Here is a 114245-nt window from a genome sequence, read left to right on the forward strand (position 1 = left end):
ATTAACGTTTCGGGAAATAGCACCTTTCGGATGTGGGGTTTGGTATTACACGGCAGGTTGCGTAGGGCGGATAAGGGCAAAGCCCGCATCCGCCGTTACCCAAGTTGCAGTACATAAGGGACTATTCCCCTCGTCAAGTTCAGTAACGGCGGATGCGCCTTCGGCTTATCCGCCCTACGCAACCCAGGGTGCTATTTCCCGAAACGATACGCTGGCAACGCGGAGGGAGGAAAGGGGTCTTTGAGGACGTCGCCTGCCCGGACGGCAGGCGATCGAGCCCCCAGGGATGGGTTTACGGCGTGCCTCAAAGACCCCTTTCCTCCCGCAGCACTCTATGCAAAGTGCCTCTGCGAAAAACATAACAATCAACGGACAACAGGTGAGAGACTATGCGACGGTTGATCGACCGCTGCTTGATGATAGTGGTCCTGATGATGATCGCGGGGCCACTACAGGCAGACGACCACTACCCGGCGGAGCTGGTGAAAATTTATGTTCCCTCTTCACCGGGTGGATCTACCGATGCGATTGCCCGGGTTTTTGCCAAACACTTTGAGCAGGTGACCGGCAGCGCCGTGGCCATCGTCAACCAGACCGGCGGTGGCGGCGTCATCGCCGCGCACTCCGTCGCGCGCTCCAAACCCAACGGCGGCACCCTGCTGCTCTACCACACCGCCCTGCACGTCTCCCATGCCCTTGGGCGTTCACCCTATCAATACAAAGACTTTACCCCCCTGGCCACCCTCAGCATGGTCAACGACGTCTACGCCGTGCGCGCCGATGCGCCCTATAAAACCCTGAAAGAAGTGCTCGACTACACCCGCGAGCACGAGGGCAAAATTACCGTGGGCTCGCAGTTTGGCGCCACCACCCAGATCAAAGGCCAAGCGCTCACCCAGCTGTATCCCGACGGCTTTCGGGTGGTGGACTCGGGCAGTGAGTCCAAACGGATTACCGCCCTGCTGGGTGAGAAAGTGGACCTGATCAGTATGAGCGTTGCGAGCGCACTACAGTTCGAGCGCAATGGCGATGTGCGCATTCTCGGGGTCATGAACAACACCCCGGACGCCTTCGCGCCAGATTGGCCCACCGCGCCCAGCCAGGGAGTGCCCGCGCATCTGCCACAAGTGTTTGCCGTTTACGGTCCGGCCGAACTACCGCAACCGATCATCGATCAGTTCGACAGAATCATGGCCGGGATTCAACAGGACCTCGCCTATCAAGAGGCAATCAGGAAGGTGCGCCAGAGTCCCGAATACCGGAACCACAAAGACGCGGCCATTTTTCTGGCCGACGAGTACCGATTTATTGAAAAAGTGGTGAACCCATGAGCCGGTCCTTCACTGAACGTCTGAGTGCGGTGCCCACCGACCGCTGGTTTGGCCTTGCCACCATCGGCTGCTCCGGACTGCTGTACAGCATCTTCTGGCAGGACACTTTGAAGCCCACCCTGGGTGATCCCGGTCCTACGTTGCTGCCCGGATTGATCGCCGTGCTGCTGACCCTGATGGGGTTGATTCTGCTCATCAGACCCTCGACGGACCGCGAACCGGCAGAGGAAACGGATACCCCTGGGACCTTTCGCCCCTGGCGCGGCACCTTCTCCATTGTCGCGGTCCTCGCCTACGCCTGGGTGCTGCCCAATCTCGGCTACGCGGTCAGCACCGCGGTCTTCTTTGCCCTGAGTACCTGGCTGCTCGGTCGACTGTCATTGAAGGCCGGCGTGCAGTGTTGCCTCATTGCGATTCTGGTCGCTGTCGTCACTCACTATCTGCTCGTCTCGGTACTGAAAGTCAGCTTACCCGAGGGGGAATGGCTCTACGCATTGAAAGGAGTGCTTTATGATTGAGCTGTTCGCCGCCGGTGTCTGGGAACTGTTGCAGCCCCAGGTACTGATCGTGCTGTTTCTGGCCTGTATCGTCGGCCTGGTGATTGGGGCTCTGCCCGGGCTTAACGCCACCATGGCGGTGGCGATCATCCTGCCCCTGACCTTCAGCTTCAACGCCCATCTCGGTATGGCGACACTGGTGGCCGTGTATATCGGTGGCATCTGTGGCGGTCTGGTATCGGCCATTCTGCTGCGGATTCCGGGCACCCCTTCATCGGTTGCCACCACCTTTGACGGCTACCCGCTCGCCCAACAGGGGCAGGCGGTCAAAGCCTTGGGCACTGCCATGCTCGCCTCCTACGCCGGGGGCATGTTCAGCCTGCTGGTGCTGGTGATGTTTGCCCCGATGGTGGCGCGCCTGGCGATCAATTTCGGCCCCGCCGAGTACTTTGCCCTATCGGTCATGGCGCTGACCATGGTGGCCGCGCTGGCCGGCAAGAGTCTAGTCAAGGGCGCGATCACCGCGCTGTTGGGTATGGCGTTCAGCATGGTGGGCATGGCGCCCATCGACGGCACTGCGCGTTATACCTTTGGGGAAATCAACCTCTGGGCCGGGATCGGGCTGGTACCATTCATGATCGGCCTGTTTGCGATCTCCCAGGTACTGCGTGAACTGTTTCGGGAAACACCCCAGCCCAAGGTGGATATGACCATCAAAGGCGTGGGCGTCACCCTCAAAGAAATCAGGCGCAACCTGGTCAATGTGTTCCGCTCATCCGGCATCGGTGTGGGCATTGGCGTGCTGCCGGGGATCGGCGGCGCGGCCTCGAACATGATCGCCTACGCCACCGCCCGCCAGAGCTCGAAAAACCCGGACAGCTTTGGCAAAGGCAATGTCGACGGCGTCTGGGCGTCCGAGTCGGCGGGCAATGCCAGTATCGGCGGCGCGCTGCTGCCACTGATCACACTGGGGATTCCCGGCGATGGCGTCACCGCCATCATCATCGGCGGTTTTATGATTCACGGATTGCAGCCGGGCCCCCTGCTGTTTACCGACAATCCCGACATCGTCGGTATCATCTACGCCGCTTTCTTTATTGCCTGCACCCTGACATTGCTGTTCCAGTTGGCGACCCTGAGAATTTTCCCTCGGGTGCTGTTGATGCCGCGCCGTTATTTACTGCCCGCCATTACCGTCCTGGCGGTGGTGGGCGCCTACGCGGCGGACAATAACCCGTTTGATATTGGCGTAATGCTCGCTTTCGGGGTGCTGGGTTTTGTTCTGGAAAAATACCGCTACCCGCTCAGCCCCATGGTACTCGGTTTTATCCTCGGGCCCATTCTGGAAACCAACCTCCGTCGGGCCCTGATGCTCACCGACGGCCAGGTACTCCCCATGGTGACCCAGCCGGTGGCCGCCGGTTTTCTGGTGGTTGCTCTGGCCATTCTGATTATTTCACTCATCCCACACATTCGTCGCAAACAGGTGTCAACATGAAACTGACCGGACAGGCTTTTATCGGTGCCACCCGGGTCGCGGTACAGGGCGATGCTCTGCAGGCCATCGACCCGGCCAACAACACACCCCTCGACCCGGTGTACGCCAGCAACCAAACGCAGGACGTCGACCGCGCCTGCGAGCTCGCGCAGCAAGCGTTCAGACCTTACCGCAAAACCGACTCAGAGACACGGGCCCGTTTTCTGGAGACCATCGCAGAGAACATTCTCGAACTCGGTGACGCCCTGATCGAGCGGGCGATGGCCGAAACCGGCTTACCCCGGCCGAGACTGGAAGGCGAGCGGGGTCGCACCGTCAACCAGTTGAAACTGTTTGCCGAGGTGCTGCGCAAAGGCCTTTGGCTCGGCATTGAGCATGATCCGGCACTTCCGGAGCGCACCCCGCCGCGTCCGGACCTGCGCTCGCGCAATATTCCCGTGGGCCCGGTGGTCGTATTCGGTGCGAGCAATTTCCCGCTGGCGTTTTCGGTCGCCGGCGGTGACACCGCCTCGGCACTGGCCGCCGGTTGCCCGGTGATCGTCAAGGCCCACCCGGCTCACCCCGGCACCTCGGAGTTGGTCGGACAGGCCCTTCATCGGGCCGTTCAACAATGCGATCTGAACGAAGGTGTGTTCTCCATGCTGTTCGATGCCGGCCACAACGTCGGCGCCGCTTTGGTGGCTCATCCTGCTATCAAGGCGGTCGGTTTTACTGGTTCCCGCAAGGGCGGGACGGCGCTCATGGCCATTGCCGCCGCGCGTCCAGAGCTCATTCCGGTGTATGCGGAAATGAGCAGCATCAACCCGCTGTTTCTGCTCACGGATGCGCTGGAAGCCGACCCAGAGGCTCTGGCCGAACAGTATGTGGATTCCCTGCAGATGGGCGCGGGGCAGTTCTGCACCAACCCGGGCCTGCTGATTGCCCGCACTGGCCCGGCACTGGATCGCTTTATTGTCCGGGCCACTGAAAAGCTGCAGGGCTCCCAGGGGCAGACCATGCTGACCCCGGGCATCGCCCAGGCGTACAACGCCGGCCTGACCTCGTTGGCTGAGCAGCCTGGAGTGGAACTGATTGCCCGCGCGCCCGACGTTCAGAGCCCCAACCAATGTCAGAGCGCACTGCTCGGTACAGGGGCAGAGCAGTTTCTGGCACAGCCGGAACTTCAATCAGAAGTGTTTGGTTCAGCGGCCTTGTTGGTACAGTGTGACAACGATGCGCAGATGCTGGCCATCGCCGAAGGATTGGAAGGGCAACTGACGGCGGGACTGCACTTGACCGATCAAACCGATAGAGCACTGGCGGCCGAGCTGATCGACATACTGGAAACCAAAGCCGGTCGACTGCTGATCAATGGTTTCCCCACCGGGGTCGAAGTGTGCAGTGCCATGGTACACGGCGGTCCCTACCCCGCCACCTCGGATGGACGCACCACCTCGGTGGGCACCCGGGCGATTGACCGTTTTCTGCGGCCGGTGTGTTATCAGAATTTTCCGGAGACGCTGTTGCCGGTTGAGCTTCGGGGTGTTTAACGTCGAATGGCTCGGGACGTTCCTACGTATCGGCGCGAAGCGTGATCCGAGATCACACAGCTGTTTTTGTCGGATTACGCTTCGCTAATCCGACCTACAAGACTTCCGACCTACTCGGCCGGAACGAAAAAGGCGGGCCAATGCCCGCCTTTTTCGTTCCGTTCAACGGGTATTTATTTCCAGTCGAGCTGACCGTTTACCCGGTTGCCATTGATTTCAACATTGTCGAACACCAGGTTCTGGACATTGTCGAGAACAAACAGGTCATCGGCTTTCTTGATGGTAATGTTGCGCAGTGTCACATCCTGCAGCGGATAGCCTTCGGGCGCATATACTTCCAGCACACTACCGGTGGATTCCACGGTAATGTCTTCGAACACCAGATCGCGATAGACCGTCGGGTAGTTGCCGCCCAGCTCACCGGGATAATTCAACTGAAACCAGAACAGTTGATCAAAGGACTCGATGGTCATGTTGCGAACCCGGATATGCTCGGCCACACCACCGCGATCCAGGTTGGCTTTGAAGCGCACCGCTGCCTTGCCGCTGCGCAGAATGTTATCGGTAAAGTAGACGTGGCGAATGCCACCGGACATTTCGCTACCCAGGGCAATGCCATCTTCGCCCCCCATGTCATTGTTGCGCACCACCACATACTCACTGGGGCGGCCGACCTGGCGACCATCGTAGTCACGGCCGGATTTGATCACCACCGAATCGTCGCCGGTGCGGAAGAAGTTGTTCTCCACAATCACATAACGACTGGAGTCCACATCAATCCCATCGTTGTTCGGAAACATGCTGTCCACTTTCAGGCCGCGCACAATGGCGTGATCGGTATAGACCAGGTGGTTGATCCAGAAGGGTGAGTTTTTGATGGTGTAGTCTTCCAACAGCACTCGTTGGGCGTCGACAATCTGCAGCATGCTCGGACGCAAGAAATGGCCCTCAGCGAACTGACGCTCTTCCACCGGGTTGCCTGCGGCGCCCATGGCTCGAAGCGCCTCCATATCCGGGCGCTGCTTGTCGTACCAGGGATGAAACTCGCTGTCTTCGTTACCGTCCAGTGTGCCTTTGCCGGTCACGGCCACATCCTGTACCTGATAGGCATAAATCAGGGGCGAGTAGCCGTACATCTCGGTCCCTTCCCAGCGGGTCAGCACGGCGGGCAGGTAATCTTCCGGCTCCGGGCTGAACAACAGCGTCGCACCCTCGCTGATGTGCAGATTGATCCGGCTCTTCAGATGAATCGGGCCGTGGCTCTCCCACTGACCTTTCGGGATGATGACCCGGCCACCGCCGTCCGCACTGGCCTGTTCGATCGCCGCCATGATTGCCGGGCGGGCATCGCCACGCTTGGCATCGAAGTCGGTAATCAGATAATCGCGATTGGGAATGTTCGGTGGTTGGACCGTCTGGACAATTTCAGAGGCTTTGTTCCAGTCTGCTTGGGTGTCATCGTGACTGTCCAGCGCCTGACTCAGGGATGCCGAGGTGGCCAGCACCGCGGCAAGCCCCCAGCGAAACAATGGGTTGATGGTCATAAGATCCTCACTACTGCTGAGTTGTTGTCATGATTTATAGGGGCGCTCTCACACGCCCCGACTATTGAAAAGCAAGTCTCGTCCGAACGCAATCAGCGGTCAAGCTCCAGTGCGGCGAGAATAAACGGACCGGTACCATGGGGATCGTTCACGCGAATCGCCTCACCCACATAATACTCGAAGGTTCCCGGCCGATAGGGGTCATTACCCAGGCCGGCGCTGCCACAGATCTGGGTCAGATGAATCTCGCCATTGGCTTCCACGTCCACCAGTTCCTGAATCAGGCCGTCGAAACCCCGTTCGGCCGCCGCCTGGAACTTCTCCGGCAGGTAGCCCATACGCACGCCCTTGGCCATGGCGTAGACGAACATGGAGGAACCGGAGGCTTCCAGGTAGTTACCATAGCGATCGCCCTGGTCGGTCACCTGATACCAGAGACCGGACTCATGCTGTACTTTCTCCAATGCCACCACCAGACGATTGAGAATGTCGATCAGCGCCTGACGGTCGGGGTGGTCTTCGGGGAAGAAGTCCAGGGTATCCACCAGCGCCATGGCGTACCAGCCCATGGCCCGGGACCAGAAGTGTTCGGAAAGACCCGTCTCATCATCGGCCCAGGTCTGGAGCGTGCTTTCATCCCAGCCGTGATACAGCAGCCCACTCTCGGGGTCGCGGGTTTTGGATTCGATCAGTTTGAACTGATGGGCGATATCGGAAAAGCTCTCGTCGGAATCTTCAAAAGTGGCCGCGTACTGGGCCCAGTAAGCCGCCCCCATGTACAGGCCATCGAGCCACATCTGCCAGGGGTAGATGCGCTTGTGCCACAGGCCGCCGGAGCGGGTACGCGGCTGCCAGTCCAGTTGCGTACGCAGGGTCTGCATGGCCGTGAGATAACGCTCATCATCGTACTTTTCATACAACAGGAACAACAACTTGCCCGCGTTGACATCGTCAATGTTGAAGTCCCAAATGTGGTAATTTTTGATCTGCCCCTGATCATCAATCAACTGATCCACATACACTTTTCCGTATTGCAGGTAGCGGTCATCGCCGGTGCGCTCATAGGCTTTCTGCATTGAGTACAAGGTCAACCCGTAGGTGTAAGCCCACTGGGGAGAATCCAGCAGTTTATAGTCGCGCATGGCCCAGGCTTCCGGGCTGCGCTTGATGATGGACAGTGCCATCCGGTCCGACCACTTGCCGTCTTGCGGTACGGTGACGGTCGACTCGCCGGTCTGGGCGCTGGCACACCCCATGGTCAGACTGACCAGTGCCAACACCATCAATGGGAAGCGGATCCCAAGCTTGATCCATTGGCCTATCGGGTTGATGAACATGTCTCTCTCCTATCGTTATATCAGGTGGTAATGTGTTGGGGGTTGAGCAAAACGTAATCCAGCGGTTAAAAAAAGGCGCTGCCGGCGTAGGTCCGGACAGCGCCAAGCTGGAGGCAAACGGTACACCATGGAAACTTATCTGACTCAGGCCTTCATACGTCTGACCTGAGGTTTGAGGTCGGTCAGCTCTTCGATTTTTACCGGCCGGCTCTCGTCAATACTTTTTCGCGCCGCCACGCCGATCAGCACCGACATGGCGCCATCGCGGAAGTTGGCCTTCTGGCCGAAGTTACGCTCCGGTGGAATTCCCTTGAACACATGGGCATTGAGAATCGGGTCACCGCCCCAGTGCGCTTTGCGAATATAGGGCAACTCAATGCGCTGGTAGTCACCAAAGTTTTTGGCGATGATCAATTCGTGTCGACCCTCTTCGCGGGTGCTGTGACTGGTCAGCCCCATTTCCTTTTCATACACCTTGGACTGATCGGTTTCCTGCTCTTCGAGCCAGGGGATGCCTTCCCAGGTTTCCACCCGACCATGTTTGCCGTTCAGCGCCAGACGAAAGCCTTCAAATGGCGAATAAGTGGTCAGCGAGTAGTTGACGATTACGTTGTTCGCGTAGCGCACCTGCACGCTCATCTTGTCGAAAATATCGATTTCTTCGCGCCACAGGCAATTGTCGCGGATGTATCCGTCGTGGTGCTCATTTTCGACGTAGAGCTTGGTGGCCAGCTCGTCTTTGGTGATGTCCCAGTAGTAATCGCATTTTTTCTGATGCGGGCACTCCCGGCAGTTTTTACCCCGGAAGTCGTTGTTGTGGCCGTAGTGCTCCAGCGCACCGTAGGCGGATACCTCTACCGGGTCGGATTCGATAAACCAGTTCAGCAGATCAAAATGGTGAGCCGACTTGTGCAACAGCAGCGTACCGCCCTTTTCACGCAGACCGTGCCAGCGCCGGAAATAGGAGGCACCGTGGTAGGTGTTCAGATACCAGTTGAAGTCCACCGACACCACATCACCGATCTCCTTGCGATCAAGCACCTCCTTGAGCGAGGTGAACATGTGACCGTAGCGGTAGTTGAAGCTCATGATCAGCTCGGCGTCGGAGCGCTCCACCGCTTTCTGGATGGCGGCACATTTGTGCTCATCCGTGGTCATGGGCTTTTCGGTGATGACATTGATATTGCGATCCAGCGCCTTGACGATGATCTCATCGTGGCTGGCATCATCGGTGGTCACCATCACCATGTCGATGGGACCGCTGTCGAGCAGGACATCAATGTCGGTAAAGGTAGGGCAATCGACCCCGATATAGTCTTTGGCGAACTGCAGGCGGCCCGGATTGGTATCGCACAGGCCAACAAATTCCACCGCGTCGGAAAAGCCCTGCACGAGATCGCGCCCCCAGAAGCGGATGCCCCGGATGCCGGTACCGACCAGCGCCACGCGCATCTTCCGGCTGGCCTTCTCCGCCATGGCACCCGCACTGGACGAGACGAGCGCTGTGCCCGCCAGAATCTGGCCAGTGCCGCGCAGGAAGGCACGGCGATCAATCAAGCTGGTTGATTTGCTCATAGATTTCTCTCTTTATTGTTATCTAGCACACTCTCACCACCAAAATGATTGCGCAATCAATACGGATTTGCAAGTAAAAAAGTGAAAAGTTGCTTTTGTGTGATATTTGCCGCCAAAATAGTGGCCAGAAATGTCTGGAGTGGCTCACATCTGGACCGAGCCGCCCGCCCTGGAGGGACCATGCCCAGCCGACACCGACGTTGCCACCCCGCCCTGTTGCTGCTGGGTTGGCTACTACTGTCCTCCTGCGTCATCGCGGAGCCCCGCCCCAAAATCGTGTTTTCCTGCTGGATTCCAGAAACCGTGCCCCTGCATCAGCGGGTGACCACCCTGTTCTCCGAGTCCTTCGATGCCCTGGGCTACGATTTCAGCATGCATTACCGTCCCAACCAGCGCTCCCTGATGGAGGCCAACGCGGGCATCAGTGACGGCGACTGCGCTCGAACGTCGGACTACCGCGACAACAATCCCGAAAGCAGCCTGATCCGCGTTGACGTACTGTTGGCGCGAACCTCCATGGAGGCTTGGAGCCGCGACCCGGAGCGGACCCTGAGCACCGAACAGGACCTGACGCGGGAACCCCTGCGCATCGGCTATGTGCGGGGTCACGTCGTGGTCAAGGAGTGGATAGAGCGCCATGAGCTACCGAATCTCGTCTCGGTAACCAGCACCGAACATGGCCTGAAGATGGTCAGTGCCGGACGGCTGGACCTGTTTATCGGCACCTCCGTATCAACGCGGCAGGAAATGCAGCAGGTCGAGCTGACCCACCCGATCTACTCGGCCGGCCATGTGCTGGAGATTGAGGGATATGCTTACCTGAACGAGGCACACCGCGTACTGCTGCCGTCACTGGAGCGGGAACTGCGCGAGCGACTGCCCACCGATGGCTGGCAGTTCGAGTGATCCGATCAACGCTGGGCAGGCCATTTCATCCGCGAGTACAATAGCCGCGTATACCCCTCTGAATCAGCCCCGAACAAGGCAATCACCATGACACAGCGAGCCCTGTCCCGACTGGACCAACTGATTATCGGCATCGACCGGGTGGTGCGCACCCTGGCGGACACGCCGGGAGAAGAGCGCCGCCCCTCCCCCGCTCGAGACCTGCCAAAATCCGATCTGGATGACACCGAGCGCCGCCACGCCGCAGGCCTGATGCGGGTGAACCACTCCGGCGAGGTCTGCGCCCAGGCGCTATACCAGGGCCAGGCCCTGACCGCCAAACTGCCCCAAGTACGGGCGGAGATGGAACATGCTGCCGAGGAGGAAATTGATCACCTGGTCTGGTGCCGACAGCGGCTGGACGACCTGGACAGCCATACCAGCTACCTGAATCCGCTGTGGTACGGTCTCTCCTTCGCCTTGGGGGCGGGGGCTGGTCTGGTCAGCGACCGGGTCAGTCTGGGGTTTGTCGCAGCGACCGAGGAGCGGGTGTGTCAGCACCTCCAGACCCACCTGGAGCAATTACCCGAAGCCGACCGGCAAAGCCGGGCGGTGGTACGACAGATGCTGGCCGACGAAGCCAAACACGCCCAGACCGCCCTCGCCGCCGGCGGCCTGGATTTCCCGGCACCAGTCAAAACCGCGATGAGTCTGGTAGCCAAGGCGATGACCGCTTCCAGCTACAGGCTTTGAGACAAACCTTAATTGGTGGATGACGCCGCGGTGCGGCTTATCCACCCTACGCGACGATTGGCACTGAGGGACGGGAAGGGGAAGCCCTTTCAAGACCGTAGAGCGGGGGACCCGCGATCCGAGCCCCCAGGGACGGGTTTACGGCGTGTCTTGAAAGGGCTTCCCCTTCCCGGCCCGGACGAGACAACAACCTCCCAGGGTGGATAAGCCGCATCGCGGCGTCATCCACCACAGTATGTGAAAGTGCTTATTCCGCTTCGCGGATTTCGTAATTGTGGGTGATTTCCACGCCCGCCGCTTCCAGCATGATCGACGCGGAACAGTACTTGGTGGCTGACAACTCCACCGCGCGTTTGACGTGCGCTTCTTTCAGATCCTTACCGGTCACCACAAAATGCAGGTGGATTTTGGTGAAGGGTGACGGTACGCCATCGGCCCGCTCAGCGTCCATATCCACATAGCAGTCCGTGACCTTCTGGCGGGACTTGCCCAGAATACTCATCACATCAAAAGAAGAGCAGCCGCCGAGCCCGAGCAGCAACATCTCCATCGGGCGCACACCGGTGTTGCGACCGCCATGATCCGGCGGGCCGTCCATCAGTACGGTATGACCACTGCCGGACTCACCCAGAAACTGGGCGCCATCTATCCACTTTACCTTACCTTTCATGCAACCTACCTCGCCGTAACCTGTGGGCCTGATATCAATGGCGCAGAAGGTTACCATAACCGCCCCAAAAACCCATCACCGACGTCTCTCTGTCGCGCCTTTCATCCTTTGCCCGGGTTCTGCGAGGTTCCACTGGACATGAAGGCGCCTTGGGCTTATAACTGGTTCACAAACTTGCTAGCATGTAATCGGTGCCAACTGGCAAGGGCTCGCGTTTAGGTTCATAATGCCCGCCGTTAACCCATTGATAACTCAGAAAAAAGCAGGAGCTGCACCTTGGTCGCCGTATCCTTGACACCCCACATTACCCATGTGGACGAGTTTCTCAGCCATTGCCATCGCCGCCGTTACCCGGCCAAAAGCACCATTATTTACGCTGGGGACAAGAGCGATTCTCTCTACTATATTGTGCGCGGTTCGGTCACGGTTCTGATTGAGGACGATGAAGGCCGGGAAATGATTGTCGCCTATCTCAACGACGGAGACTTCTTCGGCGAGATGGGCCTGTTTGATCAGGAAGACTCGCGCAGTGCCTGGGTACGAGCGAAGACGGAATGTGAAGTGGCTGAAATCAGCTACAGCAAATTCCAGGAGATCGCCGGAGAGAACCCGGAGTTCGTTTTCGCCCTGAGCAGTCAGATGGCCCGCCGTCTGCGCGCCACCACCCGCAAGGTGGGAGATCTCGCCTTTCTGGACGTTACCGGCCGGGTGGCTCGGACGCTCTTGGACCTGTGTAAGGAGCCGGACGCCATCACCCACCCGGACGGCATGCAGATCAAGATCACCCGTCAGGAGATTGGCCGGATTGTCGGCTGTTCCCGGGAGATGGTCGGTCGGGTTCTGAAGACTCTGGAAGATCAGGGGCTGGTGGAAGTGCGTGGCAAAACGATGGTGGTGTACGGAACGCGGTAGCGGCTTGGGCAGACTGTGTGGGAATGTCGGATTACGCTTTCGCTAATCCGACCTACCAGAAGGCTCGATCAAATCCCACAGTATCCGTAGGTCGGGTTAGCGCGCAGCGCGTAACCCGACGCATCACTCAATTGAAAAACCGCGCCAGGGCCTCGCCCGGATTATCGGCGCGCATGAAGGCTTCACCCACCAGAAAGCTGTGCACGTGGCGGCGGCGCATTTCCCATACGTCGTCCGGCGACAGAATCCCACTCTCTGTGACTACTATGCGTTCGCTATCGATGGCGGGCAGCAGGTCGTAGGTGGTTTTCAGGTCCACCTCAAAGGTGTGCAGGTTACGGTTATTGATACCGATCAGCTTGTTGGGGAGCTCCAGCGCCAACTCCAGCTCGGCCAGATTGTGCACCTCCACCAGAACATCCAGCCCCAACTCCAGCGCCAGGGTGTTCAACTCCCGCATTTTGGTCGGCTCCAGCGCCGCGGCGATCAGCAATATGCAGTCCGCCCCGAGGGCTCGCGCCTCATAGACCTGATACTCATCGACGATGAAGTCCTTCCGGATCACCGGCAGGCTCACCGCTTCACGGGCCTGTTGCAGGTAGGCATCGGCGCCCTGGAAAAAGTCCACATCGGTCAATACCGACAGGCAGGTGGCACCGCCCCGCTCGTAGCTGCGAGCCAGCTCGGCCGGTTCAAAGTGCTCCCTGATGACACCCTTGCTGGGCGACGCTTTCTTGATCTCGGCAATCACCGCCGCCTGACCATCGGCAATCCGGTTGGCAATGGCCTGAACAAATCCGCGAGTTTCCGGCGCCTGCACCAGGCTCTGACGCAACTCATCGAGAGAGCGTTGCTGTTTGCGCTCGGCCACTTCCTCGTGCTTGCGGGCAATAATTTTGCGCAGCACTGTCGGGGTGTCACTCACGGGTCAATCCTCTTGGTTCATATTCAATTCGGTGTTCAACTGTCGCTTTTGAAGCACTGGGTAAAGGCCGCCAGTTCGCGAATCTTTTCGCCGGCCAGGCTGCTGCCAATGGCATCCCGCGCCAGCTCCACCCCTTCTTCCAGGCTTTCCGCCACGCCGCTGACGTAAATCGCGGCACCGGCGTTCAGGGTGATAATATCCGCCGCTTTCTCGGCGTACTGCCCGCGCCGGTTGCCCAGCGCGTCTTTGATCAGCGCCAGAGACTCCTCGGCGTTGGTCACGCCCAGGCCAATCAGGCTTTTACTCTGGATGCCGAAGTCTTCCGGCTTGATTTCGTATTCGGTGACCTTTCCGTCTTTCAATTCTGCCACATGGGTTTCAGAGGCCAGGCTGATCTCATCGAGACCATCTTTGGCGTGAACCACCATCACATGCTCGCTGCCCAGGCGATGCAGCACCTCGGCCATGGGGCGACACAGTTCGCCATTGAACACACCAATCACCTGGCGGCGCACATTGGCAGGGTTGGTCATGGGGCCGAGCATGTTGAAGATGGTGCGCAGGCCCAGCTCTTTGCGCGGGCCAACGGCAAACTTCATGGCGCCGTGATGCACCGGAGCAAACATGAAGCCCACGCCGATCTCACGGACGCAGCGGGCCACTTCCTCCGGGGAAATATTCAGATTGATACCGGCTTCTTCCAGCACATCCGCGCTGCCGGTGGAGCTCGATACCGAGCGGTTGCCATGCTTGGCCACCCGGCCGCCGGCCGCGGCCACCACAAAGGCACTGGCGGTGGATACATTGAACAGGTTGGCCCCATCGCCGCCGGTGCCGCAGGTATCCACCAGGAAGTCGGCTTCAATATCGACGCTCTGTGCCAGCTCGCGCATGGCCATGGCAGCGCCGGTGATCTCATCCAGCGTCTCGCCTTTCATACGCAGGCCGATCAGAAACCCTCCGATCTGCGCCTCCGTGGCAGCACCGGTCATAATCTCTTTCATGACCGAGGTCATTTCCTCGGTACTCAAATCAATCTTCTCGACCACTCGGGTCAAGGCTTGCTTGATGTCCATGTGTTTCTCCCGTTTATTATCGTGAGTCGTTTTTGTCGCACTCTCTCACTCACTCCCCAGGGGCGAACACTCGGTCAGCCGGGCGCAATTCTTGTTGTTGGTTGGGTCTGGCGATCCCTCGCGAACGATTTACGCGACCCGATTCTGACACGAGTCATTCAGTCGCGCAAAAAATTATTCAACAATTCGTGCCCCTGCTCGGTCAGGATCGACTCGGGGTGGAACTGTACGCCCTCCACCGCCAGTGTCTTGTGGCGCACCCCCATGATTTCGGCCGGCTGGCCCTGGTCATCCTGGGTCCAGGCGGTGACTTCCAGGCACTCTGGCAGCGTATTCCGGTCGATCACCAGCGAGTGATAGCGGGTGGCCTGCAGGGGGTTGTTCAGTCCGCGAAACACGCCTTTATCCGCGTGGAATACCGGCGAGGTTTTGCCGTGCATCACCTGGGGTGCCCGGATCACATCGCCGCCGAAGGCCTGGCCGATGGCCTGATGACCCAGGCAGATGCCGAGCAGCGGCACCTTACCGGCAAACGCCTTGATCACCGCCAGGGATACCCCGGCCTCGTTGGGCGTACAGGGCCCCGGCGAGATCACGATCTTCTCCGGTGCCAGCGCCTCGACCTCTTCCACGGTGATTTCATCGTTACGCACCACCTTCACATCGGCGCCGAGTTCCGCCAGGTACTGCACCACGTTGTAGGTGAAGGAGTCGTAGTTATCAATCATCAGAATCATGGCTGCTCTCCACCTTTGGCATTCGCGCCGCGATTGACCATATCGACGGCGCGGAAAATGGCGCGCGCCTTGTTCATGGTTTCTTTCCACTCCAGCTCGGGTACCGAGTCCGCCACGATGCCGCCCCCGGCCTGAACGTACAGCTTGCCGTCTTTGATCACCGCCGTGCGGATGGCAATGGCGGTATCCATATTGCCGTTCCAGGCGATGTAGCCCACGGCGCCGCCGTAGATACCGCGTTTTTCGCTTTCCAGCTCATCGATGATTTCCATGGCGCGGATTTTCGGCGCACCGGAGAGCGTCCCCGCCGGCAGTGCCGCCCGCAGTACATCCATGGCCTCCAGACCCGGTTTGAGACGACCGGTCACGTTGGAGGTAATGTGCATGACGTGGGAGTAACGCTCCACCACCATCTTGTCGGTCAGCTTCACTGTGCCGGTTTCGGACACCCGACCGACATCGTTGCGGCCGAGGTCGATCAGCATCAGATGCTCGGCAATCTCTTTGGGGTCATTGACCAGATCCTGCTCCATGGCCAGATCTTCTTCCGGCGTACGACCGCGTCGGCGAGTGCCCGCAATCGGGCGCACGGTTACGGTACCGTCTTCCAGCCGGGCGAGAATTTCCGGGCTGGAGCCCACCACCTGATGGTCACCCAGATCCAGGAAGTACATATAGGGGGACGGGTTTAAACAGCGCAGGGCGCGATAGAGGTTGAGCGGTTCGGCCTGATAATCAATGGACAGCCGCTGGGAAGGCACCACCTGCATCACGTCCCCGGCCAGGGTATATTCCTTGATTTTCTCCACCGCCGCCTTGTAGCCCGCCTCGCCCATGTGGGAGGTGAAGCTCTGCTCCGGGCCTTCCACTTCAGGCAGGCCGACTTCCGGTACCGAAGGCACCGGCGCGCGCAGCTGCGCCTCCAACTCCCGCAGGCGGGCCTGGGCCTTGGCGTAAGCGTCATCGATTTCCGGATTGGCGTGGACCACCAGAATCAGCTTGCCCGCCAGGTTATCGAACACCAGTACTTCGTCGGAGACCGTGAGCAGAATGTCCGGCGTGCCCAGCTTGTCCGCCGGCATGGATTCCTGCAGATGGGGCTCGACATAGCGCACGCAGTCGTAACCAAAGTAACCGACCAGCCCACCGGTAAAGCGCGGCAAGTCCGGCAGGTCCGGCGCCCGGTAGCGGTGCTTGTACTCTTCGACAAACGCCAACGGATCCGCGCACTCGAACTGCTCTTCGATCTGGCCATCGCATTCCAACTGCACCCGGGAGCCAAACGCTTTCAGCACCCGGCGGGCGGGCAGGCCGATCATCGAGTAACGGCCCCACTTTTCACCGCCCTGTACGGACTCAAAGAGATAGGAATAGGGGCCACGGGCCAGTTTCAGATAGGAGGACAGGGGAGTGTCCAGGTCCGCCAGCACTTCGTGCATTACCGGAATGCGGTTATAGCCTTCCGAGGCCAGCCGGGAAAATTGTTCTGGAGTCATGCTTATACCTTTTGTTTTGCATCACCACCGCTCACGCCGTGTCGCCGGTGCAGTCAAATCATGAGCGGTTGTATTCGAAACAGCAGCACGCCAAAGTCGAGTAACGTGCCGAGACAGCGAGGGCCCGGCTCAGGCCTTGGGGGCCAACACCAGGCAATAAAGACCTAGCCACGCCATCGGGCGGGGTGTTTAGCGGGGATGTGCAAATATAAGCCTGACGAGATCAACGTGCTTCTCCTCAATACGTCGTGAGCCTGAGTTTACTCAAAACCGGCGCCGGGGGCCAGCCCCGGCGGGGATGAATATCACACTTCGGCCAATTGCTGGCGCATCTGTCCGATCACATCGGCGTAGTTCGGCGCGTTGAAAATGGCGGAGCCGGCCACAAAGGTATCGGCACCGGCCTCGGCCACGGACTTGAGAGTTTCCAGGTTGACGCCGCCATCCACTTCCAGACGAATGTCACGACCGCTGGCATCAATCAGGGCCCGGGCCTCGCGCAGCTTGTCCAGGGTCGCGGGAATGAACTTCTGTCCGCCGAAGCCGGGGTTCACCGACATCAGCAACAGCATATCCAGACGCTGCACCACGTGTTTGATCAGTTCCAGACTGGAGGCCGGATTGAGTACCAGCCCGGCCTTGCAGCCCGCGCTCTCGATCAACTGCAGTGAGCGGTCGACGTGACGGGAGGCTTCCGGGTGGAAGGTGATATAGCTGGCGCCGGCCTCGGCGAACTGCTCAATCAGGTCATCCACCGGCTCCACCATCAGGTGCACATCAATGGGGGCGGTAATGCCGTATTGGCGCAAGGCCTTGCACACCATGGGCCCGAAGGTCAGGTTGGGCACATAGTGGTTATCCATCACATCAAAATGGATCATGTCGCCGCCGGCGGCCAGCACCGCGTCGGCTTCCTCCCCCAGGCGGGCAAAGTCGGCGGAGAGGATCGAGGGGGCAATTTTGTAATCCCGCTTCAAGTTCTGCATAAATTGTCCGATGATGGTTGATAGAGGTTCGTGATCGTTGGAATCAGTCGGTCATTGTACCCAAAGATGCACCCCGATAGGCAGCCAACGGAAATCGCCCATGCGCCGCACTGAGTCCCCCCTCTTCCTTCGGCTTCGCTGGAGCCTGATTCTGGCCCTGCTGGTTGCCCCCGCCTGGGCCCAGGACGAGAACGCTCCGGCGCCGGAGGGCGACGGGGAGGCGGCGGAAACCGCTGCGGAGGCAGCTCCGCCCGAACCGGAGCCGCCACAGTACGCATCGCGCCGCGACCGGGACCAGACCCTGCTGGCCGAGCGCTTCCCCGACGATACCCAGTGGCTGACGCTGCCCGAACCGGAAAACGAAACCCTCGCCCTTTTCCGCCCGGCGGCCGCCGAACCCAAGGGCGCCCTGCTGATGTTCTATAGCGCAGAAAACCCACCCCACTGGCCGGCGCCCCTGGCCAATCTTCGTCAGGCTTTACCGCGCCACGGCTGGGCCACCTTCGCCGTCACCTTACCTTTGCCGCCCAAAGCACCCGTCCCCGAGCGCCCGGAAGACACCCTGCCCAAACCGCCCGCAGCGGACACCGAGGCGCCCAGTGAAGAAGCGGAGGCAGCCGAAGAAGAGGCCGACGCACCGGAGGAAGAGAACGCGCCCGCCGCCGAACCGGCGGCCGACGAGCAAGCGGAGGCAGAGCAGGCGCCACCACTGCCCGACCATGAAACGCGCATCGAGCAGCGGGTCAATGCCGCCCTAAACTGGCTTGACGCCAACGGGCAGGGCAACCTGGTGGTGCTGGTGGACCCGATCAGCGCCCCAGAGGTGATGGCGGTACTGCGCCCCCAACTGGAAGCGGGGGCACAGGGCGAGCCGCCCAGTACCGGAGAAAGCCCGCTATCCGGCCCCATAAGGGCGTTGATTCTGGTCAATCAACATGGCGCCATAACGCTGGACCGAGCCGAACTGGAAGCCCTGTTCGCGGTGCCTGCCCTTCCGCTTCTGGACGTGTTTCTCGGCCCCGATGCCCGCACCCGCGAGCAACAGCGTCGCCACCGGGACAGCGCGCGCCGGCTTCGTCTTGAGCACTACCAGACGCTGGTGATCGGACGCCCCGATGCTCAGGACCCGGAGGACGAACGCAGCTTCTGGGTGCGTCGCATTCAGGGTTTCATGCACCGTCAGGCCGAAGGCCGGGAGGTGCGCCTGAACCCGCCGCGCTAGCAAGCAGCGCGGCAAGTTAAGCAACACTCAGCCGCGCAGCACCTCGGCGATGGCCCGACTGACATAATCCACCTTGTCCAGATTCAACCCGGCGACGTTGATGCGGCTGTTGTCGGTCATGTAAATGCTGTAGCGATCCTTTAATTGGCCCACCTGGGCCTCGGTCAGTCCGAGAAACGAAAACATGCCCCGCTCCCGGGCGATAAAGCCAAAGTCCTGACCGGGCACCGTCGCGGCCAGCGAGCCCACCAGCGCTTCGCGCAGCGTCTGGATCCGCCCGCGCATCTCGCTCAATTCGCTCTGCCAACGCTGGCGCAGTTCGTTGGACGCCCAGATCCCCGCCACCAGAGCGCTGCCGTGAGCCGGCGGCATGGAGTAAAGCCCCCGGGCGACGCTGAGCAGCTGCGACTGCACCGCTTCGGCCCGGGCAGAATCCGCCCCAACCACCGCCAGCGCCCCGGCCCGCTCCCGATACAGACCGAAGTTCTTGGAGAAGGACACCGCTACCAACACCTCGGGCAGTTGCTCCGCCATCCAGCGGGGCCCGAAGGCGTCGGCGTCCAGGCCTTCACCAAAGCCCTGATAGGCCATATCGATAAAGGGCACAAAGCCCCGCTCACGGGCCAGCTCGGTCACCTGACGCCACTGCGCTTCGGTCAGATCCGCCCCACAGGGGTTGTGGCAGGCGGCGTGCAACAGCACCAGATCCCCGGCGGGCACTTCGGCCAACGCCGCCATCATGCCGTCGAAATCGAGCGCATGCCGCTCGAAGTCATAATAGGGGTACTCTTTCAGCTCCAGCCCTGCGCTGCCCAGAAGCGGCACGTGATTGGCCCAGGTGGGGGTACTGACCCAGACCCGGGCGCCCTTTCTGGCCCGCTGAATGAGTTCCGCCGCCAGCCGAAGCGCACCGCAGCCACCCGGGGTCTGCACGGTCGCCACCCGGCCCGCCGCCAGTGCGGGATGCTCCGGCCCGAATACCAGCTCCTGCACCGCCTCGTTCGCGCCCGGATAACCGGCCGGAGCGGTATAGGCCTTGGTGATTTCCGCTTTGAGCAGCTGCACTTCCGCCTCGTGCACCGCCGCCATCACCGGGGTATTGCCGGACGCATCGCGATACACCCCCACGCCGAGATCCACTTTCTCCGGGTTGGGGTCGTCACGAAAGGCGATGCTCAGGCCCAGGATGGGGTCGTTGGGTAGCTTGGGAAGGGATTCGAACATGCGGGGCTCCTGAGGTTTATTGGTTGGGGGCATTATACAGGGGACAAGTTCCGAGCGTGGGCGCTTGGTACAGGCTGCTCCGCCTGGGTAACCCCTTGTGAGACACGCCGTAAACCCATCCATGGGGGCTCGATCGCCTGCCATCCAGGCAGGCGACGGTCTCACAAGGGGTTACCCAGCCTCCGCGGTGCAAGCGAAACGTTTCGGGAGCTAGCACCTTTTAATTTGCACCTTGGGTAACGGCGGATGCGCTTTGCTTATCCGCCCTACGCAACCTACCGTGCTATCCGTAAGGCGCACCGGTCCGACGATTCGGAGCAAAGTGCATCCGCCGGAACCATACCGCCGTGAGTTAAACATGGCACTGAGGGACGGGGAGGGGAAGCCCTTTCAAGACCGTAAGCGGAGGGACTCCGCGCGTCGAGCCCCCGTGGACGACCCACTTGGATGTGGGAAGTGTCCCGAAGCGCCGGGAGCGCGTAGGGACCGGGTTCACGGCGTGTCTTGAAAGGGCTTCCCCTCCCCGGCCCGGACGTGATGTAAATTCCGTGTCTCAAAAGGGGTTACCCAGGCGGAGCAGCTTGTGCGAAGTATCAAAGCGGCACGACATGCGCTCCCCACGAGCCACGAATCAACGAGCACCTCATGTATAATGACGGTTTTGACGTAAACCCAAAGAAGGTCTTTACATGTCGCGTTTCTGGAGTGAGCGGGTCCGTGAGCTTGAGCCCTATGTGCCGGGTGAGCAGCCCAAAATTGATGGGCTGATCAAACTCAACACCAACGAAAGTCCGTTTCCGCCCTCCCCCCGGGTGCGGGACGTGCTGACCGATGGGGCCATCGACAAACTGCGCCTCTACCCCGACCCCAACTCCAGCGCCCTCAAGCAGACCATCGCCGATTATTATGGGCTCAAACCCGAACAGACCTTCGTCGGCAACGGCTCCGATGAAGTGCTGGCTTTTGCGTTCATGGCCTTCTTCCAGCAGCCACGCCCCCTCCTGTACCCGGACATTACCTACAGCTTCTACCCGGTCTATTGCCAGCTGTTCGACATCGACTATGAAATGCTGCCCCTGGCCGACGACCTGAGTATCAACCTGGCGGACTACCGGCGAGAGAATGGCGGCATCATCTTCCCCAACCCCAATGCGCCCACCGGGCGAGCACTGCCCCTGAGCGATATTGAGGCCCTGCTGAAAGAGAACACCGACAGCGTGGTGCTGATCGACGAAGCCTATGTCGACTTCGGGGCCGAGAGCGCGGCGCAGCTGGTGGACCGCTACCCCAACTTGCTGGTCACCCAGACGCTGTCCAAATCCCGCTCGCTGGCCGGTCTGCGCCTGGGTTTCGCCCTTGGTTCGGTGGAGCTGATCGAGGGGCTGGAGCGGGTCAAGAATTCGTTCAACTCCTACCCGGTGGATCGCCTGGCCGAGGCCGCCGCCATTGTGGCCATTGAGGACGACGACTATTTCCGTCAGTGCCGGGACCAGGTCATCGCCACCCGGGAGTGGACCGAGGCCCGCCTGCAGGAGCTGGGCTTCCGGACCGTGCCCTCGGCGGCCAACTTTGTCTTCGCCCGCGTTCCCGAGGGTGAGGACGCGGCCGAACTGTCCCGCCAACTGCGCGACGCCCGTATTATCGTCCGCTATTTCAACAAACCCCGCCTGTCCGAGTACCTGCGCATCTCCATCGGCAGCGACACCGAAATGCAGGCGCTGATCACCGCGCTCAAGGCCATCCTCTCCTGAACAAAGCAACAGCCGCCAATCGGGCCTTGATTCTTGCGCCAAAGGCGGCTTATGATGCAGGTCTTATGAAAAAAAATAATAACCTGAACAACAGGTCGTTGGGGTCATTCGATCAATACGCGCGTCAGGATTTCTTGCGTATTGCAAAAGAATTTTATAGATTGGCGCTATCTGGCACGTAAAGCAACGCAAGCCAGATCACCAGGAGCAAGGCGCCTTGTACAAGGAGCTGAAACCGACACTCCGTAATAAGCGGCGATCGGGTTTGATGTTAGCCACGAAGACCACCCAAACTGGGCGACTATGCAGACGAAATTGACGGCGGTTGAACTGATCAAGCGTTTCCAACGATTGTTCACCGACCTGAACCACAAACAAATCGCCGAACGTCTAGTAAAGCTGGTCATGGCCAAGCCTGCGGTGAGCCGGGCCGCGCTGATCATAGAGCGGGACCGACGACTCTTCGTCGAATCCATCGCCCGCCTGAACGCCCAGAAACAGCCCGAAATTGACACCGTCGCCACCGCCCTGAACAAGCTCCGAGGCTTTCCCCACAACCAGATTGAACGCGTCTTCTCCGAGGGCCAACCCATCGCCCTGGACAGCAGCGCCATTGTCCGTCTGGGGCACGACATTACCCCCAAGGGCACCCGCTCCGCTTATCTCTACCCCATTTTCGAGCACGACAAGCCCATCGCCGCCTTCTATCTGGAAAGCCAGGACGATCTGCCCGCCCTGGAGCGCAGCGTTCAGGAGCTGGATACCGTGTGGGCCTTCAGCGGCCTGCTGGCCCGGCAGATCATCGAAATGTGGCGCCACGACGAGCAGAGCGAGCGCCACCGCCTGGCCGAACAGGCCCTCTGGGCCAGCGAGACCTACCTGCACGCCATTCTGCACCACTCTCCGGCCCTGATTTCGGTCAAGGACCTGAACGGCAATGTGGTGCTCGCCAGCGAACACTACAAACAACTGCAGAACGTCGACGAGCAGGGGTTTGTCGGCAAGAACGTATTCGACGTCTACCCCAAGGAAGTCGCCCAGGCGCTCTGGGATATTGACCTGGCCACCCAGGACAAGCAGCAGACCCTCGAGACCGAACTGGAGCTGATGCACAAGGACGGCAGCCTGCACACCTATCTGATGGTGAAGTTCCCCCTCAGAAACCCGAATAACGATGTGTTCGGTGTCTGTACCATCTGCACCGACATCTCCGAGCGCAAACTGGCGGAAAACGCCCTGCGGGAGCAGCAGTCGCGCCTGAACTACATGGCCTTCCACGACTCGCTCACCGCCCTGCCCAACCGCTCCCTGTTTTACGATCGCATCTATCACGGCCTGGCCCGAGCCCAACGCAGCAACAGCAAACTGGCCTTGATGTTGCTGGATATCGACCGGTTCAAAAACATCAACGACAGCCTGGGACACGACTCCGGGGACCTGCTGCTCAAGGCCATCGCCATGCGCCTGAACGAGGGCGTGCGGGACATGGATACCGTTGCCCGTCTGGGCGGTGACGAATTCGTGGTGGTGCTCGAGGGCGTGCACGACATGGAAGATGTGGTGTTCATTGCCAACAAGCTGCTGGTGACCCTGGCACGGCCGCTGGAGATTGCCGGCCACGAGATCACCACCACGGTCAGCATCGGGGTGAGTGTCTACCCGGATGACGGCACCGATACCGACGAGCTGCTCAAGAACGCCGACATCGCCATGTACAAGGCGAAAGAGGCGGGCAAAAACAACTGTCAGTTCTACGCCAAGGGCATGAGCGCCACGGCGGTCAACTACCTGCTACTGGAAAACGATCTGCGCCGGGCGGTGGAGCAGGAGCAGCTGATTCTGCACTATCAGCCCCAGATCGATCTGAAAACCGGCGAGCTGATGGGTGTGGAGGCGCTGGTGCGCTGGCAACACCCGGAACGCGGACTGATCTCCCCGGCTCATTTCATTCCCCTGGCCGAGGAAACCGGCCTGATCGCGCCCATTGGCGAGTGGGTGCTGCGCCAGGCCTGCTACCAGCAGAAGCGCTGGCTGGACTCGGGCAAGAAAGTGGGTCGCATGGCGGTGAACCTTTCACCACGCCAGTTCCGCCAGCGCAATTTCCCGGAGAAGGTGGAAAGCATTCTTCGGGAGACCGGCTTACCGGCGGAGTATCTGGAGCTGGAGATCACCGAGAGCTGTGCCATGGAGCACGCCGGTGAGACCATCAATCAGCTCAAGCAACTCAATCAGATGGGGCTGTATCTGGCGATTGATGATTTCGGCACGGGCTATTCGTCCCTGGCGTACCTGAAGCGCTTCCCGATTCAGAAGCTGAAGATCGACAGCAGTTTTATTCACGATATTCAGAGCGACCCGAACGATGCGGCCATTGCCAAGTCGATCATTGGTCTGGCGCACAACATGCAGCTGTCGGTGGTGGCAGAGGGGGTGGAGAAGCCCGCTCAGTCAGATTGGCTGTGTGACGAGGGCTGCGATCAGGGCCAGGGCTTCCTGTTCTCCAAGCCCCTCACCGCCCGGCAGTTCGAGGCACGTTTCGTGGGCAAGCAGTTTGCCTTTGACGGCAATGTGGTGAAGCTGAACGCGTTGGCGTGATTTTCTCGTACGGCAATTGGTGGTAGTAGCTGAGTCCGGGCTGCGGAGGGGAAACCCTTTCAAGACACGCCGTTAATACATCCCTGTAGGCTCGAATCGCGGGTCCCCCGCTCCACGGTCTTGAAAGGGTTTCCCCTCCGCAGCCCTCAGTGCCGACGTAACGTTTCGAAAAATAACACGGAGGTTGCGTAGGGCGGATAAGCGAAGCGCATCCGCCGTAACCCAACTCAATTCTCCAACGAATCATCCCATCCGATAAAGAACGGTTCTTCTTCCTGATCACTAAAATGCTCGTGGAAGCCCTGCACCTCGGAGGCGACTTTGCCGGTGCGGCGGTGGAAATTCGCCAGGTGGTACAGTGCCTCGCCCTCGTGGACCAGCGGCAGGTGGGTCATGCCGATCACGATGGCCTCGGCGGGCGCCAGCACCGGGGATTCATTCAGCCCCAACGGGTCCGCAATCATCCCCAGTACATCGCCCTTCTTTACCCGCGCCCCCAACTGCACCCGCGAGCGCATCACACCACTGGTGGGCGCCCGCAGCCAGCGGCTGTCCGAGGCGACCACGGCCTGGGGGATTTTGGCCGGGCGTTTACGCTGGGGCAGCATTTTCAGCTCGCGCATGACATTGATGATGCCCCGGGCACCGGCGCGGATGCTCAGCTCATCGAAGCGCAGGGCCTCCCCGGCTTCGTACAGCAACAGGGGGATGCCCATGTCGGCGGCCGCCTCGCGCATTGAGCCGTCCCGCAGCTTGGCATCGAGCACTACCGGCACCCCGAACTGCATGGCCAGATTGCGCGTCTCGTCCGAGCTCAGGTCGGCGCGGATCTGCGGCAGGTTGCTGCGATGGCGGGCGCCGGTGTGCAGATCGATACCGTGGGTGCAGTTTTTCAGGATATCGCCCACGAAAGTGTTCGCCACCCGCCCCGCCAGGGAGCCCCGCTCACTGCCCGGAAAACTGCGATTCAGGTCCCGGCCGTCGGGCAGGTAGCGGGACTGGTTCAGAAAGCCGTGCACGTTGACCACGGGAATCGCGATCAGGGTACCGCGCAACTGGTTGAGCTGTTTGTAGTTGAGAAGCCGACGGATGATGTCCACACCATTGAGTTCATCGCCGTGAATGGCGGCGCTGACAAACAGGCAGGGACCGGGCCGGCGACCGTTGATGACGTGTACGGTCATCTCCACATCCGAGTGGGTGTACATGGCGGCCAGGGGGATATCCACCGACGTACGCTCCCCCGGGGCCACCTTGACGCCACCAATGTCCAGGGTGCGGTTTTTTTCCCGGGCGCGTCGGCCCGGGTCGGTTTTGGCGGCGGGTGAGGAGTTGGCCATAGACGTTACCCTTTACCGCCCCGGGTGCGGGTTTTGTTGGGCTTGGCGTTTTCCTCGACAAACTTGATGATCGCACCGGCCACATCTTTGTGCGTGGCCCCTTCTATACCTTCCAGACCCGGCGAAGAGTTCACCTCCATCAGCAGCGGGCCCCGGCTCGAGCGCAGCAAGTCGACACCGGCGATGGACAGCCCCATGGTCTGGGCGGCTTTGACCGCCGTCTGGCGCTCGGAGGGCGTCAGCTTGACCAGTTGAGCGCTACCGCCTCGGTGCAGGTTGGAGCGGAACTCCCCTTCCATGGCGGTGCGCTGCATGGCCGCCACCACCTTGGTGCCGATCACCAGGGCGCGGATATCGCTGCCCCCGGCTTCCTTGATGAACTCCTGCACCAGAAACTCGGCGCGCAGTTCGCGGAAGGCCTCAATCACACTCTCCGCCGCCTTGGCGGTTTCCGCCAGCACCACGCCACGGCCCTGGGTGCCTTCACACAGCTTGACCACCAGCGGCGCGCCGCCCACCAGCTTAATCAGGTCTTTGGTGTTGTGCACGTGGTAGGCGAAGCTGGTGCGCGGCATGCCCAGCCCTTTGCGGGAAAACAGCTGCATGGCCCGCAGCTTGTCCCGGGAGCGCCCCAGCGCGACCGACTCGGTCAGGCAGTAGACGCCCATCATTTCAAACTGACGGATCACCGCCAGGCCGTAGTGGGTCACCGAAGCGCCAATGCGGGGAATGACCGCGTCGAACCCTTCGAGCTTCTCGCCGATGTACCAGATACTCGGGTTGGAGGGGGTGATATCCATGTAACACTTGAGGATATCCAGTACCCGCACCTCGTGGCCGCGTTCCTCGGCGGCTTCAATCAGACGTCGGGTGGAGTACAGTCGACGGTTGCGCGACAGAATGGCAATTTTCATAGACGGTCCAAAGGCTCAAATCAGGATAGGTTCAGTTCACCGGGGGGCTGGAATTTGGAGCCCCCCAGCAGAAAGGATTGGTCGCTATCGACCAGAAAGCGCGGCTTGAGCGCGCCGCGCCCTAGCAGCATTCGAAACAGCATATTCTCCCGGTCGGTCAGGGTCACCTCGGCATCAAACGCCTGATCCCCAAGCACCATAGTGGTGGCGATGACGTAGCGCATTTCGGCGTGACCGCCGGAGTCCGTGACCCGGCGCTGGTCAATCACCGGTGCCTCGCACTCGATCTGCACCTCGGTATCCTTCTGGCGAGGGTGTAACCCGAAGCGCACCCAGGGGCGACCATCCAGCTCAAAGGGCTCCACAAAGTAGGCGTGCAGCGCACTGGTGCGCGCTCCTGTGTCGATTTTTGCCTTGATTTCGGCCTGGCCCAGGGCGGGCATCCGCACCCATTCGCGCCAGCCGATCACGGTCTTGTCCTGGATATCCACTGATTTCCTCACTGCTCACTCAGGATCAGAAAAGTTAGGGATGACGGCAAATTTTTTTTGCTTTGCCATCGGCACTCCCCGTGGTAAATAGCGCCACATGGCCTGGTGGTTAGCGGCATGAACCAACTGGCTCATGACACAACCCGCTTGTGCATTGTCATTTCTTACGCTGGAGATGTCCATGGCTGTGAACATTGATCATTCCGATGACGATACCGACTACATCAACGATATGCCCACCGAGGCCGAGAACGACGAGGAGCCGGTGAAACTGACAGGCCGCGAGGCCAACCAACATATTCTGGATATGCGCCGGAAGATCGAAGACCGGTTGGAACGGCGTCGGCTGAAGGAAGAGCTGGGCTGTGACGATCTATGGGAACTCGATTTCTAAGAGGATTGAGAGGGCGATAGCGCATCGCCCTCGACCAACACATCCAGCACTCGCTGCACACTGGGGCTGAACTCCTGCTCCGGTCGAAACGCCGCGTACAGGGGCCGGGTAAACTCGGGCGCCCCCCTTACCGGATACACCCCCTCGCCAGCCAACTCTTCCGGTAAGTAAGCGCTTGCCTTTCGCTCGCGAAAAGTCGCCAGCGCCACACTGGCCTGGTTGGTATGCAGGCTGGCCGTCACCTCGCCAAAGCGCTTGGCCTGAAACAGGGCAAAGGCCGCGCCCCAGTCCACCGAAACATACCCGTCGGCCAGTGCAGCCCTCACATCCAGATCCGGCTGACTGCTGAACAGAGCCAGACGCACCTGACCAATACGGCGGGACTTCAGGGCGCCATCGCCCGGTAGGTCGTACAACAATGCAAGATCCAACTGCTCGGCCAACAGCCGGTCGAGCAGCTCGTCGGGCGACCAGGCTTCGGCGCGCAAGGTCATATCGGGTAGTTCCCGCTGCAGGCGGGCGGGCAGGCCCGCGAGCAAGAACTGCCAGAGCCCCGGCGTGGCACCGAGGCGAAGGTGGCGGTCGGGTTCGGCCTCCCGGGCCAGCTCGCGTCGAGTGTCCGCCCAGGCCTCCAGCAGGTGGTGGGCGTGCGGCAACAGCCGCTCCCCTTCGGCGGTCATCTGGATATTGCCCCGGGTGCGGAAAAACAGCGTGACCCCCAGGGTCTGCTCCAGCTGACGAATACGGGCACTGACCGCCGCGGGCGTAATAAACAGTTTATCCGCAGCACGCCCGAAGTGTCGGGTCTGGGTCACCTCCAGAAAGGTTCTGAGCAATTCAATATCCACGGTCGCCCCCGGTCAGTGGTGTAGGGGAAATCTATCGGGGCGTTCTCACAAGTGCAAGGGAAACCCGACCTTCAGACACAAAAAAACCCGGCCAGGCCGGGTTTTTTTGACATCACCATCGTTTCTGTTTTTAGAAACGAACGGCACCGCCAATGGTGAAGACATTGCCAGCCGCGTCGGAGTCGGTAAACGACAGACGACCGCTGATTTCGTTGGTGAAGAACTTTTCAGTGCGCAAGGTAAACTGATCATCACCCAAAAAGTCCGTATAACCGGCACCGACACTCCAAGTACGATCGAAATAGAAATCGGCACCCAGAGACAGGATATCATCATCGAAATCAGTATCCTGATACGTCCCTTCCAGGTTGACGAAGTTACCGCCACCCAGGCTGGTCACGTATTTGGCACTGATGTTGGCATCGTAGCCATCCTCAGAGAATTCTGTAGTAACCAACAGACCGTCGACCGGTGTCAGGCCCAGAGTGGCATAAGCGGTGGTTTCATCACCGGCCGCATTATCAACGCGGGTCACACGACCACCCACGTAAAACATGGTATCGGGAACATACAGTTCACCGCCCACGGTCAACGCATCAAAATCGTCATCCGCTGCAGCATAGACATTGGAAGAGCGCTCAAGGAAAGCGGCTTCCGCCAGCGGGTGATTGCGAGTCTGTACCGGAGAGAAGTGGAACTCGCCATACATGCCAAAAACGCCATCGCCGTTCTCGACATCAGTGTAACTAGCGCCGACTTCGGCTTGATAGCTGTTTGCCATCGCCAGGCCGGACGTCAGGGAAAAAGCGGTTGCCAGTGCCAGATATTTGATTTTCATGAGTGCTCCTTTTGTGTACATCAATTGTCCAATCAGAAACGCATCGGGCGATGCGCGGGACGCATTCTAATTGGCGGCGCTCAGTTTGTCACACTCCCTGTGCAATTTTGGTGCACAGTTCACAAATTCTTTAACAGCGAGCAATCACAACGAAAAGTTTTCTGATCTTCCAAACGAATCGCGGTCAGCGAACCGCCCCAGACACAACCGGTATCCAGTGCGAACACATTGGGTGCGTCGGCCTTGCCTTCCAGGGCTGCCCAGTGACCGAACAGAATCCGTTCGTTGCGACACTTGTGTTTCGGGTGTGCAAACCAGGGAGCGAATCCGGGCGGATGAGAACCCGCCTCCCCCTTGTTATTCAAGTCCAGATCACCGTCGGCCGTGCAAAAACGCATGCGGGTGAAATAGTTGGTGATCATCCGCAGCCGATCCATACCATACAGCTTATGCTTCCATTGACTCGGTTCGTTGCCGTACATATGGGCCAGAAAGTCATCCAACTGACTACTCTGCAGAACCGCTTCAACTTCACGCGCGTGGGCCTTGGCCCGCTCAAGATGCCACTGTGGAGGAATGCCGGCATGAGTCATAACGAAATTCAATGTCGGATCGTGATGCAGCAACGGCATCTGACGCAGCCACTCGATCCATTCCGGATGCTCGTCGTGGCCGAGAATATCTTCAAGGGTATCTTTATTGTTCGGGGCGCGATGTCCTCGCGCCACCGCAATCAGGTGCAGATCGTGATTGCCCAGCACCACCGTCAGGCGGTCGCGCATCTGGTACAGAAAGCGCAGGGTTTCCTGCGAGCTCGGACCGCGGTTGATCAGATCGCCGGCAATCCACAACCGGTCTTCGGCGGGATCGAAGTTGACCTGATCCAACAACTGTCTCAACGGACCCAGACAGCCCTGAATGTCCCCGATGGCATAGGTACTCATGAACGCTCCGGTCAGTGAATCGCGTGGGGCGGTACCAGTGCGAAGGCAGGGATAGGCACATCAAACAGTTGGCCATCCTCGGTCTTCATCTGGTAGCTGCCCTCCATGATACCGGTCTCGGTATCCAGAATCACACCGCTGGTGTAAGTAAAGCGTTTGCCGGGCGGCAGGTGTGGCTGTTCACCGACCACCCCGATGCCACGCACTTCCTGTTTCTTTTCGTCGGCATCGCGGATGACCCAGTGCCGTCCGATCAGTTGCGCAGGCACATCACCCTGGTTGTCGATGGTGATGGTATAGGCGTACACGAAACGGTGTTCGGCGGGTTCGGACTGCTGTTCAATGTAGGCAGGTTTTACGGATACCCGAATGTTGTTCGTCATAGGACCAGGCCACTCCAGAGTGCGGGCTCGCCAGGGCGACGCCCTTGAAGGCGGAATCTGGCTCTTACTGTGGGGGCTAAGACGCCGAATTCAAGGTGTCGATGGCGTTGGCCAGGCGAACGTAGTCTTCCAGCGACAGGGCTTCCGGGCGCAGACTGGCATCCACCGGCAACTGATCCAACTGCTCGGGCTCCACCAGATTCTTCAGCGCGTTACGCAGGGTTTTGCGCCGCTGCTGAAAGGCGACATTGACCAGTTGGGAGAGGGTGTTCCGGTTGGTGGCGGTAAACGGGCGCCGGGCGTGGGGAGTCAGGCGAACGACCGCGGAGTCCACTTTGGGCGCCGGGTCGAAAGCACCGGGCGGTACTTCAAACAATGGCTCGACCTGGCAATCGTACTGCACCATGATGCCCAGTCGGCCATAGGCTTTTTCACCTGGGCCGGCGGCCATCCGCTTGACCACTTCTTTCTGCAACATGAAGTGCATGTCTTTCACCTGCCCGGCGTAGGTGAGCAGATGGAAAATCAACGGCGTGGAAATATTGTACGGCAGGTTGCCGACAATTCTCAGCGACTGCTCGTCCTTCATCAAGGTGGTGAAATCAAACTTCAGCGCGTCGGCCTGGAACAGCTCAAAATCCGGGTGCTTTTCAAACTGCACTTTCAGCCAGGGCACCAGGTCCCGGTCCAGCTCAATGACCCGTAAGTGTTCGGCTTTGTCCGCCAGGCGCGCGGTCAGCGCGCCTTTACCGGGGCCAATTTCCACCAGCAGCTCGCCGGGCTGTGGATTGATGGCCCCGACAATGCGATCGATGACGTTGCCATCCACCAGAAAATTCTGACCGAACCGTTTGCGGGCGCGGTGGGGGGCCTCGCCGTTGCCCATACGTTGCTTGCCCGGCCGACTCATGAGCGACCTCCGAATCGGGCCGCCGCCATGGTGCGCGCGTAATCCAGCGCGGTCTGCAGACTCCCGGAATCGATTCGGCCCGTGCCCGCGAGATCAAGCGCCGTGCCGTGGTCCACGGAGGTACGAATGATGGGCAGCCCCAAAGTGACGTTCACCGCCTGTCCAAAACCTTTGTACTTCAATACCGGCAGCCCCTGATCATGATACATGGCCAATACCGCATCGGCCTGCTCCAGGTGCTTGGGCGTAAACAGGGTATCGGCGGGTAGCGGGCCGATCAGTGTCTGACCTTTGGCCCGCTGCTTCTCCAGTACGGGTTCGATCAGATCGATTTCTTCCCGCCCGAGGTGTCCGCCTTCCCCGGCATGGGGATTCAGGCCACACACCAGAATGCGCGGCTCGGCAATACCGAAATCCCGCTGCAGATCGCCATGCAGGATATCCAGCACTTCCGTAAGCAGCGTTTCATTCAGGGCATCGGCAACATCCCGCAGGGGCAGGTGTGTGGTCGCCAGCGCCACTCGCAGCCCTTCGGTGGCGAGCATCATCACCACCCGGGGAGTACCGGTTTTGTCCGCCAGGTATTCGGTGTGACCGCTGAACGGAATACCCGCTTCATTGATCACCCCTTTGTGTACCGGGCCGGTAACCAGACCCTGAAACGTTTCGGCCTGACAACCGGCGATGGCAAAGTCCAGGGTCTGCAACACATAGGCGCTGTTGGCCGGATTCAGTACGCCGGACTCACAAGGCGCGCGCAGGGGCACCGGAGCGACGGTCAGCTCCCCTGGTCTCTGGGGTTGCGCCACATCGGCGGGATTGAATTCACGGACAGTCAGAGGCAGTCCCAGTTGCCGGGCCCGGTCCTGCAGCAGTGCCGGGTCCGCGATCACCACAATTTCATCGGCGCGTTCGGTCTGAGCCAACTGGATCGCCAGATCCGGCCCGATCCCGGCCGGTTCGCCCGGCGTCAGCGCCAGGCGTAAAGGGTTACGAGCCTCGGTCACAACTTCTCTTCCACGTAAATCTCTTCCCGGATTTCCGCCAGCCAGGTCTGCAGCTCTTCGTCGAAGCGACGCTCGCGCAGCATGTTCGCGGCCTGATTGCGGATCATCTGTTCACTCATGTCCTGCTCGCGGCGATCCTCGACCATCAGGATGTGCCAGCCAAACTGGCTCTTGAAAGGTTCGCTGACCTCACCGACGTCGGTCTCGTTCATGGTCTGATCAAAGGCGGGAACCATCTGACCGGGCATGGTCCAGCCCAGATCGCCGCCCTGGAGCATGGAGCCGATATCCTCGGAGTGCTCCCGGGCCAGATCGGCAAAGCTCTCACCGTTGAGCACCCGCTCGCGCAACTCGGTGAGCTTCTGCTCGGCAGCGGCATCGTCGACGATTTCCGAGGTTTTGATCAGAATGTGTCGGGCCTTGGTCTGTTCCACCATGCTGTTGCCGGTGTTGCTGCGGGTCTCATGTACTTTCAGAATATGGAAGCCAGCACCACTGCGCACCGGCTCGGACACATCCCCCTCTTCCAGTCCCGCGACCACATCGGCAAACAGCTCCGGCAGTTGCTCCAGCTTGCGCCAGCCAATTTCACCGCCCTGCAGGGCGTTGGCATCGTTGGAGTGGGTGATGGCCATCTGCTCAAAGTCGGCACCGTCCACCAGCTCCTGACGGATGCGCTCCGCCTCTTCCTGCACCTCAGAGACCTCTTCGTCACTGGCGCTGCTGGGCACCGAGAGCAAAATATGGCCCAAGCGGTAATTCGGGGAGGTGGCAAACTTGCCGTCGGTGGAGGCCAGGAAGCTTTCAATATCCTGCTGGTTGACGTCGATCCGACTGTTCACCACCGCCTGCTGGATCTGGTTGACCCACATTTCCCGGCGAATCTGGTCCCGGAAGCCCTCCAGCGTCTGCCCCTGGCTTTCCAGGTCGGCGCGTAGCTGCGCTTCAGTCAGGTTGTTGGTCTGCATGATGCGCGCGATGGTCTGATCCAGTTGCTGATCGGACACTTCAATGCCGAACCGGCGCCCCATTTCCATCTGCAGACGCTCGAGAATCAACTGGTCCAGAATCTGGTCCCGCAATACGCTGTCCGGAGGCAGATTCTGATTGCTGTCCGATTGCTGAATACGCGCCTTGATGGACGCCAGCCGCTCTTCCAGCTCGCTTTCGAGCACCACGTCTTCTCCGACGATGGCCACTACGCGGTCGAGCATTTCGGTTTCTGCCAGCGCCAGAGGGCTGGCCAGCAACAACGCCAGAACAGCGGGAATCAGACGTTGGGTAATCCGGTTTGCTTGCATAACAGTCAGTTATCTCTAATGGTTAGCGGATCGAACCGTCCCGGACGCCGTAGCCCGGAATGGCTTTCTCAAGCAGATCATTGACCTTGCGGTTGATGCTGCCCAGACCCTTGAATTGAAAATCAAAAATGATGCTCTGATCGTAATCGTCAGCGTCTACCCGCTCCAGAAAGTTCGGCGTGTAGTCGAAGTCCAGCCAGCGCCGGGCCAGCAGCCGGACCCGGTAACAGCAGTCGTTGTATTCGAGTCCGACGAAGGTATCGAGTTCCTTTTCATAGGTAAAGTCATAATTGGCGCGCCCGACCAGGCTCCACTGCGCCGCCACCGGCAGGTGGAAGGCAAAATCCACCTGATCCAGGGCCCGCTCCTGCACCGCGGTCGGGTCTTCCAGGCCCGGAGAGGGCGGCCGGTGAGTGTAGCGGTAGCCCAGATGCATGATCCGGTCGGCCTGGTCCATATAGCGGATACTGGCATTGGCGCTGCCCAGTTGGCTTTCAAACTCGTTGTAGGCCACATTGGCGTTGATGCTGAGCCGATCGCCCACCCGGGCGGTGAACTGACCGGCCAGCTCGGAACGCTCGTAGGTCTCCTCGGGGCGCTCCGCGTCCGGGTTCTCCTGGGGGTCATACTCAAGGTCTGGGGTGTTCAGACCGACCCGGCGATCGGAGAAATAGAAAATCTGCCCCACGCTGAGGCTCATCTGCTCCACCCCGGTGAGGGGATCGATAAACCGGCTGGTCAGCCCCACCGAAAGCTGATTGGCGTCTTCGATCCGATCCCCGCCGGCGAAGCGGGAGGTGCGATACAGCTGGTTGTACTGGAAAGTCAGCGGCTTGGCATCAAACAGAACCGGACGATTGTTCCGGCTCACGCCGAACAGGTCGCTGTGATCTTCAAAGTCACTGTAAAAATAGAACAGCCGGGGCTCGAGCGTCTGCAGGAACCCCTTGCCGAACAGCTGGCCATCCCGCTCGAAGTACAGCCCCATATCGAGTGTACCCTGGGGTACCACCAGACTGGGGTCGGGCTCAGCCCCTTCCGCCAGTCGATCCTCGTCCAGTTGATAGCTCAGGCTTTTGACAATCGCGCTCGGCTTGAAAAAGCCCCACACCCAGTCCTTGTCCCAGGTCAAACTGTAATCAGTGCGGAACCGCTCACCCACCAGCAGGTTATCGATGAACTCCGGGTTGTCATTCTCGAAGGTGCTGTTCACGTCAAAGTAGGTGTACTCATTGTTCAGCCCCAGAACCCAGTTGCCCCACTGGTAGCGGCCGTCGGCATTGATCCGGGGCAGTTCCCGGTGCGGCCATTTGGCGGTGCTCAGCGCGCGCAGCTCCTCACCCTTGATGCCCAGCAACCAGTGATTCCCCTGGTAGGTGGCCCGGGCCCGCTTGGCCACCTGGGCGGTCCGGTTCACGTCCAGACCGCTGCTGTTCAGGTCGCGCAGGTAGTCGTTGTCGCTGATTGCGGTGTAGTCGATTTCCGTACTCCAGCGCTGCCCCGCACCGCCCTGCTGCAGTATCTGATACTCCCAGCGCGACTCGCCGAAGTAGGGGTTGAGGTCATCGCCCTCTTCATCGGTCACATCCCGCTGCGCCCCACTGTAGGGGTTCTCGTCCTCGTCCAGAAAACCGCCGCTCACCCGGGTTTCAAAGTGCCGGGACAGATGTCGGGTTTCCAGGCCCCAGAGCGTTCCGCGCTTGGACATGTACTCCGGGGTAATGGTCGCATCCAGATTCGGGGCAATATTCCAGTAAAACGGAATCGAGGCCTCGAACCCGTTGCGTCGGCTCTCCCCCAGGGAGGGAAACAGAAACCCGGTCTGGCGGTGATCATCGATCGGAAAGCGCAAATAAGGCGCGTAGAACACCGGCACACTGAACACTTCCATGCGGGCGTGCTTGGCCGTGCCATAGTGGCGTTCGGGATAAATGTTGATCGCCTGCCCTTTCAGGCTCCAGGCGTCGCTGCCAGGCTCACAGGTGGTCAGGGCGCTGTCTTCCAGACCGATAAAATGATCGCCCAGTTTGGTCAGCCGATCGGCTTGCCCCCGCACCCGACTTTCGTAGAGCACAAAGCGGGCATCGTCGAGTTCGGCATCACCGCTGTCGAGGTTCATCTGGGCCGACTCACTGCGCAGCAAAACCCCCGGCTCCCGGATCTGGATATCCCCGGACACCTGGGCATCGCGGGTGGTCTGGTCCACTTCCGCCCGATCCGCCCTCAGGCTACGGGTTCCCTGGGTGACTCTGACATCACCCTCCAGAGTGTGGTGGGTCTGCCCGCGGGATTCGGAGCGATCCGCGCTCAGTCGGGTGGCCGCCTCATCCGGCGGCACCTGGGCATCCGCATCGTCACGCGTGGGCGCTATATAAGCTCCACAGCAGCCGGTGGGCAGCGTCGCTTTCTGGGCCTCGGTCAACGCCTCGGCGGGCACCCAGTCAAGATCGCTGGCCTCTGCGTCACGCTCTTCGGTCTCCCGGGCTCCGTCAGCACCCGCCTGGGCAAGCACCTGGGGACTGGCCGCCAGCACCAGACAGCAAAGCCAGCGACGGCCCACCTCGGACCCTGCTGAACGAAAAAGCGAATAGACTGAATCCATGTAGCTAACGATCTCGGTATTGGGACTATCTGGGTATTGACCTGGCCTTGATATCGACCTGGCTCGTTGCCTGGGTACCTCAGGCTGATGTGGGCCAGTGACAGGAACCGTGCGAAACGCCGGGAATTCTACTTGAATAAGCCCGGTCATGGAATGAAAGCCCGGGATTCAACCCTTTTTCCGGCTCCCGGCTTTGACTTCTTGCGGTCAAACCGGGTTAGAATTCCAGTACGCAGTATCCACAATAACGAGGACGCCTCATGACCGATTCGCTCGCGGCTCGACAGGACCAACTGGAACACTGGGCCAGAGCCCAATTGGCCGAGCTGCACGCCCACAGCTCACCGGAGCTGCTGCAGTTCACCCCCCTGAATGGTGATGCGGGTTTTCGCCGCTACTACCGCCTGAACACCGAGCCCTCGCTGCTGGCCGTCGACGCCCCGCCTCCGCAGGAGAACGCTGGCCGCTTTGCCGAGCTGTCCCAGCACCTGCTCAACCACCACATCGCGGTTCCCAAGGTCGCCTCGGTAGACCCCGAAAACGGCTTTTTGTTGCTGGAAGATTTTGGCGACCGGTTGCTGCATCGCGCCCTGCGCCAGCAGCCAGAGTCCGCCACCGCCCTGTACGGTGAGGCGCTGATGCAACTGCTCGCGTTGCAGCAGACTCCCGGCAGTGAACATTTCCCGCCCTACGACCAGGCCTTCCTGCGCCGGGAGCTCAACCTGTTTATCGAGTGGTTCCTCGAGGCCATGCTGGGGCTGGATCTGTCCTCCGAAGAGCGTTCATTGCTGGACGATGTCTTTGACCGCCTGGAGCAGAACGCCCTGGAACAGCCCCAGGTGGCCGTGCACCGGGACTACCACTCCCGGAATCTGCTGATCCGGCCCGACGGCTGTATGAGCATTGTAGATTTTCAGGATGCGGTCTGGGGCCCGATCACCTATGACCTGGTGTCCCTGCTGCGCGACTGCTACATCCGCTGGCCCGCCGACCAGATCCGCCAGTGGGCTCTGGGCTACGGCAATATGGCCTGCGGCATCGGGTTACTGGAAGACGTCACGGAAAGCCAGTTTCTGCAGTGGTTCGACTGGATGGGACTGCAGCGCCACCTCAAAGTGCTGGGCATTTTCTCCCGCCTCGCGCTGCGCGACGACAAGCCCCAGTACCTGCAACACCTTCCCCTGGTCATTCGCTATGTGCTCGAAGTGGCCAGCCACTACCCCGAGCTGGCCGATTTTCGTTATTGGTTTGAACACAAGGTGCTGCCCAAGGCCCAGGGCCAGTCGTGGTACGAGGACTATCGGCTGGCGGGCGAGACTACCCCGTGAAAGCCATGATCCTCGCCGCCGGGCTGGGCAAGCGCATGCGCCCGCTCACCGACCACACCCCCAAGCCCCTGCTGGCGGTGGGCGGCAAGCCACTGTTGCAGTACCACCTGGAAGCACTGGCACTGGCCGGCGTACGCGAGGTCATCATCAATACCGCCTACCTGGCGGAAAAAATCGAGCAGTTCGCCGGTGACGGCAACCGTTTTGGCCTGGCGATACACTATTCTCGCGAACCCGAACCCCTGGAAACCGGCGGCGCCATCTACCGGGCCCTGCCCCTGCTGGGTGAGGCGCCCTTCCTGCTGATCAATGGCGATGTCTGGACCGACTTTCCGCTACCGACACTGACCGAGCCCACCCTGCCCGATTCCGCTCTGGGCCGGCTGCTGCTGGTCCCAAACCCGACATTCCACCCCCGAGGTGACTTCAGTCTGTCCGCCTCGCGGGTCGGCCTGGCGACAGACGCCGAGCGCTATACCTTTGCCGGGGTCAGCCTCCTGCGCCCGGCGCTGGTGGCCCGCTACCCCGAGCGCCGGGCGGTGTTTCCGCTACTGGAAGCCCTGCGCCCCGCCATCGAGGCCGGACAACTGGAAGGCCGGGTGCACCACGGCCAGTGGAGTGATGTGGGTACGCCCGAGCGCCTCTCTCAATTGGAGCAACAGCTGCAATCCACCACCGGGTAATTCACTATGCTATGTATCGCACACCGGGGTGGGCCCGGGCCGGAAAACAGTCTGGAAGCCATCCGTCGCAGCCTGGCCATGGGCGCACCGGCGATTGAAATCGATGTGTGGCAGCTGCACGACGAGCTGTGGGTGACCCACGACCGCCGCCTGGGGCGTGAGATTGCCGGCTATGAGGTCCTGTCCGATCTGTCTCGGGATCACCTCGAAGCCCTGCGCCTGAGCAACGGGGAGCATCTGCCCCGGCTCAGTCAGGTATTGGAGTTGGTTGGTGAGCGCGCCCTGCTCAATATCGAACTGAAAGGCCCGGACTGCGTCGACGCCCTGGTGCGCATTCTGACCGCTCACCGCCAGAACTCCGGCCAGAACCCCGAGTCCTGGATCGTCTCCAGCTTCGATCACTGCCAGCTGGCCCAGCTACAGCAACGCCTGCCCGAGGTCCGGCGAGGGCTGCTGCTCTACGGCGTACCGCTGGATCTGGCGCAGAGCGCGGATCAAATTGATGCGTACAGCGTGCACCTCAGTCAGGACTTCATGCCCGAAGTGCTGATCGAGGACATTCGACAGCGCGGCAGGAAAGTGTGGATCTACACCGCCAACCACCCGAAAGATTGGCGACGTCTGATGGACGCCGGGGTAGACGGCATCTTTACCGACCACCCCGATGGCCTGATGCGTTATCTAGCCGAGAACTGACCGGCCCGCGCGATCAGAACTTCCACCCCACACGCACGCCGCCCATACGCGGCTTACCCCAGACACCGTAACCCCAATCGGAACCCAGGGTGTTCTGATAGGTGAAGTATTCTTCATCGGTCAGGTTGGTCACAAAGGCCGCCACCGTCCAGGTGCCCTCGGGGGACATCCAGCTCAGCTTGGCGTTGACCAGTCCGTAGGCCGACTGTTTCGAGTAGGGATCATTTTCAATCTGCAGAAAGTGATCATCCTGCCAGCTGTAATCCACCTGATAAGTCAGCTCCCCGCGATCTCCCAGGCCCTGGTAATAACGGGCCACCAGGTTATAGGTCAGATTGGGGGCCGAGGGGAGCTCGTTGCCATCGAAGGTGTACTCATCCCCGGCCACGATGAAGATCTGCTCCGAATCAAATTCGGTATCGAGCCAACCCAACCCGGCAATCACTTCAAAGTTGTCGGCAACCTGCGCATTCAGCTCGACCTCGGCACCGGTGCCGGTCACATCGCCCGCATTGGTAATCACGCTGCCATCGGCCACCGTCAAGAACACCTGCGCCTGATAGCCTTCCACCTCGTAGGTGAACACCGAGGCATTGAGCCGCACGCGGCCACCGGCCATGGTGTTTTTATAACCCAGTTCCAGATTGGTGATGTCTTCCGCTTCCACCGGCCGGGTCGCTTCCCGGGAGGCGTTGTAGCTACCGGAAAAGCCGCCGCTTTTGAAACCGGTGGACACGCTGCCGTAAATCAGGGTATCCGGGTTGGGGCGCCAATCCAGCCCCAGCTTGCCGGTTACCGAGTCCTCTTCCAGGCTGTCCCGAACATCGATCTCCTCATAGAAACTCGGGCCCGCATCCTGACGGAACTGACGCTTTTCTTCGGTATAGCGCACCCCGGCGATACCGGTGAGTTGCGGGGTAAAGTCATACTCATACTGACCGAATACCGCCCAGGACTGGCTGTCCAGTGACATATCCTCGCGATGAAAAAATTCATACCAGTCATCCGTTCGGGCGCTTTCGGTGGTGGGCGCCTCGGTCAGCAGATCGCGGTGATCATCGTAGTAATACAGCCCGGTCACCCACTTGGACCGGGCGCTTCGGCCATTCAGACGGAACTCCTGAGTCAGCTGCTCAGCGTCCACCGAATACTGCTCATCAAAAAACACCACCGGCGTGCCATCGCCATCGTCCTGCATAAACTTGTCCAGGGTTTCCAGCGCACTGACCGAAGTAAAAGTCACACCCTCGGTGACCGGCAACTCCACGGTCAATGATGAGCCAAAGGTTTTGATGTCCGTGGTCAAACCACCCGGCGAACTCGACGCCACCTGGCCGGGATCGAAAATACCGCCGGCCGCTTCGCGCCCGGTCATGTCAAAAGTGGCACTGGTGCACAGCCCCGACTGAATCCGAGCGATGCTACAGGTCGCCGCCGACTCATCCGCCGACTCCAGGTAGCCCATGTGAGCAAAGCCCACGGATTGCTGGTCAGCCTGACTGCCATGAATGTTCAGCAACCACTGACCATCGTCATCGTAGTCGCCCAGCAATTGCAGGCGGTAACCGAAACTGTTGGTGTCGTTCAGCTTCTGGCCATCCACCGCGTTGACCTGCCAGCCGTCATTGTGAGTGCGTTTGATGGCGGCGCGTCCCATCAAACCATCCGCCAGCTGTCCCGACATCATGCTTTCGGCAATCACTTCAGCGTAGCGTCCGTAGCTGATACTGGCCGAGGACTCAAAGGTTTCCGTGGGCCGTTTGGACACGTAGTGAACCAGGCCACCGGTGGTGTTGCGTCCGTACAGGGTTCCCTGTGGGCCACGCAAGACTTCCACCCGCTCAAGGTCAAACAGCTGAATCGCCGAACCGGCGGGATTGCCCCGATAAACGTCATCCACATAGAGTGCGACCGGCGACTCCCAGGAATCGGAAAAATTCACCAGGCTGATGCCGCGCAGACTGATCGACGGGCTGGACGCTTCGCCAAAGATGGCGAAGAAATTCATATTGGGTACTTGCTGGGTGATATCCAGGCCTTCTTCAAAGCCCATCTTTTCGATGGCCGCCCCGGAAAAAGCGGTGACCGCAACGGAGACATCCTGCATCGACTGCTCGCGTTTCTGGGCGGTCACCAGCACCTCTTCAATCACCGACTGAGAGGTGGCGGCAAAGACCGACGAACCGGCCCCCGTCAACAGCCCGGCCGTCAGAGCCAAAGCGATGCGGCGAGCGCGAAACGGCGAAGCGCCGTGGGTAAGACTGGACGTAATGGATCGGGTGGGTAACGTTCGCTGCATGCGCGTTCTCCTTTTGTCCTTGCAGCACAAACCGGCAAACTCCTCGCCGAGCATTTCACATCGATGGCGTACCTCGAACTTGCCCCAAATGCCGTCGCCGGCCGAAGGCCACGGCTGACCTAACCTTAGCACCCGCATTGCCCGGGTTCCACGCAGCGCGTCGGGTTGGCACATATGGGCGCATTGAGAGGGAATCAGGTGCCGGAAGTACAAAAAAAGGGCGTCTCAATGAGGCACCCTTTTCTCAGGTTTCAGGCCGGAAACGTGAGCTTATTCGATCGGAATGCTGAAGCCGACTACGAATTTGGCTTCGTCGTTCTCGGTTCCATCCACATCGTCAGCTACCAGACCAAGCGTGAAGCTCAGGTTTTCGTTGTAAGCGTAACCAATATCGAAGTGGGCATAGTCATACTCGTGCACACCGTAAGTGAACGAGAAATCACCAACTGCAGCACCCACTGTAGTGTACCAGTAGTCTTCACCATCAGGATTGGCGCTGTTTTCAATGTTATCGTAATAGGTCAGTGAGAATGCTCCGTAGCCCAAGCCGATAACGGCTTCAACCAGATCTCCAGGCCCTGTCGGACTGGCTACCGGCTCTGATGGGTAAGAATAACTCCACAGACTGATGTCATAAGTGAACCCACCGACCTCAGAGCCGTAACCTGCGTACAGATCATACTCAGTGCCCAAAGCGGCATCACCCGAGGAGGCCCACATACCGGCATAGAAACCATTGCTGCTGACGTTGATATCACCCCAGACCGCCGGATCACCGTTGCCCAGGTCATAACCACGCCAGTAGTACATGTTGGCAGCACCCACCGAGGCGGAAACTTCGGCGTGAGCCACAGGAGCCAGAGCGGCGGAGGCCATTGCAGACGCAGCGACGGCACCAGCCAGGAATTTTTGCTTCATGTTCATGAGTACGTCCTCTAACGTTGGCTATCTTTGAGTTTTGACGCCACTGGCCCTTAATGAGCCAAGTGGCTTACCCGATTCTTGTACAGGTACGAAGGCTTTTGCGAAGACCGAGCCAACTTTTATTTTCCCTTTAAAATCATAGATATAGGCCTATTCGCTTACTATTTAACCAGCCCTATCAAAATTGAAACGCACCATTATGGACCACCAGCGTGCACTCCTTTGCACCAGAACATTACACTCGCTCCACCTCCGGTGATGCCATCCGTCGACGCCACCAGCGCTCCACCCCCAGGTCCAGATAGGCGAGCAGCGCCAGCAACACCAGTACCGCACCGCCCAGCAGCGATGGGGATACCCGTTCGTTCGCCACCAGCGTCCCCAGCAGCAACGCCAGCACGGGGGTCATCAGGGTAATCAACGAAACCGCGCTGGGCGTCAATCGCTGCAGAACAAAATAGAACAGGGTAAAGCCCAACAGGGAGCCCAGGGTCGCCAGATACACCAGCCCGCTCAGGCTTTTGGTGGACAGGCTCTGCGGCACCTGGCCATCGAACAGCCACCAGCTCAGCAATAAACCGGGAAAGGCAAACAACAATGCCCCGGCGGTCTGCTCCAGCGGTCCCGTGCCCTGGTCCAGCCGCTTGAGGCTGACGCTGCTGAGGCTGAACAACCCGCAGGACAACAGTATGCCCCCGATGCCCAGCGCCGAACGGGCATCGATATGGAGCTGATCCCAGAAAATGATGCACAGCCCGATCAGCGCCACCATAAGTGCGAGCACGCGTCGGGGGCTGAAGGGGTTTTCCCGAAGGATCAACCAGCTCAGCAACCCGGTCACAAATGGGGACAGAGCAAAAATCACCGCGATCAGCCCCGAGGGAATGAACTGCGCGGACCAATAGACCACCAACATATTGGGAAAGATGCCAAAGGACGCGGCCAGGTAGACTTTCCACACCCCCGGCTGGGCGAACAGACGACGGCGCAGTACCGCCACAATCACCAACGCCAGCGCGGCGGCCAGCCCCATCCGCATCAGCACCGCAGTGATAAACGAAACGCTGTCATTGCTCCACTGAATCGCCAGTGGCGTGGTCGACCAGATCAATACCACCAGGCCATAGGCCAAATACACCTGCACGGGTCACACTCCTTTTGTTGAGGCAGCAATTCCTGCGGCTCAAAACGAAAAAAGCCGCAGTGGTCGCTGCGGCTTTTTTGAAAACGGTAATGGCTGTACTCGTCAGGGTTGCCTCGTTTTCCGCCGCGCAATAGCTCGTGCACGCACCGCCCAACGCAGGGCGCGCGCCATCAGAATCACCACCGGCATACGGAAAACGTTCATTGAATCACAGACCTCGGATAAACAGGCAAACCTGCGGAAAACAAGTAATGAACCGATACATTAAGCGATGCTCACGCAAAGCACAACGAGCAAAGCCGATTTTTTTGTGCGAACATGATGCACCGTATTATTTTGTCGTTTATCTCCTTTTTTGCAGTGAAATCACTATGGATATTTATCTGGTGGGCGGCGCAGTGCGCGACAAGCGGCTCGGTTACCCCTACTCGGAAAAAGACTGGGTCGTGGTGGGCGCGCGCCCGGAGGACCTGCAGGCTCAGGGCTTTACGCCCGTGGGCAAGGATTTCCCGGTGTTTCTCCATCCGCAGACGGGAGAGGAGTACGCCCTGGCGCGCACCGAGCGAAAAACCGCACCCGGCTATACCGGTTTTCAGTTTCACACCGCCCCCGATGTCACCCTGGAGCAGGACCTGGCCCGGCGGGACCTGACCATCAATGCCATGGCGGAGAACGAGCGCGGCGAACTGGTGGACCCCTACGGCGGCGCCCGGGATCTGGACGCACGTCTGCTCCGGCATGTCTCTCCGGCGTTCAGTGAAGATCCGGTCCGCATTTTACGCGTTGCCCGATTTGCGGCGCGCTATCACCATCTGGGTTTCACCGTCGCGGAGGATACCCTGGCGCTGATGCGCGACATGGTCGCCAGTGGCGAGGTGGATCACCTGGTGCCCGAACGGGTCTGGAAGGAAATGGAACGGGCTCTGGGAGAGCGGGACCCGCAGGTATTTATTCAGTGCCTGCGCGACTGCGGTGCGCTCGCCCGGGTACTGCCGGAAGTGGATGCCCTGTTCGGTGTCCCCCAGCGTCCGGAGCATCATCCGGAAGTGGATACCGGCGTGCACTGCCTGATGGTGCTGGAGCAGGCGGCAAAACTGACCGGAGACACCAGGGTCCGTTTTGCCGCGCTGATTCACGATCTGGGCAAGGGCGTGACGCCGAAGGAAGAGTGGCCCCGACATATCGGTCACGAGCACCGCAGCCTGCCCCTGGTGGACACCCTGTGCGAGCGCATCACCGCACCGAAAGACTACCGCCGCCTGGCCCTATTGGCAGCGGAGTATCACACCCACGGTCATCGGGCGCTGGAATTGAAACCGGCCACGATACTGAAGTTGCTCAGGGCGGCGGATGCCTTTCGCAAACCGGTGCAGTTCGAGCAATTCCTGCTCTGTTGTGAAGCTGACGCCCGGGGACGCACCGGTTTTGAAGACCGGAATTACCCTCAAGCCGATTATCTGCGCGGTGCCCTGAAGGCCTGCCAGGCGATCGACAACCGCGAGATTGCGGCCCAGGGGCACACAGGGAAAGCCTTTGGCGAGGCGTTGGATCGGGAGCGGTTGGCGCGGCTTTCGGAGTTCAAGGGGAGCCGTGCATCCTAACGGGGATGTCGGATTACGCGCGCTGCGCTCCGAAACGTCGGACCGATCCAACCTACGCGGCTTTTACAGGCCCGAGGGCCCCGAGGAACCTCGGGCCAGCAGCAGTGCCAGCGCGACACTCACCCCAGTGTGAAGGCGACGGTGAAGCGGTACCATGAATGCACTCCGGACCGGTTATTATTGGCTTATTCATCGTTTAATAGACCACCAGCGTACTACGTCGGACAGTTTATTCACAGATTCAAGAGGATTTTATGACTACTGACGCTCCCGTTGCCCTACTGACCGGCGCAGCCCGCCGCATCGGCGCAGTCACCGCGAAAACCCTGCACGCCTCCGGCTACCGGGTCGTCATCCACTACCGCGGCTCGCAGCAGGACGCCGAGGCACTCAGCCATGAGCTCAACGCGCTTCGCCCCGACAGCGCCGTGGCGCTGCAAGCGGATTTGAGCCAACTGAAAGACGTTCAACAACTGGCCGAGAACGCCTTGAAACAGTGGGGCCGTATGGACGCACTGATCAATAACGCGTCCAGCTTTTACCCCACTCCGGTGGGAGAGGCGAGTGAAGAACAGTGGAACGACCTGATGAGCAGCAACCTTAAAGCCCCCTTCTTTCTTGCCCAGGCTTTGGCGGACGCGCTGAAAGAAACAGAGGGTGCCATTATCACCATGGCCGACATCCATGCCGAGCGCCCACTGAAAAACCACCCCATTTATTGTGCCGCCAAAGCGGGCAACGCCATGCTGACCAAATCGCTGGCGCGGGAATTGGCGCCCAAGGTGCGCGTCAACGGCATCGCCCCCGGCGCCATTCTGTGGCCGGAACAGGAGGCGGAACTGGACGATGACGGGAAAGCGACCATTCTCGATCGGGTCCCGTTGAACCGACCCGGAGACCCTCAGGATATTGCTGACACCATTCTTTTTCTTTTAACCAAAGCGCCCTATATAACCGGACAGATTATCGCCGTGGACGGTGGTCGTTCGGTGAGTTAAAACAAGCGGTTTAACTCACTTTTGTTGCGCTGGATCAATTGAAAATCGACAAAAAAGGACCAATATAAGTAACGCAAACAGAGACAAGCTCTGGATGTTCAAAGGAGGTGTTCTTATGAACCTGATACCACGTAGTTCAGTATTTGATATTGACAGCCTGTTCGACAATTTCTGGGCACCGCTATCAAGAAGCTCTGCTTCGATGAACGCGGAAGCGTTTTCGCCCAGAGTGGATATCACCGACAAAAAGGATCATTACGAGTTGACCGCCGAGTTACCCGGCGTAGACAAGAAAGATATTGACGTGACCCTGGACAACGGCATGCTGACCATCAGTGCCGAGTCCCGGTTTGAAAACAAGGAAGAAAAGGATGGACGCGTCATTCGTCAGGAGAGACGCTATGGCAAGTACACTCGAAGCTTCAACCTGGGAACGGACGTCAAGGAAAAGGATATCAAGGCGGAGTTCAACAACGGAGTGTTGAAATTGAACGTGCCCAAAGTGGAGCAAAAGACGCCGGTCAGTCATCGCATCGAAATTCACTGATGACCGAATGCTGACCCACTTGAAAGCCGGGCCTAATCGCCCGGCTTTTTCTGTTCTGCCCCGGACGCCCCGCGCAACAGCGAAATGAGTGTCGCACAGGTGAGAAACGCCAGAGCCAACAGCATCGCCTGACTGAAGGTGCGCAGCAGCGGCTCGGACAGGGTTTCGTTCAGCGGCTGGTTGCCCAGGTTCCAGTAAACGAACAGATTCACCAGGCTCATACCCACCAGGTTACCCACCACACGGGCGAGATTGAGCGTTGCCGCCGCGACGCCCACTTCACTGGAATGCGCCGACTGCATCACCACATGGTTATTCGGACTGGAGAAACAGCCGAAGCCCAGCCCCACCAGAAACAGCGCCAGGACAATAAAGCCCGGTGCCGTGGCGACGCCCAGCGTACTCAGCAACCCGTAACCACAGAGGGTACAGAAACAGCCCGCACTGGCCAGCCAGCGGGCCGGCAGATAGTCCGACAGGCGCCCCGCCAACGGCGCCACACAGGCCATGGTGAGCGCCTGCACCAGCAGGACATGACCGGCATCCGCCGCGCTGTAACCCCGCACATATTGCAGGTACAGGCTGAGCAGAAACCCGAGCGGATAACTGCTGGCGTACATGAACAGCGCCGTCATCAGGGAAAAAGAAAACAGACGGGACTCGCGGAACATCTGTACGCGAATCAGCGGTTGTTCCCGGCGAGCCTGGCGACGAATAAACACCACCAGCAACACGAAGGAAAAGGCCAGTACCGCGCTCTGCCACAACCCGGGCAGCCCGGTCAGGCCGATAACCAGGGCAATGGCCCAGAGCGCAAAAGTCAGGGCGCCGCCCCAATCAAACCGGTTTTCGCGCTCGCCGAACCAGTCTCCGGACACCCGCCAAGCAATCAGTGACACCACCAACACCACAATCGGCAAAGGCAACAGGAAGACAAACCGCCAGCCGAAGGCATCGGTCACCCAACCGCCCAAGGCCGGCGCCAGGGTCAGGCCGAAGTACACACAGGCGGCATTGAGTCCCAGGGGCAAGCCGCGCTTTTCCGGCGGAAAGACCGAAATCAGCAGGGCCATGCTGGTGGCAAACATCATCGCCGCCCCCATCCCCTGAAAGAAGCGCAGCACCAGTACCATTTCAATGGAGTTGACGAAAAATGCCAGAGCACTGGCGCTACTGTTGAGCGCAATGCCCCAGAGAAAGACCCGTTTGCGGCCCACCTGGTCGGCCAGCTTGCCGGCCGGAAGCATGAAGATGATGTTGGCGATCAGGACAATGGTGGGCACCCAACTGACCAGCACCGCACTGGCGTTCAACTCCCGGGCCATAGTGGGCAAGGCGACATTCACCGAGGCCATTCCCAGAGGCGCGACAAAGGCCCCCAGGCACACAGCGATCAACACCCACCAGGGCGACACTGGTGCGGCGTGTTGCGGCTCGTTCACAGGCAACTCCACATAGAGGGCACGCCCTGCCCCGTGTCACAGGGAGCGGGCAGGGATAACAATCAGGTCAGGACGCAGCGCGCGATACCGTCCGCCCCTGCCAGGTGAACTCCACCGGCCAGAGGTTCTGGCGCTGCTTATCGTAATCGGCCCACAGCCGGGCGTAGGTCTCGCCTCTTTCCGGATGCACACGCTCCGGGGCGATTTCCGCCATGGGCCAGAGCACAAAGGCGTTCTTGGTCAGCTCATCCCGGGGGAGTTGAACCCCGGCCTCCTCCCCCACGAAATCCCCGTAGGTGAGGATGTCGATATCCAGGGTTCGGGAACTGAATTTGGGGCCGGAGCGGCAGCGGCCGTTGTCGTCTTCGATCTTTTTCAGCCGATCGGACAGCTCGGCGATGGACTGATTGGTCTCCACCCCAACCACCAGGTTGAGGAAGTTACTGCCATCAAAGCCCACCGCTTCGCTTTCGAATACGGACGAAATGGTCAATTCGCCGAAACACTCCGCCAGCGCATCCAGCGCGGCGGAGATGTGTCGATAGCGATCAATATTACTGCCCAGACTGAGGTACACCTCGGTCATGCCGGTTTTTCCCCTCGCTCGATAATCAGGCCCACATCCCGGGCACCGCGCAGGGCACCGGGCTTGCTGAGTCGCAGGCGGACCCAGGGCACGTTGAACTCTTCCCGCACAATGGTGGCCACCTCTTCGGCCAGCGCCTCGACCAGCTGTGCATCCCGGTTTTCCAGGTGGGCGATCAGGCGCTTGGAAACCGCCTTGTAATTCAGAGCATACTGGATGTCGTCGGTTTGCGCCGCCCGGCGGATGTCCGCCGCCATTTCCAGGTCCAGACTGATAGTCTGGCGCACCTGGCGCTCCCAGTCATAAATACCGATGATGGTATCCACCTGCAGATCTCTGATGTAAACAATGTCCATTCCACTTCCTCGTTAAGCGCTCAGCGGCGGCAGGCTGTCCAGCGGCCAGCGGGCACGCACGTTCACCGCCAGCGGCTCGGTCTGCCCGGCCAGCAGGCGCTGGCAGCCGGCGTAGGCAATCATGGCCCCGTTGTCGGTGCAGAACTCGTTGCGGGCATAGAACACCCGGGCGCCGATCTTCGCCAGCGCGGCCTCGAGCTCCTCGCGCAGACGCGTGTTGGCCGAGACCCCACCGGCGATCACCAGCGTTTTCTGCCCGGTCTGCTCCAGGGCACGCCGACACTTGATCACCAGGGTACCGACCACCGCCTCCTGAAAGGCATGAGCAATATCGGCACAAGTCTGCTCGTCCGGCAACCCGTCGGCCTGGGCGTGTTCCGCCACCGTGTTGAGCGTATAGGTTTTCAGTCCACTGAAACTGAAGTCCAGGCCCGGTCTGTCGACCATGGGCCGGGGGAAGGTAAACCGCCCCGCCCGGCCCCGCTCGGCCAGTTTGGCGATATGGGGCCCACCCGGGTAGTCCAGATCCAGCATTTTGGCGGCCTTGTCGAATGCCTCCCCGGCGGCGTCGTCGAGCGACTCCCCCAGCAGGCGGTATTCGCCAATGCCACGGACTTGTACGAGCTGAGTGTGCCCTCCGGACACCAACAGGGCGACAAAAGGAAACTCGGGCGGGTTATCTTCCAGCATCGGGGCCAACAGGTGGCCCTCCATATGATGAATACCCAGTGCGGGAATCCCCCACCCATAGGCCAGCGAACGCCCCACCGAGGCGCCCACCATCAGCGCGCCAATCAGCCCCGGGCCCGCGGTATAGGCCACCGCATCGATCTGCTCGGGCGAGGTGTCGGCTTCGGCCATCACCTGCCGCACCAGCGGCAGCAGTTTGCGCACATGATCCCGGGAGGCCAGCTCGGGCACCACGCCACCGTATTCCGCGTGCACCGCAATCTGGCTGAACAGGGCGTGGCTGAGCAGGCCCCGCTCGCTGTCATACAGCGCCAGGCCGGTTTCGTCACAGGAGGTTTCAATACCCAAAACGCGCATAGAGAGCCTTCTAACTCGTACAGTGGGGCCAATGGAGGACCAACGGGAAAAACGAGCGCGTATCATATAGACCTGAAGCGGTAAGAACCAGTTGCAGTGCTGTCCATAACTGGTTAGAATCCACGCCCCTCGGATCCCGAAGCCACTTTTTGATCGCTTTCGGGGTGAATTAATTGAGTAAAGGTAACAGCATGCCTTCAGTAAAGATCAAAGACAACGAGCCGTTTGACGTTGCACTGCGTCGCTTCAAGCGCTCCTGTGAAAAGGCCGGCATTCTGGCCGAAGTTCGCAGCCGCGAAGCCTACGAGAAGCCCACAGCTGTCCGTAAGCGCAAGGCCGCTGCCGCTGTTAAGCGTCACGCCAAAAAAGTTCAGCGCGAAAACCGCAAGTTCCAGCGCCTGTACTAAGGCCGGAACCCGGCCTGGGCGCTTCGCGCCGGGACCGCGCTGAATGGCACAAGCCAAGCGCTGAAGACAAGACAAACAGGAATACGCTGATGCCCCGTTCAGAATTGCAAACGCGCATCAACGACGCCCTGAAAACCGCCATGCGGGCCAGAGAAAAGGCCCGCGTGGCGGTTTTGCGTCTGGTGACCGCGGAATTCAAACGCATCGAGGTCGATGAGCGCATCGAACTCGACGATGCCCGTGTACTGGCCATTCTGGACAAGATGGTCAAACAGCGCCGGGACTCCGAGCAGCAATACCGGGACGCCGGTCGCGCCGAACTGGCCGATCAGGAGCGTCTGGAAATTGAGGTGATTCAGGAGTTTCTGCCCCAGCCTCTGTCCGATGCCGAGCTGGATCAACTGGTGGCCGACGCGATCGCCCAGTCCGGCGCCGAAGGCATGAAGGATATGGGCAAGGTCATGGGTATCCTCAAGCCCCAGGTGCAGGGGCGGGCCGATATGGCGGATGTGAGTAAGCGGTTGAAGGCGCGGTTGGGTTAAGCGTCACGGTTCTTTACGGCGGATGCGGCTCGATACCGCTGCGCTCGGCCCCTACGCGACCTGCCCTGGTGTGCGTTGGGTAACGGCGGATGCGGCCTTTGGCCTTATCCGCCCTACGCAAACTGCCGTGCCATCCGTAGGGCGGATAAGGCCAAAGGCCGCATCCGCCGTTGCCGAGCCGCATCCGCCGTTACCCAAACCAAAATCCCACTCCCCCACCCAAATTCCCCGCTACAATAAGGCGCTATGGCCGGACTGATTCCACAAAGCTTTATTGACGAGCTCCTCGACCGGGTTGACCTGGTGGAGATCGTGGACCATCGCGTCAAACTCAAGAAAACCGGCAAGAACTTCAGCGCCTGCTGCCCCTTCCACGACGAAAAGACCCCCTCGTTCACGGTCAGCCAGGACAAGCAGTTCTACTACTGCTTCGGCTGCGGCGCCAGCGGCAACGCCGTGGGGTTTCTCATGGACTACGAGCGGCTCGGCTTTCCCGAAGCCGTCGAGCAGCTTGCCCATCACTGCGGCCTGGAAGTGCCCCGAGAGGAGCAGAGTCCGGCCCAGAAAGAGAAGGCCCAGGAGCGCAAGAGCATCTACAGCCTGCTGGAGCAGGCCGACCGCTACTACCGGCTGCAGCTGCGCCAGCACCCCAAGCGGATGGAAGCGGTGGACTACCTCAAGCGCCGGGGTCTGGACGGGCACATTGCCCGGGACTACGGTATTGGTTACGCCCCACCGGGCTGGGACAACCTGCTGAAAACCCTCGGCATTGGCGAACAGGAACGCCACCTGCTGACCGAGGGCGGCATGCTGATCCACCAGCCGGACCAGAACAAACGCTACGACCGCTTCCGTCACCGCATCATGTTTCCCATCCGGGACCTGCGCGGGCGGGTGATCGGCTTTGGCGGCCGGGTGCTGGGCGACGACAAGCCCAAGTACCTGAACTCCCCGGAAACCCCGGTATTCCACAAGGGACGGGAGCTGTATGGCCTGTACGAGGCCCGCCAGGCCTACCGCGAGCTGCCCCGTCTGCTGGTGGTGGAAGGCTATATGGACGTGGTGGCCCTGGCCCAGTTCGGCATCCGCTACGGTGTCGCCACCCTGGGTACCGCCTGCGGCGAGGACCACCTGGCACTGGCATTCAAACACACCCGGGAAGTGGTGTTCTGCTTTGACGGCGACAAAGCGGGACGCAGCGCCGCCGAGCGCGCCCTGGCCGCCGCCCTGCCGGTGATGGAAGACGGCCGACAGGTGAAATTCCTGTTCCTGCCCGAAGGCGAGGACCCGGACACCCTGGTGCGCCAGATCGGCGCTGAAAAATTCAGCAACATGGTGGACATGGCGGTCCCGCTGGAAGATTACCTGTTCGATGCGCTCAGCGCCGACCTTAATCCGCGCAGCCTTGAGGGCCGGGCGCTGCTCAGCAAGCGCGCCGCTCCCCTGCTCCACCAACTGCCCCGGGGCGTCTTCCGGGAACTGATGTTCGACCGCCTCGCGCAGCGGACCGGCCTGAACCGGGACACCCTGATGGAGCTGGTGCACGAGCCGGTGGTGATCGAGGCCGAGCCAACCCGCGCCCCGGCCGCGCCCGTCGATATAGCGCCGGCGGACGACCGGCCGCCACCCCCGGATTACGAGGAGCCCCCGGCCTACGCTCAGGAGCCGGGCCCCACGGGGGAGGAGTACTTCGACAATGCAGCGCCGGAGCCGGCGGCCGCCCCACCGGCGCCGCCGAGCCTGTCCGGCAAGCGCTACCTGATGCCGCCGGCGCGCAAGGCCATTGGTCTGCTGCTGGCCAACCCGGCCCTGGCCGCCGAAGAACCCCCGGAATTCTGGCTCGAACACAGCGAACCGGAGTTGCGGTCCCTGGGCCAACTGCTAAAGTTATTACGCGAGCGGCCGCATTATCAGCTACCTCACATTATCGGCCACTGGCGCGGCGTGTACGGCGCGAAGGAAGCGGAACAACTGGCGGCCATTGCCGGTCAGGATCTGCTGGTGGCCGCCGGCGCCCACGGCGCCAATCGGGCCATCAAGCCCTCCCGGGCCGACTACGACACCCGGGTGGCGTTCTGCGATTGCCTGAAGGGTATTCAGCGCCAATTGGCGGAACGGCAAAAAACCGAAGCACTCAGCCAACTGCGCCAAAAAAGCAGCGATTTTGCTGGATTAAGCCGCGAAGAGCGCGAAGCGCTGGTAAAAGCGGCTCTGGCGCACAAAACTCCACACTAAAACCGGGCGCGGGCGTTGATTTTATGGAATCAAGCCCAACATATGCGATATAATCCCGCGCTTTTCTTCCACACCTCAGGTTCGACAGGGTTCCGAATGGCAGACACCGCTCAACAGCAGCAACAATCTCGCATCAAAGAGCTGATCGCCCGCGGCAAAGAGCAGGGCTATCTCACCTATGCCGAGGTGAACGACCATCTTCCGGAGGATATTTCCGATCCGGATCAGGTGGAAGACATCATCCAGATGATCAACGACATGGGTATCCGTGTCTACGAGATCGCACCGGATGCCGACACCCTGTTGATGACCGACGGCGATGCCTCGGCGGACGAAATTGCCGCCGCTGAAGCCGCCGCCGCACTCGCCGCAGTGGAAACCGAAGCTGGCCGCACCACCGACCCGGTGCGCATGTACATGCGCGAAATGGGCACCGTGGAGCTGCTCACCCGCGAAGGTGAGATTGCCATCGCCAAGCGCATCGAAGAGGGGGTGCGCGAGCTGATGTACTCCCTGGCCTACTGGCCCGGCGCGGCACAGCGCGTTCTCGACGAATTCAAACTGGTTGAAGCGGAAGAGCGTCGCCTGCCGGATGTCATCATCGGCTGGCTGGACCCGTCCGACGATATCCCGTCCGTCACCGCCACCTCCAGTCAGCAGGCCGCCGCCGCTGCCGCTGAAAAAAAGGAGAAGGCCAAGGACAAGAACGATGATGACGATGACGACAACGATCAGAACGACGAGGAAGAAACCACCTCCGGCGTCGATCCCGAAGAAGCCCGTCAGCGCTTCGACGCCCTGGCCAAGCAACTGACCAAGGCCGAGAAGACCGTCAGCAAGCACGGCCGCGACAGCAAGCAGGCCCAGAAAGAACTGGCCGAGCTGGGCGAGCTGTTCAAGTTCTTCAAGCTGCCGCCGCGCCAGTTCGACCCGATTTACAGCGAAGCCCGCACCGTACTGGATCGCGTTCGCCGGGAAGAGCGTGCCATCATGAGAATGTGCGTGCGCCAGTCCCGCATGCCCCGGAAAACCTTCATGAAGGAATTCCCGGGCAACGAGACCAATGAAGACTGGATCCCGGGCATCATCAAGAAAAAGCGCGACTACTCCGACGCACTCAAGGCCGTTGAGGGCGAAATCGCCCGCGCCCAGCGCAAGCTGGCGCAACTGGAAGAAGAAGCGGGCCTGACCCTGGCCCAGATCAAGGAAATCAACCGGCGCATGTCCATCGGTGAGGCCCGTGCCCGCCGTGCCAAGAAGGAAATGGTCGAGGCCAACCTGCGTCTGGTGATCTCCATTGCCAAGAAGTACACCAACCGCGGCCTGCAGTTCCTGGACCTGATCCAGGAGGGCAACATCGGCCTGATGAAGGCCGTGGACAAGTTCGAATACCGTCGCGGTTACAAGTTCTCCACCTACGCCACCTGGTGGATACGGCAGGCCATCACCCGTTCCATCGCCGACCAGGCGCGCACCATCCGTATTCCGGTGCACATGATTGAGACCATCAACAAGCTCAACCGTGTGTCCCGTCAGATGCTGCAGGAAATGGGCCGCGAACCCACCCCGGAAGAGCTGGGTGAGCGCATGGAAATGCCGGAAGACAAGGTTCGCAAGGTGCTCAAAATCGCCAAAGAGCCGATCTCCATGGAGACGCCCATCGGTGATGATGAAGACTCGCACCTGGGTGACTTTATCGAGGACAACACCATTGTCTCGCCGGTGGATTCAGCCACCACAGAGGGCCTGACCGAGGCGACCCGCGAGGTGTTGGCCGGTCTGACCGCCCGGGAAGCGAAGGTGTTGCGGATGCGTTTTGGTATCGATATGAACACCGACCATACGTTGGAGGAAGTCGGCAAGCAGTTTGACGTGACCCGCGAGCGAATCCGTCAGATCGAAGCCAAGGCCCTGCGCAAACTCCGTCATCCGTCCCGCTCGGACCACCTGCGTAGTTTCCTGGACGAGTAAAACGTAAAGAGCACGTTTGTCGTGGGATCTACCTTGGGTTACGGCGGATGCGGGCTTTGCCCTTATCCGCCCTACGCGGGTTCGTACCGCTGCGCTCGGCCGTAGGGCGGATAAGCCGGAGGCGCATCCGCCGTAACCACACTCGAATAACGCACTGAACAAAAATAAGGGACTCAACCATGAACAGCAAAATGGAAACAAGAGCGTTTATCTGGCTATTGTTGCTGGTCTCGGTGGGTTTTCTGTGGGTGCTCAAGCCCTTCTTTGGCCCCATCTTCTGGGCCTGTGCCGTCGCCATCATCTTCTATCCCGTACAACAGCGGCTGCTGAACAAATTCAACCAGCGCGAAAACATCGCCGCCCTCACCACCCTGCTGCTCTGCCTGGTCATCGTCATCCTGCCGGTGATCTTCATCATCACCTCCGTGGTCGCCGAGGGCGTCGGCATCTACCAGAAGCTGGATGAAGGTGACATCGATATCGAGCAATACATCGACCGGGTCCAGGAAAGCTTCCCAGTCATCCAGTCCGTGCTCGACCGCTTCAACATCAGTATTGATGAACTGCAGAGCCACGCGACCGACGCGGCCATGGCCACGGGCAAGTTCCTCGCGCAACACACCCTCGATATCGGACAGAATGCCTTCCGCTTCGTGCTCAATATCTGCCTGATGGTGTATCTCACCTTCTTCATGCTGCGCGACGGCTCGCGGCTGCTCGAGCTGCTGATCAAGGCGCTGCCGATTGGCGATGAACGCGAACGGCTGCTGTTCAACAAGTTCGCGGAAGTGACCCGGGCCACGGTCAAAGGCAATATCGTGGTGGCAGCGGTTCAGGGGGGTCTCGGGGGCATCATCTTCTGGCTGTTGGACATTCCCGCCCCCATGCTCTGGGGCGTGGTCATGGCCTTTGCCTCCCTGATTCCCGCCGTCGGTGCCGCCATCATCTGGGCGCCGGTCGCCATCTACCTGCTCGCCACCGGCGACTACACCCAGGGCATTATCCTGGTGGCTTTCGGTGCGGGGGTGATCGGCCTGGTGGACAATATTCTGCGCCCCATTCTGGTTGGCCGGGACACCAAGCTGCCCGACTACGTCGTGCTGCTCTCCACCCTCGGGGGTATCGCCCTGTTCGGTATCAACGGTTTCGTCATGGGGCCTCTGGTGGCGGCCCTGTTTGTGGCTTTCTGGGGTATTTTCGTGCGCGAATTCAACTCCGAGAACACCCTGACCGGCACCGACCGGGACTCGCTCGAACACCAGAGCTAAGCCGACCCGCTGTGGTACACTCCCCCGCTTTCTGACCGGGCGCGCTCCTCGCGAGATGCGCCCTTCACGCCTGCCAGACCGGATCGATTATGTGGTTTAAAAATCTACGCCTGTTTCAACTGACCGAACCCCTGAATGACAGCGCCGAAGCGCTCTCGGACAAGCTCAGCCAAGCGCCTTTCAAGCCTTGCGGAAGCCAGGATATGAGCCGTTTCGGCTGGGTACCGCCCGCCGGCCCGGACGCCCATGACTACGTGCACGCCAGCAACGGCTACCTGATGGTATGCCTGAAGCGGCAGGAAAAAATCCTGCCGGCGGCGGTGATCAACGAGCACCTGGAAGAAAAGCTGGCGGACATCCGCGCCGAGGAAGGCCGCCCGGTGGGCCGCAAAGAGCGCCAGACCCTGAAAGACGAAATCATCTTCGACCTGCTCCCCAAGGCGTTCAGCAAGTCCGCCCGGGACTACGCCTTCATCGCCCCCCAGGAGCGTCTGATTCTGGTCAACTGCTCCTCCAGCAACCGCGCCGAAGAGCTGCTCAGCCAATTGCGTGAAGCCATGGGCAGCCTCAAAGCCATTCCCCTGACCCCGCAGCAGGCACCGGCCCAGTTGATGACCCACTGGCTGCGCGGCGAAGACCTGCCCACCGACTTTGTGTTGGGCGAAGAGTGCGAATTCCAGGCGGGCAAAGACAGCCGGGTGGTGCGCTGCAAGAACGTGGACCTGAGCGCGCCGGAAGTGGCCAGTCATCTGGAAGCCGGCATGTTCGCCAGCAAGCTGGCGCTGACCTGGAAAGAGGCAATCCATTTTGTGTTGGACGACCAGTTCGCGGTCAAGCGGTTGAAGTTTGAAGATAAGCTGCTTGAGCAGGCCAGCGACCGCAACCCGGAGACCGCTGCGGAAGCGTTTGATGCGGATTTCGCGGTGATGAGTATCGAATTGACGGCGTTGGTGAAGGCGTTGATTCAGGCGTTCGGTGGGGCGGTGGAGCCGGAGTCGGTGGTTTAGGGTTGGGGTTGGGTTACGGCGGATGGGCGATTCGGGGTTGGGTTACGGCGGATGCGGCCTTTGGCCTTATCCGCCCTACGCATACCTGCGGAGGTTGTCGTGACGGTGGGTTACGGCGGATGCGCGCTTCGCGCTTATCCGCCCTACGCATACCACGGCAGTTCGCGTAGGGCGGATAAGCGAAGCGCATCCGCCGTTACCGGACGTGACCACAAATCCAATACTTAATGCCCGCTACAACCGTCTAACGAAAATATCCACATCGGACTGGCTGACCCTGGCCTCTCCGCCCGGCTGCCAGCCGCGTTTCTGGTAAAAGCCCTGCTGATTGTCGGTAAACAACCACAGCTCCGTTTCACCCTGCTCATGGGCGTAGCGGCAGGCTTTATCCACCAACACACTACCCAACCCCTGCCCTCTGAGCACCTCCGGCACATACAGATTACTCAGCCATAACCGCTGCGCCCCGCCCGCACTGGCCTGATAGCGGACCAGACTGACACTGCCCAGAACCTCCGAGCCTTTCCGGGCGATCAACGTCACCGGGATGGCCTCGCGGGTGAGGTGGCGGTGCAACTGCTCAGCGCGGCGATCCAGCGATGATTTCAGGCCGCGGGCCAGACAATGTTCGTGGTGCCAGTGGGCGATGGTGTCGATAAAACCGCTGAGCCCCGCCGTGGAGGGCATCAGCGGTTCAATCACCAGAGAGGTGCCTGCCGCCACAGTGGTCTGGGGCGGGCAAGCGGTCGGTTGGGGGCTGGCCGTTTCGGCCATCTCGGCGCTTATTGTCCTGACGCCAGCAGCTCGTCAACCACACCCACGGCTTCCCCGTGGGCCTGTTTGTCGGCGTGGTAGCTGGAGCGTACCAGCGGACCGCAGGCCGCGTGCTTGAAGCCCAGCTCGTGGGCGATGCGGGTGTACTCGGCAAACTCATCCGGGTGGACAAAACGATCCACCGGCAGGTGATCCCGGGAGGGCTGCAGATACTGGCCGATGGTGAGCATATCGATATCGTGCTCGCGCATATCCTTGAGCACCTCGATGATCTCTTCTTTGGTCTCCCCCAGGCCGACCATCAGGCCGGACTTGGTGAGCACGTCCGGACGGCGCTTCTTGTACTCTTTGAGCAGCTTCAGGGACCACTTGTAATTGGCGCCGGGGCGCGCCTGGCGATACAGACGGGGCACGGTTTCCAGGTTGTGGTTGAACACATCCGGCGCTTCCTGCTCGAGAATATCCAGGGCAATGTCCATCCGGCCCCGGAAATCCGGGGTGAGAATTTCCACCTGCAGATTCGGGCTGTGCACGCGGGACTCGCGGATGCAGTCGGCAAAGTGCTGGGCACCGCCATCGCGCAGGTCATCCCGGTCCACCGAGGTGATCACCACGTACTTCAGGCGCATCTCGGCAATGGCCTTGGCCAGGTGCGCGGGCTCCTCTTCATCCAGCGGGTTGGGCTTGCCGTGGCCCACATCGCAGAAGGGACAGCGGCGGGTGCAGATCTCACCCATGATCATGAAGGTGGCGGTGCCGCCGCTGAAGCACTCGCCCAGGTTGGGGCAGTTGGCCTCTTCACACACCGAGGAGAGGTTGTTCTTGCGCAGGATCTGCTTGATCCGATCCACTTCCGGCGAGGCGGGTACCCGCACCCGAATCCAGTCCGGCTTGCGCTGCACCTCATCGGAGGCAATCACTTTCACCGGAATGCGCTCGACCTTGTCCGCATCGCGCAGCTTTTCACCCTGACGCAGGCGACGGGTGCGTTTGACGGGCTGTATTTCGGGGGTATCGGTCATGAAACTCTCTCGTCTCTCTATCTCTCGGCTCCGGGTAGAGCCGAGCGGCTAGTGCCTGAATGCTGTACGTACGGCCTTGTGGGCCTCCGCGATCAGCGCGGTGGGCCGGGCATTGTACACGAATAGCCTATTTTCTGTACAAAGTGCCCGACCAGGCGATCCTTGACCTCCGCCATATCCGGCGCCGTGGTCAATTGATCCGCCAATTGGGTCATCTGCAGCCCCTGATAGCCGCAGGGATTGATACGTCGAAACGGCTCCAGGTCCATGGCCACGTTCAGGGCCAGACCGTGAAAACTGCAGCCCCGGCGCACCCGCAACCCCAGAGACGCGACTTTGTCACCGGCGATATACACCCCCGGCGCATCGGGCCGGGGGTAGGCTTCAACGCCGTAACTGGCCAGCAGGCCCACCAGGGTCTCTTCCAGCGCGGTGACCAGGTCCCGCACCCCCATGCCCAGGCGGCGCAAGTCCAGCAGCGGGTAGGCCACCAGTTGGCCGGGGCCGTGGTAGGTCACCTGCCCGCCCCGGTCGGTCTGTACCACGGGAATATCCCCCGGCAGCAGCAGGTGCTCGGGCTTGCCCGCCTGTCCCTGGGTGAAAACCGGGGGGTGTTCCACCAGCCAGAGCTGATCCTGGGTTTCGGCATCGCGCTCGTCGGTGAAAGCGCGCATGGCCTGCCAGACAGCGTCGTAGGGCCGACGACCGAGGTCGCTGACCTGCAGCGTCAGGGAATGCGGCGCGACAGCGGGCTTCACCGGCTCAAAGCACCATTTTGGTCACGGAGCTGGCCACCAGCTCCTGGTGAATGGTCTTCAACTGCTGCTCACCGGTGGCGGTAATCCAGACCGTCAGAGACTGGTAGGTACCATTGCGGCTGTCCTTGATCTTGATGCGCGTCTGGTCAAAACCCGGGGCGTGGCGCTCCATCACCTCGATAACCAGCTCGTGCAGCTCGCTACCCGCATCACCGAGTACCTTGATGGGGTAATCCTCGCAGGGGAACTCGATTTTGGGGGCGTCAGGGTTGGAAGCGGACATGGGACCGGCGTGCCTCTCGAATAGCTTAAAACGCCGGCATTATAACAGGTGTGAGGGGGCTATGTCCGGGCCTCCCCCAAAGGAGGCAAGGCCCGGACAAGGCGGGGTATTACCCGAAGATCTTGAGGAAAAACAGCTTTATCGCGTCGATCAGGCGCTGGAAGAAGCCCGCTTCCTCCACCGGCTCCAGGGCCACCAGGGGCACATCCACCAGGCGCTCACCGTTGAGATCAATGGTCAGATTGCCCAGCTCGTCACCCGCGGCAATGGGGGCCTTGATGGTTTCATCGATATGCATCTGGGCTTCCAGGGCATCCTCTGCGCCACGGGGGATGGTCAGGCGGACATCCTCGGCCACGCCCAGTACCACTTCCTCCTGCTGGCCGTACCAGACGCGGTTGCGCTGCAGCTCATCGCCCGCATCGTAGATGGACTGAGTCTGATAGTAGCGGAAGCCATAGGCCAGGAGCTTTTCGGTTTCAGCGGCCCGGGCGTCTTCACTGCGGGTGCCCATCACCACGGAAATCAGGCGCATATCCCGCCGAACCGCCGAGGCCACCAGGCAGTAGCCCGCCTCTTCGGTGTGGCCGGTTTTCAGGCCGTCTACGGTCTCATCGCGGAACAGCAGGCGGTTGCGGTTGGCCTGATTGATGCCGTTGTAGGAAAAGTACTTCTCGCTGTACATGGCGTAGTGATCGGGGTGATCCTTGATCACCGCCCGGGCCAGTATGGCCAGATCACGGGCGGTGGTCACGTGCCCCTCGGCGGGCCAGCCGGTGGAGTTTTCGAAATGGGTGTTGGTCATGCCCAGTTTGGCGGCGGTCTGGTTCATGATGTCCACAAACCCCTCTTCGCTGCCCGCCACATGCTCGGCCAGAGCGATGCTGGCGTCATTACCGGACTGGATGATGACACCGCGCTTGAGGTCCTCCAGGCGCACCTGGGTGCCCTCGCGAACGAACATTTTTGAGCCGCCTTTGCGCCAGGCCTTGACGCTGATGTTGACCATATCGTCTTCACTGATACGGCCCTGCTCGATTTCCTCCGAGACGATGTAGCTGGTCATCATCTTGGTCAGGCTCGCCGGCGGCAGCACCATATCCGCCTCGTGCTCGACCAGTACTTTACCCGTATCGGCATCCATCAGCAGATAGGCGGTGGCCGCAAGACTTGGGGGCGCGGGAATAATGACCTGTTGTGCCTGCACGGCCAGAGTCAACAACATCAAGACGGTGGCGGAGAAAAGTTTTCGTATCATCATGTAAAACCGTTTTTAAAAAGAAAAGATCCTTATCGCACAGACTCACTTTGCACTGGAATTCTAGCACTATTCACGCACGATATGGGTTTGCTCGATCGCACCTCTGCGCAGCTGCTCACGCAATTGTGCGACTTCTTCGTTACTGCTGAGGGGGCCGATTCGCACCCGGTGCAACACCGGTTGTTCGTCGGCACTGTGTACCTCGACCGGCAAATCCGTCAAGGCACTGACCCGCGTCTGCTGGGATTTGGCCGCATCCAGGGAGCCAAAAGCGCCCACCTGCAAAAACGTTTTTTGCTCCGGGGTATCGGCATCGGAAGGCGTGTCCGCTTCGGCCCGCAGAGGCGCCGGAGGTTGATCACCGGGTACGATGATTTCCACTTCTACCTGCGCGGTTCCCTGGCCGGCAAAGCCCAGCCGCTGAGCGGCGGCGTAACTCAGGTCAATGATCCGGTTACCATGAAAGGGACCGCGATCGTTGACCCGCACCACCACCTGACGATTGTTGGCCAGGTTGGTGACCCGCACATAACTCGGAATCGGCAGCGTCTTGTGCGCGGCGGTCATGCCGTACATATCGTAGGTTTCGCCGTTGGAGGTTTTGCGTCCGTGAAATTTCTGACCGTACCAGGAGGCGATGCCCTGCTCCTTATAGCCGGTTTCATCTTCCATCAGGTAATAGGTTTTGCCCAACACCGTGTAGGGATTCTTGTTGCCCGCCAGGGTGCGCACCTCCGCCCTCGGCGTGGCATCCGGCACATGGGAGAGATCCACCGGCTTGTCCGGCCCACGATCCTGTTCTTCAACGGGCCCCAGAGGAGCACAGGCAACCAAGAGGGCCAGAGGCCCCAGTACCAGAGCGGCGCGAACCAGTGTCATTGTTCGGTCTCCATCGCGGTTTTTATCTCTTTACTCAGTTGTTCTACCGCCAGGGCATACAGATGGCTGCGGTTGTAGCGGGTGATCACATAAAAATTGTGAAACGCCAGCCAGAACTCCTCGCCGAAATCGCCTTCCAGCGCCAGCGCATTGGCGGGCAGCTCGGCCGGCAGCGGAAAAATCGGTGTCAGGCCGCGCTCGGCCCAGTCCGCCACGGTCAGCTCCGGCGGGTGAATGCGGTTCCAGTCCGAGGCATCGCCCCGCGCCAGATCATCCGAGGCCCGGGCCCGCAGCGCCACCGGCGCTCCGCGCTGCCAACCGTGCTCGGCAAAATAGTTGGCCACGCTGCCGATGGCATCGGTGGGGTTGTTCCAGATATCGGCAAAGCCGTCCCCGTCGAAGTCGATTGCGTAATGCCGGTAGCTCGAGGGCATGAACTGACCGTAACCCATGGCTCCGGCATAGGACCCCTTAAAAGCCAAAGGGTTCTGTTCGTGTTCACGCATCAGAATAAAATACTGCGCCAACTCCTTGCGAAAAAAAGGCGCGCGCGGCGGGTAGTCAAAGGCCAGGGTGCTCAGGGCGTCGATCACCCGATGTGAACCGGTGGTCCGACCGTAATTGGTCTCCACCCCGATAATCGCCAACACAATCTCTGGCGGCACACCCAATTCCCGCTCCGCGCGCTTCAATGCGTCGCGGTGCTCCCGCCAGAAGGCGATGCCCCGGGTCACGCGCAGCGGTTGAAGGAAGATGGGACGGTACTCGGCCCAGGTGCGGGTGCGCTCTGCCGGCCGTGCGATGGCCTCAAGAATGCCATCCTGCCGCTTTGCCTCGCCCAGCCAACCCTCGAGTCGGGACGCCTGAAAGCCGTGCTCCTCAACCAACTCGTTCACAAAAGCCTGCGCCTCTGGATGCGCTCGATAGTCGGCGCTGCTGCCGACGCTGGCCAAGACTCCGACCAACGCTATCCCCCACTGTCGCCACTGACTGATCACGGTTGCTGTTTACTCCTGACGGGTAACGCGTCGACGCTCGGTGGCAATCGACATGAGAATACCGAAGCCGGCCATCAGGGTGACAATGGCCGTCCCCCCCTGGCTGACCAGGGGCAAGGGGACGCCGACCACGGGCAGGAGGCCGGACACCATGCCCACGTTCACGAACATATACACAAAAAAGGTAAAAGTGATGCTCGCCGCCAGCAGTCGGCTGAAACTGTCCTGGGCGCGCAGCGCAATCAACAGGCCTCGCGCGATGATCAGCACATAAAGGCCGAGCAGCAACAGCACCCCCATTAACCCAAATTCCTCCCCCAGCACGGCGATAATGAAATCGGTATGCCCTTCGGGCAGAAAATCCAGTTGGGATTGAGTCCCCTGCAGCCAGCCTTTGCCGGAATAGCCCCCCGAGCCGATGGCGGTTTTGGACTGGATGATATTCCACCCCGCCCCCAGGCTGTCCTGCTCCGGGTTGAACAGCGTCAGCACGCGCTGGCGCTGATACTCGTGCATGCCGAACCTCCACAGCGGCCAGATACTCGCGAGCACCGCGACAAAGGCGGTGACAATATAGCGCCAAGACAGTCCCGCGAAAAACAGCACCACCAGCCCCGAAGAAGCCACCAGCAGTGACGTCCCCAGATCCGGCTGCTGCACAATCAACAACGGCGGTACCGCGACCAGGATCAGGGTCAGCAGAACATGCTTCAAGCGCGGCGGCAGCAGCCGCTGCCCCAGGTAGGACGACACCATAATGGGGGTCGCCAGCTTCATGACCTCCGAGGGCTGAAAGCGGAATCCACCAATGCCGAGCCAGCGCTGCGCCCCCATGGCGCCGATACCCAGCACCAACACCAGAACCAGCAGCAGGACACCGCCGCCGTACATCCAGGGCGCCAGGCGACGCAACAGATGGGGGGGAACCTGAGCGGTGACGAACATGGCGACGAGGGCCACCAGAAAATAGGCGCCCTGACGCTGAATACCCGATACCGACTGGCCGTTGGCGCTGTAGAGCACCACCAGACCGTAGGCCGCGACGGCCAGCAGCAGCAATAGGAGCGTAAAGTCCAGGTGCAGCCGCTGCTGCAGCCGGTCCCGGCGGCGCAACCCCTGCCCCGCCTCGGGCAGACGACGAAGAAAATCCTGATGACTCATGGTGTGCGCGCCCCCAGCACAGGATCCGCCAGAGGGTAAATACCCCGCAGATAGGCATCAAACACTTTGCGCGCCACCGGCGCGGCCACCCCGGAACCCGATTCGCCATTCTCAACGATCACCGCCACGGCGATTTGCGGGTCATCCGCCGGGGCAAAACCCACGAACAGCGCATGGTCGCGCTGACGTTCCTTCAGCGCCTCCGAGTCGTACTCTTCCCCCTGGGGAATGGCGACCACCTGGGCGGTACCGGTCTTACCGGCAATCTTATAGTCCGCCCCATAGGCCGAACGCCGGGCGGTTCCACGCTCGCCGTGCATCACCCCCACCATTGCATTGATGATGTAGTCCCAGTCTTCCTCGGCCACGTCCATCTGCGCCTCTTCAATGACCGGCCGCTCCTGATCCCCCACCTTGGCCACCATCTGAGGGCGCAAACGACGTCCACGGCTGGCCATGGTGGCGGTCATCTGAGCCAGCTGCATGGGCGTAGTCAGGGCATAGCCCTGGCCGATGGCCAGGTTCAGGTTGTCCCCGGGGAACCAGGGCAGACCGCGCTGGTTGCGCTTCCACTCCCGAGACGGCCAGATACCGCTGCGCTCCGAGGGAATATCCACCTCGGTGCGCGATCCCAGGCCGAACTGCACGCCGAATTCGTGAATTAAGTCGACCCCCATTCGATGACCCAGATCGTAGTAGTAAACATCGCAGGACTCGACCACCGCCTGCTCGAGATCGACCTTCAGGCCGTGCCCGGTCCGCTTCCAGTCCCGGTACCGTCGATCATCCCCCGGCAGCCGATACCAGCCCGGATCGCGAACGGTGTGCTCGGCATCCACCACGTCATAGTGCAGACCGGCCAACCCGACCACCGGCTTGGTGGTGGAGCCCGGCGGATACTGCCCCTGCAGAAACCGGTTGAACAGCGGCAAATCCAGGGATTGATTCAGGCTGCGATAGTCGCGGAAGCTGATCCCGGTGACGAACAGGTTAGGGTCAAAACTGGGCATGGACACCGCCGCCAGTACGCCTCCGGTTTTGACATCCAGAGCAACGACCGCCCCACGGTAGTCATCCAGGGCGCTGACCGCGGTCGCCTGCAGGCGGGAATCGAGGTGCAACTGCAGATCTTTGCCCGGTTTGGGGTCGGTGCGATCCAGCACGCGCAACACCCGGCCCCGGGCGTTGGTTTCCACGTTCTGACTGCCTACTTCGCCGAGCAACTGGGCTTCATACTGATTTTCCAGGCCGGTTTTACCGATCGAGTGAGTGCCGCTGTAGCGCTGATACTGGTCCTCATCAAACTTGGCCAAGTCCGACTGGCTGATTCGCCCCACATAGCCGAGTACATGAGCAAACAGGTCGCTTTTCGGGTAGTGACGCACCAGCTGGGCGTTCACTTCTACCCCTTCCAGCCGGTATTCGTTGACCGCCAGGCGAGCGATTTCCTCCTCCGTCAGGCGATAGCGCAGGGGAATGGCTTCAAAGGGACGGCGCCACTGCTGCAGTTGGTCGTAGAACTTTTCCAGGTCGCTCTGGGGAATATCCACCAGTTCCCGCAGCAGCTCGACCGTGGCGGTCATGTCGTTCACCCGCTCGCGAATGACCGACAGGGTATAGCTGGGTCGGTTATCGGCGAGCAGTTCGCCATTGCGGTCGTAGATCAGCCCACGGGTCGGCGGCACGGGCTGCACGTGTACCCGGTTGCGGTCCGAGCGGGTGGCATAGTCCTGATGATGCGTGACCTGCAGGCTGTAGTACCGCGCCACCAGCACGGCAACCAGAGCGGCCATGATCACAGAGGTGGTGATCACCCGGCTGAGAAAAACGCGGGCTTCCCGGTGGTGATCTTTAAAACGCTGGGCTTCAGACATGAATGAACGGTAACCCGTCGCGACCTTTACTTATGGTATGGGTGATTGTGCAGTATCGAGTAAGCCCGATACAGCTGTTCAATGACCAGAATCCGCACCAGCGGGTGCGGCAGGGTCAGGGCCGAGAGCGACCATTTGACGTCGGCCAGAGCGAGACATTCCGGGGCCAGTCCGTCCGGCCCACCAATCAGTAAACTGTAATTGGCCCCGCTCATGCGCCATTCATCCAGATTCCGGGCCAGTTGCTCGGTGCTCCAGGCCTTGCCTTTCACATCCAGGGCGATGACCCGGTCCCCTTTGCCGATGGCGGCCATCATGGCCTGGCCTTCGCGCTCCATGGCCACGGCGGTGGAGCTGCTTTTGCCCCGTGGGCCCAGCGGCAATTCCACCAGTTCCACGGTGCAGTCCCGGGGCAGGCGCTTGGCGTACTCGCCGTAGCCCTGCTCCACCCAGTCGGGCATTTTAGTGCCCACCGCAATCAGACGAATGCGCATGGGTTAGTGTTCGGTACGGTTGCCGGGTTCCATGGACCAGAGTTTTTCCAGTTCGTAGAAGCCCCGGGTTTCCTCCTGCATCACATGCACCACGATATCGCCGAAGTCCACCAAGGCCCAATCACCGGAATCCACACCCTCGACACCCAGCGGCTGATGGCCGGCGTGCTTGGCATCCTCTACCACGTTGTTGGCCAGGGACTTCACGTGCCGGCTGGACGTACCGCTGGCGATGATCAGGGTATCCATCACATCACTCAACTCCCGGACATCCAGTTGCACGATATTTTTCCCCTTCAGGTCTTCCAGGGATTCGACAATAAGCTCATTTAACGCTGCGGACATTCGCCACCTGTTTCAGTCATGTATAAAAAGAGTAAGGCCCGCTCAAGCACGGGCCCGATAAAGGTTGTTATCCCGAATATACTGCCAGACCGAATCGGGCAGTAAAAATTGCGGAGAGCGCCCGGCCTGGATCAGGGACCGGATTTCCGTGGCCGAGATCGGCAGCAGACGCAGGGCCTGCACGCCAATGGCGCCCGCCGGGGACGCGGTCAGCGCTTCGGGGGCCACCTGATGCTCGCTCAGCCACTCGGCCAGCGGCCCCCGGGAGGGCAGCTCCCAGCCGGGACGGGCAATCACCAGCAAATGCCCCCAGTCGAGCAGCTCCTGCCAGCCGTGCCACTGCTCCAGCCCGAGAAACGCATCGCAGCCCAGAACCCAGATCAACGACACCGCCGGCCCCAGCTCAGCGCGGAGGCTTTTCAGGGTATCCAGGGTGTAGGAGGGGCCATCGCGGTGCAGCTCGCGATCGTCCAGAACCAGGCTCGGACAATCGGCCAAGGCCAGGCGCAACATCTCGGTGCGCTCGACGCTGCTCACATCCGGCGTCGCCCGATGCGGCGGCTGGTGGCACGGCAGCAGCCGTACCTCATCCAGCGCCAGGGTTTCCCCGGCTTCCAGTGCCATGCGCAAGTGCCCGAGATGAATGGGGTCAAAGGTGCCGCCCAGCAGCCCGATCGCCTGAGTCATAAATCAGTTACGGATGTGTCCGTCGCCCAGCACAATCCATTTCTGGGACGTCAGCCCTTCCAGGCCCACCGGGCCCCGGGCGTGAATCTTGTCGGTGGAAATACCGATCTCCGCCCCCAGGCCGTATTCGAACCCATCGGCAAAACGGGTGGAGGCATTGACCATCACCGAGCTGGAATCCACCTCGTGCAGGAAGCGGCGCGCCCGGGTGTAATCCTCGGTCACGATCGCCTCGGTGTGCTGGGAGCTGTATTGGGCAATGTGGTCCATGGCCTCATCCAGCCCGTCCACAACGCGGATCGCCAATACCGGGGCCAGGTATTCGGTGGCCCAATCTTCCTCGGTGGCAGCCTGCGCCTCTATCAGCGCCCGAGTCCGCTCACAACCGCGCAGCTCCACGCCCTTCTCGGCGTAGGCATCCGCGAGGCGGGGCAGAATATCGGCGGCCACGGTCTGATCCACCAGCAGGGTTTCCATAGCGTTGCACACGCCGTAGCGGTGGGTCTTGGCGTTCAGGGCAATATTGAAGGCCTTGTCCAGATCCGCCTTGGCATCGATGTACACATGACAGATGCCGTCCAGGTGCTTGATCACCGGCACCCGCGCATCCCGGCTGATCCGTTCGATCAGGCCTTTGCCGCCCCGGGGCACGATCACGTCCACGTACTCGGGCATGGCGATCAGCTCGCCCACGGCGGCCCGATCGGTGGTTTCCACCACCTGCACGGCGGTTTCCGGCAATCCGGCCTCGGCCAGGCCTTTTTTCAGACAGGCGGCAATGGCGCGGTTGGAATGAATCGCCTCGCTGCCGCCGCGCAGAATCGCGGCATTGCCGGACTTCAGGCACAGGCTGGCGGCATCAATGGTCACATTGGGGCGGGATTCATAGATGATCCCCACTACGCCCAGAGGCACACGCATCTTGCCCACCTGAATACCGCTGGGCCGGAAGTTCATATCGGTGATCGCGCCGCAGGGATCTGGCAGTGCCGCTACCTGGCGCAGCCCTTCAATCATGCCGTCGATGGTCGCCGGCTTGAGCGCCAGGCGGTCCAGCATGGCCGCGTCCAGGCCATTGGCCTCGCCGGCTTCCAGGTCCTTGCGGTTTTCCTCGGCCAGGGTCGGGCGCGCCGCTTCCAGGGCTTCGGCCATGGCCAGCAGGGCCCGGTTTTTGGTGCCGGCACTGGCAGCAGCCACTACACGGGCGGCACGACGGGCATTGCGGCCCAGATCGGCCATATACTCGATGACGTTGCTCGAATCACTCATAGGGTCGGGAGGCTCTCACATCCTCAAAGTTGCGGTTTCAGAACACTTTCTCTACACAATGGCCGCGATTATACCCTGTTTGGCGGCGCTTTTTGGGGCTTTCAGCTCCCGTTCAGCCAGTTTCTCTTACGCTTGGGACAAGGTAAGCTACGTGGGTCACTGTATGGGGCTCCTGAATATGACACAACACTGGGGAACACTGATGGGCCGAGGCCTGCTGATCGCACTGCTGATGCTCGCTGGCGCACCGCTGTCGCAGACCGTCAGCGCCGCGCCTCAGTCCGCCCAGATCCTGCCGATCGCCCAGGCGGAAAGCCGGGTCAGTGCCTCCCGTGCCGCCGCCATCGTGCAGAAACGCTACGGCGGCAAGGTGTTGAAAGTCGATACCCAGAATCGCGGCGGCCGCGTGGTACACCGGATCAAAATCCTGCAGGACAACGGCCGCATCAGCACCGTCATGGTCGACGGCCAGTCCGGACAGATTCTCAAGCGCTAGAAACAGGTGACAGGAGACCCGCCATGCGTCTGTTAGTGGTAGAAGATGACCCCGCCCTGCGCACCCAGATTCAGCAGCAGCTGCACGCCGAGGGCTTTGCCATCGACCTGGCCCCGGACGGCCGCGAAGGCCTGTTTCTGGGGCAGGAGCACCCCTACGACCTGGCTATTATCGACCTGGGCCTGCCGGACCTGGACGGGGTCAGCCTGATCCGGACCCTGCGCGCCGAAGGCCACAGCTACCCCATCCTGATTCTGACCGCCCGCAGCGCCTGGCAGGACAAAGTGGAAGGCCTGGAAGCCGGCGCCGACGACTATCTCACCAAGCCCTTCCATCCCGAAGAGCTGCGCGCCCGCCTCAACGCCCTGCTGCGCCGGGCCAGCGGTCTGGCCTCCAGCGTGATCGAGGGCGGCCCCATTGCCATCGATACCATTGCCCGCCGGGTGACCCTGAATGGCGAACCGGTCACCCTGACCGGCTACGAATACCAGGCGTTGGCCTATATGGCGCTGAACAGCGGCAAGGTGGTGTCCAAAACCGAGCTGACCGAGCATCTGTACGATCAGGACTTCGACCGGGACAGCAACGTGATCGAGGTGTTTATCGGTCGCCTGCGCCGCAAACTGGACCCGGACGGCTCGCTCAAGCTGATCACCACCCAGCGTGGACTGGGCTATTGCCTGAACCTGCCCCAGGGGTCAGCCGATTCGTGAGTCAGCGCCCACTGTCACTGAATGCGCGCTTATTACTGGCCTCACTGCTGGTACTGCCCCTGTTTCTGGGGCTGACCGGGCTGGTTCTGGAGCGGGCCTTTGACCGCAGCCTGACCACCGCCGCCCGGGAACAGTTGCAGGGCCAGATCTACCTGCTGTTCAGCGTGGCGGAAATGCAGGGCACCGGCGAGCAGGCGCAACTGGAAATGCCTCCGGCGCTGCTGGAACCCAACTTCGAGCGCCTGAACTCCGGGCTCTATGGCTACCTTTCAACCCGGGCAGGACGCACCGTCTGGCATTCCAACTCGGCACAACTGCGCCCGGAGCTGCCCGCCACCGGGGAGTTTCCACAGCCGGGCGACTTGCTGCTCGACCAGATCGAGCTGGATGGCCAACCCCACTGGCGCGCCCGTTACGCGGTGATCTGGGAGGATGATGCCGGGCAGGATCACGACTATCTGGTGACCTTGTTGCGCGATCAGACGCCCTACCGGGCCGAACTGGCCAGCTTCCGGCGCCAGCTCTGGCGCTGGCTGGGCGCCGCCGCCCTGCTCCTGGTGATCGCCCAGAGCGCGAGCCTGCGCTGGGGCCTGCGCCCGTTGGGCCGACTCGCCCGGGCGCTGGATGCCATGCGCGATGGCTCCCGCCCGCACCTGGAAGGTCGCCACCCGGCGGAGCTGCAACCGGTGGTGGACAACCTCAACCAGGTGCTGGACCGGGAGCAGTCTCTGCGCAAACGCTACCGGGACAGCTTAAGCAACCTCGCCCACAGCCTGAAAACGCCCCTGACCGTGCTGCGCAATCAGGCCAGCGATAGCGTACCGGATAAGGAAGCCCGCAGCGTGATCGCCGAGCAGGTGGCCCGTATGGATCAGGTGGTGAGTTACCAGTTGCGCCGGGCGGTGTCGGAGCAGCAACAGGGCAGCCACCGGCAGACCCCCATCCAGCCTGCCACCCAGCGCATGGTGAACACCCTGGAAAAAGTCTACCGGGAGCAGGCACCGCAGTTTGAACTGGCCATTCCGGACGGGCTGGCCTTCCCCGGCGATGAGCAGGACCTCCTGGAGCTGCTCGGCAACCTGCTGGACAACGCCTGCAAGTATGGGCGGGGGCGCATTCGCGTCAGCGCCCACGGCGATAGTGAGCATTTACATCTGACCGTGGAGGACAATGGTCCCGGCATTCCCGAAGACCAGCGCGAGCAGGTGATCCGGCGCGGACAACGTTTGGATACCCTGCAGGCCGGGCAAGGGATCGGCCTGGCTGTGGCGGCGGATATTGTGGGGAGTTATGGGGGGCGGTTGACCATTGGTAAGTCCGAGATGGGCGGAGCGATAATAAAAATCCAGTTTCCAAACCACGCGTAGGGCGGGATAAGGCCGGAGGCCGCATCCGCCGTAACCCAACCCCACGCATCCGCCGTAACCACAATTCGCGTCACCCCCTTCGCTCGCCCAACCAAAATCCGCAACCCTGTGCGCCAAATCGCACAAAACGTGCTGCTATCGCCGCACAAACTCCATGGGTAATCCCCTATCCCCCCGGAACGTGAAAACGCGCACACTGGCCGTGTTCAAATAAACCCCGGAGGGATAACCATGAACGCGCGTACCTGTATCGCAGTGGACTCCACCTGCGACCTGCCCGCCCAATTTATTCGGGACAACAACATTGAAGTACTGCCGATCTATATCAACCACGCCGGCGGTCGGCAACTGGACTACCGCAACCCGGCCAACACCCTGCGGTTCTATCAGTCCCACACCCGGGAGAAATACGGCCTGGCCCAGTCCGAGCCCCTCTCCGTGGAGGACATGACCCAGCTCCTGCAACGCAAGCTACTGCCCAACTACGACCTGGTTCAGGTAATCACCACCAACAGCAAAAAGAGCGAGGTGTTCAAGCGGGTGTCCGAGGCGGCCATGGTCAACGAGCCCAAGTTCCGGGCCATGGAGCGCCCCAACCGGCCACCCTTCCGCATTCGCCTGTACGACAGCATGACCATGTTTACCGGCCATGGATTGTTGGTGTATGAACTGGTCAAGCGCCTGAAGGAGGAGAAAACCCCGATCAACCGCTCCATCCGGGCCATCGACCATATGCGCGAGGAGGTCTACGGTTACATCATTCCCAATGACCTGGCCTACATGCGCGAGCGCCGGCACATGCGCAAGTCCGACCACAAAATTTCCTGGGTGAACTTCAAATTGGCCAGCATGCTGAACCGGCGGCCGATCATTCAGATCCACAAAGGCGACACCGCCAAAATGACCACCGGCAAGGGGTTCTGGGGCAGCCTGGAGGTGTTGTTCGATCATGTGCGCAAGCAGATGGACCAGGGGTTGACCTGTGATGCCATTACCATGAGTTACGGTGGCTGCCTGGATGAGATCAAGGAACATCCGACCCTGGTGCAGTTCCGGAAGGATTGTCAGAAAGCGGGGGTGAAAACCCTGCTCTCGATGATGAGCATGGCCGGCACCGTCAACGTCGGTCCCGGGGCCTTTGCGTTGGCGTTTGCGACGGATAAGGCGTTGGTTTGAGGTTGGTTGCGGTGGATGCATTGGATTGGGTTACGGCGGATGCGGCAACGTGGGGTTACGGCGGATGCGCGCTACGCGCTTATCCGCCCTACGCATACCACGGCAGTTCGCGTAGGGCGGATAAGGCCAAAGGCCGCATCCGCCGTAACCCAACCAAAAATCACACCGCCATAAACCCAACGTACACAACGTAACCGGCCAACAACACCCCGGCCTCAACGCGATTCAACCGCTTCCCGGTCAACAGAAACGCCACCAACGCCAAAGCCGCCGCCAACATCACCCACTGGTCGATCGCCAACAAACGCCCCGCCAGGGGCAACGGCTGGATAATCGCCGAAATACCCAGAATCCCCAACAGGTTGAAGATATTACTCCCCAGAATATTCCCCACCGCCACATCCGCCTGGCGGCGCAATACCGCGATCAGGGACACCGCCAGCTCGGGCAGGGACGTCCCCACCGCCACTAACGTCAGGCCGATCAGCGCTTCCGGGATACCCAGCCACTCACCGATACCCACGGCACCGCGCAGAAACAGGCGGGCGCCGACAATCAGCAGCACCAGGCCACCCAGAGTCATGGCGACGGACAACCAGAGCGCCTGGGGGCGATGGGTGACTGAGGCGGCCTCGGCTTTGTGCAGCTCCGCTTCAGGCCCAAGGGGGTCCACCCGCTCGGTGCGATAAGACCAGATAAGGTACACGGCCAACGCCACCAGAAACATCACCCCATCGGTAAATCCCAGAGCGCCGTCGCGCATGATCAGCAACGCGAACACCGTCGCCGCCACCATCGCCAGGCCGTCCCGGTTGAGGGCATTGGTGTGCACGGTCAGGGGCAGTACCAACCCACAGAGGCCCAGAATCAGCAGGATATTGGCAATATTGCTGCCGATCACGTTGCCCAGAGCGATATCCGGGGTGTTTTCCAAAGCGGCCTGCAGGGATACCACCAGCTCCGGGGAGGAGGTGCCGAAACCGACGATCACCAACCCGGCCAGTAGTGGCGACACGCCCCAGCGGGTTGCCAGGGCCACAGCGCCGCGTACCAGGGTGTCGCCACCGCCGGTTAGCAGGGCCAATCCCAACAATAACCAGACGAAATCCATTAACACCCCCGTTGTTTTAACGATTCGTTATGGTGGATGCGGCAACGATTGGATACGGATAGCACGGAGTCCGCGTAGGGCGGATAAGCGAAGCGCATCCGCCGTAACCCAACCCCCCGACGCAACCCCCAAAACCTCAATACCCGTTGGGATTCTGCGACTGCCACCGCCACGCATCCACCATCATCCGCTCCAACCCGAACTCCGCCTGCCAACCCAACTCGCGCTTGGCCAAATCCGCATTGGCGTAACAACTGGCGATATCCCCGGGCCGGCGCGGCGCGATGCGGTACGGCACCTTCCGGCCGCTGGCCTTCTCAAACGCCTCGACCATCTGCAATACCGAATAGCCCACCCCGGTGCCCAGGTTATAGGCCCGGCAGCCGGGCCCGGCTTTATCCAGGGCTTCCAGCGCCGCCACATGGCCCTTGGCCAGGTCCACCACATGGATATAATCGCGCACCCCGGTGCCATCCACGGTGTCGTAATCATCGCCAAACACACTCAGCTCCTTGAGCTTGCCGATGGCCACCTGGGCCACATAAGGCAGCAGGTTATTGGGGATTCCGGCGGGATCTTCGCCGATCTGGCCGCTTTCGTGGGCGCCTACGGGGTTAAAGTAGCGCAACAGGGTGATATTCCAGGGCGCCTTGCGGTGTTCCTCCGGCGCCGCTGCCACGTCCCGCAGGATTTCCTCGATGATCAGCTTGCTGCGCCCGTAGGGGTTGGTGGCGCTGGTGGCGAAGCTCTCGTCAATGGGCACTGACACCGGGTCGCCGTATACCGTGGCGGAGGAGCTGAAAATCAGGTTGCCCTGACCGTAGGCTTCCATCACCTCACACAGGGTCAGGGTGCCACCGACGTTCTCGCGGTAATAGGTCAAGGGAATCTGGCTGGACTCGCCCACCGCCTTGAGCCCGGCAAAGTGCATCACCGCACCAAAAGCGTGCTTCTCGAACACCGCCTCCAGGGCGGGCCGGTCGTTCAGGTCCAGCTCGTAAAATACCGGCGCCTCGCCGCAGATGCTCGCCACCCGGTCGATGACCTCGCGCTTGCTGTTGCTCAGGTTGTCCACCACCACCGGGCGGTAGCCGGCCTTCACCAATTCCACACACACGTGGCTGCCGATGTACCCCGCCCCGCCGGTCACCAGAATGTCCGGGCGGGCGCTGCGGTCTGTTGAGGGTGAGTGCATACTTAAGTCCTTCTTGTTCGGTCATTTTCAAGGGGCCGGGAGCGCGGCGTCACACCCCGGAAAGCTGGCTGCATTATGGCACATTCCGGTGTTCCAAAGGCGCTTTCAGCACGTATATACCGGAACCTGACGCGGTTTATCCGAGTCAAAGCAGAGCCAGAAAAACGACCTTTTCCTGACATCAACATGCAACAGATTCATACCGGCAGGCTTGGCACTGTTTTTCCATGGCTTTTCATGGAAAAGGCCGAATGCGTCAAAAATTTCCATGTAAAGACGCTGCCCGGATGACGGTTTTCGGACTATGCTTATCAGTGACAGTGGTTAGCGACTGACTGCAAAGCATTTAACGCAGGGGTGGATCGATGACGATTTTCAACCATTACCGCGAACGTTACATTTCAACCCAACAGGAAGAGTTGAGCATTCAGGAGTACCTGGACCTGTGCAAACAGGACCGCAGCGTTTACGCCACCGCCGCCGAACGGATGCTGATGGCCATCGGCGAACCCGAACTGGTGGACACCTCTCTGGACCCCCGGCTGAGCCGGATTTTTTCCAATAAAGTCATCAAGCGCTACAAGGCCTTCGGCGACTTTTACGGCATGGAGGAGTGCATCGAGCAGATCGTCTCCTTCTTCAAACACGCCGCCCAGGGGCTGGAGGAAAAGAAACAGATTCTGTACCTGCTCGGCCCGGTCGGGGGCGGCAAGTCCTCCCTGGCCGAAAAGCTCAAAGCGCTGATGCAACAGATGCCCATCTACTGCCTCAAAGGCTCCCCGGTGTTCGAATCGCCGCTGGGGTTATTTAACCCCGACGAAGACGGCCAGATTCTGGAGGAAGACTACGGCATTCCCCAGCGCTACTTGAAAACCATCATGTCCCCTTGGGCGGTCAAGCGCCTGCACGAGTACGAGGGCGACATCAGCCAGTTCAAGGTGGTGAAAGTCTTCCCGTCGATTCTCGACCAGATTGCCGTCTCCAAAACCGAGCCCGGCGATGAAAACAACCAGGACATTTCCTCCCTGGTGGGCAAGGTGGATATCCGCAAGCTGGAGGACTACCCCCAGAACGACCCGGACGCCTACAGCTTCTCCGGCGGCCTGTGCCGGGCCAACCAGGGGCTGATGGAATTTGTGGAAATGTTCAAGGCGCCGATCAAGGTGCTGCACCCGCTGCTGACCGCCACCCAGGAGGGCAACTACAACAGCACCGAGGGTTTGAGCGCCATTCCCTTCGAGGGCATTATTCTCGCCCACTCCAACGAATCCGAGTGGCAGGCGTTCAAAAACAACAAGAACAACGAGGCCTTTCTGGACCGGGTGTACATCGTCAAGGTGCCCTACTGCCTGCGCGTGTCCGAGGAAGTGAAAATCTACGAGAAGCTGCTGGAAAACAGCTCCCTGAACAACGCACACTGCGCCCCGGACACCCTGCGCATGCTGGCCAAGTTTGTGGTGCTCTCGCGCCTGAAGGAGCCGGAAAACTCCAACATCTATTCGAAGATGCGCATCTACGACGGCGAGAGCCTCAAAGACACCGACCCGAAAGCCAAGTCCATCCAGGAATACCGGGACGCCGCCGGCGTGGACGAAGGCATGACCGGGTTGTCCACCCGGTTCGCGTTCAAGATTCTGTCCAAGGTGTTCAACTTCGACCCCACTGAAGTGGCCGCCAACCCGGTGCACCTGCTCTATGTACTGGAGCAGCAGATCGAGCGCGAGCAGTTCCCCGCGGAAACCCGCGAGCGCTACCTGGGCTTTATCAAGGAATACCTGGCGCCGCGCTACGTGGACTTTATCGGCAAGGAAATCCAGACCGCCTACCTGGAGTCCTACACCGAGTACGGGCAGAACATTTTCGACCGCTACGTCACCTTCGCCGACTTCTGGATTCAGGATCAGGAATATAGGGACCCGGACACCGGGGAAATTCTCGACCGGGGCGCCCTCAACCAGGAGCTGGAAAAAATCGAGAAGCCGGCGGGCATCAGCAACCCCAAGGACTTCCGCAACGAGATCGTCAACTTCGTGCTGCGCGCCCGGGCCAACAACAACGGCCGCAACCCGGCCTGGAACAGCTACGAGAAGTTGCGCTCGGTGATCGAGCAGAAAATGTTCTCCAACACCGAGGACCTGTTGCCCGTCATTTCCTTCAATGCCAAGGCTTCCGCCGCGGACCAGAAAAAACACCAGGACTTTGTGGCGCGCATGATCGAGCGCGGTTATACGGAGAAGCAGGTCCGGCTGCTGTCGGAGTGGTATCTGCGGGTCCGTAAGTCCCAGTAAAGCCGGCACCCCACCCGGGGTGCCGAGGGTGGTTTTTCGAGGTTAGCGTATGAGTCATATTGTCGACCGTCGCCTGAACGCCAAAAACAAAAGTGCCGTCAACCGGCAGCGCTTCCTGCGTCGCTATAAAGAGCACATCAAAAAAGCCGTGTCCGGTGCGGTCAGCCGTCGCTCCATTACCGATATCGAGCAGGGCGAGAAAATCAGCATTCCCACCCGGGACATTCACGAACCGGTATTCCACCACGGCCAGGGCGGCCACCGGGAAAACGTGCTGCCCGGCAACAAGGAATTCACCCGGGGCGATCGCATTGCCCGCCCGCCCAGCGGCGGCGGAGGCGGCAGCGGCTCTGGAGCCAGTGACTCCGGAGAGGGCGAAGACGAATTTGTTTTTCAGATATCCCAGAGCGAGTTTCTGGATTTCATGTTTGACGACCTGGCCCTGCCCAACCTGGTCAAACGCCAGTTGATCGGCGACACCGACTTTCAACGCCACCGGGCCGGCATCAGCAACGAGGGCAACCCGGGGCAACTGAACGTGGTGCGCTCCATGCGCTCCGCCCACGCCCGGCGCATCGCCCTGACCGCCAAAAAGCGCCGCCGCCTGAAAGAACTGAAAGCCCAGCTCGAAGAGGAACAGGCCAAACAGGACATTCTTTACGACGCGCGCAAGGTCAAAAGCCTGGAAGAGGAAATTGTCGAGCTGGAGGCGAAAATCAAGCGCATTCCCTGGCTGGACACCTTCGACCTGAAATACAACCTGCACGTCAAACACCCGATACCGCGCAGCAAAGCGGTGATGTTCTGCCTGATGGACGTGTCCGGCTCCATGACCCAGTCCACCAAGGACATGGCCAAGCGCTTTTTCATCCTGCTGTACCTGTTTCTGCAGCGCAACTACGAGCACACCGAAGTGGTGTTCATTCGCCATCACACCAGCGCCAAGGAAGTGGACGAGGAAGAGTTTTTCTATTCCCGGGAAACCGGCGGCACCATCGTCTCCAGCGCCCTGAAACTGATGCACAGCATCATGGAAGCGCGTTACCCCACCAACGAGTGGAACATCTACGGCGCCCAGGCCTCGGACGGGGATAACTGGAACGAAGACTCCAGCGTGTGCCAACAGGTGCTGTGTGAAGACATACTGCCCCACGTGCAGTACTTCTCCTACATCGAAATCACCCAGCGGGAGCATCAGGCGCTCTGGCACGAGTACGAGGAAGTGCAGGAGCGCTTCCCGCACATCTTCGCCATGGAACAGATCACCGACGTGCGCGACATCTACCCGGTGTTTCGCGAGCTGTTCCATAAAGACACGCACCGGCAGGCGGGTTAAGTCATGAGTGAGCGCAAACCCATATCCACCGGCGCCGACTGGACCTTCGAGCTGGTCGAGGAATACGACCGGGCCATCGCCGGCATTGCCAAAGAGTTCGGGCTGGACACCTACCCCAACCAGATCGAGATCATCAGCTCCGAACAGATGATGGACGCCTACTCCGCCGCCGGCATGCCTCTGGGCTACCACCACTGGTCCTACGGCAAACAGTTTCTTTCTGTGGAGAACGCCTACACCCGGGGGCAGATGGGGCTGGCCTACGAAATCGTGATCAACTCCAACCCCTGCATCGCCTACCTGATGGAGGAGAACACCATCACCATGCAGGCCCTGGTGATCGCCCACGCCTGCTACGGCCACAACTCCTTCTTCAAAGGCAACTACCTGTTCCGCACCTGGACCGACGCCAGCTCCATCATCGACTACCTGGTGTTTGCCAAGAACTACATCGCCCAGTGCGAAGAGCGCTACGGCATCAGTGCGGTGGAAGAAACCCTGGATTCCTGCCACGCCCTGATGAACTACGGCGTGGACCGCTACAAACGCCCCTCCCCCATCTCCGCCTGGGACGAACGGGAGCGGCAGAAGGAGCGCGAAGAATACCTGCAGCGGCAGGTGAACGACCTGTGGCGAACCATCCCCCGGATGACCCCGGAAGCGGAAGACCCCGCCCCGAAACAGCGCTACCCCAGCGAACCCCAGGAAAACCTGCTGTACTTCATCGAGAAAAACGCCCCCCTGCTGGAACCCTGGCAGCGCGAAGTGGTGCGCATCGTGCGCAAAATCGCGCAGTACTTCTACCCCCAGCGGCAGACTCAGGTGATGAATGAAGGCTGGGCCTGCTTCTGGCACTACACCCTGCTCAACGAGATGTATGACCGGGGCCTGGTCACCGACGCCTTCATGATGGAGTTCCTGCAGTCCCACTCCAGCGTGATTTACCAGCCGCCCTACGACAGCCCCCACTACAGCGGCATCAACCCCTACACCCTGGGGTTCAACATGATGATGGACATCCGCCGCATCTGCGAGCGCCCCACCGAGGAAGACCGCTACTGGTTCCCGGACATCGCCGGCAGCGACTGGAATGAAACCCTGCACTTCGCCATGCGCAACTTCAAAGATGAGAGCTTCATCCTGCAATTCCTATCGCCCAAAATCATCCGAGACCTGAAACTCTTTACCGTGGTAGACGACGACCGCGAACCCCACATCGAAGTCAACGCCATCCACGACGAAGAAGGCTACCGCGCCGTACGCCAGTCCCTCGCGGGCCTTTACAACCTGGGCAACCGCGAGCCTAACATTCAGGTGCACAGCGTGGATATCCGGGGCGACCGCTCACTGACCCTGCACCACACGCGGCACTCCCGCAAGCCGCTGGATAACTCGGCCGAGGAGGTGCTTAGGCATGTGCACCGGCTGTGGGGGTTTGATGTGCATTTGCACTCGATGGAGGGGGATAAGATTGCGCAGAGTTTTCATTGTCCGCCGGCGTCTGAAGCGTAAACAATAAACAGCCTTCGCCTGCAAGCTTGGCGACGTAAAATTTAGGGTTGTCAGTCCGCATATTATGTGGCAATTTACGACATAGGATGTCAGCCGGCCCGGTCGGCTTTCTTATCAAGTGCGCGAATTGCGGCGAGGGATTGCTCGTTTGTAGCCCCTCCTCAGAAAAATTTCCGCAGAAACAACTAGTTACCTGATTCGAGTGGAAGGATATCACGCACCTCGCGGAATGATATCGAGCATGCGCATATACATTCGAAGAAAAATGCGCCAGATCAATCTGAAAAGCCGATATGTAAGTACCTTACGATATCGTTCGAGAGTTTTTATCGGTTTGAGATACACCAATGTTAGAGGTTTTACAGGAAACCAATGGAGAATTATAAGATGAACAAGAAAAACATAACAGAAGTTCAATCGAAATTGCTGGAAATGAATGAGGTCATAGAAAAGTTAGATCCGGCGATACGAAGCGCTGCATTTGAGATAATGGTGCCCTACTACTTTGATTCTCAACCCAGCCAGAAACACAAGCATGAAGATAGTTCTACTGGGCAAAAAGATAGATCAGGTAGAGAAAAAGCTGACACAAGCGATCTCAGCTCTTTCATTGGTAGCTTCGAGCATGGGAAGCCAAAGGACAATGTTATGCTGCTCGCGGCTTGGATGTATTCCCAATATGGCGCACATCCGATACAAGCCAAAGAAATAAAGGAATTATCGGATGCCTGTGGCTTGGTAATTCCGGCACGCCCAGATAACACAATGAGAACCGCTAAAGACAAAGGTAAAAGTCTCTTTACTCAACAGGGGAAGGCGTGGAAGCCAACAGTTAGCGGTGAAATTTATCTTAAGGAAACCTATGCCGTCACCAAAGGCAATAAGACTATACCAAAGGATTAATTCGTGACGATAGTAGAATTTCTAAACCCAGTAAAAAAAAAGAGCACAAAGGATATTTGTCTTGCTGCCATGTATTTCAGTCAAAGATATCAAGAGGCTGAATCACTTACGGTGGAGGGGCTAAGAGCGCTACTTAAACGGGCGAAGATTCCGCGGGCGGCGCAGCTGAACTTGGCGGCAACTTTAGCACAATCCGCGCCCTACGTAGACACTATAGGCAAAGATGGAAAGCGCTTCCTATGGGCACTTACAAGTACGGGTGAATCTTATGTCAGAGAGCTACTGGAACTTCCTGCACATGATATAGAAATTGAAAATGACGTCGCTTCCCTTGATGAGTTAATTTCAACCATAGGTGATAAAGATGTATGCGACTACTTGAATGAAGCGGTTAAATGTCTGCAAGTAAATGCCATCAGGGCATCAGTCGTATTTTTATGGTCTGGAGCGGTTAAAAAAATCAGAGACGATGTATTTGCGTGTGGGGCGGGAAGCGTCAACACTGCTTTAGCTAAGTTTGACCCAAAGGCGAAGCCAATCAAAAAACTTGATGATCTCGTTCTGGTAAAGGAGTCAACGCTCCTCTTGGTATCTCAAGAGTTAGGGTTATTTGATAAAAATCAGCGCTCTGTGCTGGAGGACTGCTTGAACCTCAGGAATAAGTGCGGCCATCCTGGAAAATACAAAGCTGGCCCCAAGAAAGTAAGTAGTTTTATCGAAGATTTGGTAAGTGTGGTATTCAAGTAATTACTCTAACAAATGTAGGCTGTCAAAAAAATTACTCGCTGCGCTCGCAACTCGCCGCAGCTACAGGCGCTATATTTCAAGGCCATTTCAAATTCTAAAGGAGAAAGACGGTGAGCTTCGATACAGCCAAGAAGTGCTTCGGCGAGAATATCCAGTTATTTGGCGATCCTCAGGCACAGCCTGAAAAATTCAATCACTACAATGGCCTTTACAATATGGCTGAGGCTATGTACGCGCTCCAAGACGAAGTACATCGTTTAAGGCGGGAAGTTGATGATCTTAAAAATCGTTTACCATAAATCAAGCATAACAAACACATTATGTCGCAACTGCGTGCCTGGGGCGTCCTACACTTCGCTCGCTCCTCGCTATGTTGCTGCCGCACTATATGTGGGGCGTTAATTGATAGTAGGACTGCATGAACACTGAAAAATTTTCAAGTACAAGGGGATTTATAGACCTAAAAGAGATTGATAGGGTTGAGCTCTTGGGGTTCTATCACTCGAAAGTTTCAGAGGTGAATTATTTTACGATCGCAGATGTGTGCGGCTGGCTTGATAGCTTAAGTTTGGCAAAGCCAAATAAAAGTAGATTGAAAAGGAAGCTTTTAGCATCGAAAAACTTTGTTAAAGGGCCCGTAAAATACTCCTATAAGCTGCACGAAAATCTTCAAAAGTCGCTTGAGAAGGAATTTCCTCAGTTTCAAGAAGATGACAAAGTAATTGAAACCATTAATCCAAAAATATCGAAGTCACTTTATTCAGTGACTCGTGGTTATATCGAGCCCCTTTGCAGACAAATCAACGCATCTTATGAGAACAACATTTTTGATGGTACAGCTGTTCTAATGAGGAGGCTCCTTGAAATAATGCTAATCCTTTCCTATGAAAAGCTAGGAATCGGGTCCGATCTCAAGGATCCAGACAACGAATACAAGAACCTGAACACCATAGTCGGCAATGCATTGACTAACAGCACTCTTTCTCTATCAAGAAACACAAGGGATTACCTCGATCAATTCAGGAAGATTGGTAATTTTTCAGCTCACAAGATCCATTACAACACTAAAAAATCAGATATTCGAAACATTGTGCTCGATTATCGGGCCGCGATCGAAGAGTTGCTATATAAGTCAGGATTAATTCAATAAAGGAGCGAAATAATGACCGCTAAAGTAAAAATAAATCTTCAGGAAGGGATCATTGAGCTAGAGGGTAGCGAAGATTTTGTAGATCGACAAGTTGATAAACTTGAAGCTATCATCGAACTTTTTAATCAAGCGTCTTCCGAAAATGAAACCGACAGTATGCCTGGCGAGGATGGAGTAGTCGAAGATAATGAAACAGGTTCAGCAGATGCTACTACAAATGGTTCATTGCCGCAGAGCCTGACTGTACCAGATAGCTTTGGCGAATGGATGCACAAGTTTCGTGACGACATCAACGACCAGCAAAAGGCTCTTGTCGCATCATTTTATGTACAAGCAAAGTCATCAACAAACGACTTTAAAACAATTGAAGTAAGCAACTGTTTGAAAGATCATGGAATAAAAATAGCTAATCCATCGACCAACATTAAAAGGCTTTCGACGAAGAAGCTGACGTTCCAAACAAGAAAGGTCGGAAAGTTAATATTTATGAGAGTGTCAAAAGATGGCGAGGCCCACCTTAAAACAATATTGCGATGAATCAGCACCTAACAACTCAAAGCTGCTCCGGTGTTTGAGTCATCAGCTCCTCTCATAGATATCTTTAATTTATGACTGAAAATCAACCGCTATCAAGAGCACAGAAAGAAAGGCTGGCGAAACTCGAGCCGCAGCTCAGGTCGTGTGTGGGAGCTGCTGATCTGAATCGAGCCAAGAGGATAACATCCCAAATTCAAGAACTATTGCGGCCTACTGGTCATGAAACCCGAATTCTACAAGCTAAAAACTGGCTTTATGAGACTGCGTTGGAAGCCGGCAGTTTGACGTTCGCCAAGATGGGATTTGAGGGAACAATACAAAAAAGCAGTTCGAGAACACGGCTAAATCTTGAAGCGATCTCGCTGCTGGCAATTTGCTATCTGCGAGAGGGCAACTTGGAGAAGGCGCGGGACATGATTGTCAGAGCCGTAAAGAACATTAACAACATTAAGTCGCCAGATAGAAGGGAGCAGTTTCACAGGCGCTTAATTGAGAGGCTAGAAGAGGAAAGTATCTTAGCGGGTTTGAAGGAGGAGTCATCAGCGAAGCTCGATCTGGATGAAGTTGATCACCAGTCAGTTCAGCTTGTGATGACCAAATCCGAAAACCAAATATATCTTGAAATGGGTCGGGCAGTTCCGCAACGATCAGTTGATTTGCTTAGGGATGTAAGAAATACCTACACCTTACGGCTTCCAGGCCCCGACAGGAGAATGCTTCCACCTCCGATAACTGAGGAAAACAAAGAGGCTCTTGGGAAACGTGCAAATTCTGCATTGAAGCGAGTTGCCTGGAGAGCTGTATGCAGTCCTGATAGTGATATTTACAAAGCGTGGAATCAAGGGTTATCTGTTGTTTATGATAAGAAGTATATCGCCGGAGCCATAGTGGCAGCATTTAACTCCGCGAGCATTACTGTAGCAATGGTCGCCGCAAGCGCGGCCGCATTGGCGATCAAGTTTGGTGCAGAAGTCTTTTGCGAGACGTTTGCTCCAAGTTCTCTTATGATCGACAGAAGGGATAAGAGCTAACAATTGGCTGCGCGGCAACCGTTTTCCGTCGCTTCGCGGCTCCAAACCGACTCTGGATCCGGGCGCTAGGCGTGCGTTTGCATCAAAAAATGAGGTGACACAACACTCATTCGAATAGAACTTATGGGAGTAAGTTTTGAAGATAATATCGGTATTCAACAATAAAGGTGGCGTTGGGAAATCGACACTTAGTTTCCATTTGGCTCATGCTTTAGCTGAAAAGGGTATAAAGACCCTAATGGTAGATCTTGATCCTCAGTCGAATCTAACATTACAGTGTATGTCCGCGGAAAAATTAGAAGAATTGTGGACAGAAGAGGAACCTTTTATTGAGGATTTTCAAGCCGCTCTGGATGAAACCCAAGCCAGCTTCTCAGAATTTCTCTCGACACCTAGATCAGTACATTGTCATTTAAAGCCAATAGAGGATGGCGTTTTTGAATCATTTGAACTTGGCAAAGTGTATAACGCGGCACCTAGCCTTGGCCTGATTCCCGGCCGCTTAAGCCTTCATACCTTTGAAGACAAACTCGCTAAATCTTGGAGCGATGCCTTCATGGGAGATCCTCAAGCCTTGCGCCTTTTGACTGGTATACGGCGCTTATGCTTGGATGCTGGTGAGAAACATGGTTATGACGTTGCAATACTGGATACGTCGCCAAGCTTAGGAATGATGAATCGCGTTATTATTTCTACGTCTACGGGCTTTTTTGTTCCTTGTATGCCAGATATGTTTTCTACTTTCGGTCTTACTAATATCGGAATGGCGCTAAAAACATGGAAATCACAGTTTAACGTAATGTATAGCCTTTTATCCGACAAGAAGCGAAGCGCTTTCCCTGATCATTTCGTAAAATTACTGGGATACACTATCTACAACGCGCGTCGATACGCCGGGCAAAATGAATATGACTTAGCTACTGCGCATTACGCGTACGCAAGTAAGTTGCCAAGCGTGATCCAAGAGAAAATACCTAAAGACTGTTATGCGCACCTTGCCGAAGGGGTTATATCAGAACCTATAGGCGGAACATCTGTTATGCATTCGCATAATACGTTGCCATCTATGGCACAGAAATACCGGACACCGATGTGGAACGTGCCGGGTCTGCCCAACCTTGAACCGGAAGATAGGAGTACGATTTTAGGAAATCGTGGTATGTATACCGCTAAACAGAGCGCATATCATGCTTTCGCAGATGAGCTTATGAGCCGGGTCGAAGGGGTGGAGGATTAATGGCTACCGAGGATATACGATTAAAGCATAGGGAAATTATTGAAGTCTACGATGAAAACCTAGAGGCTTTCGAGCTATTTCAGAAACACGTCAAGAATTTTTTCGAGAGCCGAAGCTTATCTAAGTACGTCCATTCGGTTCGTCACCGAATAAAGGATGTAGATCATTTGCTCGATAAAATAGACCGTAAGAATAAAGAGGATGAAGAACTACCGGACGAAGAACGGAAAGGGATAATAAATAGAGATAATGTTTTTACCCGAGTAACCGATATAGCAGGCATTCGAATCCTTCACCTTCATATTTCGGAGTTTGAACATATTCATCGTGCAATAATGGAAAAGATCGAAGATGAAGAATTTACCTTGTACGAGGACCCAAAGGCATACACATGGGATCCTGACTCGGGGAAGTATTTTGAATCCTTAGGCTTGAGGCGTGAGCTTAAGGAAAGCTACTACACAAGCATTCATTATGTTTTGAGACCAAATTCTAGAAGTCACGCCACATGCGAAGTGCAGATTCGGACGCTCTTAGAAGAGGTGTGGGGAGAGATTGATCACACTATGAATTATCCTGAGCCTTCTACCGATCCACATTGCAAAGAACAGATTCGGGTACTAGCGAGATTGGTGGGGGCAGGAACCCATTTGGCTGATTCCATTATGCGACGTTACGGAAACAGAGATTGACATCGCTCTTTCATTTAGCATTTTTAGTCAAATTCGCCTAACCAATGCGCAAACGGAACCGATTTTCCGCTAGCGCTCCAAACCGGCCCTTTACGCTGATGCCAAGCCATACAACCAACATTGTAAATTAAAGGAACAACGTGAAAGCACATAGATTTATTCAACTAATTGGTTTGTATGGGATGCTAGTTTTAATCCCTATTTTTCAGCACCAAGTCAGTTACCATTCGAGCGAAGAAGAAAGCTACGAACGCAAGAAGATCTTTAATGTGGTCGAACATCTATATTATGACATAAAGAACATAGCATGTACTGAATATGGACAAAAAGCATCGATCCACGACTGCGATAAAGGAATGTATCAGGATTTGGGGCTAAGCTCTACAGTCGATTTTGAGAGAGAGTCTGAAGAGAACAGGTCCACCTCTATGAAAGCATTCTTGGTTGTGTATTACTTTTTTTCCATTATTGCATTTTTAGGTACGGGGATTGAGTACAGAAAGGAATACCTGCAAAGCAAAGGTTAGGTGTAACCGGTTAAGATGCTTGGTGTCAAGCTTGAACGGCGACGGAAGTAGCTAAGCATAGTATAGCCCCGAGGGTGAACGATATTGATGGCACTAGCGCGTAAGACCGAGGTACACGTGGATCAGATTACAGAGATTCGGATACAGAATTTTCGGGAGTGTATGAAGGTTGCGCAAAGGTCAGTCTTTGCAGGACTGTCAGTGGCAGCTCTCGTCCAGTATCTGTCAGTGCACTACCAAGGAGATGCGCTTCCCGCCGTTCCTCTGCTAGCTCTAGAATTTACATCTCTAGACTCTCTAAGGATAGCGCTTCTCATCATGTACATCGGCGCAGGGCTCGTGGCGTGCTTTGCGGCAAGTCGTGCGTTTTCTATCCTAACGACCGTTGATGATTTGGCTTTGTCAGCCGAGTTGGCCCGATATCCGTCTATAGTTGCCACAAGTATGTTTTACAGCACTCCGTTGGCAGGGGCTCTACTGGGGTCGGGCATGTTGCTGATAATGGATATGAGCCACTATGATGACTTACGCGAATACTTTCTCTACTTCCTAGTATCAAGCCCGTTTATTATCGCTCTTCAGATGGGCGGAAGAATATACCGTCACAAGAATGCGCCAACAAATGGCTCAAAGGTGACACCGTAAGATGGCATAGTTCAGCCAAGCGTTAGATCACCAAGTGCCCAAGTAAAGTATACATCTTCTATAGGGAGGTCGGCCCCAAAGTCATCTGTCGACCCCACACCTGAGCAGCCAGCCGCCCCGCAGGAAGTTGCCTGGCTTCTTACGTTACACTCTTAAGTGGGAGGCTCCATGCAGCGCACGTTATTGATCATCGGTATTCTGTTGATTCTGGTCGCTCTGGCCTGGCCCTGGTTGAAACACCTACTGTTGGGCCGGTTGCCCGGCGATATTGTGATTGAGCGACCCGGCTATAAATTTTTCTTCCCCATTACCACGATGATCCTGGTGAGCCTGGCACTGTCGCTTATCGCAATGTTCTTCCGGCGATGACCGAACACCACTCCTCGATAAGGAGAGGTCGGTCACCGCTGCGTCGAGGGCAGCGATATCGATCTTCTTCATCGTCATCATCGCTTCGAAAGCGCGCTGCGCCTCGGCCCGGTCATCACTCGATATCAAGTCAAGCAGCCGCTGCGGCGTGATCTGCCATGCAAAGCCCCACCGGTCCTTACACCAGCCACAATCGACCTCCTCGCCGCCATTGGCGATGATGGTGTTCCAGTAGTGGTCCGTCTCTTTCTGGTTTTCGGTGACCACCATGAAGCTGACGGACTCATTGGGCGTTACATTCGGACCACCGTTAAGGCCGAGGAAAGGCCGGCCGAGCACCGTGAATTCGACGGTCAGCTCAGTCCCTTCCTGACCGCCGGGAAAGTCACCGGGGGCGGTGTTGACCCGGTCGACAGAGCTGTCGGGAAAGGTGGCGGCATAGAACTCGGCCGCCTTGCGGGCTTCGCCGTAGTCGAACCACAGGCAGGTAATGAAGTTGGTCATATCGGCTCCTATTGTGTCAGCTATTTTCTTGCGCCCACCAGCGAGAACATGGCTCCCTGTGGATCGACCCCTTTGACCATGAATTCTCCACCGGGAATTTCTTCGGGCCCGAGCGTGATCTGTCCGCCGTTGTCCGTGACAGCCTTACAGGCGAGGTCAATGTCGGCGCAACGGAAGTAGTAATGCCACATCGGTGCGGGCATATCCTCCGGTTTGGGCATAATGGCGCCAATCACCCCGTTGTGGCGGATGAATTCGTACGAGCCCATTGGGCCCATGTCCATTTCGCCGTCTTTGGTCCAGCCAAACGCCTTGAAGTAGAAGGCCTTGGCGGCGTCCGGGTCAGTGGTAATCAGTTCATTCCAGGCACAGTGTCCCACACGGGGTTTGTCGAAGGCGAAAGCCAGGCTGACTTCATCGCTGCTGCCCTTCATGACATAAAAGGGGGTGCCTTGCGGGTCGCTGACCATGGCCAATCGGCCGACGTCGGGAATATCGGTCGGGGGCATCTGCACACTGCCGCCCATCTCGGTGATGTTGGCCACCGCCTGGTCGACATCCTCCACGGCGATATAGCCCAGCCACATGGGCTTGGCGCCGCCCTGGCACATCTCTTCGGTCAGTTGCATCAGGCCGCCGACCTCTCGGGGTTCTCCCGTGTCATCATCCTGGATGCTGAGAATGCGGTAGTCCATATTGGGCTGCCCGCTGTCGGTGGCCTGCCAGCCCAGAATGGCGCCATAGAAGGCGAGCGCCGCATTGCTGTCGGTGGTGAGCAGTTCGTACCAGATAAATTCGCCGTGTCGGTTGGGCATGGTTGTCTCCTTGGGATCATAAGATGGGTCGTTCACTGACTGGTCGATGCCCGGCCGGTGATATCGACAGGATAACCATAGAAATTACTGATCGAGCGACCCGAACCGATAGCTTAAAAACAGGTTTTCAAGTGCGACGAATGAATGTCGGGCAAGACGATAAGCCACTAAGGGCGTCTTCCTGCGTTGATCGAGCGTCAATCTATTTGCCGGGGCGTACGGAGTAGGATAGACCCTACGCGCCGAGAGCGCCTATTCAAGATCCGTGGTAGGCTTTTACGTTCGTTGGGCGCCAAAACGTCATCGCTACGTTTCGGGGGCTATCCAGCGACCTGATACAAACAATAAAAGGCAATGGAGACTCTTGAATGAGAAAAACTAACGGTCAATCCTCACTCCTTCCCCTAACTATCTCGGCAATGCTTATGTTCTGGAGCCTGAACGCGGCGGCTGAACCCGTCGGCCAATTCGAACACCACACTGATATCGGTCCGGTGAAGCATGCTGGCGGCCTGGAATACGCACCAGACAGCCAGCATTACGTCATCTCCGGTTCGGGTGCCAATATGTGGTCCGATCAGGACGAGCTGCACTACGCGTGGAATCAGATGGAGGGAGACTTCATCGTGCGCGCCCAAGTGGCGTTTATCGGCGAGGGGGTGGACCCACACCGAAAGGTGGGCTGGCACGTGCGCGAGAGTCTTGACTCGGGCTCGGCCAATGTCCACGCCACGGTGCATGGCGATGGCCTGACGTCGCTACAGTTCCGCTCCGCCAAAGGGGCGCAAACCGAGGAATACCGTCTGAAGGTTCAAGGGCCTGAGGTGATTCAGCTGGAGCGCCGGGGCGATACATTCATCATGTCTGCGGCAAAGTTCGGGGAGCCCTTCCAGGTCACCCAGGTGTCCCATCTGGATTTTTCCGATGAGGTCTATGTGGGGCTAGCAATGTCCGCCCACGACGCCGATGAAATCGAAAGTGCACAGGTATCCAATGTTCGTATTATCCGGCCCGCAGCGGATGACTTTGTGCCTTATCAGGATTACATCGGTAGCAACCTCGAAGTGATGGACATGGAGACCGGGAATCGGCGTATTCTGCACCGCTCACCGGTTTCCCTGCAGGCGCCCAACTGGACCCACGACAGTCAGTATCTGATCTACAATTCCGAGGGGCTGCTTTACAAGTACGATCTGGAAACCGGCGAGATCAGCGAACTGAACACCGGCTTTGCCGATCAGAACAACAACGACCATGTGCTGTCCTGGAGCGGCAAGGAGATTGCCATCAGCCATCACGCCGACTCCGAAGACGGGCGATCAACGATCTATACGCTGCCTCTAACCGGCAGTGACCAGCCCCGACAGATCACACAAAAAGGCGTTGGGCATTCGTACCTGCACGGTTATTCACCGGACGACAAGACACTGGTGTTTACCGGTCACCGAAAGGACAAGTACGACATCTATACCGTCGATATTGCCACCGGCGAGGAAACCCAACTGACCGACACGGCAACGCTGGACGACGGCCCGGAGTACAGCCCGGATGGACAACACATTTACTTCAACTCCAACCGCACCGGTACCATGCAACTGTGGCGAATGAACGCGGACGGGTCCAATCAGGAGCAGTTGACCTTCGATCGGTACAACGACTGGTTTCCGCACGTCTCGCCCGACGGTAAAAGCCTGGTGTTTCTGTCCTACCACGATGACGTGGACTCGGCGGACCACCCCTTCTACCGCCACGTTTACCTGCGCCAGATGCCGATCGAGGGCGGCGAGCCGACGATTATCGCTTACGTCTACGGTGGTCAGGGCACCATCAATGTGCCCAGTTGGTCCCCGGATGGTAAGCGCATCGGGTTTATCAGCAACACCAGGCTTCCGGGGGACCAATAGGCTAGGCGCGGGGCGCAGGAGACCTCTTGCGGTTCTCCCGCGTCCTTATAGCTAACGCTGAGGGTGCGGGCAGTCTATATTGGGCTGCCCGCTGTCGGTGGTCTGATAGCGCAATAGAAGACAGCCTCCGCCTCATTATCGGTGGTGAGCGGTCCGTACCAGACACATTCGCCGTGTTGTTTGCTTATCACTGTTGACGTAAAGGTCAATAGGTGTTCTACGCTGTTCATTGTTCATGTATCATGAACACTCCACTTTGCGGAGGAGCCTTTCGTGGAGATCAAACCCCAAGATATCGTAGTCGCCATTGATCTGGCGACAGCCAAAGCGCTACCTGGCCTTACTTCGCGGGTTGACTCGACGCTCACTTCCCGGGCTATAGCTGAACGGCTCGGGCTATCTCTGGGGGCGGTTTCACAGTCATACCAACGCCTGAAAGCCCTTGGGCTGGTTGTCAGCGATGTGGGTACATCGAGTGGGCGATATCGAGCCAATACCACCGGGCTGAGGGAGTTCATTGCTCACGGCATCAAATACTATAGCCACCCAGAAGTGGTAGGGGTAGGTCCCGGTATGGCGACCGGCTGGTCCGCGCCTCCGATGAAAGGCATGTCGCTCATGGTCCCCCCGGAGACGCCGTATGTATGGGCGGACGCAGGTGCTCCAGAGCGGGGAGAGCAAATTACCCCCATCCACAAAAGCGCGATAAACCTGGCGAAAAGAAACGAGTTAGCCTATGCCCTACTGGCCCTCATTGACATAATGAGACTGGGCAAATATCGGGAGCAAGAAGTGGCCAGAAAGCATTTATCCGACATGCTTATTGATTAAAAAAGGAAACCCTTAACATGGCCGTTAGAAGCATCGAAATGATTATGGTGATCGCCAACGCTCTTGAAGAACTTGTCGAGGAAGTCGTGTTCGTCGGCGGTTGCGCCACCCCTCTGTTGGTTGAAGAAGCGGCACAACCTGAAGCCCGCATGACCGAGGACGTAGACTTTGTCATTGAAGCTGCCGTCACTCAGGATTATTACCGGTTCGCAGAAAAAATTCGTGGGAAAGGATTCAGGGAGGACATGCACGACGCTATTGGTGGAGGCGGCCCCCTTTGCCGTTGGACTTTAGACTCTGAAGGTGGAAAACTCGTTGTGGATGTCATGCCGACTGAAGCCGACGTACTCGGGTTTGCCAACCCGTGGTATCCCGCCGCGTTTGAAGCGTCTAACAGGGTAACTTTGCCCAATCAAACCGATATTCGGGTGGTTGCTCCTCTGTACTTCCTTGCGACAAAATTCAATGCTTGGCAGCAGCGAGGCAACAACGATGTGGCGCACAAAGACATCGAAGATATTGTGTTTGTGTTGGAGTACCGACCCCGGCTGGCAGTGGAGTTCATGGACGAATTAAATGCCGAGCTGAAAGGCTACCTCAAAGAACGTTCTAACCACCTGTTGAACCTGGGGGCATTCGCTAACCTACTACCAGGAATGGTCACCGAGGAGAAAGGGGCGACTCTGGTTATGAACACCCTACGGTTGATGGCGAGATAGCTGGCCAGAAGTTTGTCTTCAGGAGATTTCCAGATCCTCACTCTAAAGGCGGGAGGCGCTATGCAACGCACTCTACTGATCATCGGCATTCTGTTGATTCTGGTCGCTCTGGCCTGGCCTTGGTTGAAACATCTGCCGTTGGGCCGGTTGCCGGGCGATATTGTGATTGAGCGACCCGGCTATACCTTCTTCTTTCCCATTACCACGATGATTCTGGTGAGCCTGGTCCTGTCGCTTATCGCGATGTTCTTCCGCCGTTGACCGGCCGTTAATCCACTGGCCGGGAATTTCAGGACGGTTCGATCCTCTTGCGTGGATCCCCCGTGTCGCCACTATGCCCTCGGGGGAACTTTCACACCACCTGCCAGTCCGTGAAGGACAGACCATCATGCAAGTCGTTATATGGATCAATATCTACCGGTAAAGGATTTTTGCCCTCTGCATCTGGCTTCCCTGACCCAGGCTGGCACTTTAAGCGAAGATAAACCTGCGCGCCAAGGCGCCAGAAAGACTCTGTGGTTGACCTTACTGGCCTCGCTGCTAGTGCACGCCATTCTGCTGACACTATGGACGCCCCAGCCAAAAGATGTGAAACCGATAGCTCCCGAGCCGAACCTGAGCATTACTGTCAGTACCGCCGTGACAGACACTGCAACGACAGAAACCGCGCCGGAGCATGAGCCCCCGGCGGTCGAAGAGCCCATCACATCAGAGCTGCCCCCACCCCCTGAAAACACAACCACGGCATCAACAGAAGAAGTTACCACGGACAAACCCCGGATCGACATTCACGCTCTGGATATCAATCAATACCCCCTACCCGACACCAGCGAGTCATCCCCCGGCAATGTGTTTCACCCGGGCCTCAGGGGACGGATCAGAGACGCCCGGACAAGGCGCGAACGCTTGCGCAACACAGGGCAGTCCGAGCTTCACAGTTGGCAGGATGCCTCCGACAGAACCTGGGTAGACCTCGGAGATGGGAGGTGTATGCGTAGCGCAGGTGACACGTGGGGAACAACAGGCTGGGAATTGCCGACCCGCTGTAAAGGTCAACTGACCCAAGGAGAGAGTATGCTTCGCTCTATGCAAGAAAGTCTGGATCGCCAGTAATCGAGGAGTGTCTGTGTGGCTCGCAGGGGATCCGCACTCAGGAATCGCCCCCGGGGCAGTCCCGGTTATTCCCGTTAAGCTTCACCTCTGGATCCGGGCGCTCGGTTATTCGAGTTGCAGCTTCGTTGCCATGAACGATCTCGTCCATTTCCTGCGCACTGGCCAGCAACTCATCGAATAGCTCACTTTTCATCTGACCACCTCTCTACTATCATCTTCAGGGCTTTCTGCAGCTTCGGCGTCAGGTTGTCCTGCTCGCTTCTGGGTTTCATCTTCAGGTCTGACTGAAGTGGTTTTCAAGGGCATGACGAATCTCCGAGGCCCCCAAGAACCTACAGTCTAGGCCCACTTCTCAAGGAATCACAACCATAGATCATACGGGTCTTTGGGTTCGGCAAGGACCTCAATTTAGCAATAAAGGGCCCGCTTGCCACATCCACTATGACTATAGTGTAATACATTGTATTCACACTACTTGAGGGTACTGTTATGAGTGTCACTACCGTTCGCCTTCAGGCGGAAGTGGAACAGCACCTGGAAGCCATCGCCAACAAGCTCCACCGGAGCAAAGGCTGGGTGATCAATAAGGCGCTATCGGAGTACATCGAAAGGCAGCAGCGTGAGCAAGAGCGCTGGAACCAGACGTTGAAGGCCATGGAGTCAGCAGCCCAGGGTAAGTTGGTGGATGCCAGCGAGGTCCATGGTTGGCTCAATAGCTGGGGGACGGAAAACAACTAGCGGGGATGTCGTGTTCTCATTAAGACGCAAAGGCGATTACCGTCTGCAGTTTACTCGTGCGTTGAAGCGGCCGGGGAAGTACAGAGTCGAACTCTATCTGTTTACGCCCTATGACGAGCGATTTTCTGAGTGGACGCTGTCTGAGCAGCAATTCTTTTTCAAGGCGCTGGAACATCGTTTTCGCCTTCTGGGGCACCCGGACAGCAGCCGAGCGGGAAAGTCCGGCAGCTCGTTCACGCTGCTGTCACCACACTATGAGATTCAATATGGGTCCTGGCTGTTTCAGTATCGAGCGTCCATCGACCACCTGCGCCAACAGATTCTGACCTCGGAGCTGGCGGACGAGCCGGTAAAGCGCGCCCTTCGGTTGATCCAGAACTTCGCCCGGCGGCTACGGAAATCCAGCCCGGAGCAAGATAGCCATCATCGTTACTTTCGGCTGGTGGACGTTTATTTTTCTTGGCACGCGGAACAGTTCCTGCTCGAGTGTATGGCCATGGAGGGGTTCTCGGGACTCGATCATGAGCTGAAGCAGTCCATCGGGGAGTTTCTGGAGCAGGAGTACCGCTACCGGCGCGAGATGAAGTACGAGCCGGATTTCGGTGGTAGCCCCACCCGGCTCTGGAACCGGATGAGCCTGTATTTGAGATTGCTGGAGTTCCCGGTCGTGCTGCGCTCCAAGGTGAGCGAGCTGGGCTCCGGAACACGAAAGTTGGTCAAGGCCATCACGACGATGCTTGTGATGTCGTTGTTCACCTATTTTCTATTCAATACCCGCGCCAACAGTCAGCAGCTGTCTCTGGCGCTGCTGCTTGCCATTGCGCTGACCTATGCGCTCCGGGACTTGCTGCGCGATGACATGATCACGCGCCTCACCGGTTGGTTGCGAAAAGGCAGGCCTCGCTGGAAAATTCGCTTGCTGATGCCCTACACCAATAAGCTGCTCGCCTTGCAGAATGTATGGTTGGACTATCGCAAACGGCCCGACTTGCCGCAGCCGATTCTGGACCACTCCAGTACCTGGGCTGCCAATGAAGAGCGCCAGATCATCTGCTTCCGGTCAATGTTGAACCTGGATAAGGCCGCGCTGGTTGAAAATCAGATTCAGGAACGACTCAGCGTGGATTGCGAAGAGCTCTGCTCATTGATCCAGGCGACCCGGAACAAGGTGTTCACCTGGGCTGACAAGGATGATCCGGCCTCCGGCGTTGAGGCTCACCCCATCGATAAGCAGCATGATTACGATCTTTTGCTGGTGACGACGGAACTCAGCCAAGGCTATTCCGCAGCTCAGCGGTGGCGCCTTCGCCTGGGAACGCACGGCATCGTCAAGTGCGAAACCCGGAAGGTAGATTGGCCGACCCCAGAGGAGCAGGTGAGCAAAAAGGCACTGAGGCGCCTACGCGAGCGTTTTAGAAAGCGCTAAGCCTTCCGCTATTACAAACGGTTGGCAAAACGCTCCACCGCGTCTACCACCTGTTTGGCGCCTTCCTGAATTTCCACAATCACGGCGCCGGCCTGGTTCGCCAGATCCAGGCCCTGTTCGGCCTCCTCTCGCGAGCTGAACATCTGGCGTTTGACCTCATCTGAGAGCGTCTGGTTTTTCTCGACGACGCTCACGATTTCTTCTGTGGCGTTGCTGGTGCGGGCGGCCAACTGCCTTACCTCGTCGGCCACCACGGCGAACCCACGCCCCTGTTCGCCGGCCCTGGCGGCCTCAATAGCGGCGTTCAACGCCAATAGATTGGTCTGCTCTGCAATGCCGCCGATGGTTTGCACGATGGCGTTGATTTGCAGGGACTGTTCACCCAGCGCCTCAATGCTTTTGGTCGCCGCCTGCATTTGTGCGGCTATCTGCTGCATGGTTTCAACGGTCTTCTTGACGACGGTAGTGCCTCTTTGGGCGCTCACATCGGTCTGCTGTGAAACGTCATAGGCAACGCTTGCGCCCTCTCGGACCTGGGCTTCCCGTGCCACCTCGTCAGTGACCACATTGGCAAATTTCACGACCTTTGAGAGGTTGCCCTCGGCGTCATAAACCGGATTGTAGGTGGCTTCAAGCCACACCTCGGCGCCACGGCTGTCGATCCGCTTAAAGCGATCCGCGACGTACTGCCCGCTGTTAAGCTTTTCCCAGAATGCAACGTATTCGGGCGAGCCGGCCTCCTCCGGGGTGCAGAATATCCGGTGGTGCTGGCCAACGATCTGCTCAAGCCGGTAGCCCATGGCCTGCAGAAATTGCTCGTTTGCGGTGATAATGATGCCATCCAGGTTGAACTGAATGACGGCGGTCGAGCGGATCAGCGCATCAATGAAAGCCTCGCTTTCTTTTGCACCTTCTACGGATTGGGTGACGTCGCGGGCATAGCCTTGTACGTAGGCAAGAGAGCCATCCGCCCCTCGTACCGGAAACCATTGAACGTTCAGCCAGACCAAAGGGCCACCATCGCCCCGCAAGTAACGGTAGTCATCACTGACGGGCTCGAACCTGGCAACGGCCTGATTAAAGTTACGGAAACAGGCCAGCTTTGGCACATAGGGCGGCACAATCTCCGACATCGGACGCCCCAGCAGCTGATCTTTCCGGTAGCCGAGCGCATCGGCAAAGCCCTGGTTTACGGCCGAGATGCAGAAGTCCGCATCCAGCGTGATGGACAGCATGCCCCGATCCATCTGCTCGGTCAGTTGCCGCAGCATTGCCAACTCTGCGCGCTGCGCTTCGAATTCCTGTTTCAGGCGGCGATTGAACATCAGGGAGCTCCATTTGACGGTAGTCCCACGCTATCGGCACGCCAGCGCAGCTCTTGAGTCCATAAGCAAAAGCTATAGTGTGGGATGGGATACCCTGGAGAACTTTGGCACATAAAGCCTTTCTGACGATCAACTGTCGATTCTGTCATGGCCCAACCGACCAGTTGAACAGGAGTAGGGAGATTCGGGCCCCAACCCCCGGATTTTCTGCTTTACTTCAGCAACGGGCCTCTTTACCGGACCCACAGTTCAACTTTTGGAGGATTAATATGTCAGCCAACACCGGCACCGTCCGACTGCACCGCGTTCTGCGCGCCCCCGCCGAGCGGGTGTATAAGGCCTTTACCAGTAGAGACGGCCTGGAATACTGGATCGCGCCCTACGGTTTTACCGGCAAAGTCCATGAAATAGACGCCAAGGTGGGTGGCGGCTACCGGATGTCGTTTACCAACTTTGGCACAGGTAGCAGCCACTCGTTTACCGTCGAATATGTGGAGCTGGTGCCCAATGAGCGCATCCGGCATACCGACCGCTTTGATGATGAGAACCTGCCCGGGGAGATGATGGTGACCGTCGACCTGAAAGCGGTCTCTTGCGGCACCGAAATTCACATTGTTCAGGAGGGCATCCCCTCGGTGATTCCGGAGGAGATGTGCTATCTGGGGTGGCAGGAATCGTTGGAACAGCTGGCCAAGCTGGTGGAACCGGAGATTCCCGATAACGGTTAACAAGTCCTACCATAGCATCTGTGAAACCTGCTAAACAGACGGCAGGTTATACCACAACAGTCTTAGTTCCGGCCCCGGGAATCACCTATTCTTTGGGGTACCGGACAGCCCCTTCTGTTCGGTCAAAGGAGGTGACTTATGCGTACCCATGCAGGTGTCTGGATTGATCACCGCAATGCGATTGTGGTGATTCTTACTGACGGTGAACCGTCCACTACAACCATTGCGTCCCAAACCGAAAAACCCTCAAGAACGTCCGGTGGCTCGCACCAGCGTGAGCCCTGGGCACATCAATCGGTGGTTGCCGAAGATCACCGGGACCGGGAGTACCGGCATGCGCTCACCCGCTTTTACGAGGCCGTGGGTAAAGCGATCGCTCGCGCCGACGACCTGTACCTGATCGGGTCGGGGGAAGCCCGTAAAGAGCTGTTGCACTACCTGAAAGAACACGACCGCTTTACCGGCCGGGTCAGAGAGTCCAAACCCGCCCAGGAAATGACCGAAGCGGAGATGGTTGCGGAAACCCGCCGTTTCTATCACTTGCCGATGCAGGAAGCGAGCTGAGAGTCGGCGCTTGGCTTTTTGTGGAAGGTGCGGTAACCTCAACGCGGTTTTTATATAAAACTTTATATTCACTGATGATAAAAGAGCATGATCCCCATCATGCTCTCCCTATTGCCTTCCAATAATAATCGCTCCGAAGGAGATTCCCGATGCTGAACCTCAAGCCCGTACTGGCAGCCTTGCTGCTTTCCCTATTTTCGCTGAGCGCTTTAGCGGATGTCGCCCCTCTCACCACAAAAGGCAATCAGGTGCTGATCGGCGGCTCCACCGGCAGCATCGCGGGGCCCAGCCTGTTCTGGAGTAACGACGGCTGGGGCGGGGACAAGTTCTATACCGCGGGCGCGGTTAAGACGGTGGCAGAAGACTGGAATGCCGAGCTGGTTCGCGCCGCCATGGGCATAGAAACCCCCGGTGGTTATCTGGAGTCACCTGAGAGTAACCTGACCAAGATTCGCACAGTGGTGGACGCGGCCATTACCAATGACCTGTATGTCATCATCGACTGGCACAGTCACCACGCAGAAGATCACCCGGACAGCGCGGTGGCTTTCTTCACGAAAATGGCCGAGGAATACGGCGAGCATCCGAACGTCATTTATGAAATCTACAACGAGCCGCTGGATGTCTCCTGGACCGATACCCTCAAGCCCTATGCGGTACAGGTCATTGAAGCCATCCGCGCCGTCGATCCGGACAACCTGATTGTGATGGGCACGCCCAACTGGTCACAGGATGTGGACGTCGCGGCCGAAAGCCCCATTACCGGTTTTCAGAACATCGCCTATGCCCTGCACTTCTACGCGGGTACCCACACCGAATCTCTGAGGGACAAAGCCCGCGACGCCCTTGATAAAGGGTTGCCCCTGTTCGCGACAGAGTGGGGCACCGTAAATGCCAACGGCGATGGTGATGTTGCGAAAGCGCAAACCGAAATCTGGATGGACTTCTTCAAGGAACACAATATCAGTCACGCCAACTGGGCACTGAACGACAAAGAGGAAGGTGCATCCGCGCTGGTCGTCGGCGCCAGCCCCGAGGGCGACTGGTCCGAGAAGGACTACACCGCCTCTGGCCGGTATGCTCGGGACATTATTCGCCAATGGGAGGCACGCGAACCTCAATAAACAACAACGTTACGGGCTTTTTCCGGTCACTTCGTAAGTCAGCCAGAGGCTACAGCTCGGTCACAGCAATGGCACCAACCACTCAACAATGTCCTTGCTCAGGTCCTTCAGGCATCTTTGGGTGGCCGAACAGACAGTGTAGGCGGTCCCCATGTCCAGCACGTTGCTGCTGGGCGTGAAATCCCTGAGTGAGGCAAAGCCGCAGCTGTGGCTGGCCGTAACCACGCTGTTGGGCGCGGTGGCGTGAATCAACGCCGCGGTGACCTTGACTGCGGGCAGCTTGGAGTTGGATTTCATGCCAAAAGTGAATTCCTCGCTGCCCAGCGCCAGGCCCTCGATGTCGATCGCCAACACGGGGATATCGCCAACCTTAATTTTGTCGGCGGTGCTGACGGCCTGCATGACCAGGCCCTGCTGCTCGGCCCGTTCAAGAATGCTGCTTACCAGACTTTGCTCGATCTCACAGGGCAGTTCGTCCTGGGCGTAGTTATAGCCTTCAATGTTAAACCCCAGGTTTTCGTTCAGGTAAATCTGGGCCGGACGCTCATCGGCCGATACGGCCGCCGACAGGGCACCCAACCACACCAGTGCCAAGAGACTCAAATGTTTCATGGTCAATCTCCTCATATTGAGTTGATCAGTTCCGGCCATTGTGCCGCTGGCCATCTCCGTACTATAGAGCTTCCGGGCAAATTTGCACTGGTTACCTCTCGAAAATCCGCGCGAGAAGCGTCTCACGACGGCGCATTATGTCGGGTTGGGCCGACTCTTCCGGAATGATCAGGTACTGGTGCCGTTTCAACCATTGCCCCACAGCCGGGCTATCCACCAGCGCGGTGATCGGTACCGCCAGGCTCAAGCCGAGGCCTATGGGCAGCATCCACAGCATGAGGCTGGGAGACAGCCAGAACAACAGCGGCATCAAAGCCGCTCCTATCAGACTGAGGGCGCCATATCGGGCGAGGCGACGCTGCCAATGCGGGCCCGTGTGTTGACGACGCTGCGTCGACCAGCCCGAGTCTTTACCCCGGGCAATCTCCCACAGGTGGCGACTGTGGATGATCATGAGGATGGGCGTCAGCAGAACCGTGACGACCAGCTCTAACAGCGCGCTCACACAGAAGCGAACCCGTCCTGTGCCCGCCGGCTGACGCCGATTCGCCACTGCGAGCAGGGCGCCGAGCCACTTGGGCAATAACAGCAATACGGCAGAGAACAACACCACGGCCATCATTCGTTGGGCATCGACTCCCGACCACACTTCCGCAACGCTGCCCTCCGGGCCGGCCAACTGCGCGGTCACAGCCACCCCGAGCAGCAACATGGCCAGCCACAACAGGGACGCCAGGTAGTTCATCACGCCCATGAGAAAGTGCACCCGACTGGGCCACCGCAAACCTTTGGCCGTCAGCACCGCCAGATGTTGTACATTGCCCTGCGCCCACCGGCGGTCGCGAACGGCGGCGTCCCACAGGGTGGGCGGGCACTCTTCCCAGGTGCCGTTCAAGTCCGGCAGCATGCGCACCGTCCAGCCGGCCCGGCGAATCAGTGCGGCTTCGACAAAATCGTGGGAGCGAATTTCACCCCCAAAGGGTGCCGGCCCCGCCAGCGTTGGCAAGCCTGCCGCCTGAGCGAACGCGGTGACGCGAATGATGGCGTTGTGGCCCCAATAGTTTCCATCGTCGCCCTGCCAGGCACACAGACCTTGAGCGAACACGCCACCATAGGCAAAGCCCGCAAACTGTTGCAGTCGGGCGTAGAGCGTTTCACCGCCACACAGACGCGGTAACGTCTGCACAATACCGACGGTGGGGTCCGCCTCCATTTCCCGCACCAGTGTGCCCAGAACCTGACCGCTCATGAGGCTGTCGGCATCGAGCACCACCATGTAGTCATAATGGCGCCCCCAACGCTGCACAAAATCACGAATGTTCCCGGCCTTGCGCTCGGTGTTTTTAGCGCGACGGCGATACCAGACCGGAAGCGTATCGGAGAGGTAGGCGCGCAGTCGTGCAATGGCCGCCCTCTCACTGGCGCACTGTGCCGGTGTGCTGGAGTCAGAGAGCACCACGATGTCAAAGTGTCTGTGCAATCCCTCGCGCTTGAGATCCTCACCCATGGCGGCGAGCGTGGCAAAGAGCCGATCGGTATCTTCGTTATAGATGGGCATGACCAGTGCGGTTTTTCCGCGTAGCGCCGCACCGGGGTCGGCCCGTCGGCGGGCGGGGCGAGACAACACCGCGAACAGCCCGGTAACCGCCGTAGTAGCGGATAGGGCAATCCACTGGAAAGTGAAGGCAAACAACACCACCCAAAGCCAGAGCTGCGCATTCACGATAGGCGTCAACGATTCGTTGAGTGGCAACGTCAGCATCATTTGATGGCTGGCCGCCAGCGTCATCATCAGACTGCCGCCGAAGGTCAGCCAGCGAGCCGGGTGAGGTATTGACCGGGGTCCCTCATTAACGCCACGGTCAATGGGCGCCTGCAAAAGCACTTGTCTGGGCATGGCCAAAGGTGCCAGCGGCGGCATGTTTGGCAGCGCGGCACTCACGGTGTCCACCGATACAACCAGGTTTCACCCCAGGGGTCGCCATCGACTTCGAGCGTCACCCGTAATTCAGCCAGCGGTGCACCATCGGGATCAAACATGAGGGATACCCGGTAATCTCCGTTGGCCTCCAACACTTGGCCGCGCACGTCGGTGATCACACCGGTACTGGTTGTGGCACGGATGCGCACCGCCTCGGGATCGGCGGGAAACGACTGCGCCCCGTCGCGATAGTCAATGACGAATACCCGCTCGTCACTATCCAGCGCTTGACCGGCAGCCGTGTTGACCACCCGCCCCTGCTTGGGCGCCTCGGGTGAACCGGCACCCCAGTGCATGCGATAGCGGAACCGGTACGACTCCCCGGCCTTGAGGCCACCGCTCGGTTGCCAGTAGGCCACAACATTATCGTGATACTCGACTTCGGTCGGAATCTCCAGCAGCTCGACGCGCCCCGGTCCCCAATTCCCAAGGGGTTCGATCCAGAGCGACGGGCGCTTATCGTAACGGGCTTCGGCATCATTGAACTGCTCAAACCGCTGGCGTCGCTGAAGCAACCCAAAGCCCGCCGGGGACGTATCGGTAGCGCCGAACGAGGACACCTGAACCTGCGACGGGTTAATCAGCGGACGCCACACCGCCTCCCCGTTGGCCTGCAGAATTCGCAAACCATCCGAGTCGTGCACAGCGTCCCGAAAATCATCAAAGCCCGCGCGATTGCTACTATTGAAGAGAAACATGGACGTCAGCGGCGCAACGCCAATGCGCGGGATTGTTCGCCGGGGGTACAACCTGGCATCCACCTCCATCCGGGTTGTCTCGCCCGGCATCACGGTGAAACGATAAGCACCGGTGACCGAAGGGCTATCCAACAGGGCGTGCAGGATAAGGGCACCCGCCGTCGGGTCCGGCTGCTCAATCCAGAAGTCGGTAAAGTTCGGGAATTCTTCATCACCCTCGCCCACCGTGTTGACGGCCAGCCCTCGGGCCGACAGACCGTACCACTGATTCTTGCCGACCGCCCGGAAATAGCTGGCGCCCAGAAATACCAGGAACTCATCGTGATACTCGTCAGTGTTAAGGGGGTGGTGCACACGAAAGCCCGCATAGCCGTTCGCGTCCACCAGTTCGGAATTCACGGGGCTGTCCCGGTAATCGAATACCTGGGGTGTAAACGAGAGGCGTCGGGCTTGCCCGTTGCGAACCAGGTGAACGTCAACCGGTGTGGTGTGCAGGAACCCCGGATGAAACAGTTGCAGCTGAAACGGCAACGCGTCCTCTCGCCAGATGGCCCGCTCGGGATCAAAAGCGATTTGCCGATACTCGTCGTAGCTGAGCGCGCGCAGCGGATGGTCGTCGGCCAGCTCCCGGGATTGGTGGGGGCGAGCGGCTAGGGAACGGGCCTTTGACTGCAGCCACTGCTCACTGAACGCTTGTGATTCTTCCGCTGCCAAGAGTTGTTCAGCGGACAACTGAATCGGCATAAGGGCCAGTGACAGCAACGCAGCCAGCTGTCGCAAACCGCGTTCGCATCGTCTGTGAAGCATGGTCATCGTCCTACCCGTCAGCCCCGGACCTACTGTGGTGAGTGCATGGGCTTAGGTACGGGTGCCTCACCCATCCAGATCAACGTCACTGGTCCTGAACTGGATTCAGCACGTATACTCGCCAGCGTGTGTCGGTCGCGACACCCTGCCCCTTTTTTCTGCGCTGACGGTACCCGATGTTTTTATGACGGAATCAACCGATCCCCACTCCACGCCAGAGCTTTTGCCGCCGTCACTGACGCGCGACGCTCGTCGCTGGTTATTGGCCGGTGGGTTGCTGTTGATGGCGGGCGCACTGGTACTGGCCGGGGTGACCGGTACCGCCGAGGCCTTGCGCTGGTTTGCCGTCGTTGTCGTTGTGTGGAGCCTGGTAGGGTGGCAATGCTATCGGCGCCTGCACCTCAATCGAGGAGCGATGGATGTCCCCCTGTTTAACCGGTTGGGTGCCGGCAACCACACCACGCTGGCCCGCGGTTTGCTGATTGCCGCCACCGCGGGTTTTGTGGTGCTGCCCTCGGACAGCCTTCCCACCGTTGGCTGGTACCTGCCCGCGCTGTTCTATACCGCCGCCGCCCTCGGCGATGGTCTCGACGGCTACCTGGCACGTCGCCAAGATCACACCACCCGCCTGGGCGCCGAACTGGACACCGAGCTCGATGCCCTGGGGCTGGTCGTCGCGCCCATATTGGCGGTGATGCACGGCAAGCTGCACGCGAGCTATCTGTTGGTGAGCCTGGCTTATTACCTGTTTCAATGGGGCATTTACTGGCGCCGTCAACGCGAACGCCCCGTATACCCGCTACCGCCGAGCCGTATGCGTCGCTACCTGGCGGGGCTGCAGATGGCGCTGGTGGCGATCGTGCTCTGGCCTCCTGTCCCGCCGTTTCCGAGCCAGGTGGCCGGTGCCGTGGTCATGACGCCGTTGCTGATCGGCTTTATCCGGGACTGGCTGCATGTCAGTGGTCGGCTTGGAGAGCACACATCATGATGCGCCGCTACGGACTTACGTTGTTGCTCTGGTTTCTGGCGCTGGGACTGGCCGGCTGGACACTGTCCAAGCTGCCGTTGAACGCCATTGCGACCCAGGTCGGTGCGCTGGGGGCGGAGGATTGGTCGGTCTGGATGCTGCTCAACGTGGCCATTCTGTCGATTGCCGTCAAACGCTGGCAAGTGTTGGGACAGGCGTTGCGCACACCCTTGTCGTTTGCGCTCTTGTTTCGTCTGCGCCAGGCAGGCAGCGCGGTCAGTTTTTTAACGCCCGGCCCCCACTTTGGCGGCGAACCCCTGCAGCTGTATTGGCTGAACCGGGACGCCGCCACTCCCATGCACCGAGCAATAGCGATGCTGGGAATGGACCGCTTCATGGAAACCGCGACCAATATCGCCGTGCTTTTGGGGGGTGTGCTGATCCTGCTGGGCACGGCACTGGTGCCAACCCGGGAATGGTTGCAGGTGTTGGCCATTCTGGGCGGTGTGCTCGCACTCATGCTGGTATCGGTCGCGGTGGTACTGCGCCACCCGGACTGGTTGGCACAGCGTTTTCAGCCGCTTACCCGTCGCTGGCAAACCGATCGTAATCAGGGCGCCTGGCAAGCACTGGTTAGGCTGTTGCGCGAGGCGATGGCACAACACAAATCCCGGCTGTGGTGGGCGCTGCTGCTGTCGCTGTTGGGCTGGGCAGCGCTGTTGCTTGAGTTGGTGATGCTGCTACGCCTGCTCGGCGTGTCGCCCTCGCTCATGGATGTGGTACTGATCATGGTGAGCATGCGCCTGGCCATGCTGCTGCCGGTACCCGGCGGAATAGGCACCATTGAAGCGTCCCTGCTGTGGTCTTTTCAACTGCTCGGAATTCCCATCAGTGTCGCCGTGGGCCTGATTGCCCTGATACGGCTGCGCGACGCCACCGTGCTGCTGATTGGTCTGGCGTGCCTCTGGAGCTTTCAGCGGCCCGGGCTGACCGCCGAGCGGGTATCAGCCGAATGAGCGGCGATAGGCCGCCCAGCAACGGTCGTTTTCCCACAACTTTACGGTCATGGCGCCCGTGCCCGGGGGCGTGATTCCCGCGAGCAGTTTCTCGGTCAGAATGCGGCTGAAGTGCTCGATGCTCGGATTGAGCCCTTCAAACTCTGGCTTGTCATTGAGCATGCTGTCCCGAAAGTAGCTCACCACGTCGTTCAGCGCGGCTTCGATCTCAACGATATCGACCAGATAGCCATGCTGATTGAGCTCCTCGCTTTCAATGCGCACCTCCAACACATAGTGATGCGCGTGAGGGTTGTTTTCATCGCCCCAATCGCCACCGATCAGGTAGTGATTGGCAATAAAGTCCTGGGTGACGGCAACGGTATACATAGGCGTCCTGTTACTCCGGATAGTGAAACAGTGTCTGCACCACGCCATCGGTCGCGTCGTGCAATTGTTGATATAGAGTGCCCGCTTCCTGCAGCGGTACGGTGTGCGTGATCAACCGGGTGGGGTCGACGCGTCGGATCATTTCCCAGGCCACATCAAACCGGCGCTGCTTGTCCCAGCGTCCAGTCAGCGACGGCGCGAGGGTGCTGACCTGACTGGTGATCATTTGCAGGCGGTTGCGATGCGCCTCGCCGCCCAACTCCACCGACACCGGCTTGGTGCCATACCAGCTCCCGATCACGATGCGGCTGGCATAGCCGCTCAAGGCAATTGCAAGGTTCAGTGCGTCGGGGTGTCCGCTGATTTCATAAATCAGATCCGCGTCCTTCAATGCGGCATTCCCAACAGGTGTAGAATTCAATTGCTCGGGCGTCACCACACTCTGCACACCCAACTGCTCGGCCAGTTTCTGCCGGGTCGGCTGACCTTCCACCGCGGCGAGTGACGCCAGAGGGTGCTGTGCGAGCAGCGACGATACCAACAGGCCCACGACGCCCTGCCCCACCACGACAACCTTCTCTCCAATCATCGGCTGGCCATCCTGAATCAGGTTGACGGCCGTTTCCATGTTGGGGAGAAATACCGCTGCCTGCAGACTCACATCGTCGGGAATGGCGATCAGTTGCTCGGGTTGAGCGACAAAGTGGCTGACATGGGGCTGAAAAGAAAACACTCGCTGACCCAGCCAGTTCGCATCCACACCTTCGCCCAGGTGAGTGACTTCACCCACGCAGGCATACCCGTACTGGAGCGGGTACTGGGATGAGGGCTGAAGTGATTCCAGGGTGCTGTCGAGGGCCATATCACCGGGCAACTGGCCTCGATAGAGCAACAATTCGGTACCGGCGCTTACCGCGGAATAATGTGTTCTGACCAGGACGGTTCCGGGCGAGGGAACAGCCAGCGCCTGCTTCCGCACTTCGACCTGAAAGGGTGCGGTAAACCAGAGCTGAGATGCGGATCCATCAGGGGCTGCCGCCATCAGGTCGCTCCGTTGAGGATCTTGGCAACAGAGCAGGCGTCGACCGTTTGTTCTGAAGCCTGAGCCTGGTTCACTTGATCGGCGTAATCCAGGCGACCCCAGACAACCAACTCATCATCCAACTGGTGGCTATGCAACGCCACGATGCGCGGCAATCCTCTATCGCCCTCTTTCGACGAACCAATGGCATTGTAGCCGCCGATAAAAACGGGCGCCACGGTGAGCACAACGGCGTCGGCCAACCCTTCACGTAAAAAGGCGGTGATCACCGAAGCGCCGCCTTCCACCATCAGCGTGTTGATGCCCCGTTGATAAAGCAACTGAAGCGCTTCGTGCAGATTGACATGGCCCTCTTCATCGCCGGGTACCACGATGGGTTCGCAGTCGTGGCGATTGTCGGCCGAGGCGACCGTGGTCAGCACCCAACAGCCGTGATCGCCGCGTTGGCATAAGCGGCTGGAAGGTGGCATACGCAGATGGCTATCCAACACAATGGGCTGCGGATCGCGGCCACTCCACTTGCGCACATTAAGCCTCGGGTCATCCGCCAGCACCGTGCCGATGCCCACTAAAATACCGTCGTGCAAACTGCGCAACTGATGCGTCATGCGCAGGCTCTCATCACCGCTTAGCGCCATGGGTGTACCCGGGTCGGACGCAATGCTTCCGTCCCAACTCTGGGCATAGGTCAGGGTGACATGAGGCCGCCGCGCCTTGGCGTTATTCGACGCTTGGTGAAAGTGGCGCTGTTCACTCACCAGCCACTGTTCAAGGTCTTGGTTGAAGGTCATAGGCTCACTGATTGCTGGCCGACTTGAGCGGCAGTAAATGGTCCATACGCTGGGCCTTGGTTAACAGGTAGTGGGCGTTATCCGTGTTGGCATCCACCGCCAGCGACACCCGCTCGGTGACACGAATACCCGCCGCTTCCAGCGCACGAATTTTGGCCGGGTTGTTGGTCATCAGCCGCACCGAGTTGACTCCCAGGTCCTCCAGCATCAATGCGGCCAGGGTGTAGTCCCGCTGATCGGCTTCATGGCCCAACATCAGGTTGGCGTCAACCGTATCGAAACCCTGGTCCTGCAAATTGTAAGCACGCAGTTTGTCCAACAAGCCGATGCCGCGCCCCTCCTGGCGCATGTACAGAACCACGCCTTCTCCCGCCTTGGCCACCATGGCCATGGATCGGTCGAGCTGTTCACCGCAGTCGCAGCGCCGCGAACCCATCACATCGCCGGTGAAACATTCGGAGTGAACCCGCACCAAAACCGAATCCGAATCGGCGATATCGCCTTTGTAGAACGCGAGATGCTCTTTATCGTCGTGCGTGTTGGCGTAATAGCACAACTGGAAGTCCCCGTATTGCGTGGGAATGCGGGTACAGGTCATACGAGACACTTCTGGTCTGGACATTACGCCCTCGGAATGCTGTTATGACAAATTGATGGTAGGCCCGGTCACGCCCAATCGCAAGCTCGACCCAAGCCGATTATTCACTTACTACGCCCCCCTGCCGGGAACGGATCAAATCAACCGTGAACATTCAGACGCTTTACTTCATCTATCCCGGAACGCTCGATACCTTGACCGGCGGCTATCAGTACGATCGACGCCTGATCCGGGAGCTGCGGCGCAACGGCATCGCCGTTGAAACCATCGGGCTGTCGGCCCAATTCCCTTACCCCGATGATCACGCACGCCAGGAGGCCCGCCAGGCACTGACTGCGCTGCCAGACGGCGCGGTGGTGATGGTCGATGGGCTGGCGTTCGGTGCGCTCGACGACCTCGCGGTGGCCGAGCAACACCGCCTGCGACTCATCGCCCTGTGCCACCATCCTCTGGCGCTGGAGTCGGGATTGGACGAGGCGCAGCGTCAACGCTTTCACCGCTCGGAGCAGCGAGCACTGAATGCGGCGCGCGCGGTACTGGTGACAAGCCCCACCACCCGGCAGACGCTGATCGAGCAATTTGGGCTGCCCGCCGAGCGGGTAACGGTGGCACTGCCGGGTACCGACCCGACGCCGTTCGCACCTTGCGAAGGCACCCCTGCGCAGTTGCTCACGGTTGCGACGCTCACCCGCCGCAAAGGCCACGACATACTGATTGACGCACTGGCCCAGCTCACCGACCTGCCCTGGCAGGCACGCTTTGTGGGCGGCGGAGAGTTCGATCCCGACTGGAGCGAGTTATTACGCCAGCAAATGAACCGGCAGCAATTACAGCAACGTATTGCGTTCGTAGGGGCGTTGAGCGAACTGGAGCCGGAATTCTGTAACGCGGATCTTTTCGTACTGCCTTCGCGCTACGAAGGCTACGGCATGGTGTTTGCCGAAGCGCTCGCGGCCGGGCTGCCGGTGGTGGCCGCGCGAGCGGGCGCCGTGCCCGATGTGGTGCCGGACACCGCCGGCGTGCTGGTTCCGCCCGACGATGTCAACGCGCTGGCCGAGACGCTGCGTGAATTACTGGTCAACGAAAGCCGGCGCAGGCAACTGCAGGCCGGCGCCCGCCGTGCGGCCAAATCCCTGCCCACCTGGGCGGACACCGGAGACCTTGTTGCTCGCCTGATTGAGGACACACAACTGTCATGAGTGGTTTCAGTATCGATTGGCTCAACCGGCGCGAAGACGCCGACCGCCGCGCCCGGGACCCCGGCCAGCGGGCACAGGCGCTCGCCTGGCTGCGTGAACAGACGCCGCTTGCGGTGGATCTCGGGGCCGGCACAGGATCGACGTTGCGCGCCCTGGACGACTCAGGCGAATTCAACTGGCGACTCGTGGATCTCGACGAGGCGCTGCTGGAAGAAGCACAAGGACGTCACGCGCGCAGTCATTCACTGGAGACGTGCATCACGAACCTTTCCAGCGTGGATAGCCTGCCTCTGGCCGGCGCCGGACTGATCACGGCGTCGGCCCTGTTCGACCTGGTATCCGCTGACTTCGTTCACCAGTTGGCCGAACGGCTGAAACTTGAAAACGAGCACCGTCCGGTCGGGCTGTATAGCGCACTGAACTACGACGGCACGACCCGGTGGACGCCCGCTCACCCGCTGGATGATGTAGTGCTTGATGCGTTCAATCGGGACCAGCGTCGCGATAAGGGCTTTGGCCCGGCACTGGGGCCGACGTCGGGCCATGTCATTCAGGATGTGTTTACTTTGCAGGGCTTTCAAACCCACGCGGCCGACAGCCCATGGGAGTTGGACGGTGCGGATCAGCCCCTGGTGTCGGACCTGATTTCCGGTATCGCCAGCGCCGTGGCGGACAGCGCGGGGTTGGATACCGAAGCACTGGCCGAGTGGGTACGCTTTCGCCAGTCCCGAGCGGCGACCGGCACCTGCACCGTCGGTCACACGGACGTTCTGGTGCTCCCCGCCTGACCGCTTACCCGGCCAATTGCCGAGCATAGACATCACCGCTGCCCTCACGGGACGTCCGCAGCTCGTTCGCCATCGCCTCCGGCGTCAGCCAGCGCTCAAAACGCAGGCGATGGCTCTCCCCCGGCGCCAGGTTGTACTCATAGCATCCCAGGGTTTCCAGACGTTCGATGCAGCTCACAGCGGCTTCAATGGCAGCGGGAATGTACTCAAACGACAGCGCCGCCAGGGGGCGAGACAACCCCTGTAGCACCGACAATTCAAAGCCTTCAACGTCAATCTTGCAAAACTGCGGCTCACCGTGCTCGGCGATCAGGGCATCAAGCGTAGTGACCGGAACGGTAACCTGCCGGTCCCAGTGGACCGACTGGAACGACGGATCCCGCTTTACCTGGGCGATCCAGTCTTCGGATAGCGTGGTGACCGTCGGTGTGCGGCTGCTGATGTGCAGTGTGGCCTGCCCCGGCTCGGCGCCAATGGCCTGCTCCAACAGGGTGACCGCCGAGTCCTTCCCGTAGCGGTGCTTCAAGGTCTGCATCAACAGCGGCTGCGGCTCCACCGCCACGACACTTGCGCCCAGTGAGCGCCAGGCTCGCACACGATTGCCCACGTGAGCGCCGATTTCAAAACACAGATCACCGGGCCGAATGAACTGGCCGTAACAGCGTCGCATCCGGGCCTGCCGCCCGGGGATACCGTAGTACATCAACAGCGATCGCCACAGCCCCAAACGTTCTCGCCATTCAACACCGGTCATCACTCCACTCCCTCATGGTTTTCGGAAAATGCCTCGACAAAGCGATCTCGCAGACGGTCCATACGCCATACTGGTGCATCCGCATTGGGAAGCAGGCCCGGCTGCCACTGCCAGTGCGCTATGGCCTTTATCACCGTTGGATCACGGGCAATCAGGTGTACCGGAACCTGTCTGTCGTCAGGGTCTCCGGACACCATGGGCGCCGCTGGATGATCGCCCAGTACCAGCAATACAAGATCGTCATGGCCGTATTCCCGCACGTACGACACCAGTACATCCAGCATGTATTCAATGGAACGCCTATAGTGATCGCGAATCGAGTCCACTTCGCTCCACACCTGCTCCGGGCTGGGACCGGAGCGTGCCTGCGGATTGAAGATCCGCCCGTCACCGACCTGCCCCCAGGGCACCAGTTCCGCCACCGGCGTCCAGGGCGCGTGGGAGGAAATCAGTGCGAGTTCCGCCATGACCGGCGACCTTTTCTCGCCCTCTAGTTCGCGCCGATGAAGCGCGGACCAGACGTACTGATCGGGCATGGTGACCCAGTTGAACGGCTCGCCACGGTAGCCAAAATTGTTTGCGTGATAGATCTGGTCGTAACCGTAGTAGTCACCTTCAGGCCAGGCCATGCTGATGGCCGGCATGGCCGCAACGGTGCGCCAGCCGGCCCGACGAAACAGTCGGTTGAGTGTGGGCCGACCACTGACCATCAGACTTTTATAACGGGTTTCACTGTCGATCCAGGCACCGGATAGCAGCGAGGCGTGGGACAGCCAGCTCAGCCCGCCCACGGTCGGGGCCGTCAGAAAAGCACTGCGCATCTGCATTCCCTCAGCCGTGAGGGCACGTTCGGCCGACGCCAGTTTTGCGGTAATCGACGGCGCGAAAGGCTCTCGCTCAAGCAGAGCGCGACCGTAAGATTCGGCAAATACGATCAATACATCCTTACCTTGCAGACTTGCGAAAAGTGAGTGACCCGGACGGCTGGCCAGTGGATCATCGCCGACCGTTTGAGCAAACGCGCGAATATCCCAAATACTCTCGACGGTATCCTTCCCATGCAGCACCAACTGATCCCAGGCAAAAGCCTGGGCCCGAGACCACCCCGCGCTTTTGGCGCCCACCCAAATCAGCAGTAGCGCCAGTAACACGCTACCCGCGACGGGCCGGGAGGCCCACAGAACCGCCTGAATGCGCCCCAGCAACAGGAACGCCGCAGCGCACAATAGCGCACTGGCCAACAGCATTGCCAAACCAATCGCCGGCGATGCAAACGGGCCCAGCACACCGTTCAACAGCCGACTGCCATCGGCCAGCAAATGCAGATCAAACAGAAGATTAAACCGGCGGGCAAAAATTTCGTGGGTCACCAGGTCGGCGCCACGCAACAGAATGGCGAGCCCCAGCAGTAGCGCCAACACTCCCTTGAAAGCCCGGCCGGCGCGTCCCGGCAACAGAAGCACCAAGCCGATGACCATGAACTCCAGGGGCAACAGGACAAAAGCCGAGGGCGATATCCAGTCAAAACGATTGGGTAGTGCCAGAGCGATGAACAGCCCAAGGAAGGCAAGAGCGGACATCAGATGTTGGCCCGCGTGGCGATAGCCCATAAGCGTTATCCAGAATATAAAGGTGCTTTCTGGTACGCAGTGTATCAGCCGGCGGATTAGAGACGTGTCAGTTTTTAACGAAGAGAGACAAGTTGTGAGGCAGGGGATCTGAGGATTCGTGGGTCCTCGTCAAGACACGAGAGAAATCCTTTTCTCTCGACAACCTGGGTACAGCTTAGCGGTTCAGGTACTCCATCAACCACTGCATGGCCGGGCGCTGTTGACCACTACTGGTCATCAGGCCGGTGCCTTCGCGCCAGGTGGCGCCCACGATATAACCCCACAGGGTAATACCAACCACATTGGGATGGTTGTAAAAGATCGGGAAGTGCGTCTGCATATACTCGAGCTGCAACTGGTCGTTGGACTCCTGAATGTCGTACTCGGAGATGTACAGTGGCAGACCGAGTTCAGAAATCTGATCCAGTTTGGCTTCAATTTCCGGACCGGTCCAGACGCGCGGGTTGTACAGGCCGTGGGCTTGCAGACCCAGCGCATCCACATAACCGGAGTTCACGGCCGGGCGGATCATATCGATGATCGCGTCGGTGTCCCAGGTCATGAAGTTGAAGTCGTTATAGATCAGAACCGCGTTCGGGCAGTGCTCACGGGCAAGGCGGAACGATTCGGTGATCCAGTCGCTGCCAAAGGCGCTCTCGGCGTAGTTGGCCGGTGCGTGCGAGGGCAGTGCTTCGTTCACCACGTCGATCATTTCGGTATCGGGGTAGCGATCACAGTAGTCGCTGATCCACTCTTCGATTTCCGCGCGTTGTTCCGCCGGGCTCAGGC

109 protein-coding genes and 3 pseudogenes (1 of these 112 running past the window's edge) are annotated in these 114245 nt (G+C 59.0%); 54 read left to right on the forward strand and 58 right to left on the reverse strand.

All coding sequences use genetic code 11. The annotated features are described in order from the left end of the window. The first annotated feature begins 389 nt into the window (after positions 1 to 389). From N645_RS0107840 to N645_RS16770, 4 genes are read left to right on the forward strand one after another with little or no spacing between them, the layout of a single operon-like run. Complete coding sequence (locus N645_RS0107840; protein WP_024460953.1) at positions 390 to 1331, forward strand: tripartite tricarboxylate transporter substrate binding protein; 942 nt, start codon at positions 390 to 392, stop codon at positions 1329 to 1331. Further along, on the forward strand, positions 1328 to 1849 hold the full coding sequence (locus tag N645_RS0107845) for a tripartite tricarboxylate transporter TctB family protein (protein WP_024460954.1): 522 nt from the start codon (positions 1328 to 1330) through the stop codon (positions 1847 to 1849). Before N645_RS0107840 ends, N645_RS0107845 begins: the two co-directional genes overlap by 4 nt. Further along, positions 1842 to 3326 carry a tripartite tricarboxylate transporter permease gene (locus N645_RS0107850; RefSeq protein ID WP_024460955.1) on the forward strand — a complete coding sequence of 495 codons (1485 nt, stop codon included), beginning with the start codon at positions 1842 to 1844 and terminating at the stop codon, positions 3324 to 3326. The genes N645_RS0107845 and N645_RS0107850 overlap by 8 nt, the downstream gene beginning before the upstream one ends. Then, a complete protein-coding gene (locus tag N645_RS16770) occupies positions 3323 to 4855 on the forward strand; it encodes an aldehyde dehydrogenase (NADP(+)) (RefSeq protein WP_051174359.1) in 1533 nt (510 codons plus the stop codon). The genes N645_RS0107850 and N645_RS16770 overlap by 4 nt, the downstream gene beginning before the upstream one ends. 173 nt (positions 4856 to 5028) lie before the next feature. On the opposite strand, the gene N645_RS0107860 is transcribed toward N645_RS16770, so the two are convergent. From N645_RS0107860 to N645_RS0107870, 3 genes are all read right to left on the reverse strand, one after another. Continuing rightward, the gene (locus tag N645_RS0107860) at positions 5029 to 6399 is read right to left on the reverse strand and encodes a glycoside hydrolase family 28 protein (protein ID WP_024460956.1); all 1371 of its coding nucleotides are present in this window, start codon (positions 6397 to 6399) and stop codon (positions 5029 to 5031) included. A gap of 92 nt (positions 6400 to 6491) precedes the next feature. Beyond that, positions 6492 to 7736, reverse strand: coding sequence for a glycoside hydrolase family 105 protein (locus N645_RS0107865; RefSeq protein WP_024460957.1), 1245 nt, complete (start codon positions 7734 to 7736; stop codon positions 6492 to 6494). A 144-nt stretch (positions 7737 to 7880) separates the two neighbouring features. Continuing rightward, a complete protein-coding gene (locus N645_RS0107870; protein ID WP_036160661.1) occupies positions 7881 to 9311 on the reverse strand; it encodes a Gfo/Idh/MocA family protein in 1431 nt (476 codons plus the stop codon). A 180-nt stretch (positions 9312 to 9491) separates the two neighbouring features. Here N645_RS0107870 and N645_RS0107875 point away from each other — a divergent pair, with 180 nt between their 5' ends. After that, positions 9492 to 10217 (forward strand): hypothetical protein, encoded by a 726-nt coding sequence (locus tag N645_RS0107875; RefSeq protein ID WP_024460959.1) that lies wholly within the window; start codon positions 9492 to 9494, stop codon positions 10215 to 10217. A gap of 87 nt (positions 10218 to 10304) precedes the next feature. After that, positions 10305 to 10949, forward strand: a complete 645-nt coding sequence (gene coq7, locus N645_RS0107880; RefSeq protein WP_024460960.1) for a 2-polyprenyl-3-methyl-6-methoxy-1,4-benzoquinone monooxygenase — start codon at positions 10305 to 10307, stop codon at positions 10947 to 10949. Positions 10950 to 11196: 247 nt separating this feature from the next. On the opposite strand, the gene N645_RS0107885 is transcribed toward coq7, so the two are convergent. Then, positions 11197 to 11619, reverse strand: a complete 423-nt coding sequence (locus N645_RS0107885) for an OsmC family protein (protein ID WP_024460961.1) — start codon at positions 11617 to 11619, stop codon at positions 11197 to 11199. Between the two features lie 276 nt (positions 11620 to 11895). Here N645_RS0107885 and crp point away from each other — a divergent pair, with 276 nt between their 5' ends. After that, complete coding sequence (crp, locus tag N645_RS0107890) at positions 11896 to 12531, forward strand: cAMP-activated global transcriptional regulator CRP (protein WP_024460962.1); 636 nt, start codon at positions 11896 to 11898, stop codon at positions 12529 to 12531. Between the two features lie 127 nt (positions 12532 to 12658). Here the strand turns inward: crp and trpC are convergent, their stop codons facing one another. The 5 genes from trpC to rpe all read right to left on the reverse strand — a co-directional run bounded on the left by trpC (position 12659) and on the right by rpe (position 17751). Continuing rightward, positions 12659 to 13456, reverse strand: coding sequence for an indole-3-glycerol phosphate synthase TrpC (gene trpC / locus N645_RS0107895; RefSeq protein WP_024460963.1), 798 nt, complete (start codon positions 13454 to 13456; stop codon positions 12659 to 12661). 35 nt (positions 13457 to 13491) lie between these two features. Next, the gene (trpD, locus tag N645_RS0107900; RefSeq protein ID WP_024460964.1) at positions 13492 to 14532 is read right to left on the reverse strand and encodes an anthranilate phosphoribosyltransferase; all 1041 of its coding nucleotides are present in this window, start codon (positions 14530 to 14532) and stop codon (positions 13492 to 13494) included. A 158-nt stretch (positions 14533 to 14690) separates the two neighbouring features. Beyond that, on the reverse strand, positions 14691 to 15269 hold the full coding sequence (locus N645_RS0107905; RefSeq protein WP_024460965.1) for an aminodeoxychorismate/anthranilate synthase component II: 579 nt from the start codon (positions 15267 to 15269) through the stop codon (positions 14691 to 14693). Then, the gene (gene trpE, locus N645_RS0107910) at positions 15266 to 16765 is read right to left on the reverse strand and encodes an anthranilate synthase component I (RefSeq protein WP_024460966.1); all 1500 of its coding nucleotides are present in this window, start codon (positions 16763 to 16765) and stop codon (positions 15266 to 15268) included. Before trpE ends, N645_RS0107905 begins: the two co-directional genes overlap by 4 nt. Positions 16766 to 17070: 305 nt before the next feature. After that, a complete protein-coding gene (gene rpe, locus N645_RS0107915) occupies positions 17071 to 17751 on the reverse strand; it encodes a ribulose-phosphate 3-epimerase (protein WP_036160665.1) in 681 nt (226 codons plus the stop codon). A 100-nt stretch (positions 17752 to 17851) separates the two neighbouring features. Between rpe and N645_RS0107920 the strand changes: the two genes are divergently transcribed. Then, positions 17852 to 18973 carry a DUF3530 family protein gene (locus tag N645_RS0107920; protein WP_024460968.1) on the forward strand — a complete coding sequence of 374 codons (1122 nt, stop codon included), beginning with the start codon at positions 17852 to 17854 and terminating at the stop codon, positions 18971 to 18973. A 27-nt stretch (positions 18974 to 19000) separates the two neighbouring features. Here the strand turns inward: N645_RS0107920 and N645_RS0107925 are convergent, their stop codons facing one another. Further along, complete coding sequence (locus N645_RS0107925; protein ID WP_024460969.1) at positions 19001 to 20197, reverse strand: amino acid aminotransferase; 1197 nt, start codon at positions 20195 to 20197, stop codon at positions 19001 to 19003. Positions 20198 to 20886: 689 nt separating this feature from the next. Between N645_RS0107925 and hisC the strand changes: the two genes are divergently transcribed. Together hisC and N645_RS0107935 are read left to right on the forward strand one after the other, a co-directional pair. Continuing rightward, the gene (hisC, locus tag N645_RS0107930) at positions 20887 to 21948 is read left to right on the forward strand and encodes a histidinol-phosphate transaminase (RefSeq protein ID WP_024460970.1); all 1062 of its coding nucleotides are present in this window, start codon (positions 20887 to 20889) and stop codon (positions 21946 to 21948) included. Between the two features lie 303 nt (positions 21949 to 22251). Beyond that, a complete protein-coding gene (locus N645_RS0107935; RefSeq protein WP_024460971.1) occupies positions 22252 to 24543 on the forward strand; it encodes a bifunctional diguanylate cyclase/phosphodiesterase in 2292 nt (763 codons plus the stop codon). A gap of 227 nt (positions 24544 to 24770) precedes the next feature. Here N645_RS0107935 and N645_RS0107940 read toward each other — a convergent pair whose 3' ends face one another. From N645_RS0107940 to N645_RS17970, 4 genes are read right to left on the reverse strand one after another with little or no spacing between them, the layout of a single operon-like run. Beyond that, entirely contained in the window at positions 24771 to 25883 is a 1113-nt protein-coding gene (locus N645_RS0107940; protein WP_024460972.1) for a succinylglutamate desuccinylase/aspartoacylase family protein, read from the reverse strand. 5 nt (positions 25884 to 25888) lie between these two features. Continuing rightward, entirely contained in the window at positions 25889 to 26797 is a 909-nt protein-coding gene (rimK, locus tag N645_RS0107945) for a 30S ribosomal protein S6--L-glutamate ligase (protein WP_024460973.1), read from the reverse strand. 20 nt (positions 26798 to 26817) lie between these two features. Beyond that, on the reverse strand, positions 26818 to 27300 hold the full coding sequence (locus N645_RS0107950; RefSeq protein WP_051174362.1) for an ATP-dependent zinc protease: 483 nt from the start codon (positions 27298 to 27300) through the stop codon (positions 26818 to 26820). A 3-nt stretch (positions 27301 to 27303) separates the two neighbouring features. Beyond that, on the reverse strand, positions 27304 to 27483 hold the full coding sequence (locus N645_RS17970; protein ID WP_152521658.1) for a hypothetical protein: 180 nt from the start codon (positions 27481 to 27483) through the stop codon (positions 27304 to 27306). Between N645_RS17970 and N645_RS0107955 the strand changes: the two genes are divergently transcribed. Beyond that, positions 27470 to 27682, forward strand: a complete 213-nt coding sequence (locus tag N645_RS0107955; protein ID WP_238559225.1) for a PA3496 family putative envelope integrity protein — start codon at positions 27470 to 27472, stop codon at positions 27680 to 27682. The genes N645_RS17970 and N645_RS0107955 overlap by 14 nt on opposite strands. On the opposite strand, the gene N645_RS0107960 is transcribed toward N645_RS0107955, so the two are convergent. From N645_RS0107960 to N645_RS0107995, 8 genes are all read right to left on the reverse strand, one after another. Continuing rightward, on the reverse strand, positions 27679 to 28530 hold the full coding sequence (locus N645_RS0107960; protein WP_024460976.1) for a LysR family transcriptional regulator: 852 nt from the start codon (positions 28528 to 28530) through the stop codon (positions 27679 to 27681). The genes N645_RS0107955 and N645_RS0107960 overlap by 4 nt on opposite strands. A gap of 130 nt (positions 28531 to 28660) precedes the next feature. Then, complete coding sequence (locus tag N645_RS0107965) at positions 28661 to 29368, reverse strand: putative porin (RefSeq protein ID WP_036160672.1); 708 nt, start codon at positions 29366 to 29368, stop codon at positions 28661 to 28663. 119 nt (positions 29369 to 29487) lie between these two features. After that, positions 29488 to 30312 carry a symmetrical bis(5'-nucleosyl)-tetraphosphatase gene (locus N645_RS0107970; protein WP_024460978.1) on the reverse strand — a complete coding sequence of 275 codons (825 nt, stop codon included), beginning with the start codon at positions 30310 to 30312 and terminating at the stop codon, positions 29488 to 29490. Between the two features lie 11 nt (positions 30313 to 30323). Beyond that, positions 30324 to 30695 (reverse strand): Co2+/Mg2+ efflux protein ApaG, encoded by a 372-nt coding sequence (gene apaG, locus N645_RS0107975; protein ID WP_024460979.1) that lies wholly within the window; start codon positions 30693 to 30695, stop codon positions 30324 to 30326. Between the two features lie 76 nt (positions 30696 to 30771). Continuing rightward, a complete protein-coding gene (rsmA, locus tag N645_RS0107980; RefSeq protein ID WP_051174364.1) occupies positions 30772 to 31605 on the reverse strand; it encodes a 16S rRNA (adenine(1518)-N(6)/adenine(1519)-N(6))-dimethyltransferase RsmA in 834 nt (277 codons plus the stop codon). Continuing rightward, positions 31602 to 32612, reverse strand: a complete 1011-nt coding sequence (gene pdxA / locus N645_RS0107985) for a 4-hydroxythreonine-4-phosphate dehydrogenase PdxA (RefSeq protein WP_024460981.1) — start codon at positions 32610 to 32612, stop codon at positions 31602 to 31604. The genes rsmA and pdxA overlap by 4 nt, the downstream gene beginning before the upstream one ends. Beyond that, a complete protein-coding gene (locus tag N645_RS0107990) occupies positions 32609 to 33913 on the reverse strand; it encodes a peptidylprolyl isomerase (RefSeq protein ID WP_024460982.1) in 1305 nt (434 codons plus the stop codon). Before N645_RS0107990 ends, pdxA begins: the two co-directional genes overlap by 4 nt. 22 nt (positions 33914 to 33935) lie before the next feature. Continuing rightward, a complete protein-coding gene (locus tag N645_RS0107995) occupies positions 33936 to 36515 on the reverse strand; it encodes an LPS-assembly protein LptD (protein ID WP_051174366.1) in 2580 nt (859 codons plus the stop codon). A 260-nt stretch (positions 36516 to 36775) separates the two neighbouring features. On the opposite strand from N645_RS0107995, the gene N645_RS0108000 reads away from it, so the two are divergent. From N645_RS0108000 to N645_RS0108010, 3 genes are read left to right on the forward strand one after another with little or no spacing between them, the layout of a single operon-like run. Then, positions 36776 to 37843, forward strand: coding sequence for an aminoglycoside phosphotransferase family protein (locus N645_RS0108000; protein ID WP_024460984.1), 1068 nt, complete (start codon positions 36776 to 36778; stop codon positions 37841 to 37843). Between the two features lie 5 nt (positions 37844 to 37848). Beyond that, complete coding sequence (gene murU / locus N645_RS0108005; protein WP_369755458.1) at positions 37849 to 38526, forward strand: N-acetylmuramate alpha-1-phosphate uridylyltransferase MurU; 678 nt, start codon at positions 37849 to 37851, stop codon at positions 38524 to 38526. Between the two features lie 6 nt (positions 38527 to 38532). Continuing rightward, complete coding sequence (locus tag N645_RS0108010) at positions 38533 to 39222, forward strand: glycerophosphodiester phosphodiesterase (protein ID WP_024460986.1); 690 nt, start codon at positions 38533 to 38535, stop codon at positions 39220 to 39222. Positions 39223 to 39235: 13 nt separating this feature from the next. Here N645_RS0108010 and N645_RS0108015 read toward each other — a convergent pair whose 3' ends face one another. From N645_RS0108015 to N645_RS0108025, 3 genes are all read right to left on the reverse strand, one after another. Next, positions 39236 to 41521 (reverse strand): TonB-dependent receptor, encoded by a 2286-nt coding sequence (locus N645_RS0108015; RefSeq protein ID WP_024460987.1) that lies wholly within the window; start codon positions 41519 to 41521, stop codon positions 39236 to 39238. Between the two features lie 270 nt (positions 41522 to 41791). Beyond that, entirely contained in the window at positions 41792 to 42445 is a 654-nt protein-coding gene (locus N645_RS0108020; protein ID WP_024460988.1) for a TorF family putative porin, read from the reverse strand. 235 nt (positions 42446 to 42680) lie between these two features. Further along, complete coding sequence (locus tag N645_RS0108025; protein ID WP_024460989.1) at positions 42681 to 43589, reverse strand: DMT family transporter; 909 nt, start codon at positions 43587 to 43589, stop codon at positions 42681 to 42683. Positions 43590 to 43960: 371 nt separating this feature from the next. Here N645_RS0108025 and N645_RS0108030 point away from each other — a divergent pair, with 371 nt between their 5' ends. The 3 genes from N645_RS0108030 to N645_RS0108040 all read left to right on the forward strand — a co-directional run bounded on the left by N645_RS0108030 (position 43961) and on the right by N645_RS0108040 (position 46735). Next, positions 43961 to 45190: a multifunctional CCA addition/repair protein gene (locus N645_RS0108030; protein ID WP_024460990.1), complete on the forward strand. Its 1230-nt coding sequence runs from the start codon at positions 43961 to 43963 to the stop codon at positions 45188 to 45190. 254 nt (positions 45191 to 45444) lie between these two features. Continuing rightward, positions 45445 to 46188, forward strand: a complete 744-nt coding sequence (locus N645_RS0108035; protein ID WP_024460991.1) for a pteridine reductase — start codon at positions 45445 to 45447, stop codon at positions 46186 to 46188. A 115-nt stretch (positions 46189 to 46303) separates the two neighbouring features. After that, positions 46304 to 46735, forward strand: a complete 432-nt coding sequence (locus tag N645_RS0108040) for an Hsp20/alpha crystallin family protein (RefSeq protein ID WP_024460992.1) — start codon at positions 46304 to 46306, stop codon at positions 46733 to 46735. Between the two features lie 32 nt (positions 46736 to 46767). Here the strand turns inward: N645_RS0108040 and N645_RS0108045 are convergent, their stop codons facing one another. The 4 genes from N645_RS0108045 to tsaD form a co-directional block, all read right to left on the reverse strand. Next, positions 46768 to 48177 (reverse strand): MFS transporter, encoded by a 1410-nt coding sequence (locus tag N645_RS0108045; protein ID WP_238559226.1) that lies wholly within the window; start codon positions 48175 to 48177, stop codon positions 46768 to 46770. A gap of 67 nt (positions 48178 to 48244) precedes the next feature. After that, positions 48245 to 48763, reverse strand: coding sequence for a 2-amino-4-hydroxy-6-hydroxymethyldihydropteridine diphosphokinase (gene folK, locus N645_RS0108050; protein WP_024460994.1), 519 nt, complete (start codon positions 48761 to 48763; stop codon positions 48245 to 48247). Then, positions 48760 to 49119: a dihydroneopterin aldolase gene (gene folB / locus N645_RS0108055; protein WP_024460995.1), complete on the reverse strand. Its 360-nt coding sequence runs from the start codon at positions 49117 to 49119 to the stop codon at positions 48760 to 48762. The genes folK and folB overlap by 4 nt, the downstream gene beginning before the upstream one ends. Before the next feature lie 12 nt (positions 49120 to 49131). After that, the gene (tsaD, locus tag N645_RS0108060; protein WP_024460996.1) at positions 49132 to 50166 is read right to left on the reverse strand and encodes a tRNA (adenosine(37)-N6)-threonylcarbamoyltransferase complex transferase subunit TsaD; all 1035 of its coding nucleotides are present in this window, start codon (positions 50164 to 50166) and stop codon (positions 49132 to 49134) included. 191 nt (positions 50167 to 50357) lie between these two features. Here tsaD and rpsU point away from each other — a divergent pair, with 191 nt between their 5' ends. The 6 genes from rpsU (at position 50358) to rdgC (ending at position 57596) form a co-directional block, all read left to right on the forward strand. Then, positions 50358 to 50573 (forward strand): 30S ribosomal protein S21, encoded by a 216-nt coding sequence (gene rpsU, locus N645_RS0108065; protein WP_024460997.1) that lies wholly within the window; start codon positions 50358 to 50360, stop codon positions 50571 to 50573. A gap of 89 nt (positions 50574 to 50662) precedes the next feature. Next, on the forward strand, positions 50663 to 51115 hold the full coding sequence (locus N645_RS0108070; protein WP_024460998.1) for a GatB/YqeY domain-containing protein: 453 nt from the start codon (positions 50663 to 50665) through the stop codon (positions 51113 to 51115). A 246-nt stretch (positions 51116 to 51361) separates the two neighbouring features. Next, complete coding sequence (gene dnaG, locus N645_RS0108075) at positions 51362 to 53350, forward strand: DNA primase (protein ID WP_024460999.1); 1989 nt, start codon at positions 51362 to 51364, stop codon at positions 53348 to 53350. Between the two features lie 96 nt (positions 53351 to 53446). Then, positions 53447 to 55321 carry an RNA polymerase sigma factor RpoD gene (gene rpoD / locus N645_RS0108080; RefSeq protein ID WP_024461000.1) on the forward strand — a complete coding sequence of 625 codons (1875 nt, stop codon included), beginning with the start codon at positions 53447 to 53449 and terminating at the stop codon, positions 55319 to 55321. Positions 55322 to 55500: 179 nt separating this feature from the next. After that, a complete protein-coding gene (locus N645_RS0108085) occupies positions 55501 to 56589 on the forward strand; it encodes an AI-2E family transporter (protein ID WP_024461001.1) in 1089 nt (362 codons plus the stop codon). Between the two features lie 89 nt (positions 56590 to 56678). After that, the gene (rdgC, locus tag N645_RS0108090) at positions 56679 to 57596 is read left to right on the forward strand and encodes a recombination-associated protein RdgC (RefSeq protein ID WP_024461002.1); all 918 of its coding nucleotides are present in this window, start codon (positions 56679 to 56681) and stop codon (positions 57594 to 57596) included. 234 nt (positions 57597 to 57830) lie between these two features. On the opposite strand, the gene N645_RS16775 is transcribed toward rdgC, so the two are convergent. From N645_RS16775 to N645_RS0108155, 13 genes are all read right to left on the reverse strand, one after another. Then, the gene (locus tag N645_RS16775) at positions 57831 to 58370 is read right to left on the reverse strand and encodes a GNAT family N-acetyltransferase (protein WP_024461003.1); all 540 of its coding nucleotides are present in this window, start codon (positions 58368 to 58370) and stop codon (positions 57831 to 57833) included. Positions 58371 to 58378: 8 nt separating this feature from the next. Next, positions 58379 to 59392 carry a lipoyl synthase gene (lipA, locus tag N645_RS0108100; RefSeq protein WP_024461004.1) on the reverse strand — a complete coding sequence of 338 codons (1014 nt, stop codon included), beginning with the start codon at positions 59390 to 59392 and terminating at the stop codon, positions 58379 to 58381. A 92-nt stretch (positions 59393 to 59484) separates the two neighbouring features. Continuing rightward, positions 59485 to 60150: a lipoyl(octanoyl) transferase LipB gene (gene lipB / locus N645_RS0108105; protein ID WP_024461005.1), complete on the reverse strand. Its 666-nt coding sequence runs from the start codon at positions 60148 to 60150 to the stop codon at positions 59485 to 59487. Between the two features lie 4 nt (positions 60151 to 60154). Continuing rightward, positions 60155 to 60433: a YbeD family protein gene (locus N645_RS0108110; RefSeq protein ID WP_024461006.1), complete on the reverse strand. Its 279-nt coding sequence runs from the start codon at positions 60431 to 60433 to the stop codon at positions 60155 to 60157. Positions 60434 to 60542: 109 nt separating this feature from the next. Continuing rightward, positions 60543 to 61691, reverse strand: a complete 1149-nt coding sequence (locus tag N645_RS0108115; protein WP_024461007.1) for a D-alanyl-D-alanine carboxypeptidase family protein — start codon at positions 61689 to 61691, stop codon at positions 60543 to 60545. A 69-nt stretch (positions 61692 to 61760) separates the two neighbouring features. Next, on the reverse strand, positions 61761 to 62573 hold the full coding sequence (locus N645_RS0108120; RefSeq protein WP_024461008.1) for a septal ring lytic transglycosylase RlpA family protein: 813 nt from the start codon (positions 62571 to 62573) through the stop codon (positions 61761 to 61763). Continuing rightward, entirely contained in the window at positions 62570 to 63571 is a 1002-nt protein-coding gene (gene mltB / locus N645_RS0108125) for a lytic murein transglycosylase B (protein WP_024461009.1), read from the reverse strand. The genes N645_RS0108120 and mltB overlap by 4 nt, the downstream gene beginning before the upstream one ends. 9 nt (positions 63572 to 63580) lie before the next feature. Continuing rightward, entirely contained in the window at positions 63581 to 64732 is a 1152-nt protein-coding gene (gene rodA / locus N645_RS0108130) for a rod shape-determining protein RodA (protein ID WP_024461010.1), read from the reverse strand. Beyond that, positions 64729 to 66606 (reverse strand): penicillin-binding protein 2, encoded by a 1878-nt coding sequence (mrdA, locus tag N645_RS0108135; RefSeq protein WP_024461011.1) that lies wholly within the window; start codon positions 66604 to 66606, stop codon positions 64729 to 64731. Before mrdA ends, rodA begins: the two co-directional genes overlap by 4 nt. A 26-nt stretch (positions 66607 to 66632) precedes the next feature. Further along, the gene (gene rlmH / locus N645_RS0108140) at positions 66633 to 67100 is read right to left on the reverse strand and encodes a 23S rRNA (pseudouridine(1915)-N(3))-methyltransferase RlmH (protein ID WP_024461012.1); all 468 of its coding nucleotides are present in this window, start codon (positions 67098 to 67100) and stop codon (positions 66633 to 66635) included. Positions 67101 to 67103: 3 nt separating this feature from the next. Further along, positions 67104 to 67445 (reverse strand): ribosome silencing factor, encoded by a 342-nt coding sequence (gene rsfS, locus N645_RS0108145; RefSeq protein WP_024461013.1) that lies wholly within the window; start codon positions 67443 to 67445, stop codon positions 67104 to 67106. 42 nt (positions 67446 to 67487) lie between these two features. After that, positions 67488 to 68132, reverse strand: a complete 645-nt coding sequence (gene nadD / locus N645_RS0108150) for a nicotinate-nucleotide adenylyltransferase (protein ID WP_036160692.1) — start codon at positions 68130 to 68132, stop codon at positions 67488 to 67490. Positions 68133 to 68135: 3 nt separating this feature from the next. Further along, positions 68136 to 69401 carry a glutamate-5-semialdehyde dehydrogenase gene (locus tag N645_RS0108155; RefSeq protein ID WP_024461015.1) on the reverse strand — a complete coding sequence of 422 codons (1266 nt, stop codon included), beginning with the start codon at positions 69399 to 69401 and terminating at the stop codon, positions 68136 to 68138. 178 nt (positions 69402 to 69579) lie between these two features. Here N645_RS0108155 and N645_RS0108160 point away from each other — a divergent pair, with 178 nt between their 5' ends. The 4 genes from N645_RS0108160 (at position 69580) to N645_RS0108175 (ending at position 73153) form a co-directional block, all read left to right on the forward strand. After that, positions 69580 to 69897 (forward strand): PepSY domain-containing protein, encoded by a 318-nt coding sequence (locus N645_RS0108160; RefSeq protein WP_152521659.1) that lies wholly within the window; start codon positions 69580 to 69582, stop codon positions 69895 to 69897. A 23-nt stretch (positions 69898 to 69920) separates the two neighbouring features. Next, complete coding sequence (locus N645_RS0108165; protein ID WP_024461017.1) at positions 69921 to 70610, forward strand: response regulator transcription factor; 690 nt, start codon at positions 69921 to 69923, stop codon at positions 70608 to 70610. Then, a complete protein-coding gene (locus N645_RS0108170; protein ID WP_238559227.1) occupies positions 70607 to 71977 on the forward strand; it encodes an ATP-binding protein in 1371 nt (456 codons plus the stop codon). Before N645_RS0108165 ends, N645_RS0108170 begins: the two co-directional genes overlap by 4 nt. Positions 71978 to 72208: 231 nt before the next feature. After that, a complete protein-coding gene (locus tag N645_RS0108175) occupies positions 72209 to 73153 on the forward strand; it encodes a DegV family protein (RefSeq protein ID WP_024461019.1) in 945 nt (314 codons plus the stop codon). A 160-nt stretch (positions 73154 to 73313) separates the two neighbouring features. Here N645_RS0108175 and N645_RS0108180 read toward each other — a convergent pair whose 3' ends face one another. Together N645_RS0108180 and galE are read right to left on the reverse strand one after the other, a co-directional pair. Then, the gene (locus tag N645_RS0108180; protein ID WP_036160695.1) at positions 73314 to 74264 is read right to left on the reverse strand and encodes a calcium/sodium antiporter; all 951 of its coding nucleotides are present in this window, start codon (positions 74262 to 74264) and stop codon (positions 73314 to 73316) included. Positions 74265 to 74400: 136 nt separating this feature from the next. Continuing rightward, on the reverse strand, positions 74401 to 75459 hold the full coding sequence (galE, locus tag N645_RS0108185; RefSeq protein WP_051174371.1) for a UDP-glucose 4-epimerase GalE: 1059 nt from the start codon (positions 75457 to 75459) through the stop codon (positions 74401 to 74403). Positions 75460 to 75534: 75 nt separating this feature from the next. On the opposite strand from galE, the gene N645_RS17975 reads away from it, so the two are divergent. The 14 genes from N645_RS17975 (at position 75535) to N645_RS18520 (ending at position 88433) form a co-directional block, all read left to right on the forward strand. Next, the gene (locus N645_RS17975; protein WP_152521660.1) at positions 75535 to 75750 is read left to right on the forward strand and encodes a hypothetical protein; all 216 of its coding nucleotides are present in this window, start codon (positions 75535 to 75537) and stop codon (positions 75748 to 75750) included. A gap of 74 nt (positions 75751 to 75824) precedes the next feature. Beyond that, on the forward strand, positions 75825 to 77747 hold the full coding sequence (locus N645_RS0108190; protein WP_024461022.1) for a PrkA family serine protein kinase: 1923 nt from the start codon (positions 75825 to 75827) through the stop codon (positions 77745 to 77747). Between the two features lie 49 nt (positions 77748 to 77796). Beyond that, entirely contained in the window at positions 77797 to 79083 is a 1287-nt protein-coding gene (locus N645_RS0108195) for a YeaH/YhbH family protein (protein ID WP_024461023.1), read from the forward strand. Between the two features lie 3 nt (positions 79084 to 79086). Beyond that, entirely contained in the window at positions 79087 to 80595 is a 1509-nt protein-coding gene (locus N645_RS0108200) for a SpoVR family protein (RefSeq protein ID WP_024461024.1), read from the forward strand. A gap of 387 nt (positions 80596 to 80982) precedes the next feature. Then, entirely contained in the window at positions 80983 to 81498 is a 516-nt protein-coding gene (locus N645_RS0108205) for a hypothetical protein (RefSeq protein WP_152521661.1), read from the forward strand. 3 nt (positions 81499 to 81501) lie between these two features. Continuing rightward, positions 81502 to 82245: a hypothetical protein gene (locus tag N645_RS0108210; protein WP_024461026.1), complete on the forward strand. Its 744-nt coding sequence runs from the start codon at positions 81502 to 81504 to the stop codon at positions 82243 to 82245. Positions 82246 to 82355: 110 nt separating this feature from the next. Continuing rightward, positions 82356 to 82544, forward strand: a complete 189-nt coding sequence (locus tag N645_RS0108215; protein WP_024461027.1) for a hypothetical protein — start codon at positions 82356 to 82358, stop codon at positions 82542 to 82544. Between the two features lie 119 nt (positions 82545 to 82663). Continuing rightward, positions 82664 to 83395, forward strand: coding sequence for a DUF4145 domain-containing protein (locus N645_RS17425; protein WP_024461028.1), 732 nt, complete (start codon positions 82664 to 82666; stop codon positions 83393 to 83395). A 12-nt stretch (positions 83396 to 83407) separates the two neighbouring features. Then, a complete protein-coding gene (locus N645_RS0108225; RefSeq protein WP_024461029.1) occupies positions 83408 to 83932 on the forward strand; it encodes a hypothetical protein in 525 nt (174 codons plus the stop codon). Between the two features lie 71 nt (positions 83933 to 84003). Then, entirely contained in the window at positions 84004 to 84963 is a 960-nt protein-coding gene (locus tag N645_RS0108230; protein WP_024461030.1) for a hypothetical protein, read from the forward strand. Positions 84964 to 85099: 136 nt separating this feature from the next. Next, positions 85100 to 86200, forward strand: coding sequence for a ParA family protein (locus N645_RS0108235; protein WP_024461031.1), 1101 nt, complete (start codon positions 85100 to 85102; stop codon positions 86198 to 86200). Then, entirely contained in the window at positions 86200 to 86892 is a 693-nt protein-coding gene (locus N645_RS0108240) for a RelA/SpoT domain-containing protein (RefSeq protein WP_024461032.1), read from the forward strand. The genes N645_RS0108235 and N645_RS0108240 overlap by 1 nt, the downstream gene beginning before the upstream one ends. A gap of 140 nt (positions 86893 to 87032) precedes the next feature. Next, positions 87033 to 87419, forward strand: coding sequence for a hypothetical protein (locus N645_RS0108245; RefSeq protein WP_024461033.1), 387 nt, complete (start codon positions 87033 to 87035; stop codon positions 87417 to 87419). Positions 87420 to 88232: 813 nt separating this feature from the next. After that, complete coding sequence (locus tag N645_RS18520) at positions 88233 to 88433, forward strand: DUF2905 domain-containing protein (RefSeq protein WP_081665980.1); 201 nt, start codon at positions 88233 to 88235, stop codon at positions 88431 to 88433. Between the two features lie 159 nt (positions 88434 to 88592). Here N645_RS18520 and N645_RS18525 read toward each other — a convergent pair. Then, positions 88593 to 88937: pseudogene (locus N645_RS18525) on the reverse strand (VOC family protein); the annotation flags it as partial. A gap of 20 nt (positions 88938 to 88957) precedes the next feature. Next, the gene (locus tag N645_RS0108260; RefSeq protein WP_024461036.1) at positions 88958 to 89752 is read right to left on the reverse strand and encodes a VOC family protein; all 795 of its coding nucleotides are present in this window, start codon (positions 89750 to 89752) and stop codon (positions 88958 to 88960) included. A gap of 425 nt (positions 89753 to 90177) precedes the next feature. On the opposite strand from N645_RS0108260, the gene N645_RS0108265 reads away from it, so the two are divergent. The 4 genes from N645_RS0108265 to N645_RS0108280 all read left to right on the forward strand — a co-directional run bounded on the left by N645_RS0108265 (position 90178) and on the right by N645_RS0108280 (position 93467). After that, positions 90178 to 91656, forward strand: a complete 1479-nt coding sequence (locus tag N645_RS0108265) for a PD40 domain-containing protein (protein WP_202960781.1) — start codon at positions 90178 to 90180, stop codon at positions 91654 to 91656. A 273-nt stretch (positions 91657 to 91929) separates the two neighbouring features. After that, positions 91930 to 92487, forward strand: coding sequence for a winged helix-turn-helix domain-containing protein (locus tag N645_RS17430; RefSeq protein ID WP_024461038.1), 558 nt, complete (start codon positions 91930 to 91932; stop codon positions 92485 to 92487). Positions 92488 to 92504: 17 nt separating this feature from the next. After that, entirely contained in the window at positions 92505 to 93206 is a 702-nt protein-coding gene (locus tag N645_RS0108275; RefSeq protein ID WP_024461039.1) for a nucleotidyl transferase AbiEii/AbiGii toxin family protein, read from the forward strand. Between the two features lie 60 nt (positions 93207 to 93266). Further along, positions 93267 to 93467, forward strand: coding sequence for a DUF2905 domain-containing protein (locus N645_RS0108280; protein ID WP_024461040.1), 201 nt, complete (start codon positions 93267 to 93269; stop codon positions 93465 to 93467). A gap of 889 nt (positions 93468 to 94356) precedes the next feature. Here the strand turns inward: N645_RS0108280 and N645_RS18155 are convergent. After that, positions 94357 to 94512, reverse strand: a complete 156-nt coding sequence (locus N645_RS18155; protein WP_193744958.1) for a hypothetical protein — start codon at positions 94510 to 94512, stop codon at positions 94357 to 94359. A gap of 296 nt (positions 94513 to 94808) precedes the next feature. Here N645_RS18155 and N645_RS0108295 point away from each other — a divergent pair, with 296 nt between their 5' ends. Both N645_RS0108295 and N645_RS0108300 read left to right on the forward strand, forming a co-directional pair. Beyond that, positions 94809 to 95057: a CopG family ribbon-helix-helix protein gene (locus N645_RS0108295; protein WP_024461042.1), complete on the forward strand. Its 249-nt coding sequence runs from the start codon at positions 94809 to 94811 to the stop codon at positions 95055 to 95057. A gap of 10 nt (positions 95058 to 95067) precedes the next feature. After that, positions 95068 to 96483, forward strand: a complete 1416-nt coding sequence (locus N645_RS0108300) for a hypothetical protein (RefSeq protein ID WP_024461043.1) — start codon at positions 95068 to 95070, stop codon at positions 96481 to 96483. A gap of 86 nt (positions 96484 to 96569) precedes the next feature. Here N645_RS0108300 and N645_RS18475 read toward each other — a convergent pair. Then, positions 96570 to 97808: pseudogene (locus N645_RS18475) on the reverse strand (methyl-accepting chemotaxis protein); the annotation flags it as partial. Between the two features lie 269 nt (positions 97809 to 98077). Between N645_RS18475 and N645_RS0108310 the strand changes: the two are divergent. The 3 genes from N645_RS0108310 (at position 98078) to N645_RS0108320 (ending at position 100224) form a co-directional block, all read left to right on the forward strand. Further along, positions 98078 to 98536, forward strand: coding sequence for an SRPBCC family protein (locus N645_RS0108310; protein ID WP_024461045.1), 459 nt, complete (start codon positions 98078 to 98080; stop codon positions 98534 to 98536). Positions 98537 to 98674: 138 nt separating this feature from the next. Continuing rightward, positions 98675 to 99100 (forward strand): hypothetical protein, encoded by a 426-nt coding sequence (locus N645_RS0108315; protein ID WP_024461046.1) that lies wholly within the window; start codon positions 98675 to 98677, stop codon positions 99098 to 99100. Positions 99101 to 99249: 149 nt separating this feature from the next. Beyond that, positions 99250 to 100224 (forward strand): glycoside hydrolase family 5 protein, encoded by a 975-nt coding sequence (locus N645_RS0108320; protein WP_024461047.1) that lies wholly within the window; start codon positions 99250 to 99252, stop codon positions 100222 to 100224. 60 nt (positions 100225 to 100284) lie between these two features. On the opposite strand, the gene N645_RS0108325 is transcribed toward N645_RS0108320, so the two are convergent. The 3 genes from N645_RS0108325 to N645_RS0108335 all read right to left on the reverse strand — a co-directional run bounded on the left by N645_RS0108325 (position 100285) and on the right by N645_RS0108335 (position 104322). Then, positions 100285 to 100836, reverse strand: coding sequence for a hypothetical protein (locus N645_RS0108325; protein WP_024461048.1), 552 nt, complete (start codon positions 100834 to 100836; stop codon positions 100285 to 100287). A 91-nt stretch (positions 100837 to 100927) separates the two neighbouring features. After that, entirely contained in the window at positions 100928 to 102778 is a 1851-nt protein-coding gene (gene mdoH / locus N645_RS0108330) for a glucans biosynthesis glucosyltransferase MdoH (RefSeq protein WP_152521662.1), read from the reverse strand. Then, positions 102775 to 104322, reverse strand: coding sequence for a glucan biosynthesis protein (locus N645_RS0108335; RefSeq protein ID WP_024461050.1), 1548 nt, complete (start codon positions 104320 to 104322; stop codon positions 102775 to 102777). Before N645_RS0108335 ends, mdoH begins: the two co-directional genes overlap by 4 nt. Positions 104323 to 104506: 184 nt before the next feature. On the opposite strand from N645_RS0108335, the gene N645_RS0108340 reads away from it, so the two are divergent. Both N645_RS0108340 and N645_RS0108345 read left to right on the forward strand, forming a co-directional pair. After that, positions 104507 to 105310, forward strand: coding sequence for a CDP-alcohol phosphatidyltransferase family protein (locus N645_RS0108340; RefSeq protein WP_024461051.1), 804 nt, complete (start codon positions 104507 to 104509; stop codon positions 105308 to 105310). Beyond that, positions 105307 to 106305 carry a lysylphosphatidylglycerol synthase transmembrane domain-containing protein gene (locus tag N645_RS0108345; RefSeq protein ID WP_024461052.1) on the forward strand — a complete coding sequence of 333 codons (999 nt, stop codon included), beginning with the start codon at positions 105307 to 105309 and terminating at the stop codon, positions 106303 to 106305. The genes N645_RS0108340 and N645_RS0108345 overlap by 4 nt, the downstream gene beginning before the upstream one ends. Here the strand turns inward: N645_RS0108345 and N645_RS0108350 are convergent. Genes N645_RS0108350 through ribA form a run of 4 tightly spaced genes read right to left on the reverse strand, consistent with a single transcriptional unit; the run spans position 106294 to position 109105 of the window. Continuing rightward, positions 106294 to 106674, reverse strand: a complete 381-nt coding sequence (locus N645_RS0108350; RefSeq protein ID WP_024461053.1) for a 6-carboxytetrahydropterin synthase — start codon at positions 106672 to 106674, stop codon at positions 106294 to 106296. The two genes, N645_RS0108345 and N645_RS0108350, sit on opposite strands and share 12 nt — an antisense overlap. Positions 106675 to 106684: 10 nt before the next feature. Beyond that, complete coding sequence (locus N645_RS0108355) at positions 106685 to 107716, reverse strand: zinc-binding alcohol dehydrogenase (RefSeq protein ID WP_024461054.1); 1032 nt, start codon at positions 107714 to 107716, stop codon at positions 106685 to 106687. Continuing rightward, the gene (locus N645_RS16795; protein WP_024461055.1) at positions 107716 to 108507 is read right to left on the reverse strand and encodes a RibD family protein; all 792 of its coding nucleotides are present in this window, start codon (positions 108505 to 108507) and stop codon (positions 107716 to 107718) included. Before N645_RS16795 ends, N645_RS0108355 begins: the two co-directional genes overlap by 1 nt. A gap of 4 nt (positions 108508 to 108511) precedes the next feature. Beyond that, positions 108512 to 109105, reverse strand: a complete 594-nt coding sequence (gene ribA, locus N645_RS0108365; RefSeq protein WP_024461056.1) for a GTP cyclohydrolase II — start codon at positions 109103 to 109105, stop codon at positions 108512 to 108514. A gap of 146 nt (positions 109106 to 109251) precedes the next feature. Between ribA and N645_RS0108370 the strand changes: the two genes are divergently transcribed. Both N645_RS0108370 and N645_RS0108375 read left to right on the forward strand, forming a co-directional pair. Beyond that, on the forward strand, positions 109252 to 110304 hold the full coding sequence (locus N645_RS0108370) for a glycosyltransferase family 4 protein (RefSeq protein ID WP_024461057.1): 1053 nt from the start codon (positions 109252 to 109254) through the stop codon (positions 110302 to 110304). Further along, positions 110301 to 111092: a class I SAM-dependent methyltransferase gene (locus N645_RS0108375; RefSeq protein WP_024461058.1), complete on the forward strand. Its 792-nt coding sequence runs from the start codon at positions 110301 to 110303 to the stop codon at positions 111090 to 111092. The genes N645_RS0108370 and N645_RS0108375 overlap by 4 nt, the downstream gene beginning before the upstream one ends. A gap of 4 nt (positions 111093 to 111096) precedes the next feature. On the opposite strand, the gene N645_RS0108380 is transcribed toward N645_RS0108375, so the two are convergent. The 3 genes and pseudogenes from N645_RS0108380 to N645_RS0108390 all read right to left on the reverse strand — a co-directional run. After that, on the reverse strand, positions 111097 to 111846 hold the full coding sequence (locus N645_RS0108380) for an FkbM family methyltransferase (protein WP_024461059.1): 750 nt from the start codon (positions 111844 to 111846) through the stop codon (positions 111097 to 111099). Next, a complete protein-coding gene (locus tag N645_RS16800) occupies positions 111846 to 113456 on the reverse strand; it encodes a hypothetical protein (RefSeq protein ID WP_051174375.1) in 1611 nt (536 codons plus the stop codon). The genes N645_RS0108380 and N645_RS16800 overlap by 1 nt, the downstream gene beginning before the upstream one ends. A 175-nt stretch (positions 113457 to 113631) precedes the next feature. Next, positions 113632 to 114245, reverse strand: a pseudogene (locus N645_RS0108390) (endo-1,4-beta-xylanase) (its annotated part continues 712 nt past the right edge of the window); the annotation flags it as partial.

Origin of the sequence: Marinimicrobium sp. LS-A18 (assembly GCF_000463525.1) — a bacterium.
GTDB lineage: Bacteria > Pseudomonadota > Gammaproteobacteria > Pseudomonadales > Cellvibrionaceae > Marinimicrobium > Marinimicrobium koreense.

What these genes read in the sequence shown, in the direction of transcription:
- N645_RS18520 (WP_081665980.1), top strand. Translation starts at nt 88,233, where the DNA reads ATGCAGCGCACGTTATTGATCATCGGTATTCTGTTGATTCTGGTCGCT.
- trpD (WP_024460964.1), bottom strand. Translation starts at nt 14,532, where the DNA reads ATGGACATCAAGCAAGCCTTGACCCGAGTGGTCGAGAAGATTGATTTG.
- rlmH (WP_024461012.1), bottom strand. Translation starts at nt 67,100, where the DNA reads ATGCGCATTCGTCTGATTGCGGTGGGCACTAAAATGCCCGACTGGGTG.
- N645_RS0108260 (WP_024461036.1), bottom strand. Translation starts at nt 89,752, where the DNA reads ATGCCCAACCGACACGGCGAATTTATCTGGTACGAACTGCTCACCACC.
- N645_RS0107935 (WP_024460971.1), top strand. Translation starts at nt 22,252, where the DNA reads ATGCAGACGAAATTGACGGCGGTTGAACTGATCAAGCGTTTCCAACGA.
- hisC (WP_024460970.1), top strand. Translation starts at nt 20,887, where the DNA reads ATGTCGCGTTTCTGGAGTGAGCGGGTCCGTGAGCTTGAGCCCTATGTG.
- N645_RS0107850 (WP_024460955.1), top strand. Translation starts at nt 1,842, where the DNA reads ATGATTGAGCTGTTCGCCGCCGGTGTCTGGGAACTGTTGCAGCCCCAG.
- N645_RS0107865 (WP_024460957.1), bottom strand. Translation starts at nt 7,736, where the DNA reads ATGTTCATCAACCCGATAGGCCAATGGATCAAGCTTGGGATCCGCTTC.
- nadD (WP_036160692.1), bottom strand. Translation starts at nt 68,132, where the DNA reads ATGACTCAGGCGATCGGGCTGCTGGGCGGCACCTTTGACCCCATTCAT.
- N645_RS0108020 (WP_024460988.1), bottom strand. Translation starts at nt 42,445, where the DNA reads ATGAACATGAAGCAAAAATTCCTGGCTGGTGCCGTCGCTGCGTCTGCA.
- folK (WP_024460994.1), bottom strand. Translation starts at nt 48,763, where the DNA reads ATGACCGAGGTGTACCTCAGTCTGGGCAGTAATATTGATCGCTATCGA.
- lipA (WP_024461004.1), bottom strand. Translation starts at nt 59,392, where the DNA reads ATGACCGATACCCCCGAAATACAGCCCGTCAAACGCACCCGTCGCCTG.
- N645_RS0108110 (WP_024461006.1), bottom strand. Translation starts at nt 60,433, where the DNA reads ATGTCCGCTTCCAACCCTGACGCCCCCAAAATCGAGTTCCCCTGCGAG.
- N645_RS0107875 (WP_024460959.1), top strand. Translation starts at nt 9,492, where the DNA reads ATGCCCAGCCGACACCGACGTTGCCACCCCGCCCTGTTGCTGCTGGGT.
- N645_RS0108345 (WP_024461052.1), top strand. Translation starts at nt 105,307, where the DNA reads ATGATGCGCCGCTACGGACTTACGTTGTTGCTCTGGTTTCTGGCGCTG.
- N645_RS0108200 (WP_024461024.1), top strand. Translation starts at nt 79,087, where the DNA reads ATGAGTGAGCGCAAACCCATATCCACCGGCGCCGACTGGACCTTCGAG.
- rpsU (WP_024460997.1), top strand. Translation starts at nt 50,358, where the DNA reads ATGCCTTCAGTAAAGATCAAAGACAACGAGCCGTTTGACGTTGCACTG.
- N645_RS0108320 (WP_024461047.1), top strand. Translation starts at nt 99,250, where the DNA reads ATGCTGAACCTCAAGCCCGTACTGGCAGCCTTGCTGCTTTCCCTATTT.
- N645_RS0107965 (WP_036160672.1), bottom strand. Translation starts at nt 29,368, where the DNA reads ATGAAAATCAAATATCTGGCACTGGCAACCGCTTTTTCCCTGACGTCC.
- N645_RS0108115 (WP_024461007.1), bottom strand. Translation starts at nt 61,691, where the DNA reads ATGATACGAAAACTTTTCTCCGCCACCGTCTTGATGTTGTTGACTCTG.
- N645_RS0107885 (WP_024460961.1), bottom strand. Translation starts at nt 11,619, where the DNA reads ATGAAAGGTAAGGTAAAGTGGATAGATGGCGCCCAGTTTCTGGGTGAG.
- N645_RS0108160 (WP_152521659.1), top strand. Translation starts at nt 69,580, where the DNA reads ATGACACAACACTGGGGAACACTGATGGGCCGAGGCCTGCTGATCGCA.
- N645_RS0107970 (WP_024460978.1), bottom strand. Translation starts at nt 30,312, where the DNA reads ATGAGTACCTATGCCATCGGGGACATTCAGGGCTGTCTGGGTCCGTTG.
- N645_RS0108275 (WP_024461039.1), top strand. Translation starts at nt 92,505, where the DNA reads ATGGCCGTTAGAAGCATCGAAATGATTATGGTGATCGCCAACGCTCTT.
- tsaD (WP_024460996.1), bottom strand. Translation starts at nt 50,166, where the DNA reads ATGCGCGTTTTGGGTATTGAAACCTCCTGTGACGAAACCGGCCTGGCG.
- N645_RS0108240 (WP_024461032.1), top strand. Translation starts at nt 86,200, where the DNA reads ATGGCTACCGAGGATATACGATTAAAGCATAGGGAAATTATTGAAGTC.
- N645_RS17425 (WP_024461028.1), top strand. Translation starts at nt 82,664, where the DNA reads ATGAACACTGAAAAATTTTCAAGTACAAGGGGATTTATAGACCTAAAA.
- N645_RS0108010 (WP_024460986.1), top strand. Translation starts at nt 38,533, where the DNA reads ATGCTATGTATCGCACACCGGGGTGGGCCCGGGCCGGAAAACAGTCTG.
- N645_RS0108085 (WP_024461001.1), top strand. Translation starts at nt 55,501, where the DNA reads ATGAACAGCAAAATGGAAACAAGAGCGTTTATCTGGCTATTGTTGCTG.
- N645_RS0107955 (WP_238559225.1), top strand. Translation starts at nt 27,470, where the DNA reads ATGGCTGTGAACATTGATCATTCCGATGACGATACCGACTACATCAAC.
- N645_RS16795 (WP_024461055.1), bottom strand. Translation starts at nt 108,507, where the DNA reads ATGACCTTCAACCAAGACCTTGAACAGTGGCTGGTGAGTGAACAGCGC.
- N645_RS0108325 (WP_024461048.1), bottom strand. Translation starts at nt 100,836, where the DNA reads ATGAAACATTTGAGTCTCTTGGCACTGGTGTGGTTGGGTGCCCTGTCG.
- N645_RS0107990 (WP_024460982.1), bottom strand. Translation starts at nt 33,913, where the DNA reads ATGCAAGCAAACCGGATTACCCAACGTCTGATTCCCGCTGTTCTGGCG.
- rimK (WP_024460973.1), bottom strand. Translation starts at nt 26,797, where the DNA reads ATGAAAATTGCCATTCTGTCGCGCAACCGTCGACTGTACTCCACCCGA.
- N645_RS0108175 (WP_024461019.1), top strand. Translation starts at nt 72,209, where the DNA reads ATGAACGCGCGTACCTGTATCGCAGTGGACTCCACCTGCGACCTGCCC.
- rsmA (WP_051174364.1), bottom strand. Translation starts at nt 31,605, where the DNA reads ATGAGTCGGCCGGGCAAGCAACGTATGGGCAACGGCGAGGCCCCCCAC.
- rodA (WP_024461010.1), bottom strand. Translation starts at nt 64,732, where the DNA reads ATGAGTCATCAGGATTTTCTTCGTCGTCTGCCCGAGGCGGGGCAGGGG.
- N645_RS0108040 (WP_024460992.1), top strand. Translation starts at nt 46,304, where the DNA reads ATGAACCTGATACCACGTAGTTCAGTATTTGATATTGACAGCCTGTTC.
- N645_RS0108355 (WP_024461054.1), bottom strand. Translation starts at nt 107,716, where the DNA reads ATGGCGGCAGCCCCTGATGGATCCGCATCTCAGCTCTGGTTTACCGCA.
- N645_RS0108230 (WP_024461030.1), top strand. Translation starts at nt 84,004, where the DNA reads ATGACTGAAAATCAACCGCTATCAAGAGCACAGAAAGAAAGGCTGGCG.
- ribA (WP_024461056.1), bottom strand. Translation starts at nt 109,105, where the DNA reads ATGACCTGTACCCGCATTCCCACGCAATACGGGGACTTCCAGTTGTGC.
- N645_RS0108350 (WP_024461053.1), bottom strand. Translation starts at nt 106,674, where the DNA reads ATGTATACCGTTGCCGTCACCCAGGACTTTATTGCCAATCACTACCTG.
- N645_RS0108165 (WP_024461017.1), top strand. Translation starts at nt 69,921, where the DNA reads ATGCGTCTGTTAGTGGTAGAAGATGACCCCGCCCTGCGCACCCAGATT.
- N645_RS0108205 (WP_152521661.1), top strand. Translation starts at nt 80,983, where the DNA reads ATGAACAAGAAAAACATAACAGAAGTTCAATCGAAATTGCTGGAAATG.
- N645_RS0108000 (WP_024460984.1), top strand. Translation starts at nt 36,776, where the DNA reads ATGACCGATTCGCTCGCGGCTCGACAGGACCAACTGGAACACTGGGCC.
- N645_RS0107995 (WP_051174366.1), bottom strand. Translation starts at nt 36,515, where the DNA reads ATGGATTCAGTCTATTCGCTTTTTCGTTCAGCAGGGTCCGAGGTGGGC.
- galE (WP_051174371.1), bottom strand. Translation starts at nt 75,459, where the DNA reads ATGCACTCACCCTCAACAGACCGCAGCGCCCGCCCGGACATTCTGGTG.
- rdgC (WP_024461002.1), top strand. Translation starts at nt 56,679, where the DNA reads ATGTGGTTTAAAAATCTACGCCTGTTTCAACTGACCGAACCCCTGAAT.
- N645_RS17975 (WP_152521660.1), top strand. Translation starts at nt 75,535, where the DNA reads ATGGCACATTCCGGTGTTCCAAAGGCGCTTTCAGCACGTATATACCGG.
- murU (WP_369755458.1), top strand. Translation starts at nt 37,849, where the DNA reads ATGATCCTCGCCGCCGGGCTGGGCAAGCGCATGCGCCCGCTCACCGAC.
- N645_RS16770 (WP_051174359.1), top strand. Translation starts at nt 3,323, where the DNA reads ATGAAACTGACCGGACAGGCTTTTATCGGTGCCACCCGGGTCGCGGTA.
- rsfS (WP_024461013.1), bottom strand. Translation starts at nt 67,445, where the DNA reads ATGTCCGCAGCGTTAAATGAGCTTATTGTCGAATCCCTGGAAGACCTG.
- N645_RS0108195 (WP_024461023.1), top strand. Translation starts at nt 77,797, where the DNA reads ATGAGTCATATTGTCGACCGTCGCCTGAACGCCAAAAACAAAAGTGCC.
- trpE (WP_024460966.1), bottom strand. Translation starts at nt 16,765, where the DNA reads ATGACTCCAGAACAATTTTCCCGGCTGGCCTCGGAAGGCTATAACCGC.
- mrdA (WP_024461011.1), bottom strand. Translation starts at nt 66,606, where the DNA reads ATGTCTGAAGCCCAGCGTTTTAAAGATCACCACCGGGAAGCCCGCGTT.
- N645_RS18155 (WP_193744958.1), bottom strand. Translation starts at nt 94,512, where the DNA reads ATGAAAAGTGAGCTATTCGATGAGTTGCTGGCCAGTGCGCAGGAAATG.
- N645_RS0107860 (WP_024460956.1), bottom strand. Translation starts at nt 6,399, where the DNA reads ATGACCATCAACCCATTGTTTCGCTGGGGGCTTGCCGCGGTGCTGGCC.
- N645_RS0108310 (WP_024461045.1), top strand. Translation starts at nt 98,078, where the DNA reads ATGTCAGCCAACACCGGCACCGTCCGACTGCACCGCGTTCTGCGCGCC.
- N645_RS0107845 (WP_024460954.1), top strand. Translation starts at nt 1,328, where the DNA reads ATGAGCCGGTCCTTCACTGAACGTCTGAGTGCGGTGCCCACCGACCGC.
- apaG (WP_024460979.1), bottom strand. Translation starts at nt 30,695, where the DNA reads ATGACGAACAACATTCGGGTATCCGTAAAACCTGCCTACATTGAACAG.
- N645_RS0108265 (WP_202960781.1), top strand. Translation starts at nt 90,178, where the DNA reads ATGTTCTGGAGCCTGAACGCGGCGGCTGAACCCGTCGGCCAATTCGAA.
- N645_RS0108280 (WP_024461040.1), top strand. Translation starts at nt 93,267, where the DNA reads ATGCAACGCACTCTACTGATCATCGGCATTCTGTTGATTCTGGTCGCT.
- N645_RS0108155 (WP_024461015.1), bottom strand. Translation starts at nt 69,401, where the DNA reads ATGAGTGATTCGAGCAACGTCATCGAGTATATGGCCGATCTGGGCCGC.
- N645_RS0108315 (WP_024461046.1), top strand. Translation starts at nt 98,675, where the DNA reads ATGCGTACCCATGCAGGTGTCTGGATTGATCACCGCAATGCGATTGTG.
- N645_RS16775 (WP_024461003.1), bottom strand. Translation starts at nt 58,370, where the DNA reads ATGGCCGAAACGGCCAGCCCCCAACCGACCGCTTGCCCGCCCCAGACC.
- N645_RS0108030 (WP_024460990.1), top strand. Translation starts at nt 43,961, where the DNA reads ATGGATATTTATCTGGTGGGCGGCGCAGTGCGCGACAAGCGGCTCGGT.
- N645_RS0107870 (WP_036160661.1), bottom strand. Translation starts at nt 9,311, where the DNA reads ATGAGCAAATCAACCAGCTTGATTGATCGCCGTGCCTTCCTGCGCGGC.
- N645_RS0108015 (WP_024460987.1), bottom strand. Translation starts at nt 41,521, where the DNA reads ATGCAGCGAACGTTACCCACCCGATCCATTACGTCCAGTCTTACCCAC.
- folB (WP_024460995.1), bottom strand. Translation starts at nt 49,119, where the DNA reads ATGGACATTGTTTACATCAGAGATCTGCAGGTGGATACCATCATCGGT.
- N645_RS0108070 (WP_024460998.1), top strand. Translation starts at nt 50,663, where the DNA reads ATGCCCCGTTCAGAATTGCAAACGCGCATCAACGACGCCCTGAAAACC.
- N645_RS0108295 (WP_024461042.1), top strand. Translation starts at nt 94,809, where the DNA reads ATGAGTGTCACTACCGTTCGCCTTCAGGCGGAAGTGGAACAGCACCTG.
- N645_RS0107905 (WP_024460965.1), bottom strand. Translation starts at nt 15,269, where the DNA reads ATGATTCTGATGATTGATAACTACGACTCCTTCACCTACAACGTGGTG.
- rpoD (WP_024461000.1), top strand. Translation starts at nt 53,447, where the DNA reads ATGGCAGACACCGCTCAACAGCAGCAACAATCTCGCATCAAAGAGCTG.
- N645_RS0108120 (WP_024461008.1), bottom strand. Translation starts at nt 62,573, where the DNA reads ATGACACTGGTTCGCGCCGCTCTGGTACTGGGGCCTCTGGCCCTCTTG.
- N645_RS0108375 (WP_024461058.1), top strand. Translation starts at nt 110,301, where the DNA reads ATGAGTGGTTTCAGTATCGATTGGCTCAACCGGCGCGAAGACGCCGAC.
- dnaG (WP_024460999.1), top strand. Translation starts at nt 51,362, where the DNA reads ATGGCCGGACTGATTCCACAAAGCTTTATTGACGAGCTCCTCGACCGG.
- N645_RS0107920 (WP_024460968.1), top strand. Translation starts at nt 17,852, where the DNA reads ATGCGCCGCACTGAGTCCCCCCTCTTCCTTCGGCTTCGCTGGAGCCTG.
- N645_RS0108035 (WP_024460991.1), top strand. Translation starts at nt 45,445, where the DNA reads ATGACTACTGACGCTCCCGTTGCCCTACTGACCGGCGCAGCCCGCCGC.
- coq7 (WP_024460960.1), top strand. Translation starts at nt 10,305, where the DNA reads ATGACACAGCGAGCCCTGTCCCGACTGGACCAACTGATTATCGGCATC.
- N645_RS0108180 (WP_036160695.1), bottom strand. Translation starts at nt 74,264, where the DNA reads ATGGATTTCGTCTGGTTATTGTTGGGATTGGCCCTGCTAACCGGCGGT.
- N645_RS16800 (WP_051174375.1), bottom strand. Translation starts at nt 113,456, where the DNA reads ATGGGCTATCGCCACGCGGGCCAACATCTGATGTCCGCTCTTGCCTTC.
- N645_RS0107840 (WP_024460953.1), top strand. Translation starts at nt 390, where the DNA reads ATGCGACGGTTGATCGACCGCTGCTTGATGATAGTGGTCCTGATGATG.
- N645_RS0108225 (WP_024461029.1), top strand. Translation starts at nt 83,408, where the DNA reads ATGACCGCTAAAGTAAAAATAAATCTTCAGGAAGGGATCATTGAGCTA.
- N645_RS0107940 (WP_024460972.1), bottom strand. Translation starts at nt 25,883, where the DNA reads ATGGCCAACTCCTCACCCGCCGCCAAAACCGACCCGGGCCGACGCGCC.
- N645_RS0108340 (WP_024461051.1), top strand. Translation starts at nt 104,507, where the DNA reads ATGACGGAATCAACCGATCCCCACTCCACGCCAGAGCTTTTGCCGCCG.
- N645_RS0108335 (WP_024461050.1), bottom strand. Translation starts at nt 104,322, where the DNA reads ATGCTTCACAGACGATGCGAACGCGGTTTGCGACAGCTGGCTGCGTTG.
- N645_RS0108190 (WP_024461022.1), top strand. Translation starts at nt 75,825, where the DNA reads ATGACGATTTTCAACCATTACCGCGAACGTTACATTTCAACCCAACAG.
- N645_RS17970 (WP_152521658.1), bottom strand. Translation starts at nt 27,483, where the DNA reads ATGTTCACAGCCATGGACATCTCCAGCGTAAGAAATGACAATGCACAA.
- N645_RS0108380 (WP_024461059.1), bottom strand. Translation starts at nt 111,846, where the DNA reads ATGACCGGTGTTGAATGGCGAGAACGTTTGGGGCTGTGGCGATCGCTG.
- rpe (WP_036160665.1), bottom strand. Translation starts at nt 17,751, where the DNA reads ATGCAGAACTTGAAGCGGGATTACAAAATTGCCCCCTCGATCCTCTCC.
- N645_RS0107925 (WP_024460969.1), bottom strand. Translation starts at nt 20,197, where the DNA reads ATGTTCGAATCCCTTCCCAAGCTACCCAACGACCCCATCCTGGGCCTG.